This is a genomic window from Lacticaseibacillus chiayiensis (genome assembly GCF_004123795.1).
Taxonomy (GTDB): domain Bacteria; phylum Bacillota; class Bacilli; order Lactobacillales; family Lactobacillaceae; genus Lacticaseibacillus; species Lacticaseibacillus chiayiensis.
On record NZ_MSSM01000011.1, the window covers coordinates 1 to 115343 of the forward strand.

The 115343-nt window shown below is 47.5% G+C and carries 106 protein-coding genes, 1 tRNA gene, 2 pseudogenes and 1 CRISPR repeat array (1 of these 110 running past the window's edge); of the genes and pseudogenes, 85 read left to right on the plus strand and 24 right to left on the minus strand.

Annotated elements, in window-relative coordinates; translation table 11 throughout:
• Nucleotides 1–359 (plus strand): DDE-type integrase/transposase/recombinase (locus BVJ53_RS05150; protein ID WP_137295982.1); only part of this gene is annotated, 359 nt, incomplete at its 5' end.
• 254 nt (nt 360–613) lie between these two features.
• On the opposite strand, the gene BVJ53_RS05155 is transcribed toward BVJ53_RS05150, so the two are convergent.
• The gene (locus BVJ53_RS05155; RefSeq protein ID WP_129301463.1) at nt 614–2002 is read right to left on the minus strand and encodes a hemolysin family protein; all 1389 of its coding nucleotides are present in this window, start codon (nt 2000–2002) and stop codon (nt 614–616) included.
• Between the two features lie 139 nt (nt 2003–2141).
• Here BVJ53_RS05155 and BVJ53_RS05160 point away from each other — a divergent pair, with 139 nt between their 5' ends.
• The 3 genes from BVJ53_RS05160 to BVJ53_RS05170 all read left to right on the plus strand — a co-directional run bounded on the left by BVJ53_RS05160 (nt 2142) and on the right by BVJ53_RS05170 (nt 4823).
• Entirely contained in the window at nt 2142–2888 is a 747-nt protein-coding gene (locus BVJ53_RS05160; protein ID WP_129301464.1) for a TIGR02452 family protein, read from the plus strand.
• A 21-nt stretch (nt 2889–2909) separates the two neighbouring features.
• Nucleotides 2910–3530 (plus strand): type 1 glutamine amidotransferase, encoded by a 621-nt coding sequence (locus BVJ53_RS05165; RefSeq protein WP_129301465.1) that lies wholly within the window; start codon nt 2910–2912, stop codon nt 3528–3530.
• A gap of 261 nt (nt 3531–3791) precedes the next feature.
• On the plus strand, nt 3792–4823 hold the full coding sequence (locus BVJ53_RS05170; RefSeq protein WP_129301466.1) for an RlpA-like double-psi beta-barrel domain-containing protein: 1032 nt from the start codon (nt 3792–3794) through the stop codon (nt 4821–4823).
• A 175-nt stretch (nt 4824–4998) separates the two neighbouring features.
• Here the strand turns inward: BVJ53_RS05170 and BVJ53_RS05175 are convergent, their stop codons facing one another.
• Nucleotides 4999–5556, minus strand: a complete 558-nt coding sequence (locus BVJ53_RS05175; RefSeq protein ID WP_129301467.1) for a class I SAM-dependent methyltransferase — start codon at nt 5554–5556, stop codon at nt 4999–5001.
• Nucleotides 5557–5767: 211 nt separating this feature from the next.
• Between BVJ53_RS05175 and BVJ53_RS05180 the strand changes: the two genes are divergently transcribed.
• Both BVJ53_RS05180 and BVJ53_RS05185 read left to right on the plus strand, forming a co-directional pair.
• Nucleotides 5768–5839, plus strand: a tRNA-Asn gene (locus tag BVJ53_RS05180).
• Nucleotides 5840–6101: 262 nt separating this feature from the next.
• Nucleotides 6102–6644: a biotin transporter BioY gene (locus tag BVJ53_RS05185; protein WP_129301468.1), complete on the plus strand. Its 543-nt coding sequence runs from the start codon at nt 6102–6104 to the stop codon at nt 6642–6644.
• A 100-nt stretch (nt 6645–6744) separates the two neighbouring features.
• Here the strand turns inward: BVJ53_RS05185 and BVJ53_RS05190 are convergent, their stop codons facing one another.
• From BVJ53_RS05190 to BVJ53_RS05205, 4 genes are all read right to left on the minus strand, one after another.
• Entirely contained in the window at nt 6745–7110 is a 366-nt protein-coding gene (locus BVJ53_RS05190) for a hypothetical protein (RefSeq protein WP_129301469.1), read from the minus strand.
• Nucleotides 7111–7149: 39 nt separating this feature from the next.
• A complete protein-coding gene (gene queG / locus BVJ53_RS05195) occupies nt 7150–8292 on the minus strand; it encodes a tRNA epoxyqueuosine(34) reductase QueG (protein ID WP_129301470.1) in 1143 nt (380 codons plus the stop codon).
• A gap of 233 nt (nt 8293–8525) precedes the next feature.
• Nucleotides 8526–9314 (minus strand): tyrosine-protein phosphatase, encoded by a 789-nt coding sequence (locus tag BVJ53_RS05200; protein WP_129301471.1) that lies wholly within the window; start codon nt 9312–9314, stop codon nt 8526–8528.
• Nucleotides 9315–9452: 138 nt separating this feature from the next.
• A complete protein-coding gene (locus BVJ53_RS05205) occupies nt 9453–9845 on the minus strand; it encodes a helix-turn-helix domain-containing protein (protein WP_129301472.1) in 393 nt (130 codons plus the stop codon).
• Between the two features lie 308 nt (nt 9846–10153).
• On the opposite strand from BVJ53_RS05205, the gene BVJ53_RS05210 reads away from it, so the two are divergent.
• The 4 genes from BVJ53_RS05210 (at nt 10154) to BVJ53_RS05230 (ending at nt 13254) form a co-directional block, all read left to right on the plus strand.
• Nucleotides 10154–10600: a universal stress protein gene (locus tag BVJ53_RS05210; RefSeq protein WP_129301473.1), complete on the plus strand. Its 447-nt coding sequence runs from the start codon at nt 10154–10156 to the stop codon at nt 10598–10600.
• Between the two features lie 180 nt (nt 10601–10780).
• Nucleotides 10781–11395 (plus strand): DNA-3-methyladenine glycosylase I, encoded by a 615-nt coding sequence (locus BVJ53_RS05215; protein ID WP_129301474.1) that lies wholly within the window; start codon nt 10781–10783, stop codon nt 11393–11395.
• A gap of 29 nt (nt 11396–11424) precedes the next feature.
• Nucleotides 11425–12345 (plus strand): DMT family transporter, encoded by a 921-nt coding sequence (locus BVJ53_RS05220; RefSeq protein WP_129301475.1) that lies wholly within the window; start codon nt 11425–11427, stop codon nt 12343–12345.
• A gap of 420 nt (nt 12346–12765) precedes the next feature.
• Nucleotides 12766–13254: a hypothetical protein gene (locus tag BVJ53_RS05230; protein ID WP_129301476.1), complete on the plus strand. Its 489-nt coding sequence runs from the start codon at nt 12766–12768 to the stop codon at nt 13252–13254.
• On the opposite strand, the gene BVJ53_RS05235 is transcribed toward BVJ53_RS05230, so the two are convergent.
• Complete coding sequence (locus tag BVJ53_RS05235) at nt 13251–13493, minus strand: hypothetical protein (RefSeq protein ID WP_129301477.1); 243 nt, start codon at nt 13491–13493, stop codon at nt 13251–13253. The genes BVJ53_RS05230 and BVJ53_RS05235 overlap by 4 nt on opposite strands.
• A 186-nt stretch (nt 13494–13679) precedes the next feature.
• Nucleotides 13680–14699, minus strand: a complete 1020-nt coding sequence (gene add / locus BVJ53_RS05240) for an adenosine deaminase (protein WP_129301478.1) — start codon at nt 14697–14699, stop codon at nt 13680–13682.
• 105 nt (nt 14700–14804) lie between these two features.
• Here add and BVJ53_RS05245 point away from each other — a divergent pair, with 105 nt between their 5' ends.
• The 9 genes from BVJ53_RS05245 (at nt 14805) to csn2 (ending at nt 28647) form a co-directional block, all read left to right on the plus strand.
• Nucleotides 14805–16109: a pyrimidine-nucleoside phosphorylase gene (locus tag BVJ53_RS05245; RefSeq protein WP_129301479.1), complete on the plus strand. Its 1305-nt coding sequence runs from the start codon at nt 14805–14807 to the stop codon at nt 16107–16109.
• A 232-nt stretch (nt 16110–16341) separates the two neighbouring features.
• A complete protein-coding gene (locus BVJ53_RS05250) occupies nt 16342–17766 on the plus strand; it encodes a cytochrome ubiquinol oxidase subunit I (protein WP_129301480.1) in 1425 nt (474 codons plus the stop codon).
• Nucleotides 17763–18776, plus strand: a complete 1014-nt coding sequence (cydB, locus tag BVJ53_RS05255) for a cytochrome d ubiquinol oxidase subunit II (protein ID WP_129301481.1) — start codon at nt 17763–17765, stop codon at nt 18774–18776. The genes BVJ53_RS05250 and cydB overlap by 4 nt, the downstream gene beginning before the upstream one ends.
• Entirely contained in the window at nt 18773–20515 is a 1743-nt protein-coding gene (gene cydD / locus BVJ53_RS05260) for a thiol reductant ABC exporter subunit CydD (RefSeq protein WP_129301482.1), read from the plus strand. The genes cydB and cydD overlap by 4 nt, the downstream gene beginning before the upstream one ends.
• Nucleotides 20496–22223 carry a thiol reductant ABC exporter subunit CydC gene (gene cydC, locus BVJ53_RS05265; protein ID WP_129301483.1) on the plus strand — a complete coding sequence of 576 codons (1728 nt, stop codon included), beginning with the start codon at nt 20496–20498 and terminating at the stop codon, nt 22221–22223. Before cydD ends, cydC begins: the two co-directional genes overlap by 20 nt.
• A 254-nt stretch (nt 22224–22477) precedes the next feature.
• The gene (gene cas9 / locus BVJ53_RS05270) at nt 22478–26563 is read left to right on the plus strand and encodes a type II CRISPR RNA-guided endonuclease Cas9 (RefSeq protein WP_129301484.1); all 4086 of its coding nucleotides are present in this window, start codon (nt 22478–22480) and stop codon (nt 26561–26563) included.
• 218 nt (nt 26564–26781) lie between these two features.
• The gene (gene cas1, locus BVJ53_RS05275) at nt 26782–27687 is read left to right on the plus strand and encodes a type II CRISPR-associated endonuclease Cas1 (protein ID WP_129301605.1); all 906 of its coding nucleotides are present in this window, start codon (nt 26782–26784) and stop codon (nt 27685–27687) included.
• Nucleotides 27665–27970 (plus strand): CRISPR-associated endonuclease Cas2, encoded by a 306-nt coding sequence (gene cas2, locus BVJ53_RS05280; protein WP_129301485.1) that lies wholly within the window; start codon nt 27665–27667, stop codon nt 27968–27970. The genes cas1 and cas2 overlap by 23 nt, the downstream gene beginning before the upstream one ends.
• Complete coding sequence (csn2, locus tag BVJ53_RS05285; protein WP_129301486.1) at nt 27967–28647, plus strand: type II-A CRISPR-associated protein Csn2; 681 nt, start codon at nt 27967–27969, stop codon at nt 28645–28647. The genes cas2 and csn2 overlap by 4 nt, the downstream gene beginning before the upstream one ends.
• Nucleotides 28648–28667: 20 nt before the next feature.
• Nucleotides 28668–30089: a CRISPR direct-repeat array (repeat unit 36 nt; unit sequence GTCTCAGGTAGATGTCAGATCAATCAGTTCAAGAGC).
• Between the two features lie 198 nt (nt 30090–30287).
• Here csn2 and BVJ53_RS05290 read toward each other — a convergent pair.
• On the minus strand, nt 30288–31055 hold the full coding sequence (locus BVJ53_RS05290) for an IS5 family transposase (RefSeq protein ID WP_238150142.1): 768 nt from the start codon (nt 31053–31055) through the stop codon (nt 30288–30290).
• A 112-nt stretch (nt 31056–31167) separates the two neighbouring features.
• Here BVJ53_RS05290 and BVJ53_RS05295 point away from each other — a divergent pair, with 112 nt between their 5' ends.
• The 3 genes from BVJ53_RS05295 to BVJ53_RS05305 all read left to right on the plus strand — a co-directional run bounded on the left by BVJ53_RS05295 (nt 31168) and on the right by BVJ53_RS05305 (nt 35082).
• Nucleotides 31168–31593 carry a NusG domain II-containing protein gene (locus BVJ53_RS05295; RefSeq protein WP_129301487.1) on the plus strand — a complete coding sequence of 142 codons (426 nt, stop codon included), beginning with the start codon at nt 31168–31170 and terminating at the stop codon, nt 31591–31593.
• 181 nt (nt 31594–31774) lie between these two features.
• Nucleotides 31775–33463 (plus strand): ABC transporter ATP-binding protein/permease, encoded by a 1689-nt coding sequence (locus tag BVJ53_RS05300; RefSeq protein ID WP_129301488.1) that lies wholly within the window; start codon nt 31775–31777, stop codon nt 33461–33463.
• Nucleotides 33463–35082 carry an amino acid ABC transporter ATP-binding/permease protein gene (locus tag BVJ53_RS05305; RefSeq protein ID WP_129301489.1) on the plus strand — a complete coding sequence of 540 codons (1620 nt, stop codon included), beginning with the start codon at nt 33463–33465 and terminating at the stop codon, nt 35080–35082. The genes BVJ53_RS05300 and BVJ53_RS05305 overlap by 1 nt, the downstream gene beginning before the upstream one ends.
• A 144-nt stretch (nt 35083–35226) precedes the next feature.
• Here the strand turns inward: BVJ53_RS05305 and BVJ53_RS05310 are convergent, their stop codons facing one another.
• On the minus strand, nt 35227–35823 hold the full coding sequence (locus BVJ53_RS05310; protein ID WP_129301490.1) for a TetR/AcrR family transcriptional regulator: 597 nt from the start codon (nt 35821–35823) through the stop codon (nt 35227–35229).
• 146 nt (nt 35824–35969) lie between these two features.
• Here BVJ53_RS05310 and BVJ53_RS05315 point away from each other — a divergent pair, with 146 nt between their 5' ends.
• The 5 genes from BVJ53_RS05315 to BVJ53_RS05345 all read left to right on the plus strand — a co-directional run bounded on the left by BVJ53_RS05315 (nt 35970) and on the right by BVJ53_RS05345 (nt 44077).
• Nucleotides 35970–36959, plus strand: a complete 990-nt coding sequence (locus BVJ53_RS05315) for an alpha/beta fold hydrolase (protein WP_202865300.1) — start codon at nt 35970–35972, stop codon at nt 36957–36959.
• A gap of 529 nt (nt 36960–37488) precedes the next feature.
• Nucleotides 37489–40278: a cation-translocating P-type ATPase gene (locus BVJ53_RS05325; RefSeq protein WP_129301491.1), complete on the plus strand. Its 2790-nt coding sequence runs from the start codon at nt 37489–37491 to the stop codon at nt 40276–40278.
• Nucleotides 40279–40489: 211 nt separating this feature from the next.
• Nucleotides 40490–41056: a TetR/AcrR family transcriptional regulator gene (locus BVJ53_RS05330; protein WP_129301492.1), complete on the plus strand. Its 567-nt coding sequence runs from the start codon at nt 40490–40492 to the stop codon at nt 41054–41056.
• Between the two features lie 50 nt (nt 41057–41106).
• Nucleotides 41107–42525 (plus strand): DHA2 family efflux MFS transporter permease subunit, encoded by a 1419-nt coding sequence (locus tag BVJ53_RS05335; RefSeq protein ID WP_129301493.1) that lies wholly within the window; start codon nt 41107–41109, stop codon nt 42523–42525.
• 217 nt (nt 42526–42742) lie between these two features.
• Entirely contained in the window at nt 42743–44077 is a 1335-nt protein-coding gene (locus BVJ53_RS05345; RefSeq protein ID WP_129301495.1) for a dihydrolipoyl dehydrogenase family protein, read from the plus strand.
• A 420-nt stretch (nt 44078–44497) separates the two neighbouring features.
• Here BVJ53_RS05345 and BVJ53_RS05350 read toward each other — a convergent pair whose 3' ends face one another.
• Nucleotides 44498–45703 carry an acetate kinase gene (locus BVJ53_RS05350; protein ID WP_129301496.1) on the minus strand — a complete coding sequence of 402 codons (1206 nt, stop codon included), beginning with the start codon at nt 45701–45703 and terminating at the stop codon, nt 44498–44500.
• A gap of 144 nt (nt 45704–45847) precedes the next feature.
• Between BVJ53_RS05350 and BVJ53_RS05355 the strand changes: the two genes are divergently transcribed.
• Together BVJ53_RS05355 and BVJ53_RS05360 are read left to right on the plus strand one after the other, a co-directional pair.
• Nucleotides 45848–46225: a type II toxin-antitoxin system RelE/ParE family toxin gene (locus BVJ53_RS05355; RefSeq protein ID WP_129301607.1), complete on the plus strand. Its 378-nt coding sequence runs from the start codon at nt 45848–45850 to the stop codon at nt 46223–46225.
• A complete protein-coding gene (locus BVJ53_RS05360) occupies nt 46212–46514 on the plus strand; it encodes a helix-turn-helix domain-containing protein (RefSeq protein WP_129301497.1) in 303 nt (100 codons plus the stop codon). Before BVJ53_RS05355 ends, BVJ53_RS05360 begins: the two co-directional genes overlap by 14 nt.
• 216 nt (nt 46515–46730) lie before the next feature.
• On the opposite strand, the gene BVJ53_RS05365 is transcribed toward BVJ53_RS05360, so the two are convergent.
• Entirely contained in the window at nt 46731–47699 is a 969-nt protein-coding gene (locus tag BVJ53_RS05365; RefSeq protein ID WP_129301498.1) for a polyprenyl synthetase family protein, read from the minus strand.
• Between the two features lie 77 nt (nt 47700–47776).
• On the opposite strand from BVJ53_RS05365, the gene BVJ53_RS05370 reads away from it, so the two are divergent.
• The 4 genes from BVJ53_RS05370 to BVJ53_RS05385 all read left to right on the plus strand — a co-directional run bounded on the left by BVJ53_RS05370 (nt 47777) and on the right by BVJ53_RS05385 (nt 52968).
• A complete protein-coding gene (locus BVJ53_RS05370) occupies nt 47777–48691 on the plus strand; it encodes a 1,4-dihydroxy-2-naphthoate polyprenyltransferase (RefSeq protein WP_129301499.1) in 915 nt (304 codons plus the stop codon).
• A gap of 45 nt (nt 48692–48736) precedes the next feature.
• Nucleotides 48737–49807 carry a metallophosphoesterase family protein gene (locus BVJ53_RS05375; RefSeq protein WP_129301500.1) on the plus strand — a complete coding sequence of 357 codons (1071 nt, stop codon included), beginning with the start codon at nt 48737–48739 and terminating at the stop codon, nt 49805–49807.
• 791 nt (nt 49808–50598) lie between these two features.
• Entirely contained in the window at nt 50599–52503 is a 1905-nt protein-coding gene (gene asnB / locus BVJ53_RS05380) for an asparagine synthase (glutamine-hydrolyzing) (protein ID WP_129301501.1), read from the plus strand.
• Between the two features lie 96 nt (nt 52504–52599).
• Nucleotides 52600–52968 (plus strand): HIT family protein, encoded by a 369-nt coding sequence (locus BVJ53_RS05385; RefSeq protein WP_129301502.1) that lies wholly within the window; start codon nt 52600–52602, stop codon nt 52966–52968.
• Nucleotides 52969–53003: 35 nt separating this feature from the next.
• Here the strand turns inward: BVJ53_RS05385 and BVJ53_RS05390 are convergent, their stop codons facing one another.
• Both BVJ53_RS05390 and BVJ53_RS05395 read right to left on the minus strand, forming a co-directional pair.
• Nucleotides 53004–53975: a cation diffusion facilitator family transporter gene (locus BVJ53_RS05390; RefSeq protein ID WP_129301503.1), complete on the minus strand. Its 972-nt coding sequence runs from the start codon at nt 53973–53975 to the stop codon at nt 53004–53006.
• A 15-nt stretch (nt 53976–53990) separates the two neighbouring features.
• Complete coding sequence (locus tag BVJ53_RS05395; RefSeq protein ID WP_129301504.1) at nt 53991–55919, minus strand: YhgE/Pip family protein; 1929 nt, start codon at nt 55917–55919, stop codon at nt 53991–53993.
• Nucleotides 55920–56126: 207 nt separating this feature from the next.
• Here BVJ53_RS05395 and BVJ53_RS05400 point away from each other — a divergent pair, with 207 nt between their 5' ends.
• The 3 genes from BVJ53_RS05400 to BVJ53_RS05410 all read left to right on the plus strand — a co-directional run bounded on the left by BVJ53_RS05400 (nt 56127) and on the right by BVJ53_RS05410 (nt 57648).
• On the plus strand, nt 56127–56720 hold the full coding sequence (locus BVJ53_RS05400) for a TetR/AcrR family transcriptional regulator (protein ID WP_129301505.1): 594 nt from the start codon (nt 56127–56129) through the stop codon (nt 56718–56720).
• A gap of 198 nt (nt 56721–56918) precedes the next feature.
• Nucleotides 56919–57047, plus strand: coding sequence for a hypothetical protein (locus BVJ53_RS15460; RefSeq protein ID WP_263932499.1), 129 nt, complete (start codon nt 56919–56921; stop codon nt 57045–57047).
• Between the two features lie 199 nt (nt 57048–57246).
• Nucleotides 57247–57648: a pyridoxamine 5'-phosphate oxidase family protein gene (locus BVJ53_RS05410; RefSeq protein WP_080978087.1), complete on the plus strand. Its 402-nt coding sequence runs from the start codon at nt 57247–57249 to the stop codon at nt 57646–57648.
• A gap of 123 nt (nt 57649–57771) precedes the next feature.
• Here BVJ53_RS05410 and BVJ53_RS05415 read toward each other — a convergent pair whose 3' ends face one another.
• Nucleotides 57772–58476, minus strand: a complete 705-nt coding sequence (locus BVJ53_RS05415) for a TIGR00266 family protein (protein WP_129301506.1) — start codon at nt 58474–58476, stop codon at nt 57772–57774.
• 418 nt (nt 58477–58894) lie between these two features.
• On the opposite strand from BVJ53_RS05415, the gene BVJ53_RS05425 reads away from it, so the two are divergent.
• The 5 genes from BVJ53_RS05425 (at nt 58895) to BVJ53_RS05445 (ending at nt 64246) form a co-directional block, all read left to right on the plus strand.
• Nucleotides 58895–60058, plus strand: a complete 1164-nt coding sequence (locus BVJ53_RS05425; protein ID WP_129301507.1) for an aminotransferase class I/II-fold pyridoxal phosphate-dependent enzyme — start codon at nt 58895–58897, stop codon at nt 60056–60058.
• A 39-nt stretch (nt 60059–60097) separates the two neighbouring features.
• Nucleotides 60098–61090 (plus strand): D-2-hydroxyacid dehydrogenase, encoded by a 993-nt coding sequence (locus BVJ53_RS05430; RefSeq protein ID WP_129301508.1) that lies wholly within the window; start codon nt 60098–60100, stop codon nt 61088–61090.
• A 15-nt stretch (nt 61091–61105) separates the two neighbouring features.
• Complete coding sequence (locus BVJ53_RS05435; RefSeq protein WP_129301509.1) at nt 61106–62149, plus strand: PTS transporter subunit IIC; 1044 nt, start codon at nt 61106–61108, stop codon at nt 62147–62149.
• Between the two features lie 125 nt (nt 62150–62274).
• Complete coding sequence (locus tag BVJ53_RS05440; protein ID WP_129301510.1) at nt 62275–62664, plus strand: hypothetical protein; 390 nt, start codon at nt 62275–62277, stop codon at nt 62662–62664.
• Nucleotides 62665–62674: 10 nt separating this feature from the next.
• On the plus strand, nt 62675–64246 hold the full coding sequence (locus BVJ53_RS05445) for a flotillin family protein (RefSeq protein WP_129301511.1): 1572 nt from the start codon (nt 62675–62677) through the stop codon (nt 64244–64246).
• 92 nt (nt 64247–64338) lie between these two features.
• On the opposite strand, the gene BVJ53_RS05450 is transcribed toward BVJ53_RS05445, so the two are convergent.
• Nucleotides 64339–65685: an aspartate kinase gene (locus BVJ53_RS05450; RefSeq protein ID WP_129301512.1), complete on the minus strand. Its 1347-nt coding sequence runs from the start codon at nt 65683–65685 to the stop codon at nt 64339–64341.
• Nucleotides 65682–66881, minus strand: a complete 1200-nt coding sequence (locus BVJ53_RS05455) for a homoserine dehydrogenase (RefSeq protein ID WP_129301513.1) — start codon at nt 66879–66881, stop codon at nt 65682–65684. The genes BVJ53_RS05450 and BVJ53_RS05455 overlap by 4 nt, the downstream gene beginning before the upstream one ends.
• Nucleotides 66882–66990: 109 nt before the next feature.
• On the opposite strand from BVJ53_RS05455, the gene thrC reads away from it, so the two are divergent.
• From thrC to BVJ53_RS05510, 11 genes are all read left to right on the plus strand, one after another.
• The gene (thrC, locus tag BVJ53_RS05460) at nt 66991–68502 is read left to right on the plus strand and encodes a threonine synthase (protein ID WP_129301514.1); all 1512 of its coding nucleotides are present in this window, start codon (nt 66991–66993) and stop codon (nt 68500–68502) included.
• Nucleotides 68468–69373 carry a homoserine kinase gene (gene thrB, locus BVJ53_RS05465; RefSeq protein ID WP_129301515.1) on the plus strand — a complete coding sequence of 302 codons (906 nt, stop codon included), beginning with the start codon at nt 68468–68470 and terminating at the stop codon, nt 69371–69373. The genes thrC and thrB overlap by 35 nt, the downstream gene beginning before the upstream one ends.
• Nucleotides 69374–69452: 79 nt before the next feature.
• Nucleotides 69453–69818 (plus strand): Fic family protein, encoded by a 366-nt coding sequence (locus BVJ53_RS05470; RefSeq protein ID WP_191983429.1) that lies wholly within the window; start codon nt 69453–69455, stop codon nt 69816–69818.
• Nucleotides 69819–70074: 256 nt separating this feature from the next.
• Complete coding sequence (locus BVJ53_RS05475) at nt 70075–71334, plus strand: carboxylate--amine ligase (protein ID WP_129301516.1); 1260 nt, start codon at nt 70075–70077, stop codon at nt 71332–71334.
• A gap of 48 nt (nt 71335–71382) precedes the next feature.
• Nucleotides 71383–71844, plus strand: a complete 462-nt coding sequence (locus tag BVJ53_RS05480; RefSeq protein WP_129301517.1) for a universal stress protein — start codon at nt 71383–71385, stop codon at nt 71842–71844.
• A 117-nt stretch (nt 71845–71961) separates the two neighbouring features.
• Nucleotides 71962–72693 (plus strand): DNA/RNA nuclease SfsA, encoded by a 732-nt coding sequence (gene sfsA / locus BVJ53_RS05485; protein WP_129301518.1) that lies wholly within the window; start codon nt 71962–71964, stop codon nt 72691–72693.
• A gap of 354 nt (nt 72694–73047) precedes the next feature.
• On the plus strand, nt 73048–74271 hold the full coding sequence (locus tag BVJ53_RS05490; RefSeq protein WP_129301519.1) for a quaternary amine ABC transporter ATP-binding protein: 1224 nt from the start codon (nt 73048–73050) through the stop codon (nt 74269–74271).
• Complete coding sequence (locus BVJ53_RS05495; protein ID WP_129301520.1) at nt 74264–75115, plus strand: ABC transporter permease; 852 nt, start codon at nt 74264–74266, stop codon at nt 75113–75115. Before BVJ53_RS05490 ends, BVJ53_RS05495 begins: the two co-directional genes overlap by 8 nt.
• An 11-nt stretch (nt 75116–75126) precedes the next feature.
• On the plus strand, nt 75127–76032 hold the full coding sequence (locus BVJ53_RS05500) for a glycine betaine ABC transporter substrate-binding protein (protein WP_129301521.1): 906 nt from the start codon (nt 75127–75129) through the stop codon (nt 76030–76032).
• Nucleotides 76033–76200: 168 nt separating this feature from the next.
• The gene (spxB, locus tag BVJ53_RS05505) at nt 76201–77961 is read left to right on the plus strand and encodes a pyruvate oxidase (protein ID WP_129301522.1); all 1761 of its coding nucleotides are present in this window, start codon (nt 76201–76203) and stop codon (nt 77959–77961) included.
• A 262-nt stretch (nt 77962–78223) separates the two neighbouring features.
• Nucleotides 78224–79165 (plus strand): diacylglycerol/lipid kinase family protein, encoded by a 942-nt coding sequence (locus tag BVJ53_RS05510; RefSeq protein WP_129301523.1) that lies wholly within the window; start codon nt 78224–78226, stop codon nt 79163–79165.
• An 88-nt stretch (nt 79166–79253) separates the two neighbouring features.
• Here BVJ53_RS05510 and BVJ53_RS05515 read toward each other — a convergent pair whose 3' ends face one another.
• A complete protein-coding gene (locus tag BVJ53_RS05515) occupies nt 79254–79664 on the minus strand; it encodes a GtrA family protein (protein WP_129301524.1) in 411 nt (136 codons plus the stop codon).
• A gap of 234 nt (nt 79665–79898) precedes the next feature.
• Here BVJ53_RS05515 and BVJ53_RS05520 point away from each other — a divergent pair, with 234 nt between their 5' ends.
• The 3 genes from BVJ53_RS05520 to BVJ53_RS05530 all read left to right on the plus strand — a co-directional run bounded on the left by BVJ53_RS05520 (nt 79899) and on the right by BVJ53_RS05530 (nt 82855).
• A complete protein-coding gene (locus tag BVJ53_RS05520; protein ID WP_129301525.1) occupies nt 79899–80600 on the plus strand; it encodes a class A sortase in 702 nt (233 codons plus the stop codon).
• 91 nt (nt 80601–80691) lie between these two features.
• Nucleotides 80692–81768 (plus strand): AI-2E family transporter, encoded by a 1077-nt coding sequence (locus tag BVJ53_RS05525; RefSeq protein ID WP_129301526.1) that lies wholly within the window; start codon nt 80692–80694, stop codon nt 81766–81768.
• Complete coding sequence (locus BVJ53_RS05530) at nt 81758–82855, plus strand: serine hydrolase domain-containing protein (protein WP_129301527.1); 1098 nt, start codon at nt 81758–81760, stop codon at nt 82853–82855. The genes BVJ53_RS05525 and BVJ53_RS05530 overlap by 11 nt, the downstream gene beginning before the upstream one ends.
• A gap of 65 nt (nt 82856–82920) precedes the next feature.
• On the opposite strand, the gene BVJ53_RS05535 is transcribed toward BVJ53_RS05530, so the two are convergent.
• Together BVJ53_RS05535 and BVJ53_RS05540 are read right to left on the minus strand one after the other, a co-directional pair.
• Nucleotides 82921–83961 (minus strand): zinc-ribbon domain-containing protein, encoded by a 1041-nt coding sequence (locus BVJ53_RS05535; RefSeq protein ID WP_129301528.1) that lies wholly within the window; start codon nt 83959–83961, stop codon nt 82921–82923.
• 259 nt (nt 83962–84220) lie between these two features.
• Nucleotides 84221–84427, minus strand: a complete 207-nt coding sequence (locus BVJ53_RS05540) for a hypothetical protein (RefSeq protein WP_129301529.1) — start codon at nt 84425–84427, stop codon at nt 84221–84223.
• A gap of 156 nt (nt 84428–84583) precedes the next feature.
• Between BVJ53_RS05540 and BVJ53_RS05545 the strand changes: the two genes are divergently transcribed.
• The 29 genes and pseudogenes from BVJ53_RS05545 to BVJ53_RS05690 all read left to right on the plus strand — a co-directional run.
• A complete protein-coding gene (locus BVJ53_RS05545; RefSeq protein WP_129301530.1) occupies nt 84584–85273 on the plus strand; it encodes a 2,3-diphosphoglycerate-dependent phosphoglycerate mutase in 690 nt (229 codons plus the stop codon).
• Between the two features lie 168 nt (nt 85274–85441).
• Nucleotides 85442–85906, plus strand: a complete 465-nt coding sequence (locus BVJ53_RS05550; RefSeq protein WP_129301531.1) for an NUDIX hydrolase — start codon at nt 85442–85444, stop codon at nt 85904–85906.
• 196 nt (nt 85907–86102) lie between these two features.
• On the plus strand, nt 86103–86687 hold the full coding sequence (locus BVJ53_RS05555; protein ID WP_129301532.1) for a MarR family winged helix-turn-helix transcriptional regulator: 585 nt from the start codon (nt 86103–86105) through the stop codon (nt 86685–86687).
• A 323-nt stretch (nt 86688–87010) separates the two neighbouring features.
• A complete protein-coding gene (locus BVJ53_RS05560) occupies nt 87011–88129 on the plus strand; it encodes a zinc-ribbon domain-containing protein (RefSeq protein ID WP_167470167.1) in 1119 nt (372 codons plus the stop codon).
• 63 nt (nt 88130–88192) lie between these two features.
• On the plus strand, nt 88193–88954 hold the full coding sequence (locus BVJ53_RS05565) for a zinc ribbon domain-containing protein (protein ID WP_129301609.1): 762 nt from the start codon (nt 88193–88195) through the stop codon (nt 88952–88954).
• Between the two features lie 162 nt (nt 88955–89116).
• Entirely contained in the window at nt 89117–89530 is a 414-nt protein-coding gene (locus tag BVJ53_RS05570; RefSeq protein WP_129301534.1) for a MarR family winged helix-turn-helix transcriptional regulator, read from the plus strand.
• Between the two features lie 120 nt (nt 89531–89650).
• Entirely contained in the window at nt 89651–89842 is a 192-nt protein-coding gene (locus BVJ53_RS15300; protein WP_129301535.1) for a hypothetical protein, read from the plus strand.
• A 340-nt stretch (nt 89843–90182) separates the two neighbouring features.
• Nucleotides 90183–90632 (plus strand): MarR family winged helix-turn-helix transcriptional regulator, encoded by a 450-nt coding sequence (locus BVJ53_RS05580; protein ID WP_414467427.1) that lies wholly within the window; start codon nt 90183–90185, stop codon nt 90630–90632.
• Nucleotides 90633–90655: 23 nt separating this feature from the next.
• Nucleotides 90656–91021 (plus strand): rhodanese-like domain-containing protein, encoded by a 366-nt coding sequence (locus tag BVJ53_RS05585; protein WP_129301537.1) that lies wholly within the window; start codon nt 90656–90658, stop codon nt 91019–91021.
• Nucleotides 91022–91114: 93 nt separating this feature from the next.
• Nucleotides 91115–92311, plus strand: a complete 1197-nt coding sequence (locus tag BVJ53_RS05590; RefSeq protein WP_129301538.1) for an iron-containing alcohol dehydrogenase — start codon at nt 91115–91117, stop codon at nt 92309–92311.
• 41 nt (nt 92312–92352) lie between these two features.
• Nucleotides 92353–93321 carry an alpha/beta fold hydrolase gene (locus BVJ53_RS05595; protein WP_129301539.1) on the plus strand — a complete coding sequence of 323 codons (969 nt, stop codon included), beginning with the start codon at nt 92353–92355 and terminating at the stop codon, nt 93319–93321.
• A gap of 413 nt (nt 93322–93734) precedes the next feature.
• Nucleotides 93735–94172, plus strand: a complete 438-nt coding sequence (fabZ, locus tag BVJ53_RS05600) for a 3-hydroxyacyl-ACP dehydratase FabZ (protein ID WP_129301540.1) — start codon at nt 93735–93737, stop codon at nt 94170–94172.
• 70 nt (nt 94173–94242) lie between these two features.
• Nucleotides 94243–94695, plus strand: coding sequence for a MarR family winged helix-turn-helix transcriptional regulator (locus BVJ53_RS05605; RefSeq protein WP_129301541.1), 453 nt, complete (start codon nt 94243–94245; stop codon nt 94693–94695).
• A 15-nt stretch (nt 94696–94710) separates the two neighbouring features.
• Nucleotides 94711–95670, plus strand: a complete 960-nt coding sequence (locus BVJ53_RS05610; protein ID WP_129301542.1) for a beta-ketoacyl-ACP synthase III — start codon at nt 94711–94713, stop codon at nt 95668–95670.
• 68 nt (nt 95671–95738) lie between these two features.
• Complete coding sequence (locus BVJ53_RS05615) at nt 95739–95978, plus strand: acyl carrier protein (protein ID WP_129301543.1); 240 nt, start codon at nt 95739–95741, stop codon at nt 95976–95978.
• A gap of 23 nt (nt 95979–96001) precedes the next feature.
• On the plus strand, nt 96002–96991 hold the full coding sequence (locus BVJ53_RS05620; protein WP_129301544.1) for a nitronate monooxygenase: 990 nt from the start codon (nt 96002–96004) through the stop codon (nt 96989–96991).
• Between the two features lie 26 nt (nt 96992–97017).
• Nucleotides 97018–97941 carry an ACP S-malonyltransferase gene (locus BVJ53_RS05625; RefSeq protein WP_129301545.1) on the plus strand — a complete coding sequence of 308 codons (924 nt, stop codon included), beginning with the start codon at nt 97018–97020 and terminating at the stop codon, nt 97939–97941.
• Nucleotides 97938–98666: a 3-oxoacyl-ACP reductase family protein gene (locus BVJ53_RS05630; protein WP_129301546.1), complete on the plus strand. Its 729-nt coding sequence runs from the start codon at nt 97938–97940 to the stop codon at nt 98664–98666. The genes BVJ53_RS05625 and BVJ53_RS05630 overlap by 4 nt, the downstream gene beginning before the upstream one ends.
• 22 nt (nt 98667–98688) lie before the next feature.
• The gene (gene fabF, locus BVJ53_RS05635) at nt 98689–99909 is read left to right on the plus strand and encodes a beta-ketoacyl-ACP synthase II (RefSeq protein ID WP_167470168.1); all 1221 of its coding nucleotides are present in this window, start codon (nt 98689–98691) and stop codon (nt 99907–99909) included.
• A gap of 5 nt (nt 99910–99914) precedes the next feature.
• The gene (accB, locus tag BVJ53_RS05640; RefSeq protein ID WP_129301548.1) at nt 99915–100361 is read left to right on the plus strand and encodes an acetyl-CoA carboxylase biotin carboxyl carrier protein; all 447 of its coding nucleotides are present in this window, start codon (nt 99915–99917) and stop codon (nt 100359–100361) included.
• Nucleotides 100362–100409: 48 nt separating this feature from the next.
• Complete coding sequence (fabZ, locus tag BVJ53_RS05645; RefSeq protein WP_010491726.1) at nt 100410–100850, plus strand: 3-hydroxyacyl-ACP dehydratase FabZ; 441 nt, start codon at nt 100410–100412, stop codon at nt 100848–100850.
• A 37-nt stretch (nt 100851–100887) separates the two neighbouring features.
• Nucleotides 100888–102270 (plus strand): acetyl-CoA carboxylase biotin carboxylase subunit, encoded by a 1383-nt coding sequence (locus tag BVJ53_RS05650; RefSeq protein ID WP_129301549.1) that lies wholly within the window; start codon nt 100888–100890, stop codon nt 102268–102270.
• On the plus strand, nt 102252–103070 hold the full coding sequence (gene accD, locus BVJ53_RS05655; RefSeq protein ID WP_129301550.1) for an acetyl-CoA carboxylase, carboxyltransferase subunit beta: 819 nt from the start codon (nt 102252–102254) through the stop codon (nt 103068–103070). Before BVJ53_RS05650 ends, accD begins: the two co-directional genes overlap by 19 nt.
• A gap of 178 nt (nt 103071–103248) precedes the next feature.
• Nucleotides 103249–104022, plus strand: a complete 774-nt coding sequence (gene accA / locus BVJ53_RS05660) for an acetyl-CoA carboxylase carboxyltransferase subunit alpha (protein ID WP_129301551.1) — start codon at nt 103249–103251, stop codon at nt 104020–104022.
• Nucleotides 104023–104119: 97 nt separating this feature from the next.
• Nucleotides 104120–105301: an SAM-dependent methyltransferase gene (locus tag BVJ53_RS05665; RefSeq protein ID WP_129301552.1), complete on the plus strand. Its 1182-nt coding sequence runs from the start codon at nt 104120–104122 to the stop codon at nt 105299–105301.
• A 509-nt stretch (nt 105302–105810) separates the two neighbouring features.
• Nucleotides 105811–107289 (plus strand): sucrose-6-phosphate hydrolase, encoded by a 1479-nt coding sequence (locus BVJ53_RS05675; protein WP_129301554.1) that lies wholly within the window; start codon nt 105811–105813, stop codon nt 107287–107289.
• Between the two features lie 199 nt (nt 107290–107488).
• Nucleotides 107489–108490, plus strand: a complete 1002-nt coding sequence (locus BVJ53_RS05680) for a LacI family DNA-binding transcriptional regulator (RefSeq protein ID WP_129301555.1) — start codon at nt 107489–107491, stop codon at nt 108488–108490.
• Nucleotides 108491–108561: 71 nt separating this feature from the next.
• Nucleotides 108562–109197, plus strand: a pseudogene (locus BVJ53_RS05685) (alpha-amylase family glycosyl hydrolase); the annotation flags it as partial.
• Nucleotides 109190–109957: pseudogene (locus BVJ53_RS05690) on the plus strand (PTS sugar transporter subunit IIA); the annotation flags it as partial. The pseudogenes BVJ53_RS05685 and BVJ53_RS05690, both read left to right, overlap by 8 nt.
• A 125-nt stretch (nt 109958–110082) precedes the next feature.
• On the opposite strand, the gene BVJ53_RS05695 reads toward BVJ53_RS05690, so the two are convergent.
• From BVJ53_RS05695 to BVJ53_RS05710, 4 genes are all read right to left on the minus strand, one after another.
• Nucleotides 110083–111804 (minus strand): DUF2326 domain-containing protein, encoded by a 1722-nt coding sequence (locus tag BVJ53_RS05695; protein ID WP_158280567.1) that lies wholly within the window; start codon nt 111802–111804, stop codon nt 110083–110085.
• The gene (locus tag BVJ53_RS05700; protein WP_129301557.1) at nt 111785–112027 is read right to left on the minus strand and encodes an ABC-three component system middle component 6; all 243 of its coding nucleotides are present in this window, start codon (nt 112025–112027) and stop codon (nt 111785–111787) included. The genes BVJ53_RS05695 and BVJ53_RS05700 overlap by 20 nt, the downstream gene beginning before the upstream one ends.
• Nucleotides 111999–112997 carry an ABC-three component system protein gene (locus BVJ53_RS05705; protein WP_129301558.1) on the minus strand — a complete coding sequence of 333 codons (999 nt, stop codon included), beginning with the start codon at nt 112995–112997 and terminating at the stop codon, nt 111999–112001. The genes BVJ53_RS05700 and BVJ53_RS05705 overlap by 29 nt, the downstream gene beginning before the upstream one ends.
• A gap of 97 nt (nt 112998–113094) precedes the next feature.
• A complete protein-coding gene (locus BVJ53_RS05710) occupies nt 113095–113400 on the minus strand; it encodes a hypothetical protein (protein ID WP_129301559.1) in 306 nt (101 codons plus the stop codon).
• 331 nt (nt 113401–113731) lie between these two features.
• Here BVJ53_RS05710 and BVJ53_RS05715 point away from each other — a divergent pair, with 331 nt between their 5' ends.
• On the plus strand, nt 113732–115343 hold the 5' portion of the coding sequence (locus BVJ53_RS05715; protein WP_129301560.1) for a YhgE/Pip domain-containing protein. It continues 1121 nt past the right edge of the window; only the first 1612 of its 2733 coding nucleotides appear in the window; it begins with the start codon at nt 113732–113734; its stop codon lies beyond the right edge, outside the window.

A 115343-nucleotide genomic window follows, 5' to 3' on the forward strand; every position in this document is an offset into this window, starting at 1 on the left:
AAACAACCGCCGCCGAGATTCAGGTCTTCCAGCGCGCTTTCACTCGCGCCGGCAACGTCCATCCGCTCATTCATACTGATCGTGGCTCCGCCTATACATCTAGGGCGTTCAACCGCTACCTTAGCCAGTTTGAAGTCACACGAAGCATGTCGCGACCGGGAACGCCCTATGACAACGCACCGATGGAGCGCTGGTGGAACGAATTTAAACTGCGGTGGATGGATCGTCATCCAATGGCAAAGACTTACAAGGAATTCGTCCAGCTCGTTGAAGATGGGATCCACTATTTCAATCACGATAATCGTTCAGGACAAAGAGACGGCCTTACCCCAGAAGAATACTGGAATAAGGCCATCTAAAAGCTACCAAAATTTTATATTATTTCATCTGTCAACTTGACAGGGCCGACCGCAAGGAATGTGTTCATTTTTTGTTTCCACAAAGGTAATTCGTTCCAGTTTATTAAGATATTAGTGCCAATACGGAGCAATTGTAGGCCAGATGAGGCTCAGCAGTCCCTGCTCTAGCTTCGCGTCGCCACCTCATCTGGTCGGAGATTGCGGAGGTTGGCACGGCAAGAAGCATTTTTACCCGCAAGAATTTAACACCGCAACTAATCCTGCTTCTTATCTTTTGCCTCTTTGACTTCCTCGGCAACAGTTTGTTTAACCGGCTTTGGGTCTTGGGTGACATCAAACCAGTTGGCGAAGCCGCGGGAAAAGTCGGCAACCGTGAAGTTAAAGTGATCGATTTTGACTTTATCATGCAACTTCAGATCGGGATGCGTTTCCATGATGAAGCCGGCAATGGTGATGATTTCAGAGTCCGTGAACGCTTTGATATTGGTGTGGAAGTAACGTTCAAAGTCCCAGAGCGTTGTCTTGCCGCTGACCCGAAAGACTTTAGGATCATCGGTTTTCCGAATGTATTCATCGGACACATCATCGATTTCATCTTTAACCGTACCAAAAAGTTCTTCATAAATATCTTTATCGGTGACAATACCACTGGTGCCACCGTATTCATCGACCACCACAACAATTGGCGTTTGTTTCTTGATCATTTGCGTCAAGATATTGTGAATCGGGGTGACTTCAGGCACATTAATAATCGAACGCAGTAACTTGGAGACTTTCACGGAAGGGTCCACCTGCCCTTGCTTGACGAGGTCGTAAATGTAGACATACCCCAGAATCTTGTCTTTATCACCGTTTGCCACCACCGGGAATCGGCTATAGCCTTGGGTTAAATAATCCCGTAAGCCTTCCTTAACGGTGGTATTGATGTCGATGACAAATAGACTGGTACGATCAACCATGATGTCTTTGGCGGTTTTGTCGTTTAATTCAAATGCCCGTTGCATATAGATGACATCGTTTTGTTCCATGTCACCGGACGTAACGGCATTTTTACTGAGGTTCAAAATTTCGGCTTGTGAGAAGGCTTCATTACCTTCATCGGCTGGTTTCATGCCCAACATTTTGACAATGCCGGTGGCGCTAACATTTAGCAACCAGACAAATGGGAAGAACAAGATATGAAAGTAATGTAGCGGCGTCACAACTAACATCAATGTTTTAATTGGATAATCAATGGAAATGTTCTTCGGGACAATTTCGGTGAGCACCACTTCCAGATAGGTTAAAATGATAACCCCCAGAATGGCGCCAACTGCGTGAAGGCTGCCGCCTGGTAAACTTAAGTGGGTCAGACCGAATAAATCAACCAGCAGAAACTCAACGGTGGCTTCTCCGATCCACCCCAAAATGATGCCAGCCAGCGAAACACCAACCTGGGTCGTTGACAAATACTCATTTAAATTGTGAACCATGTGCAAGGCGCGCTCAATTTTCGCTTTGCGGCCCGTGCCTTTGTCGATCATTTCTTCCAAAGCACTCGGACGACTTTGAACCAATGCAAATTCACAGGCAACAAAAAACGCTGCGAAGAAAAAGGTGACGAGCATCACCAATAAATTGGGGACGATTTGGCCACTTTCCATGTATTCCATTCCTCATTTCATGTAGCTTTACAAACTTAATTTTAACATTGAATGAGTCAAATGAACGATAATTCATCGATTGCTTCTATATTGTGCGTTATGCTTGTATCAGCTAGAATTTCAAGGAGGATGCACGAAAATGGAACAAGTCAAAATGTATTGGGAGACGATGAAGGTTTTTAAATCCGAACCGGAAATGCCCAAAACTCAGCTGATTAGCAAGCCGCTGCCACGGACACCAGCAAAAGGGGAAAAAATGCCACAGATTGCGATTCGCAACGTGGACGTTTTTCAATTGATGAGTGAGTTGACTGGCAAAGTTGGCGTGATGAATTTTGCCAGTCCCGTTCATCCAGGTGGGGGCGTCATGTTTGGCGCGCGGGCGCAAGAAGAAGCGATTGCCAAAGGGACATTCTTGGTACCGGCGTTGGAACAGCATATGGCGGATTATTATGATCAGAATTGTAAGCAGCCTAATCGCGGCCTATTTAGCTCAAAGCTTATTTATGCGGAACACGTGCGGCAGGTTTTTGATGATCAAGGACGCCGTTTGCCAAAAAAATATGTCGATATCGTCACCGTGGCAGCACCCGATCGCCGTGTTGATCCCCAATTAGATGATGCGACGGCCCTAAAAGATATTGCGTTTAAGGTTTTGCAGACGCTGCGGGCATTTAAAGCGCATGACGTTGACCAGTTGATTCTGGGAGCATTTGGCACTGGCGTTTTTGGCAACCCGGTTAAGCCAGTTGCCCATGTTTTTCGGAAGGCATTGTTATTACCGGAGTTTGCTGGCGCATTCAAACGCGTTTATTTTGCCATTTACGATCCGCAGATGAGGACGATTAAGTCATTTGCGGCCGCTTTAAAAAATGAAGACGAATAAAGAAAAGAAAGGGATTATCCGATGAAACTCACAGTCATGCAACACGCGGATGCTGAAGGCTTAGGTGTCATTCAAGACTGGGCCGATCAGCATTCAATCGAAACCGTTACTTATCGTCCTGATCAAGGCGATCCAATTGCGCAGCTGAATCCGGCAGACATTGATGGCTTGATTGTGCTTGGCGGTCCCATGAGCGTCAATGACGATCTCGCTTGGCTAGCGGCTGAACGAATTTTGATTCGCAGCTTGAACAAATTGAACCGGCCAGTCCTTGGCATATGTCTAGGCGCCCAGCAGATCACTAAGGCTTTTGGTGCCAACGTCTACTCGATGGAAAAGCCAGAAGAAGGGATCGGCACGGTCAAGGGGAGCGATGAGACGCTGCTTAATGTTTTCCATTGGCACGGAGAAGCGATGAGCCGTTTGCCAGGCAGCCAATTGTTATACGAAAATGACCGGGCACTTCAAGGTTTTAAATATCACGATCGGATCGTCGGGTTGCAATTTCATCTGGAAGTGACGCCAACCATGATTACAGCAATGGGAGCCGCTGCCGGTAAACCTCAAGGCCCAGTTAATGAAGCAATTCTAGAACCTGGCCACGTGGTACTAAATGGGATACTTGAGCAACTTTTTGACTAAAACGCCGAAAAATTCCTTTTTTAAAGCCATTAACACAAAAAATCATGAGCCTTTGCGAAGATCTTCAAGGTCCACTGATTAAGAGAATCGCAGTGCAACAAGGGTTTGCAGCTCACAATGTTAAGAATGTAACTTAATGTAATCTTTTGTCATAGAACTTAACATAACCGCAACACCACGAATACGTGTTCGTAATACTGGCTGGCTATACTAAGCAACAGTTAGTTAAGTCACCACATGAATTCAGGAGGAATTACGAACATGAAAAAGCTCTTAAGTACAGTATTATTCTCAGCCGTTGCTTTATCCGCCGTCGCTTTGTCCAAGCCAAGTCACGTTAGCGCAGCAACGAAAGATACTGGATCAACAACTGTCAGTGCACCAGCGAGCGATAAGACCGAAGCCGATGTCACTTACAATGGCGGAGCAACAACTGTTTGGACCTCACCGACAGTGGGACAACGGGCAAAACGTTACGTTACAACTGGTGAACATCTTCAGTTTGTTAACAGTAAAAAAGTTTATGCAGAAATTTGGTATGAAACCGCCGATCACGGTTGGGTTCCAGAACGCTACTTGAACATCAATACCTTGCAACAACTGGCGCCATTAACCCAAAAGGCTGACGCAAGCGCCGCACCGACGCAGACAAAGTCACCTGCTGAACAGGCTGCCCAGTCAACTTCTAACAATGCTCAGGCGTTATCGAGTGCTGCTGCTCAAAGTGCGGCCGCAGCTAGTGCCGCTGCCCAGCAACAAGCACAACAGCAAGCTTCTCAGGCTGCTGCCGCTTCACAAGCCGCTGCTCAACACCAGGCTCAGCAATCAGCTGCTGCGCAACAGCAAGCTCAGCAACAAGCTGTAGCCCAACAGCAAGCTCAGCAATCAGCCGCTGCTTCGCAAGCTGCTGCATCTCAGGCTGCTGCACAACAACAGCAGGCACAACAACCTAGCAACCAGGCAACGGTTCAGACAGCCCAGGCTGTTCAGACAACTCAGCAGTCAACCCAGCAACAGACAACCAGCAATCAAGGCACCTTCAGAGTTACTTTCTATGATCCGGCTGTTTTACGTAGCAGCTTGGGTTATGGTGGTGTTGCCGCTAACTTGAACGTCTTCCCTAAAGGCACCCATTTACGCATCACGATGTCAAATGGTCAGGTGTTGGACCGGGTCGTTAACGACACAGGTTCATTCGCTGCCGGCAACTCACGTCAGCTTGACGTAGCAATGCCAAACAACCAGATCCCTTCAGCAGGCGTGCTCTCTGCAACGGTTGAAGTGATTGGCTAAAGCGACTTGTCAGTAAGTTGATTCAAAAATAAACGCATTCACACTTTCCCAACACAGGGAAGCAGTGAGTGCGTTTTTTATTGGAGAATTCTGACTCGAGCATAGATGATTGCGCCCGAGATCTAAATATGGATGTTTCTGCGCTGGGAAATTGGTTGAACTGACAGTAAAAAGTTCACCGAACACGGGAACTCAGTAGTAAATAAAGTTGCGCAGTCTGAGTCAGCCGTTTATCGGTGACCTGAAACCAGCGATTAATCACTAGCTGCGAACTAATCAATTCATCAACGGCGAGCTGGTCGCCAGTTGGTTGCTTAGGAGGCGCCACCGCCGCAATAAGCTGACCTTTGGCACTAAGTAAGTTACTAAGTACGTGGGTAATGGTGCGCAGTTCGGCTGGGGGTTGGTTAAACGCACCGACAATCAGATCGTAAGGTCCGGTCAGTAACTTCAACCAATGATCAGGCATGATGCGATAACGCAGCCGATCAGAACTGGCCACTGCTCGGGCACCTTGGATCGCGGCAGTATCGGTGTCGATACCCAGTACGGCAGCCGCACCATGGTTCAAGGCATAGCGGCAAAACCAGCCGTCACCGCAATGAATGACAAGTACACGCAGATCCGTTAATGGCGGCATCTTCTTGACGAGCGCCTGCCATACCGGTTGATCATCACCTGATTCGAATGGCATGTTGGGATTATCTTGCATATTAGGATATGGCGTGTCCATAGGTTCACAACCTTTCAGATTCATTATAGAGGAAAATGCCCTAAGATGTCGGTTGATCTTGCATGTTATTGATGATGAACTAACGGCTTAACGACATCTGGTTTAATTCATCGACGAGCTTTTCTGAGGGAACGCTGAAAAAAGTTTGGAAAATTTAAGCAAAAGTATTGCATTGTGCTAAGAAACATGAGAATATAATAGACATGTTAATTGCCCAGTAGTTCAGCGGTAGAATGCTTGACTGTTAATCAAAGGGTCGCTGGTTCGAATCCAGCCTGGGCAGTCTAAAAGTCGTGAGCTGACAACGCTCACGACTTTTTTAATGCGTGTGATCCTGCTACGCTTAGCTGCCATTTATAGTCTTAAAAGAGGCAATACCAGATGATCGCAGCTGAATCAGTAGCCAAAATGGGCACAACATGCTGAGTAACAGATGAGGTTTCTTTAAAAGAACACCAAAGAAACAGTCTGCCAATCAGCTTCACCGTTATTGCGGGCCGAAATGTGCTATTCTAAATAAAACAAAACGAACGAGAGGTGACGTCATGCAAACAAAAACGCTGACACGAATGGGTTTATTACTGGCGGTTTTAATTGGATTGGCTTTTGCCCCGCCGATTACGATCGGTTTCCTCGGGGTGCCAATCGTCCTTCAGAATATGGGGGTTATGCTGGTGGCACTGTTGCTGCCAACACGCCCGGCAACGATCACGATCGGGCTGTTATTAGCTTTGGCGGCGCTAGGACTCCCTGTATTAACCGGTGGGCGCGGCGGCATCGCTGTCTTCATGGGACCAACAGCCGGCTTCATGTATGGTTGGTTGCTGACGCCGCTGGCTTATGCTGGCATCACCCATTACCTTAAGCAAGATTCCTGGGTGACCAAAGCCCTCGGGATGACGCTGGGGGGTGTGCTGCTGACGGAACTGTTGGGCGCAGCTTGGTTGGCTGCGACGACGAATATGACATTTGTTTCGGCACTTTTGAGTGTTTTGATCTATATTCCAGGTGATTTGCTTAAAATGGCGCTCAGCGTTTTGGTAGTCCAGCAGTTAACCGCGGTGATGCCTGCATTGAATTCAAAGTAATTGAGTATGAAAAGAGTACCCTGATCCCACACCGTGTTGTTGCACGGTGTGGGATCAGGGTACTCTTTTGTTTTAAAAGGAGCCATGTTTTTGCAGATTTTTAATCAACAAACAAGAGCTCAAAGGCATGATCTTTTGTATTGATGTTGACGGAAACGTGCCGATTGAGGTCACTCACGAGATTTCGAGCAAATGCCATTTTGGACTCAAAATCCTTCAATTTGGCTGTGAAAGGTACCGAATTGAAATCGAAGTTTTCGCCGATAAATGCGGCATCCGTGACGTATTTAAGATTATTTTGATCGTGTCGGCTACCGGGTTTTAAGACGGCATCTAAATAATGATACAGTTCTGAAGGGGAATAGTGTAACGGTTTAACCAGATCGGTAGTGATTTTGAAATCTGGAGCATCATCGGCCATCTCTTCGTTGACCTGCACCTGTGTCAGTCCTTGATATAATTTCAATGTAGGCACCTCTCATTCTTAATTCTTATTATAACATGCTCACCGTTGGACGATTCGATCAATTGCTTTTTGAAATTCGGTGCGGGCTTCTTTCGTGGTTTCCTTAGCCTGAGCATTTTTCAAAAACGTTGTAAGTTCATCTGTGGGTGTTGTGGCCAGTTCGCTGACAGCCCACGCAGCCGTTGCCCTGATCATGGGCCGCGGATCGTTTTCGATGACTTCAAGTAGGTGGGGAACGGCACTGCGATCGTGAAGGTTCACTAATGCAATGATGGCGTTACGTTGCAGAGGCTTTTTACCACGCCAGGCACCGGCCAGTTTACCGAAGCGGGTTTTAAAGCCTTTATTGCTTAGCGATAGCATTGGGATCAATTCCGGCAACACGGTGTTTGGATCAGGCTCCATTTCGGCATGGATGTGAAAATCTTTCCCTTTATTAAACGGGCAGACCTGCTGACAAATATCACAGCCGTACAACACGTTACGGATCATCGGCCGAAATTCGGGATCCATGTAACCTTTCGTTTGGGTTTGGTAGGACAGGCAACGCTGACCATTCATACGCCCATCGCCTAACAGTGCCTTGGGCGGACAAAAGTCAATGCAGCGGGTACATGTCCCACACTGACACGCCATCGGTTCATCCGGTGCAAATTTAATATTCGTGATGATTTCGCCTAAATACACATAGGACCCGAATTCAGGCGTGATTAATAAGCCGTTTTTACCGATAAAACCAAGCCCTGCACGCTGGGCGACAGCAACATCAATCAATTCTCCGGTATCGACCATGGGCTTGAAGCGGATGGTTGTATCCGTCGCAGCCGTGTTCTTGATAAATTGAATTAATGCTGCCATTTTGCGATTCAAAACGGTGTGATAATCAAGACCCCAACTGGCCCGGGCAAAGCGACCGCGTTTAGGACCGGTTCGTGGTGGCCGGTCATGAATCTTAGATGGATACGCCAGCGCAATGGCAATGATACTCTGCGGCTGGTCAAAGATTTTGTCTGGATATAGTCGTTCATCCAGATTCTGATGCTCGAATCCGGTTGTATGGCCAGCTGCTTTTTGGGCCAGTAGGCTGGGTTTCAACGCAGCAAAATTATCGGCTGTCGTAAAGCCGATTTTATCGATCCCCAAATCCTTCGCATGACTTTTGATCGTTTCCTTAAGATCCATGCCGCCAGCCCCCCTAGCATTAATGATGTTATTATTTTAGCGAAACCGTGGCGGGAAAGCAAAATGCAGAACGCTCCGATTTCTAAACGATCCTGTTCGCGCTCAAAAAACGTTATCCAGCCAGCGCCAGATAACGTTTTTCATTAAAAGAGCAGTAGGTGGAGCATTGATTTTTCATGACAATGTTAAGGTATCGCAAAAATGTGAAAAGACTGTGACGAAATTATCGCCAATTACTGAAGATAAAGTTCGCGCAGGTCGCGTTTTTCTGCCGGTGTGAGTTGCAAGGCCTCTTGCAGGTAATCTTTCATGCTGCCGTATTCTTCTTCGATAGTCGCCAGTGCACTGTCAAGAAAGGCGCCGGAAACGGTACCAAGGTCGCGGATATTGGCCAGTAGAGCGTCTGTTGCGCCGCGTTTACGTGCCGCAGCAAGATTCTTTTCGACCATTGGCTGAATCAGGTCGTTGGTTGCGAGATAGTCCTGCCGAATCGTGTGGCCATCAACGCCCAAAGCTGACAGTAAATAAACGGCACCCATGCCGGTACGGTCTTTTCCTGCCGTACAGTGAAACAGCACGGCTCCATTCTCGCTGTCGTTGCTTAAGAGAATGTCAAAAAAGCGACGATAGGCTTTTTGGGCAGACGGCATTTTAACAATATCAGCGTAAGTTTTGACCATATTCTCGAAACCGGCATGGGGATCGCGGGAGAAACTTTTTTGCAATGCATCAGCCTGTTCGCTGCTTTTGGTTTCGTCAGTTGGAAAAACAGGGACGAAGTGGTATTCAGCGATGTTTGGATAGCGATCGGGCTCGACCGCTTGTTCCTCAGGTGAGCGAAAATCCACGTCGGAAATCAGTCCGTAATCAGCTAGATAATCCAAATCTGCGTCAGATAATTCACTGAGTTTTGCCGCACGAATAATTTTGTGAGATTTGATCACCTGGCCGGATTTTGTAGGATATCCACCAAGTTCGCGAAAATTTAAACCGTGTTTAATATTAAGAACATAAGGTGCCAAATTGAATTCCTCCATCGTGAAAACGTTTGACTTCAGTATACGCGACATTGATAGTGACCGGCAACGGGTTGAAAAGTTTTCAGAATGACTAGATAAAAAAAGCCGCCCGAGGACGACTCCTAATGTAACGCAAGACGACTATGCTTCCGGCTGGGAAATGATTAAGCCAGTAATGAAAGCGGCCACGAGAGATTTGGTTCCGGAACTAAGTGGAGAACCATTGTAGGTCAAAACGGAATTGTTACCGATAAGATCTTCAATCCGAATGGTCGAACCTTCTGCAGCTGCTTTTTCTTTCTCCTGCTGTTTTGCGTACTTGTCAGGATACGCAACGCCTAACAAGTCAAGCGGATCGACATCATAGTATTCAGCGAGTTTCCGAATACTGCGTTCGCTTGGAATTGTCTGATCGTTCTCCCATTTGGTAAAACTTGCAGGGGAAGTGTGCGTTGCTTTAGCCACTTCAACAATTGATTCGCCCCGACTCTTACGGATTTGCCGCAAGACACTGCCAACACCATTTGTAATCATAAATTTCACCACGCTTCTTTTTTCTTGTGTGACGCCGAATTCTTAAAAATTAAGAATACGAGCTTACTCACTATAATATAGCATCATTACGTATTAAATCAATCATTGAACCGCAAAATCAAAATATATTTAAATAAATAATGATTGACGGTTCCTTGACCTGCCACGCGGACGTCTCAAGGTTGGTACTGAAGCATATTTTACATGGTATGGTGATCGATTACCATGTTAAGACCAAATTTATTTCTTGTATTCGTTTCCTCACCGTTCTATGCTTAAGTTAGTAAGAAAGTTAGGATGTGAGTCGAATGGATCAAGAGTATGATCGCTTGCTTGTACCCGTAGATGGGTCAAAGGAAGCTGAGTTAGCTTTCAGTAAAGCTGTTAAAGTTGCAATGGCCAATCAAGCTCACCTGGATATTTTAAATGTGCTTGATACCAAGCAGTTTATTGGCAGCTATGGCGGTATGATATCCGGTGATGCGGTTTATCAGTTGACACAAGATGCGCAGGAATACTTAGAGAATCTGAAAGAACAGGCTAAAAGTACAGGATTGACCGATATTGACATCCACATTCGTTTTGGCAACCCCAAGACGGTTATTGCCACCGACTTTCCACATGACCACCACAACGACCTAATCGTCATTGGGGCAACCGGACTGAACGCGGTCGAACGGGTGTTAGTTGGTTCGGTAACCGAATACGTCAATCGCACCGCACCATGTGATGTGCTCATCGTTAAAACTAAATAAGCTTTTGGTGAGGTAAGTGTCGGCGATGTTAGATCGCTGGGGCTTACCTTTTTTGGTGCAGCTCATATTTCGGAAAGCCTTACAAACAAATCCAATAGCCTGAGGGCGACTGCTGGCATTCTTGAAGATCGCGGCGTAATGTATCTATAACCAACCAACAAAGATTTGGAGGTCATTGAGATGGCAGATACAAGCGATCGCACGGCACAGGCCAAGACGGAAGCAGCGTTGCGCCACTATCAGGAGCGTAAGCGCTATACGGACTGGGTTGCCAAAATGTCACCAGAATTGCGCGCTTATCATGATCATGAATGGGGTGTGCCTGTTCATGACGATCAAAAACTATTTGAGTTGTTATCATTGGAAATCTTTCAGGCAGGTTTAAATTGGGAGCTCGTGTTACACAAGCGAGCTGCTTTTAATAATGCTTTCCATCATTTTGATATTCAGCAAGTGGCAGCGATGCATGAACAGGATGTTGAGGCATTGTTAAAACGCGCCGACATCATTCGCAACCGCATGAAAATCGAAGCAACGATTACCAACGCACGCGCTATTTTAAAAATTCAGGCCAATTATGGCAGCTTAAATGATTACTTGTGGGCCTTTGTTGACGGAAAGCCGCTGGTTAACCGTCCAAAATCACTGACGGAGATACCGACTAAGAGCGCATTATCGGTAAAGATTGCCAAAGATATGAAAAAACACGGCTTTGCCTTCGTCGGCCCGGTAATCGTGTATAATTATTTGCAAGGCGCAGGATTAATTGATGATCATATTGTTTTGGAAGACTGATCCAATCAGCGCAAGAAGGGGCAAGAGCGTTGAAACGCATCCGCTTGTGGGGAATTTTTCTGGCCATCATGGGGTCAAGCTTTTGGGGTATTTCCGGCCCGGTAAGTGAGTCCTTGTTTGATAAAGGCATCAAGGTGTCTTGGTTAATTAGCTCGAAAATGCTGATTGCCGGTGTTGTGTTGATGGCGGTGGCCTTTTGGAAAGATCGGTCGGCTATCATGGCACCGTGGCGCAATCGGCGTGATGCGTTGCAGCTGATTATTTTTGTGTTATTTGGCATGGTTGGCATGCAGTATATTTATTTTAAAGCCGTTGCCGTGGCAAATGCCGCAACCGCAACGATTTTACAGTATCTTTCACCAGTCGTCGTCTTGGTTTTTCTTGCGCTTAGGTTAAAGGAAAAACCGCGTCGGATCGATTTACTGACGATTGCTGTGGCGATGCTGGGAACCGCATTGGTAGTGACCAAAGGCCGGCTGACGCACTTGGCAATTTCCCCTTCAGCTTTCTTTTGGGGCATTATGGCTGCTTTGGCCGCGGCCGCCTATACGTTATTACCGGCCGGACTTTTGCAACGTCACTCGCCAATTGTAGTGACGGCATGGGCACAGTTGCTGGGCGGTTTACTAGTTGATGCGTTTGACCCGTTTTGGAAACAAATTCCCCTTTTGGATGCGACCGGATGGGCAGGTTATTGGTTTATCGTTATTTTTGGCACAATTATCGCTTATTCGGTTTACCTTGCCAGCCTGCAATTTATTTCACCGACAGCAGCAACATTATTGGATGCGTTCGAACCGTTGGGTGCAACGCTTGTATCGGTGGTCTTCCTGCACATGCATCTAGGGTTTGCCGAGGTGCTTGGCGGTGCGCTGATTATTCTGACAGTGGCGATGATGGCGATTGTGACACCGCGTGGGCCTAAGCTGGAAAAGCCGTCCAATGAATGAGCAGAATCATTTTTAAACAGTTGGGTGCTAACATCTGGTTAAACGCAATCGACCCTAGAGACATTTTGCCTCTAGGGTCGAACGGCCTAGTAGCGTTTGTACTGATTAGCACAGCCGCCTCAGACTTAACTTGCGTGTTTGACGAGTAGATTGGGAAGTGCCTGTTGGTGTTGGTTATGACGCAGCGCTAAGATGTAGCCGTTTTTAATGCATAGACGATAAGTGACAAACAGTTGCAGTCGGATAGGGCGACCTAAATAATCAATGATTGGATACGGTGTTTGATTGCTTAGCATCATACTCATCTCCCGGCTTCATTATATAACGTGGAATGTCACAGGTTTATAACAATCCGCTACATTAGGCCGCGCGTCCATGCTATACTGGCGTATGAATTAGCAATCAAAATGGAGGCACAATATGGATCAGTTTAGTATTAGCAACTTAGCAGATTGGCTTGAAGCACACAACGATGAGCTGATGGCCAAAACCATCCAACTGGATTCTACGAAGGTATTTGCCATTGTGGATTATTTGAAAGTGCTCAAAAAGCCGGCTGAGAAATACTTGCACATGAAACAAGTCGACTATTACACAACTGAATCGGATCATAAATTAAATTTACCAGATGACCAGTCGCCGCTGACGACCACCCATGATCGCATTATGGTCAATCACGTTGATGGATCCATTAAAGATGACCAACTGAATTTTACATATAACCACGAGCCGGTTTTCGATGGTGGTTATGCGCCTCAGCGCGATCTCAACATCGTGAAATATGGTCTGGAAGTCATCGGGGCAGTCGCAACTAGCGGCCACATCGAGACGGTCAGCAAGGCGCTGTCGCCAGATGCTGTTCTCACGCTTGTGCTGGCAGCTAACGCGTTTGCAAATCACGAATCTTAGGACGACGCAGGTGATGCTAGCCAATCGTGGTCGGTAAGTTCATGATATTTTTTCGAAACCGGAACCCAGAGATGGGCTCTTAAAATAGCGCTGATGCTTTGCCAAAACGCAGGGTCGTCACGCTGTTTTTTATTCGTTGTAATGGTGATAGGAACGCCGGTTTCAGTGATGGCTTTAATGTTTGGGTAAGCAATTTTCTGCAATTGGGTGGCAATGAAGTCAGTTTGGTTAATCAACATAAGAATCTTCCTTTCATTGTTGATAAAACCAGCATAACCAGACCTTGTGGCGATATCACGAATCAACTGGGATGAATATGGGGAAAATTGATGATGAAGTTGTGGCTTTTCCTTTAAGTAATGGTTAAGGGACTTCAGGTCTAAATTGTCGGGGTTTGTGATCTTTTAACCCGAGTATCGATTAACTTACAGATAAGCCGCATAATCCTGATGTAGGCGATCGCGCAATGTTTGCTTGGCAGGTTCGGAAATGAACGCAGCGTTAATGGCGTTTAAATTGAAGGTCAAGAAGTCTGCTGCAGTGGTTTTAAAGTAGGTTTGATACAGTTCGTACTCGTGGGTCAGGGTCGTATTGGAAACAGTGCGGTTGTCAGTATTAATGGTGATAGCGGCACCGGCGGCCTTGAGAGCTCGATACGGGAACTCGTCTAGTGACCGGGCTGCTTTAGTTTGCAGGTTGCTGGTCAGGCACAGTTCGATCGTTGTGTGGGTCTGGACGATTTTTTGAATGAGGTCCGGTTGATCAAAGCAGGCAGTGGCATGACCGATTCGCGGAACGCCAAGGAAGATGGCTTCAGCAATATTTTGCGGACAGTGGCATTCGCCGGCGTGAAAAGTTAACGGAACGCCGAGCGCTTGTGCAGTTTTGATCGCCGGAGTACACACGCTGGTAGGAAAATCAGCTTCGTTGCCGGCAAAATCACCGCCGACTAGTCCGTTACCAACCAGCGCGGCATTGGCGCGGAACATCGTTTGATTATCAACATTAGGTAATTGACGCATGCCGCAGACGAGCGCTTTAGCAACAATGTCGAATTGGTTCACGGCTTGGTGCAAACCCTCAATGACAGCTTCGGTTGCTTCACTTAAAGACAAATCACCGCTGATTGAGAACGCCGGGGCAAATCTGATTTCAATATAGCGAACATTTTCTGCTGCTGCCTGAGCGACAACATCAAAAGCCGCCATTTGTAAAGCTTTTTTGGTCTGAAGCAGTGGGGCAACAAAGTCGAATGTTTTGAGATAATCAGCCAGGTTTTCGGAGTTGGTCGGTGCCTGAACGAGTTGGCGCAAGGCGTCATCGGATGCCGGCAAGGGTCGATTGATCATTTTGGCGAGTTGGCGAATGCAGCTCAGCGATAATGAACCGTCAAGATGGCAGTGCAATTCCGTTTTACCTAAAGCATGTAGTGTGTCGAAGTCCATCGTTTTCTCCTTTGTTAAAGCCTAGAATGACTTGAGTTTAACATAGGTAGCTGTCGACGCGTTACAATAGATATAGGCAACGAATAAAGGTAAGGGTGATAAAAGATGCGCATGGTCGATTTGATCACGAAGAAACGCGATCGAGGTGAGCTAACAAATGAAGAGCTGACCTGGATGATTGAACAATATACTGCCGGAACGATTCCTGACTATCAGATGAGTGCCTTTTTGATGGCGGTTTACTTCAATGGCATGACGGATGCCGAGCGCAATCATTTTGCGTTTGCAATGTTGCATTCCGGCGATGTTCTCGATCTAAGCGAAATTCCTGGCATTAAGGTCGACAAACACAGCACCGGTGGGGTAGGAGACAAGATCAGTATTCCGTTGGCTCCGCTGGTTGCTTGCTTAGGCGTGCCCGTGCCGATGATTTCCGGTCGCGGGCTTGGCCATACCGGGGGGACGCTTGATAAGCTCGAAAGTATCCCTGGTTTCAACGTCACCGAAACTGAGGCAGCGTTCAAAAAGCAGGTGCAAACAATTCACGAAGCGATTGTTAGCGCTAGTCGCGAAGTTGCGCCGGCGGATCGCCGGATTTATGCGCTGCGGGATGTGACAGGGACTGTGGAATCGATACCACTTATTGCCGGTTCGATCATGAGCAAAAAGCTGGCCAGTGGTACCAATGCCTTAGTTTTCGATGTCAAAGTCGGTAACGGCGCGTTTATGAGAACTATCGAAGACGCGCGGGCCTTAGCTAAGGCATTAGTCAGCATCAGTCAAACAGCTGGCGTTAAAAGCGTTGCGCTACTGACCGACATGAATCAGCCACTGGGTGTTACGATCGGGAATAGCTTGGAAATTGCTGAATCCATTGCGGTGTTGAAAAATCGTGGGCCACGAGATGTACATGATTTGACCGTAGCTTTAGCGGCGCAAATGCTGGTGCTAGGCGGCAAAGCTCCCAGCTTGGAAATTGCCAGTGGCTTAGCCGAAGATGCCTTGCGTGACGGGCGCGCTTTGGCTGCATTTAAGCAATTAATTCAGGCGCAAGGCGGCGATCCGGCAGTCGTTGATGATCCCCGGAAGTTGCCGCAAGCCAAGTATCGGATTCCCGTAACTGCAGATCACAGCGGCGTTGTCGACCAAATTGACACCAATGCGCTTGGTTTGGCAGCGATGCAGCTTGGTGGTGGCCGTGCCAAAAAAGATGACGTTTTGGATTTGGCAGTCGGATTGATTTTGCATAAGAAACTGGGAACACCGGTATCGAAAGGTGATACGCTTGTGATGTTGCACACGGACACGAAAGATGTCGCCGATATTGTTGGACTAGTCCAAAAGGCTTATCACATTGGCTCCTCAGCACCGAAAAAACCGCGACTCATTCATGAAATCATTCGCCCGTGACGTTTATTTTCACAAACAGATGGGTTATTTCCGCAGTCGTGAAAAAGATAGAAAAAAGAACGTCTCGGAAACGCTTGCGGACAGCCATATCGCACAATATCATAACGGGTTCGTGATTTGAAAAAATGTGAGAAGCATGATTTCCATTCTGTTTTTTGGGTTTTTGGTTTTTAAAAAATAAATATCGGGGTATACTTAGATTGTAATGAATCTATTAAAGGAGGAGAAACATATGCTAATGGCAATGGACGTATTATCGCTTGCACGTTTTCAGTTTGCGATGACGACCGTTTTCCATTTCTTTTTCGTGCCATTTTCTATTGGTATGGGTCTTGTGACCGCCATTATGGAAACGCTATATGTGCGCAAAAAGAATGAGACATATAAGAAGATGGCCAAGTTCTGGGGCAAGATCTTCTTGCTCAGCTTTGCCGTAGGGGTCGTTACCGGCATTATTCAAGAATTCCAGTTCGGCATGAATTGGTCGAACTATTCCCGGTTCATGGGAGACATCTTTGGTGTGCCACTGGCGATTGAAGCCTTGTTGGCATTCTTTATGGAATCGACGTTCATCGGTTTGTGGATGTTTACCTGGGATCGCTTCAAGCCAGTTGTACATGCTATCTTTATTTGGATGACTTGGTTAGGTACCACGTTATCGGCAATTTGGATTCTTTCAGCGAATGCCTTCATGCAGCACCCAACCGGTTTTGCGATCAGTCAAAGCACGGGACGTGTCAAGTTGGTTGACTTTGGTGCCGTGATCACTAATCCGCAATTGTGGGTTGAATTTCCGCATGTCATTTTTGGTGCCTTTACTACAGCAGGCTTTGCCGTTGCCGGCATGGCTGCCTGGCGGTTGCTGAAGAAAGATCAGGTCGACTTTTACAAGAAGTCACTTAAAGTCGGTTTGGTTGTCGGCACTATCGCTTCTGCGTGCGCGATTGGTTTTGGTGACTTGCAGACGCAATTCATTATCAAAGATCAGCCAATGAAGTTTGCGGCCACCGAAGGGATTTACAAAGACACTAGTGACCCGGCGCCGTGGACATTGGTTGAGTTGATTAATACTAAAGATCACACGACGAGTGGCAATATTGAAATACCGTATTTGCTGAGCCTGCTTTCCTACCACAAAATGAACGGTTCGGTTAAAGGTATGGAGACGGCTAACAAGGAACTTCAAGCCAAATACGGTAAAGACAAAGATTACTATGTGCCGGTGAAGACTTTGTTCTGGAGTTTCCGGGTCATGGCCGGTGGCGGTGTTCTGTTATTCCTGCTTGGTTTCTTAGGTCTTTGGTTCGGTCGTAAGAAGAAGGATACGTTGTTGAATCAACGTTGGCTGTTGTACATTCTCGGCTTTGCACTATGGCTGCCGTTTATCATTAACACGGCTGGTTGGTTCATCACTGAGTTAGGTCGCTATCCGTGGGTTGTTTACGGATTGTACACGATTGCCGATGCGGTTTCACCAACCACGACAGCCGGTCAATTGCTGTTCACCAACATCTGCTACTTCCTGATCTTCACCCTACTCGGCGGTGTCATGATTTATTATTCACATCGTGTTTTGAAGAAGGGACCAGAAGGCGATTTGAACACCGATTATGGGGTCAACAGCGATCCGTTAGCTAAGGAGGCGTTCGCAAAATGAGCTGGTTACAGATTTTATGGTTCTTTTTATTGTTCGTCCTGTTCAGCGGTTTCTTCGTACTTGAAGGCTTCGATTTTGGCGTTGGTATGTCAACCAAGCTGTTAGCTCGTAATACGAGCGAAGAAGATCAACTGGTGGCAACGATCGGTCCGCATTGGGATGGTAATGAAGTTTGGTTGATTACCGCTGGCGGTGCGATGTTTGCTTCTTATCCGATGTGGTATGCGAGTTTGTTCTCCGGCTTTTATATCATGTTCTTCATCGTTTTGTTTGGGTTGATTGTTCGGGGTGTGTCCTTTGAGTTTGCGGCACACGCCGAGACCAAAACCGGTCGCAATATCTGGCGCTGGGCGCTGGCTTGCGGCAGCTTGATCCCGCCGTTTGTGTTAGGGATGATTTTCACTGCGATTATCCAGCCGTTACCAATTACTAAGGCTGGCAATGTTTATCCGACGCTGGGCAATCAGATTAATCTCCTGACCATTGTTGGTGGGGTTGCGGTTACATTGATGATGTTGATGCACGGGTTAAACTTCATTCGCCTGAAGACAACTGGTGATTTGCGCAAACGTGCGCGTGAGTGGAACAGCAAGTTGTATTATCTGCTATATGCCGGTGAAGTTGTATTCGCGGTTCTGTTATTCTTCATGACCGACTTCTTCAAGGAACGTCCTATTAGCACTTTGCTGATTTTGGTTGTGATTGTCGGCTCAACCGTTGCAGCTCATATCGGGGTTTTGAAGGATAATGAAGTGCTTTCCTTTGTTGGAAGCGCGATTGGATTGGTTGGCGTCGTTGGCGTCATCTTCAATGGCTTGTTCCCACGTGTGATGATCGGGCAGGATGCAGCAATGTCCATTCTTGCAAAAGATGCCAGTGCCAGCCCTCTAACCCTGACGATTATGACTATCGTGGCAGTTATCCTGTTGCCAATTGCCTTGATCTACTTCATCTGGAGTTACGTTGTCTTCCACAAACGCGTTCAAGCAAAAGGGGCGGTTAGTGAATGATCGATAAGACGCTCATGCGCTTATCGGGAATGAGGAAAACAATGACAATGCTTGCCGGGTTTGCGCTCGTGCAAGCTTTTGTTATTTTATTGCAAGGAAAGTTTCTTGCAGAAGGGATCGTCCATTCCTGGAATCGTCAAAGTTTAGCCGGGTTATGGATGCCTTTGGGGCTGTTTGCGCTGGCATTTACAGTGCGACAGCTCATTGTGTGGGTGCGCAATCGCATCGGTGCCCGCTTCGCCATGACCGGATCTGCGTGGTTGCAGGAACAATTGCTGAAGCACTTGTATGCATTAGGACCAGCGGCAGTGGCAAAAGAAGGTACCGGTAATCTGGTCACCATGGCGCTTGACGGCATTCCCGAAGCCGAAAATTATATTGAACTGATCTTAAACAAAATCCTTAATATGAGCATTATTCCGTGGGTTTTGGTTGCGTATATCTGGTACGAAAATTGGCTAACGGGTTTTACCCTACTGATTATGTTTCCGATTATCATTCTGTTCATGGTGATTTTGGGACTGGCAGCTCGTGATAAGTCGGAAAGTCAATATGCTGGTTTTCAAAAGATGAGCAACCATTTCATCGATTCGCTGCGGGGACTCAAAACGCTACAATTAATGGGCATCAGCCGCCAGTATGCCAATAACGTGTACGAAGTGTCGGAAGACTATCGGAAACAGACTATGGGCGTTTTACGCATTGCCATGTTGTCGACTTTTGCGTTGGACTTCTTTACTACGTTATCGATTGCGGTTGTCGCAGTTTTTCTTGGTATTAAGCTGATGGATGGCAGCATTCCTTTATACCCAGCGATGGTGGCGTTGATTCTGGCGCCGGAGTATTTCATGCCGATTCGTGATTTCGGTACAGATTATCACGCAACGTTGAATGGTAAAAATGCAATGGCTGCGATCTGGAAAGTAATCGACCAGCCGTTGCCGACTGATACCAAGGTGCTGCCAGCGTTTGATGGCTGGCAAGATCAAGATACTTTGAGTATGCAGCATCTTGATTTCACTTATAATGATAAGCGAGCAGGAATTCATGAGGCCGATCTACAATTTACGGGGCCAGAAAAAGTGGCGATTATCGGTGCTAGCGGCTCAGGTAAGTCGACGTTATTGAATCTGATTGGCGGCTTCTTGCAACCACAATCCGCAACGATTACTGTCCGGGGAACTAAGGTACCGCACATGACACAGGCAGCGTGGCAGGACCATTTGAGTTATATTCCCCAAGATCCTTATTTGTTTGCTGACACCATTGCGGCAAACATTCGCTTCTACCGGCCGAGTGCTTCGGATGGCGAGGTACGCCAAGCAGCCAAGGCGGCGGGATTAAGTCGATGGATCGAGACGCTGCCGGATGGCTATGAAACTCGCATTGGTGAAGGTGGACGCGGTATTTCCGGTGGCCAGGCTCAGCGAATTGCATTGGCACGAACGCTGGTTGATACCAACCGGTCAATCTGGCTATTTGATGAGCCGACTGCCCATTTGGATATTGAAACCGAAGCCGAGCTAAAAGAGACCTTGGTGCCGCTTTTTAAAAATCGACTGGTTATCTTCGCTACCCATCGACTGCATTGGCTCAATCAGATGGACCGCGTGATCGTCGTTGATGGCGGGCGGATCGTTGCGGAAGGAACACCGAGCGAGTTAGCGGCTCACTCTAAGCCCTATCAGGCACTTGTACACGAAATGCGAGGTGAATTCAATGCATTGGTGGAAAAATGAACACTGGGTCCGACCTGATCTAAAACGCTACCGGTGGCTGCTGTTCTGGTCGCTGGTTCTCGGAGTCATGACGTTTGTGTTTGCCGGCGCGTTGATGTTCACCTCGGGCTTTTTAATTGATAAAAGTGCTACTAAACCTTTATTTGCGGCGATTTACGTGACTGTTGTCCTGACCCGGGCTTTTGGGATTGGCCGTCCGGTTTTCCAATATGTTGAACGTTTAACCAGTCACAACTGGGTACTCCGGATTACCAGCCACATGCGGCGCAAGCTTTACAAAGTGTTGGAAACCGATGCAGCTTTCGTTTCGGAACACCATCAAACTGGTGATATCTTGGGACTGTTGGCAGATGACATTGGCCACATTCAAAACCTGTATTTGCGGATGATTTTTCCGACTGTGGTTGGTGCTGGCCTGACCGTAATTGCCACCTTACTATTAGGTTGGTTCAACTGGGGCTTTGCGCTATGGATCTGCTTCTTGTTACTGTTCCAAATCTTGATTCTTCCTTGGTGGGGACTGGTTGTCGAACGTTTCCGTAAGGCTGAACAAAAGCAGCTGAACCATGATGCCTATGTATCGCTGACAGACTCTGTGCTCGGCTTATCTGATTGGGTCATCACCCATCGCAGTCAGGAGTTTTTGGATCAAAGCTTGGCAGCACCGAAAAAGCTGGCGGCATCAACCGCAAAGTCCAAACGTTTCCAGTGGGGCAGGGATTTTGTTGGCCAATTGCTCTTTGTCTTGATTACCATCAGTATGTTGATTTGGACCAACCTTGAATGGACCGGCAGTCAGACAAGTGCTAACTGGGTCGGTGCCTTTGTCCTAGTTGTCTTCCCGCTTGATCAGGCCTTTTCGGGTATTGCCCAAGGTGTTGGTGAGTGGCCGACTTATCGCGATGCAATCCGGCACCTCAATGATCTGCACCCAGTGAAGAGGAAATTGCCGAAACAGCAGCCGGTACCGACTACTTTTAAAACGATTCAACTGAAACAGGTCAGCTTCCGCTACACACCCACCGATCCTGAATTGATTACCGATATTGACTTGACCCTTCATGCTGGGGAAAAAATGGCGATTCTCGGTCCCAGCGGCATGGGAAAAACGACGCTGTTGCAACTGGTGTTAGGTGACTTAACGCCGACAACCGGCCAAGTTCTGATTGACGGGCAGGACGTACTGACTTATCAGCAAAATCGCACGAATCTATTCGCGGTGCTGGATCAGAGCCCATTTCTGTTCAGCACGTCGATTATTAATAACGTCCGTTTGGGAAATGAAAACGCCAGCGATGAAGAAGTCGCTGCGGCGTTGAAAGCCGTCAAGCTGGACAAGCTCATTGCCCAACTGCCCAATGGTATGGACAGCAGTGTCGAAGAAGCCGGCTTTGCCTTTTCCGGTGGTGAGCGTCAGCGGTTATCGTTAGCGCGGATTCTTTTACAGGATGCACCGATCGTACTCCTGGACGAACCTACCGTTGGCTTGGATCCGATTACCGAACAGGCGCTGCTGGATACGATGTTCTCCGTTCTAAAAGGAAAGACCATTCTATGGGTCACCCATCATCTGCAAGGTGTCAGCCAAACTGATCGAGTTGTCTTCCTGGAAGATGGCCGGTTGACGATGAATGACACACCGCAGCATCTGGCGGAACAGAATCAGCGGTATCAGAATCTGTATGCGCTGGATGCGGGGTTGCGGTGAGGTGTTGAAACGTTCTAACTTTAAATTTAGTTGCGTCACCAGAAAAACAGCTGGTATAAGTGTGATGGCGTTAGAAACTTGTTTTATTTTTGATCCAAGTTCTGTGATCAAGCAGAATTTGGATCGTTTTTCTTTTGGTGCAGTCAAAAAGTTAAGGTCGAAAAAGAGGCGACGGAGAATAACACTTAAATTGTTGAAAACGGTTACGAAAAGCCTCATACTGAAAGTATTATTAGAAATGTGGAGGAGAAAAGATGACAAAACTCAATCAACCATATGGGATTGGTCTTGATATAGGATCTAGTTCGATCGGTTTTGCTGTTGTGGACGCAAATAGTCATTTGCTTCGTTTAAAAGGTGAAACAGCCATTGGAGCAAGGCTATTTAGGGAAGGAGAATCTGCGGCAGGTAGACGAGCAAGTCGCACAACGCGGCGGCGTTTGAGTCGTAATCGGTGGAGACTGCGCTTTTTGCAGGACTTTTTTGAGCCTCATATATCTTCAATAGATCCTGATTTCTTTTTACGGCAAAAGTATTCAGAGATCTCTCCTAAAGACAAAGAGCGCTTTAAATATGAAAAGCGGCTTTTTAATGATCGAACGGATGCTCAATTTTATAAACAATATCCAACAATGTACCATTTGCGTCTGCGCCTAATGAATGACACCAGTAAGGCTGATCCGCGTGAGATCTTTTTTGCAATTCACCATGTTTTAAAAAGCCGTGGGCATTTTTTGACACCAGGAGACGCTAAAAACTTTAGCACTGAGGATATCGATTTAAACCATATCTTTCCGGCATTGAACGAAGCATTCGCACAAGCCTATCCTGACTTGAACTTAAACTTTGAAGCGAGCAAGACCGAGAAGTTCAAATCGATCTTATTAGATGAAGATGCAACGTCAAACGATACCCAAAAAGCATTGGTAAAGTTATTGCTGGCTGATGACGGTGACAAAGAAGTATTAAAGCAGCAGAAGAAAGTACTGACTGAGTTTGCAAAGGCCGTGGCTGGTCTTAAAGCTAAATTTGATGTTGCACTAGGAATAGAAGTTTCAAATTCCGAGAACTGGCATTTTGGAATGGCGCAATTGGAAGACAAATGGAGTGACATTGAACCGTCCTTGACAGATCAAGGGATGGAAATCTTTGAGCAGATTCAGGATCTTTATCGCGCGCGGTTGCTTAATGGTATCGTTCCAGCAGGGAAAACACTTTCGCAAGCAAAAGTTGACGACTACGAGCAGCATTGCAAAGATCTTAAGCTATTTAAGGCATATTTGAAACAGCTTAATGATCACGATTTAGCCAAGCACATTCGGTTGCTTTATGATCGTTATATTGATGGCGATGACGCTAAGCCTTTTTTAAGAGACGATTTTGTTAAGGCGTTAAAAAAAGAGGTCACAGCGCATCCAACCGAACTGGCTGAGTCGTTATTAGAGCGGATGGAACACGATAACTTTATGCTCAAGCAAAGGACAAAAGCGAACGGATCAATTCCAGTCCAAATGCAGCAGCGTGAGCTTGATCAGATTATCGTTAACCAAGCCGAATATTATAGCTGGCTGGCTGCCGAGAATCCTGTTAAGGAGCATCGGGATAGCAAGCCTTATCAACTAGATGAATTGTTGAATTTCCGTATTCCCTATTATGTTGGTCCGATGATCACCGAAGAGGAACAGAGAAAATCTGGTGAAAATGTTTTCGCTTGGATGGTACGTAAAGATCCTTCAGGCAATATTACGCCTTACAACTTTGACGAAAAGGTAAATCGGGAAGCGTCAGCCAATGCCTTCATTCAACGCATGAAAACCACTGATACCTATTTGATTGGTGAAGATGTGCTCCCCAAACAGAGCCTGCTCTATCAGAAGTATGAAGTCTTAAATGAGCTAAACAATGTTCGAGTTAATGGCGAGAGTCTGAGCACGGATCAGAAGAAGCGGCTTATACGCGAGTTATTCGAACGACATAGCAGTGTTACGCTCAAGCAATTTGTTGAAAATCTGGTAGCACATGGCGATGTAGCAATGCGACCAGACGTTCGTGGCTTGGCAGATGAAAAGCGGTTTTTAAGTTCACTTTCTACCTACCATCAGTTAAAGGCCATCTTGGGTGATGCTATTGATGACAGAGATAAGTTAACTGATATAGAGGCCATCATTACCTGGTCCACGGTCTTTGAAGATGCTGCCATTTTTAAAACGAAATTAAATGAGGTTAGCTGGCTCGATTCAAAAACCCGTACATCATTAAGCAATATTCGTTATCGCGGTTGGGGACAGTTCTCACATAAACTGCTTGATGGGTTGAAACTGGGTAACGGACATACGATTATTCAGGAACTGATGCTATCAAGTAGAAACTTAATGCAGATTTTGACCGATGAAACGTTAAAGGAAGAAATAGCAACGTTAAATCAGGAGCGATTAAAGCCTGACAGCATCAGTGAGGCCATTGATGATGCCTATACGTCACCGAGTAATAAGAAAGCCATACGCCAAGTGCTGAAGGTCGTCGAAGATATCAAGCGCGCAGCAAATGATCAAGCTCCGAGCTGGTTGTACATTGAAACTGCTGATGGAGGAGGCCATCCAGGTAAAAGAACGTTGTCTCGTCAAAAACAAATTCAAGCAATTTATGAAAACACAGCCAAGGAATTGATTGATAGTGCAGTCCGTGGTGAGCTAAAAGATAAGATCGCAGATAAAACGAATTTTTCTGACCGACTTGTACTTTACTTCATGCAAGGTGGACATGATATATACACTGGGACAGCCTTGAACATTGATCAGCTGAGCAGTTATGACATCGACCATATTTTGCCGCAGTCATTGATTAAGGATGACTCTTTAGATAACCGGGTTCTTGTTCACGCTAAAATCAATCGTGAAAAGAATGCTGAGTTTGCATCAACTTTGTTTGCGGCTAAAATGGCATCTACTTGGCATCGTTGGCGTAATGCTGGTTTAATCAGTGGACGCAAGCTTGAAAATTTGCTAATGCGTCCTGATGAAGTCGATAAATATGCGAAGGGATTTGTTGCGCGTCAGTTAGTGGAAACGCGACAGATTATTAAGCTTACTGAGCAAATTGTTGCGGCTCAATATCCCGACACAAAAATCATTGCGGTCAAGGCGGGCTTGTCGCATCAGTTGCGACAGGAACTTGATTTCCCAAAAAATCGTGATGTTAACCATTATCATCATGCTTTTGATGCGTTCTTAGCGGCTCGTATAGGAACCTACCTCCTTAAACGATATCCGAATTTGGCTCCATTCTTTACGTATGGCGAATTCACGAAAACCAATCTCAAAAAATTACAAAGCTTCAACTTTATTGGTGCGCTGACGCACGCAGATAAAAAAATAACGTCCAAAGACACTGGTGAGGTTTTGTGGGACAATCAGCGAGATATCGAGGAACTCGATCAAATTTATAACTTTAAACGCATGCTGATAACGCATGAAGTTTATTTTGAGACTGCTGATTTGTTTAAACAAACGGTTTATGCTGCTAAGGATTCTAAGGAACGCGGTGGCAGTAAGCAGCTAATTCCAAAGAAGAAGGGCTATCCGACTGGAATTTATGGCGGATATACTCAGGAAACAGGGAGCTATAACGCCTTAGTTCGTTTAACAAAGGCAGGCAAAGTAGTATATCAAGTTTTCAAGATTTCAACACAGAATGCCGCAGAAATTGCCGCCGCTAGATCTCTATCGGCTGAGGAGGGCAATAAGAAGCTGTGCCAAATTTTGGAGAAGAGCCTTATTAAAACAAATAGGGATAAGAAAATCACTGTCGATTTGTCTGACGTAGTTATACCTCGTCTAGGTAAGGAAGCGTTATTTCACAACAGTAAGTACGGCCTGTTTTTGGTTAACTCGGATACCTACTACCACAATTATCAAGAACTTTGGTTGTCCCGCGAAGACCAAAAAATTTTGAAAAAATTGTTTTTAACAAAGTATGACCTGTCTGAGATGGATCGCGATGCTCTTCATCTCTTTGAGACTATCGCTAAACAAGTAGAACAATTCTTTAAACTTTATGATATTAATCAGTTTCGGACTAAGATTCCGAGTGCATTTGACGCTTTCGGAGAACTTCCAGTAGAAGGTGTTGATGGTGAGAAAGGCAAGATTGAAACTCTGAAGCAGTTATTGATTGGACTACAGGCTAATCCCGTCCGAAGTGAACTTAAGAATCTTGGCATTAAAACGCCATTTGGTTTCCTCCAAGCTGGTAAGGGTATTAATCTTGATGATGATACAGAGATCATTCAACAATCTCCAACCGGATTGTTTAAGCGACGAGTACGACTGGCGGATTTATAATCATTTTCGCAATTCTTGAACAAAAAAGCCATCCGAGAACGAACTCGGATGGCGGCGAGCATATGTAGGCCCTACATGGGCTCAGAAATTGAAACTCAGCCGAAGCTTTGTTTGATCTCAACGTGTAGATGTCAGATCAATCAATTCAAGTTGTTGAGGATGTCGTCTCAACAACTGTATTAAATCATATTACGCAAGCGATTACAAGAGGTGATTTTATGGGATGGCGATCGTTGATTATAACCCAGCATTGTAAAGTAACAACAAAGCAACATTCCTTGGTTGTTCAAACAAATGGCGATATTCATACGATGCCGATAGATGATCTGAATCAGGTTATTTTTGCGACGACGCGGGCTTTGATTTCCGCGGATGCTATTACATCGTTGGCAGAAGCAAATGCAAAGGTTGTTTTTTCCGGCCGAGATGGGCAACCGGTCACGGAAACTGCAAACTTGTATTCCGATCGGCGGAAAGCTGAACAGATCCGTCTACAAGCTAATTGGCCGAATGATTTGGTCGAAACAATGTGGACAAAGATTGTTGCAGCAAAAATAAACAACCAAGCCCAAGTGGTCAAACTTTGTGGACATGATGAGCGACCACTGCTAGATGACCTTGACGCTCTAGAACTAAATGATGTATCAAATCGTGAGGCCAGTGCGGCTCGACGTTATTTTAAGATAATGTTTGGAGAGGACTTTTCGCGATCAGATCTGTGCGCGACCAATGCGACCTTAAACTACGGATATTCGATTTTACTTTCAAGTACGAATCGTGCGATTGTGAGCACTGGTCATATAACGGAACTGGGTATGCATCACCACAGTGCGTCCAATCCATATAATCTTGGCTCAGATTTAATGGAACCGTTCAGACCTGCAATCGATTACTGGGTTGCGCAACACTCAATCAAAGATCTTACGCCGGATGTTAAATACGCTTTGATTGATTTGCTTAACTTAGAGTTGACGTTTAATGGCAAAAAGGCCTTACTTCAAAATGCATTAGCAGATCATGTTGAGAATTGTATGGCATTTTTGGATGGGCGTGCTAAGAAGTGTCGAATTGAGGTGATCTTTCCCGATGAGGTATCGAGTTATGCGATTAATGATCATGTTTGACCTGCCTGTCGAAACATCAGAAGACCGTCGAAATTATCGTAAATTCCGACGAGCGCTTATTGATGAAGGGTTTTTGATGATGCAATACTCCATTTATGTACGCGTTTGTAAAACAAAAAAATCAGCTACGTATATGGAGCACAGAATTGCAACTGTTAAGCCCCCCGTTGGAATTGTCCAAACCTTAATGATTACAGAAGCACAATATCAAGCTATGCATTTCATGGTTGGGACAGAAAAACAAGATATTCGGAACTTAGCAGACAGGACGGTGATTATTTGAATTTAACTTATTATCCCTTTCAAGTGATTACAACCAAGCCTTCACTAATAACGGTAGTAGATACGGCTGTGCCCAAAGTGTTTCTTGATCTGCTGAGAACACTTCGAGGCGATCATGGGGAAGTTGTCTTAAGCAATGACCAAATGCAGATTCAAGAAGTCAATAAGGTGTGTTTGTGGGTCGGTGATCCTGTCCTAGAACTAGATTTGGACAAGTTGTTACAACGTTGGATTTACAAAAAGATTGCACAAATGATTGACGATCAGCGGCTTGTTGAGTTAATTGACCAATCGCAACATATGGCCATGGAATTGCTGAAAGATCCTCTTTTGAACGACCTTCCTCTCACAGTTGAGCCCGGTGGGAAGCTGGAACAAATCATGAAGTATTGTAACCTCCATTTCGATGAAGGGGTAATTGTAGAACCAGTTTCTAAAATTGAAGCAGTGATTCAAACCTTAACAAAGCTTGAGGAAAAACGCCTTGTAATATTGGCTAATGTCAGTCATTATTTAGGTGCTAAGGAGTGGAAATGTTTGGTGGATCAAGTTAGTGGCACCACACTGGAGATACTTCTCATTGAATTTTCAGATGTCGAACGAAAGAGTTTCTTTGAAGACTGCCAGTATGTGTACATTGACAACGACTTTATGGATAGTCGAGAGCTGATTGATTAAGAGACCGTGTGAAAACACCGGTCTCAGGTAGATGTCAGATCAATCAGTTCAAGAGCCCATTTGGGAATATCTGGGCACAGGTAATTGTCTCAGGTAGATGTCAGATCAATCAGTTCAAGAGCCGACAAGATTGACGTATCTAGCGCCCCTAGGTCTCAGGTAGATGTCAGATCAATCAGTTCAAGAGCAGTGATCCTGCAAAGGGCGTAAGAATCATAGTCTCAGGTAGATGTCAGATCAATCAGTTCAAGAGCCTGCTTGCAGGCCGGCATCACCGCGACACAGTCTCAGGTAGATGTCAGATCAATCAGTTCAAGAGCTTTTGATCGTTAACTAAAACATACCAATCTGTCTCAGGTAGATGTCAGATCAATCAGTTCAAGAGCTTTAGGCAACCGTTTCGATTTTCTCGCTAAGTCTCAGGTAGATGTCAGATCAATCAGTTCAAGAGCTCGAGGATTAAAGCGCCGAGGTCATTGCCGGTCTCAGGTAGATGTCAGATCAATCAGTTCAAGAGCGTATCAGTGCCATATCCGTCTTTAAACGCCGTCTCAGGTAGATGTCAGATCAATCAGTTCAAGAGCATCGCCATTCTGGGGCGAGGCTGCCGTGTTGTCTCAGGTAGATGTCAGATCAATCAGTTCAAGAGCTACGCAAGTAAGCGTTTTGGGGTACTAATCGTCTCAGGTAGATGTCAGATCAATCAGTTCAAGAGCCTGACAGTCTGGACTGAGATCTACGCTGGCGTCTCAGGTAGATGTCAGATCAATCAGTTCAAGAGCCCATCATCAGGCGAAAAACGCGCTACATATGTCTCAGGTAGATGTCAGATCAATCAGTTCAAGAGCATCTAAGATCTGACATTTCGACCGTTTTGGGTCTCAGGTAGATGTCAGATCAATCAGTTCAAGAGCCGTCTTATACGGTTGTGACCCTTGTCAGGCGTCTCAGGTAGATGTCAGATCAATCAGTTCAAGAGCATTCATGTTAGTACGCCTCGCCGTCTTGTGGTCTCAGGTAGATGTCAGATCAATCAGTTCAAGAGCATCGACCCCATCTGGTTGTGCAATGTCATCGTCTCAGGTAGATGTCAGATCAATCAGTTCAAGAGCTGATGGAGTCATCACCATACGATGTCATGAGTCTCAGGTAGATGTCAGATCAATCAGTTCAAGAGCCCTTTTCGCATGCCGCTCATCGCCATCAAGGTCTCAGGTAGATGTCAGATCAATCAGTTCAAGAGCATGGGCGCTTGAAAATAAGATACCGATCACGTCTCAGGTAGATGTCAGATCAATCAGTTCAAGAGCAAGATCGGAAACGATTTTCCCAACTCTTTCGTCTCAGGTAGATGTCAGATCAATCAGTTCAAGAGCAATTCAACCGCTGTGGCGGCCAAATATGCGGTCTCAGGTAGATGTCAGATCAATCAGTTCGAAAGTTTTCAAATTGGTGTTAGTGGCCAAGCTTATTAGATAAAGAGCACTGATGAGGTTGGTCGTAAGAGTAATACGAATTTAACAAGATTGTATTTTGTCAAAGGCTGCTAATGAAATTTGCGGCTTTTGTTTGGCTAGACAAAAGAAATCTGCAAGTTGATTGTTAACCACTGTAATGCTAGGGCCTGTCTTAAAACTATTTCAACCATACCAGAATAGCCGAGATATAAACGGTTTCCAAGAAAACGGGGCCAATTTATTATATCGTGTTGCTAAGCGAATGCAATTCTTCACCTGATTGAAAAGGCTTTCAATCAGGTGGCGATCCCAGTAGACATGATAATCACAATCCCATTTTTCTTTTATGCTGGCTTTAGGTGTAATGGTATAGGAACCATGCTCGGTATCGATATAATCACGCAGATGCTTGGCATCATAAGCTTTATCGGCAATCACATTGACGCCAGCAAGTTCAAGTTGTACCAGCAATGGTTGCGCTGCTTGTGAATCGTGAATATGGACACCTGTCAATAAAAAGCGCAACGGATTACCTAAGCCGTCCACAATGGCATGAATCTTGGTGGTTCGGCCACCGCGACTCATACCGATGGCTTGGTTTTCGACGATGCATCTGACGTTTTTTGCACCGGTTGCTTTCTGATGAACGTGGATGCTCGTTGAATCTAAGCTGATATTTTCCATGTCAGGATCATCGCTGATCGCCGTAAAGGCTTTCTCGAAGACAACCCGTGTCCGTTCAGCTACGAAAACGGTTGTAGACTGTCTTCCATGACACATAGCGTTCCGATAAATCACGCGAGCAGCGCCACTTTTAAGCAGCCAAAGATTCGCATTAAAAGCCGTTTTGTTGGAAAGCTTAGATGGTCGACCGGTACGGTAAGATGGGAACAGTGTTGCAAGCTGATCCCATTGTTCATCAGAAAGTTCATAACGTTTAGGTGTATTCATTGATTTATACTTAGCATTATTAACTAATATACAGGGCTTTGACGTTTTAAGACAGACCTTAGTTATTCACTTGTACAATAAGAACCTGAAAACCGATTTGAGGTGACCTAACATGCGCTGGCTAAAAAAATATGTACGACCACTGGATTATGTCATTGTGGTCTTACTGTTCATAGCATGCTTCATTCCACTTGAGATCTTTTCGATGACCGAAGCGCATGTGAATACGGATCAAAAAGTGGCGGTTATTTCGATTAATGGCCATGTCAAACGGCGCATTAAGCTGGATGCTCATGCCGAGCACCAGCAGTTTACGCTTTATCCGGCAAAAGGACAGTATAATGTCATCGAAGTTGATGGCGCACGCATTCGCGATAAGGAAGATAATTCGCCGGATCAGATTGCGGTGCATACGGGCTGGATTAGCCAAATTGGGCAGCAAAGCATCTGCCTACCGCATAAATTGCTGATTGAAATCAAGCCGGCGCAAGGAAATAAAGGCACTAGCGGCGATGATGGCGGACTGGTACACCCTTAATCAGTTGGCTTAAACGTTTACAAGCTGCTAAATGTGGTGCAGTATTTCAAAAATAGCTGCTTAAATGTGATTTTCTCATGGTAAACTGGAAAAACAATCTGTTGTTCAACAGATCGTTTGCGACACGGATGGCAGTCACAATGCTGCAGACTGATTGAAAGAAAAGAGGAAAGCCTTTATAATGCTTGGATTATTGAAATACGGACGTGACAAGCTTGGGGCTGGGGTTATTGAAGCAATTTTTGATTGGTTACCGACAGTCTTGCCGGTCATCATTGCGCTTGAATTGGCGGCAAATCGTGCGATGGAAGCAATCGTGGTGGTCGGGGTACTGGGGATATTTTGGCTTCTGTATATTACGATTTACGAGCGACATCACCGTCATGACTGGGCCATGAGTGCCAAGCGTGAGCTGCGTGATCGTTATTTCGAGGCGCTTTACCAACGCAATGATGCCGCGGCCGCAACCGGTGCAGACAATGCGGTGATTCAGCGTGATTTGGGCGGACTTAACAATTTGGATATGTTTTATAGCACGTTGTTTCCCACTTCCTTGCAGGCGATGATGACTTACCTGTTGTTGATCGCGCTGTCGATTTGGTATCGTTCATGGTTAGCTTTGCTGCCGCTTGCCTGTGTCTTGTTGATCGGCTTTGCCATGATGTTTCTTGGCAAGCAAATGTCGGCACAAAATAAGACTCATCTGGCTGGCTTTTTAAAAATGGGTGGACGCTTTATTAATGACTTGCGCGGGATGAATATCTTGGTGATGTACAATGCTGCCGACCGTTACGGGCAAAAGTTCGCGGACGAAAGCGAATATTTTCGCCAGGCAACGATGAATCTTTTGAAAACCCAGTTGCAGGTGCTGTTTGTCATCAATGGTTTTGTTTACCTAACTGTGTTCGTTGGCGGTTTTGTGACCGCACTTCAGCTGATTGGCGGCCAGTTACCAGTGGCCGGGGCGTTTGCCACTTGGTTTACGTTGGCCATGATGATGGTCAATGCCCGGCAACTTGGCTATTTCGTGCATGTTGTCAAATCAAATGGACCGTCACTGGCGGCGATCCTTGGCACGATTGCCAAGGCCAAGGCGGCGCCGGCGACAGTTCGGATTACCGACAACCGCCCACTTAAACAAATCACACTTGATCAGACGACGATCGGTTATGCGCCGGATAAACCACTTGTCACTGACATCGATGCTACGCTAAAACCGGGCAAGTTATACGGTTTGGCGGGCGAAAATGGCACCGGTAAGAGCACGCTCATTCAAGCTATTTTGGGTCGCCTGGAGACTTTATCCGGAACGATTATGGCTGACAACACGGCCGTCTCTGCGTTGAGCAACGCACAGAAAGCTGCGGTGTTTGGGTATGTCACGGCAGATGAGTACCTTTTTTCCGGCACTGTCCAGGAAAATTTGCTGTTAGGGAATCGCTTTGGCGACACGTGGCAGCAGAAACTTGATGATTTAGGACTGATGCAGTTTGTCCCTAGGTTGGAAAAAGGTTATGACACAAAGGTGGGCGAAGGCGGACGGTTGCTTTCACCTGGGCAGCGGCAACAGTTGGCGTTTGCGCGGATGTTACTGGCGGACAAGACCGTTTACCTGTTGGATGAAATGACGTCTAGCATTGATAAAGTCAACGCTGCGGCGATTTTGGCGGCTGTTAAAAAGTTGAGCCAAGAGAAAATTGTTTTGTTCATTTCTCACGACCTTGCTGCAATGGCGCAGGCTGATGTGGTGTGGTTTATTCATGATCAACATTTGATCGTTGCTAATCATGAGAAACTTTATCAAGAGCAGCCGGCGTATCGGCGACTGGTGGATAATCCGGAGACGATGCAGAAAGAGGGTGCACGCTGATGATCAGAGGGTTATTAAAGTACACCCATCATTTAACCGGCGCCATTGTGATCAGTTTTTTGATCGGCATGGTTGCCGAACTGGCCAAAGCCGTTGTCTTGATTCTTGCGGCGATGATGCTGTTTGATCCGCAACACGCGTCAGAGTTGCTGTTGCCAGGCGTCATCGCGGTCATTCTCTTGGGTCTCGGAAGTTTCGGCGAGCAATATGCCGGACATTTTGTAGCTTTTCATGTCCTAGCTGACTTACGCGGCGCGGTTTATCGGCAACTGGTACGATTGGCACCGGCAAAACTGGATACGCAATCGAGCGGTAAGTTACTCAAGTTAATTGGCAGCGACATCGAAGCGATGGAAATCTTTTATGCCCATACCATCGTTCCCGTGGCAATCGGCGTAACATATGGTCTTTTGATGACGGCAGTTTATAGTCGCGTCAGTATTTTGGCAGCAGTGGTTGCGCTGGTCGGTTATGCGGCCGTGGGCGGGTTGATTCCGTATGCGCGGCATCGGCAATTGACCGCTAAGACTCAGGCTGCTGATCAGCTGAAGGCGGCCAACCAGCAGTACTTGTTAGAATCAGTTCGTGGGATGGGGGCGGTGCGCCAGCTGGGCATTGCAAAAGAACGCATGGATCAAGGCAATGTCGGCTTTGACCGCGAAGCCGCCGCGTTTCAACAAGCGCAATTCAGTCAATTATTAAAAAATGTCGCTGCAACGTTCGTCATGGTCGCAACGTGGTTGGTCATGGTCTGGATAAGCGGCTGGCAGCAGGCAACCGCCTTGCAACAAGCGGTTCTTGCAATCTTCCCGCTGACTTTTGGTCCGTTGCTCGCACTAAACAATCTTCCTGGATCCCTGCTTAACGGGTTTGCGGCGGCTAAAAATCTTTTCAACCTATTGCAGGAACAGCCGCTAACGGCAGCACCAGCAACCGCAAGTCAAACAGTTGGTGCGATTAAGCAGATTCAGGTGAAGCAGGTTTCATTTAGTTATCCAGTGCGTCCCGAAGAGGTTTTAAACGACGTGACGCTGACCTTAAAGGCTGGTGAAATCGCCGGTTTTGTGGGTGCGAGCGGGTCGGGCAAAAGTACATTGGCTAAACTGATCATGGGCTGGTATCCAGTCACAAGTGGGAAGATTCTGATCAATGGTACGGATCTTGCAACCCTCAATCCACAATCACTACGGGCACAAATTAATTATTTGCCGCAGTCCGCGATATTTTTCTCCGAATCGGTCCGTGATAATCTGACGTTGCATGACCCGGCGATCACGGATGATCAAATTTGGACGGTGTTGGCGCAAGTTAAACTGAGTGAGCGGTTAAAACAGGTTGCCAATGGACTGGATACACAGATTGTTGCCGGACACGTGCCTTTTTCCAGTGGCGAACAGCAACGACTCGAATTGGCCCGCGCGTTGTTGCATTCTAGCAGCGTCTTGGTTTTGGATGAGCCGACAAGCAACCTTGATACCGAAAACGAGCGACTGATTCTCGACACGATCAAGACTTATTATCACGGCATCGTCATTTTGATTTCACATCGCGCAGAATCGGCAGCCTATGCGGATCGGATTTATCGCTTCAATAATCGGCAGGTTGTGGAAGAAAAGTAATTTGTGACCTGTTTTGCATCGAATGCTCATCGTGCCTCAATGGTCTTTCATAGAAAACAAAAATTCACCCTTTTGAGATAAGTTTGTCTTAGGGGTGAATTTTTTAATGATTCAAAAGGATTTTTAGAATAATTTCGCACACTCTCAAACATTCATATGAGATTCAGGACTCATCAAACTTCTTGACCCAAGCTTGAAAAACTTCGCTAATTCGTGTGCTAAAAAGGTTGAAGAATAACGCATATCATTGGCAAGCCACCAGCGAATGACACTGAGATAGACGGCGGGCACAATGTTTAACAACAGATCGCGTTCAACGGCGGTCTTTTGCGGCAAACATTCGATGAGATGTTGTTGTAAAGCGTCTTCAGCCTGTTGTCTTAGACCTAAATGGTTGGGGTCATTTAAGATAAATGCATAGAGACGCGGTTCATTTGCCACAACTTTTAGTGCTTGTCCTAGGTCGTCGGTAAAGGCGGCTTCTTTAAAGGTGTTTTTAGAAAAGTAAAGTTCGGGGGCCATCGCAGCAATGATTTTAGTCATGCCGACTGCTGTCATTTGTTTAAGCAAATCGTATTTATCGACATAGTGAAGATAGAATGTCGAGCGATTAATTTTGGCAGTTTGGGCAATGTCATTGATGGTGATATTTTCAAACCCTTTTTGATCGATAAGGGAAAGAAAGGCCGTGTGGATAGCATCGTTGGTTTTAATGACACGCAAATCAGTTTGATGCGACATTTAAGACACCTCTGTTGATTAATCTTGACTTGGACGACATTGACAAACCATTTGCTGTATAAGCAACAAATGGCCGTCTGTTAAGCATTGTAGCCGTTTTATAACGGCATGTATAGTGGATTCAGCATCAAGAAAGGAACTTTATAATGCCAAAAAAATGGACGGTATCAGATTTTCCAGTCGGTCTTTATCAAGTGAACCATGATCAGAGTGTCAATTTCCAAATGAATCGGTTCTTTAACTGGTCAAATGATCGCGAAATGTTGCAGCAGATGAAGCGTCTCGACGATCCTAAGCAAACTTATCCCGAACTTGTTACAGCGTTCGAAAGCTCTGGCAAATCAGCACTAAAAAAGAATGAAAAGTTACGCGCTGCGATGTACTTTAGACTAGCAGAATTTTACCTACCTTCAACCGATTCAGGAAAAATCAACCTGCGTCATCAATTTATCTCGCTGAGCAACGCTTATTACGGCATTACTGAAAAACAGCACTTTTTGATCCCTTATGAAAATGGGCACATGTCTGCCTACCGGATAACACCTTCAAATCCGCGGGGCACCCTTTTATTTTTAAATGGCTTTGATGGTGACATTGAGGAAGTGACCCGGCTCATGCTGGTCTTGCGTGACGCGGGATATGATGTCATCTATTTTGATGGCTCTGGCCAAGGTTATTGTTTGGAAGAGGAATATTTGCCGATGACGCACCAGTGGGAAAAACCGGTAAAAGCGGTGCTTGATTATTTTCATGTCGACAAGGCAACTGCTATCGGTATGTCGTTGGGTGGTAATCTTGCTTTAAGGGCAGCGGCCCTTGAACCGCGCATCAACCGCGTTATTTGTTATGATATTTTTCCTGACTTTTTTGATTGTTTGATGAATCAGTTACCAGCTGAGCTAAAAAAGAAATTCAACCGCTCATTAGTAACCGAAGAGAATAAAGATCAGATTAATGGAGTGGCTGACCAACTCATGAAAAAAAGTCTAATGTTGCAATGGGCATTTCAACAGGGGATGAAGGTAATGGGGGTTGAGACGCCATTCGATTTTATCCGAAAAACGCTCAATTATACGGCTGATGGGATTTCACCGTTAGTTAAACAGGATGTTTTATTGCTTGCCGGTGGCCAATGACCATTATGTAGCCAATGATCAGCTACCGCGGCAAATTAGGACGTTAACCCATGTGTACTCTCTCACTGCAAGGAGATTTACGGCACAGGAATTTGCTAGCAATCATTGTCAGCTTGGCAATGTCGGGCTTGCATTGACTACCATGTTGAACTGGCTTGCTCAGTTGAACCAAGAAGAACTTGTCCTTGGTAAAGTGAATTAAGATCATAGCGTGTGTCCAACTTGACAAGGTGAACAGTGTTATGTTTTAATATAAGCTATAGTGAATAGCAACGAATCGGTTGAGCGTATGCTTCAAGAAGCCTTTCCTGGGGAAGAAAGGGCATTGAGGCGTGCGCTCTTTTTTTCGTGAGCGTGAGCCGGCGCGTTTAAGAGTCGGAGTGTAAGTGGCCTTGGGCGTGATGACCCGGGCTTGGTCATTGCGACCAAGGCCCTTACACGTAGACTCCTGCGCCGGCGAACGCGTTATGACGTAAGCAAAAAGCGCCACCAACCGAATTCAAGAACTTATATCAAGAAGGAGATGACCATGCAGAAAGTTTATTTAAAGCATAAAGAGGAAGTTTTAACCGCCTTGGCGACCAATCGAACACATGGATTAACCAGCTCAGACGCTGAAACAAGATTGGCAAAGTTTGGTCCCAATGCTTTGAAAGCCGCGCCAACGATCCCCGCCTGGAAGCAATTTTTATTAACATTGAAGGAACCACTTGTCATTATTTTATTTGTTGCTGTCGGACTGGCCTTGCTGAGTGCCGCATACGATTTTTTTGTCACCGGCAATCGCAGTCATGGCATGGCGGCAATTTATGAAAGTATCGCTATTTTAATCCTGATCGGCGTCAATTCCGGCTTAGGCTACTGGCAGGCACAATCGGCGAAAAAGTCGATGGATGCGCTACGCAACATGGCGGATCATCAGGCGCGGGTGTTGCGCGATGAAGTTTGGGAAGATGTGCCGGTTGCGGAGCTGGTGCCAGGCGATATTGTTCGGGTACAGACCGGTGACTTTGTGGAAGCCGATGTGCGGTGGCTGCGGGTGGCCAATCTGCAAACATCCGAGGCGCACTTAACCGGTGAAGCAGAGCCTGTGAGCAAGCAATCCCATGCCCTGACTGAAAAAGTTGAACTGGGCGATCAGACCAACATGGGTTTTGCCGGTTCGATGGTGACGGCGGGAAATGGCTATGGCGTCGTGGTAGCAACCGGAATGGAAACCGAACTCGGTAAAATTGCCAAGTTAATGAATGACGTGCCGACACAAAAGACGCCCATCGAACGGGTCGTTCACAGCTTGAGCAAAAAGCTGATGATTGTGGCGATCGGGATTGTTTTCCTGACGTTAGGTTTGGAGCTCTTTAAAGCTTATCAGCAAACCGGCAATATTTCTTTTGAAATACTGGCTGCTTCCTTGTCGACTGCCATTGCACTTGCGGTGGCGGCGATTCCGGACGCGTTACCGGCTGTTTTGTCCATCGTGTTAACCATTGGTGCGACCAAGTTAGCCAAGAATCAAGGCTTGATCAAGTCACTGAACTCAGTTGAAACCTTAGGCGCGACGAATTATATTGCGTCTGATAAAACCGGTACTCTGACCAAAAACGAGATGACGGTCACCCGCTTTTTTGCCAACGGCGCGCATTATGAAGTCGAAGGTAACGGGTATGACACGACTGGTGATTTTTTACCGGTAGATGATCGAGATACGCCGGCAGTCGAGTGCTTTTTGCAGGCGGCGGTGTTAAACAATGAAGCCAATGTTATGCAAGATGAAGATGGCCGCTTTCAGCCTTTTGGGAATCCAACCGATGTGGCGTTAGTCGTAGCCGGCGCAAAAGGCGACATTGATCGGGCAACATTGCTGGAAAAGAACGATCAACGCGATATCGACATTTTACGGGTGTTGCCGTTTGATTCGACGCGGAAAATGATGAGCGTCGTGATTAAAGAAAATGGCCAGTTCAAGGTGCTGACCAAAGGCGCGCCGGACGTTATTTTACAGAAAACGGATCAAGTGGTGGATCATGATCAGCTGGTGCCGATTGCAGAAGCACGGGCGACCATGGAAAAAGTGATTCTGGACTTCGCTAATGATGCGTTGCGAACTATTGCGATCACGGAACGCGCCATTGATGAATCGCTGGCTTTGCATGGTGAAACAGCCGAACTGGAGCAACATCTAACACTGCTAGGCATCGCTGGCATCATCGACCCACCTCGCCCGGAAGTGAAGCGCTCGATTCAGACGTTGCATACGGCTGGCGTCAATGTCGTGATGATTACCGGGGACCACGCCGCCACTGCACGCGCCATTGCTTACAAGTTGGGGATTGTTCAGAAAAAGGATGCTCAGGTCATTGAAGGCGCCATGTTAGACAAGCTGCCTGATGCTGAGTTAGACGACGTGGTCTTAGAAGCGCGGGTCTATGCGCGGGTTTCCCCGGAGCACAAGCAACGGATCGTTAAAGCCCTGCAACGGCGCGGCCAGGTGGTTGCCATGACCGGTGACGGGATTAATGATGCCCCGGCATTGCGGGCTGCAGATATCGGTATCGCCATGGGCATCAATGGCACCGAGGTCACCAAAGATGCAGCCGATTTGATTTTGCTCGATGATAAATTCACTACCATCGAAAAGTCAGTGGCAGCTGGCCGGACGATCTTTGGAAACATTAAGAACTTCATGCGCCATGAATTAACGACCAACGTTGCGGAAGTGCTAGCGTTGCTGTTAGGGGTTCTCCTGATGACCGGTCCTATTGGCCATGTCAGCGCAACCACGCCGACACTGACGGCGCTCATGGTTTTGTGGGTCAATATGGTGTCCGATGCGATACCGAGTTTTGCCCTTGCATATGACAAACCGCAAGCGGACCAGATGAAGCAAAAGCCGCGCGATACCGATGTTTCGATTCTAAGAGGCATGGTGGGCCGCATCTTTGTTCGCGGGACTGTCATGGGCGGCACGGTGTATATTGCCTTTATCTGGGCGGCCAGTGCCGGATTGCCAGCAGCTGCAGCCCAGACGATTGCGTTCCTGACCCTGGTATTTGGTCAATTATGGCATGTTTTTGATGCGCGGAGCACAACGACTTTGTACCGACGCAATCCGTTCAGCAATGTCAAGTTGCTCGCAGCAGTTAGTTTTGCAGCGGTCAGTTCATTGTTGGTCACCACCCTGCCATTTTTCAACGTGGTGATGGGTACCCAAATGCTGACATGGCAACAGTATTTGTTAGTTACCGTGCTACCGGCAATTCCTACGCTTGTACTTTCGGGGATTAAAGAGGCTTGGTTGGCAGTGGCTAAGAAAAAATAATGTCTTTTCAATAAACTGATGCCGATTGCATTAAGCTGCTCATTCAAGGGGCAGCTTTTTTCGTGCGCATTTGTGGCTTCTCTACCGGCGAACAGCTTATGCTGCAAGATACGAAGCGGGACCTATTTTTCATATTTCCAAAAATAAAATTGACTTTTTCCAGAAAACAGCAGTATTATATAGACCGGTTGTTATAATTTGGAGGTTACCAATGAACACACGTGAAAAGTTAGTCGCGACGGCTGCAGATCTTTTTCAGGAAGAAGGGGTCAGGGCGACGGGATTATCAAAAATTCTGGCTGTCAGCGGAACCCCGAAAGGTTCACTTTATTATTATTTTCCAGAAGGCAAAGTGCAGCTGATTGAAGCCGCCATTGAGTATGCGGGTGCGCAAATTTTGGCGCGGGTTAAACAAGCGCTTGAACGGGATGCGGCGCCGGAAATTGCCTTGACCGGGCAGTTGGCGGAAATGGCGGATGAAATGCAGCAGCACGGCCGGCTCAGCAGCCATTCAATCAGCCTGATCGCACTAGAAACTCGCGATGATCCGAAATTGCAGGCAGCCTGCAGTGCGGTTTATACGCAACTTGAAGATTTATACACCGACAAGCTGGTTTCAGGGGGGATGTCAGTGGCACCGGCGCGGCAACTGGGACAATTCGTTCAGGCAACGATCGAGGGCACCATTATGATCGCGACTACCAAAACGAATCCTGACTTGTTACGGCAAACCGCGGTCCAGTTGACCTACCTGATTAAGCAGGCGTTGACTTCATGAAAATGCCTGCCAACTGTTCATTGATTCGAAAGTAGAAAAGGAAGTTATTCATGCAATTATCACAAACAAAAGTGATGCCACAAGCACGTGTTCATATCGCCCATCCAGCTTTAGCCATGATCGGGTTGATGATCGGAGCGTTTGTCGGCATGTTTTCAGAAACATCCCTTAATATCGCATTACCCAGTCTGATGACGGCACTGAATGTGTCGCAAGGCACGATTCAATGGCTCGTCACCGGTTATATGCTGGTCATCGGGATCTGCATGCCGGTTTCCAGTCTTTTATCCAAATGGTTTAATACCAAAAGAATTATTTTATTCGCATTAGGCGCCTTCATTCTTGGCTCAGTTGTTTCCGCGATGGGTGCTAGCTTTGCCGTTGTCTTAATCGGTCGCTTAATTCAGGGCATTGGGACCGGTTTGATTCTGCCATTGATGTTTTCGGTGGCAATGCAGATTTTTCCGCCGTATAAACTGGGCACGGTGATGGGTTTGGCGGCGCTGGTGATTATGTTTGCGCCTGCAATTGGCCCGACTATTACCGGACTCATCTTGGCCAAGTTTACCTGGCATGATATTTTCTGGTTATTTGTCCCGTTCTTGGTATTGGCATTTATTTTTACCTTGACGTCAATGGAAAATGTTTATCACCAAACCAAAACACCGGTCGACTGGATCTCGATTGTTGCCTCATCGATCGGTTTTGCCGGAATCGTTGTGGGCACGACCATGGCGAGCGACTCAGGTTGGCTATCGCTTACGGTAGCGGTTTCATTGCTGATCGGTATTGCCGGTTTGGCGTTTTATACCCGGCGGCAGTTGACGTTGAAAAAACCGATGTTGAACTTGCGGGTCTTCGCCAATGAACAGTTTACGGTTGGTACCTTACTGGTCATGCTTGATTTTGGCGTGATTCTGGCTTCGATGTATCTATTGCCGATGTACTTGCAGCGCGTTATTGGCCTACCAGTCGCGATGACCGGTCTCGTGATGTTGCCAGGCGGGATTGTCAACGCCGCGGTTTCGGCGATTGCCGGCCGGATGTATGACAGTCATGGCGCAAAGTGGTTAGCCCGTGGCGGCTTTGTGATTGCCATTCTCGGGATCCTGATATTGCTGAGTAGTGGGGCACAAAGTCCGCTGTGGTGGATCATTTTGGGACATGTGACCTTAATGGTTGGTGCGCCGCTTGCGATGTCACCAGCGCAAACGTATGGCTTGAACAGTTTAAGCGGCGCCGAAAGTGCAGATGGCAGCGCCTTGCTGAACACCTTACAGCAAATTGTCGGGGCGGTTTCAACAGCGGTGGCCACAAGTATGCTTGCTTTGGGTTCTGCTCAAGCCGCTGGACAAACAGGACTGACAATCGGTTCGCACTATGGTTTCATATTCGTCCTAGTTCTTGCCGTTGTCGGCTTGATTGTTGCCTTTCAAGTTAAAAAGCCGCAAGTGAGCCGCGATCTTTAGTCTTACAAACACATTTCAATGAGTTCCGGTAAGTGATTGCAAAAACAATCGCCCTTACCGGAACTTTTTTTGCAATTAAACGGATCTTTTTCGAAAGCGTCATGCAGAAATAGTGCAAAAATGTTTCCGCCGCTAAGCATTGTCCGTGACTAATTTGTATACCATCTGTTATGCTTACTTCGTTGTTAGTAGGCAGTGTCATAAGGAGGATGATTGTTTGAAGAATCCATATGATTTTGATGTCTTGTACTTAGGTAGTGGGCATGGCGCGTTTGACGGTGCCGGTCCGTTGGCAGCTTCCGGAAAAAAGGTTGCAGTGGTTGAAGGCGAGATGATCGGCGGCACTTGCCCGAATTATGGCTGTAACGCGAAAATCACACTCGATACGCCAGTGGTTTTACAACGTTTTGCTGAACGGATGCAGGGCGTTGTATCTGGCAATATCAAGATTAATTGGTCGGCATTAGTGGCGCACAAACAAGCTGTGATTAAACCGTTACCGGATGCTATCGGCGCAGGATTGACCCAAAACGGCGTGACAATCATCCACGGCTATGGAAAATTTCAGGATGCGCACACGATTGTTGTGGATGAAAAGACTTATACCGCTGACAAAATTGTCATTGCGACCGGCCAGCACCCGCATCGCATCGATGTTCCGGGGACCGAATTAGCGCATGACAGTCGGGTCTTCATGGACTTGGATGTCTTGCCGAAACGGATTGGTATTTTGGGATCAGGTTATATTAGTATGGAATTTGCAACGATTGCGAATGCAGCCGGCGCTGAGGTCCATGTGTTGATGCATCATGACCGTGCTTTACGGGAATTTCATCAGCCGTTTGTCGAAGACGTGATGGCTGACATGACGAAACGGGGCATTCAGTTCACGCCGAATGCGGGGGTTACCGCGCTGGAGAAGACCGCTGATGGTATAGTGATTCATTATGGCGATAAGGAAAAGCTGGTTGTCGACTGGGTGCTGGACGCAACCGGTCGAATCCCGAATGTTGAGCAACTGGGATTAGAAAACGTCGGCGTCAAGTTTAATCAGCACGGGATTCTTGTAGACGACTATCTGCGAACCAATGTGGCAAATATTTATGCATCGGGCGATGTTTTAGATAAACAGCAACCTAAATTAACACCAACGGCCACGTTTGAGTCCTATTATCTTTACAAGTTGTTGAGTGGCCAAACGACTGCGCCGATTGATTATCCGGCAATTCCGTCGACGGTTTACACTTCGCCAAGGATTGCCAAAGTCGGGGTGGCACCCGAATCGGTCAAAGATGATGTTTACAAGGTCGTGCACAATCACATTCCTGATGACTGGTACCACCAAACTGATCAGGAAACGGTGGGCGATAGCCTTTTGGTGTTTGATCAGGAACATCATCTTGTCGGTGCCACGGAGTACAGTGCTCAAGCCGAAGACGCGATCAACACGTTATTACCGGCGATTGTCTACCATTTAAGTCGCGACCAGATGTGGCAAATGGCGCACATTTTCCCGGCTGAAGGTGCAGCGGCATGGCATAAGATTCGGTGAATTGGAGCAATGTAAGCATTAAGCAAAATCAACAACTTTAATATAAATACGAGCTTACTATCTATATAATCGCGTGCAGCAGAAGTTACGATACTGCGATAATAGTAAGTTCGTTTTTGATTTTGCGCTGATGAATGTTAAAACTACCAGAATCTTAGTGCCAAGGATGAGTAATCGTAGACTAGATGGGGTTCAGCCGTCTCCGCTCTAGCTTCGCGGTCGCCAGCTTATCTGGCCGGAGACTGCGGGGTTTGGCATGGCATGGAACTTTTAGCCTAAACTTTTCTCTGCATCGTTCGCAAAATCTCAGTATAGTGCGTCACGAGTCAAACGCAGGCTCAAAAGCTAAAGAGGTTCATTTAAAAGAGGTTCGTTTAGACGAAAATCATGGACACTTGATTAGCAGAGACTTTGAATCACCTATTCAGCCTGTTGTGCTGCATGTGATAGTGACATGACATCGCGCACAATCATCAGTTCTTCGTTGGTTGGAATAACCAGCGTTTTAACTCGTGCGCCTGGAGCCGTGATGTCGCCAGCTTGGTGGCAGGTTTGCTGATTACGTTGCAGGTCAATGCGGGCGCCGAGATAGTCGAGTGATTGCATCACCCGAGCGCGAACGGCACTGCTATGTTCGCCAATGCCGGCAGTGAAGACTAGCACATCAATCCCGTCCATCAAAGCCGCATAAGCACCGACATATTTGACGATGCGATTAACGAAAATGTCTAGCGCAAGTTTGGCGCGGGGATGTTTTGGCGCCGCTTCTTCAAGATCGCGCACGTCATGGCTGATGCCGGAAATACCACGCAGGCCAGACTGGGTATTAAGAATATCAATCATTTGATCAACATCGGTAATCGCCAGTTTTTTCATTAGATAGGCAATCAGTGAGACATCAACATCACCGGAACGAGTGCCCATCGTGACGCCGGAAACCGGGGTGAAGCCCATTGATGTATCGATGGACTTGCCGTTTTGGATCGCCGTGATGCTTGAACCAGCCCCAAGATGCATCACGATCATTCGCATTGATTCGAGCGGTTTGCCAAGCATTTTAGCAGCGTGGGCACTCACATAACGGACGCTGGTGCCATGAGCTCCGTATTTGCGGACGCCGAACTTTTGGTAATATTCGTAAGGAATGCTGTAGAGATAATTGACAGGTTTCATGGTTTGATGGAAGGCCGTGTCAAAAACAGCGACTTCAAGCGCCCATGGCATCATGGTGCGAAAAATCTCAATGCAGTCCGCTTCGACCGGATTATGCAGCGGCGCATAGTCACGTAGAGCCCGAATCTGCGACAGTACCCGGTTATCAATCACAATTGGTGCGGAAAATAGTTCGCCACCAGCCACAACCCGGTGACCGATCCCAGTAATTTCATTAAGTTGATGCACAAGACCAAGCGATTGAAGGTCGGCGAGCGTGTTTGCGACTGCTTCTCGGTAAGTGTGGATATGGGTCGTGCTTTCATACACTTGATCAGTGCCATACTTAATTTTAACAGTGGAGTTGCGTAAAATATCGGTCGCGCCTTCTGCAAGCTGGCGTTCACTTGGCATGTCAAACAGTTTCCATTTAAGCGAGGAGCTGCCGGCATTGATAGAGAGAATTTTTACCATGTTTGATCACTCTTTCACGATTGCTATATCTGTATCATACCACTGAAAAAGCCTTTTGTTTGTGAAATATTTTTCAAAAGTATTTTGGAAAAATTGGACGCATATTTGCGTCCAAAATATATATATATATGTTATCATTTGTTTATGGAGAGACCGAAGTTTCGTGCTTATCGAAGGCCTAATGGTCGCAGGGAATTCGTTGACTATTTTCAATCGTTGCCGCCCAAGGAACAATCAAAGTTGCAAGCCGTAATTGAAACCGTGGAAGAGAAAGGAATTGAGATTGCCAGTCGCTTACTATTAGTTAAGAAGATCGACAAAAACCTCTACGAGTTGCGGTCGCGCCAGGGAACAGATTACCAACGAGCTCTGTATTTTCACGTTGTTGACAATGATTACCTCATTACCCACGGGTTTAGCAAAAAAACTAATCGCACACCTCAAAGGGAAATTAATCACGCTATTGATTTGCGTGCAGAGTTTTATCGTAGATATAGGAGTGGAAATTATGAAAGACCTTAAAAAGTATACAGAGTCGGTTTCGACTGATATGGACGATTTCTTTAAGGAAATGTTACAAGACGCCAATTATCGGAAAATGGTTACCGCTGAAAAGTCGAAGCTTGCGAGCGCCGATGCGTTACTTGAAGCAAGGGAGGATGCCGGCCTGAGTCAACAGGCATTGGCAAATAAATCCGGGGTTCCCAAAACAACGATTGCTCGAATTGAAAGGGGAAATAACACGAGCATCGAAACCTTGACAAAACTTGCTAATGCATTAGGAAAACACGTGATCGTATCAATTGTTTAAAAGGCTAAACAATGAGCTGTAACCCGCCAAAAAGTGTCTTTCACCCTTGGCGAGTTACAGCTCATTTTATGTTTTAATGGTCAATTTTTTAAAAATGGCTAGACATCAATGTTGGCATGGCCGATCAAAAAGCACACTGCAACCAGCGAATGCTTAATGCTTTTTGAAAACTCAGATATGGTTCTGGTGCTCGGCGAGATGCCGCTGCCGCAACGACTAATGACTCCGCTTCAGCATTTGGTGGGTCAATCTGACCAGTGCAGATTTAGTTGCTGATGTCGGCAAAGGTGCCAGTGCCGCAACAGCACGGTTGGTGTAAGTAACTGCCATCTGCTGGGCTTGCGACAAGCCGTGGGTGCGAACGATCGCCGCGATTTTATCTGCGTTAACCGCGATTTGGGTTGCGTTCTGGGTTAACGGTGCCAGTTGTTCCGGGACGATTTGGTAGGCATAGATGAGCGGTAACGTTACAATGCCATTGTGAAGATCTTCGAGTGCAGGCTTGTTGAGCGTTGAACTTGTCTGGGTGTAATCCAAAAGGTCATCAATCATTTGAAAGGCCATGCCCAGCTGCCGACCGAAACGATACGCAGCCCTTTTTTGTTCAGGAGACAAGCGGCCAATGACGGTGCCTGTGTAAGTGGACAAGGCAAATAAGGCAGCGGTTTTGCCGGCAATGGCACTGAGGTAAGCATCGATGGTGGGGATCAGCGGTGCGCTTGGACCATTTTGATCCACTTCGCCCATGAAGATGCGTTTCATGATGCGAGCGTTGGCGCTGAGGTCGACAACATCAGGATTTTGTTCGCTGAGCAGTTGAAAATAAATGGCAAACAAAAAGTCGCCCGCGTAGATAGCCTCACGATTGCCGGATTTGGCTGAAACGGTGGCCATGCCGCGGCGAATATCGGCGTGGTCCAAAACGTCATCGTGGACGAGCGTGGCCAGATGCAACGCTTCGATGGCCGCACCAGCCGTCACAAGATCACCGTTGTCAGGTTGGCCGAAACGCGCTAGCATAAGCATTAGCCCGCTGCGCAACATTTTGCCGCCAGCGTTGATCTGTTGCTGAATGAGGGTGTGTACTTGCGGCTCGCGCAAAACAGCGACCTGCTCCAGTCGTTGTTGGATTTGTTCGAGTTGTTGATAGACCGTGGGGAATCGGTGCCACAGGGGATGAATCATGCATTTTCTCTCTTTCCTTAAAGACATATTTACTCTACTGTACCTGATTCTTAAAAGTCAATTATTGGAGGTTGTTTATGTCATTATCTGTATTTCTTGAGTTGGTTGAGATTAAGGCGAAAACGGCATCGGTGTTTCCGTTTCTCTTGGGGACGTTGTATGCCTGGTACCACTATCATACGTTACATATTCCGGAATTGTTGGTCTTCTTTGTTGCGATGCTTTTGTTCAACATGTCAGTCGATGCCAATGACAATTATCAGGACTATCGGCGCTCGGAGCGGACAGAAGCGTTGCATTTTCGAGAAAAGACCAACATTATCGGCGTGCATCATTTGAATCCCAGCATGATTGGCTGGATGGTGGTGGCGATGATGGTCTCCAGCGCCGTTCTAGGTTTGTGGATCGTCAGTCGCACTGGCTGGCCGCTGTTGGTGATGGGGCTGTTTAGTTTTGCGGTTGGTTATGGTTATGCTGGCGGACCGCGACCGATTTCAGCGACTCCGTATGGCGAGTTTTTCTCAGGGTTTACGATGGGCTTTGTGATTTTCCTCATCGCGGTTTACGTCAATGTCTTTAATGTCGCTGATTTTTCATGGTCATTGATTTTGTCCGTTTATCTGGCCAGTGGTTTGGCGCAGTGTGCGATTTCGGATCTATTGCTGGCCAACAATATTGCGGATCGGGAAGAAGATGAAACGCTCAAACGCCGAACGATCGTGCATTACCTTGGCCTTGAACGCAGCATTATTTTCTTTTACAGCTTGTATATCGTAGGCTTTTTAATGCTCATTGCCGCCGTGCTCCTCGGATTATTGCCAAAATTGACACTATTGACCTTGATAACGGTTCCTTTTGTTATCAAAAATGCGCGCGGTTTTGCGGCCAATCCGGTGAAAAAGTTGACCTTCCCTAATGCGATCAAGAACCTTTTTGTCACCACCTTGGCGCAAGTCGTTTTCCTAGCCCTCGGCGTTTTCTTGAATATTTGACAAGTGCTTACGATCACCGGCTCACTGACGCAGGAGGAGAAGACGATGAGTATCACCATTCGGCCATTTGTCAAAAGAGATTTAGGTCGTTTTATCGCTGCCGTGGCGCCGTTATTGCCTGCCTCGGCGGTGAATTTTGCCTTGATCACGGACACCCACGACAAAGCAAAGTTTGCGACCACTTATTATGGGCCAACCGGTTATTGGCATGTGCGAGAGCAAGGGTGGCTAAGTACCCAGTTGCCGCTTGCATTGCGGGTCCACTTAGGCGATTTGGTTGATGGGTCGGAATCACCGTGGCTGACAAAATTGCGGCTGCGTAATATCATGGCAGATTATCGCCGCGGCCGAGTGCCATTTCTGGTCACCAAAGGCAATCACGATGACAATGACAAGTTTGCCGAAAAGCGGCCGGGTCATCGCGGTAGCTTTTTGCCGGATGTGGCCCAGCAGTTGATTTTTGCCGCCGATGCGACCCAGCAACATATTGCGGTTTCACGTGAAGGATTGCTGGTGCAAGATTTTCCAGGATTGCGCCTAATTGTTTTAAACACAGCGGATGTCCCTCTGCATGACGGGCGTAAGATTTACGATGTTAAAAAAACGTTGGCCGTTTCTTTTGCACAGTTGCGTGATTTTGCCTTAGCGCTAAAAGGTGCTCAGAATCGCGATGTCTTGGTTATGAGCCACGCACCGGCCATGAAGCAAAATGGACAGCCTGCCCTGAAGTTCAACGGGCGCGCGGTGCACGAGTTGTTGCGGGCGTTCAATTTACATGCTAGCGGCTGGCTGAATACAGGTAAAACGCCTGAATTCGGCGGGCAGTTGCGCTTTGATTTTACCCAAACCACTGGGCAGATGATTGCTTATCTGGCGGGGCATTACCATTTGGAAGCCGATTATCAAGTGAATGGCATTCATTATAGCTTGCAGAATACCAGTGCCTTGATGGGCCGGCATCATGGACTCACCACTAAATTCAATCGCCGTTACGACCGGCGCTTTGGCACGCCGAGCGAATATGCCGGATATGTTGTCAGCGTTGACGTACAGCGGCGTCTGCTGAGTCTTTATGGCTATGGCGCAGCGAGTCGTGTCCGCCGGTTTGTTTACTAAATCTTTAGAAATTTTTGCCGAAAAATCTGGCTATTTTGGTTGCCGAGATAACGCTTACATGCTATACTATATTTGAAGTTAAGGAAGAACAAAAGGTCGATGCAGGAACCGAGAATCACGATCCTTTGTCTAGCAGTAAAAAGACGAATCAGCTCGAAAGTGTGTGTCGCAAAGCACGAGAAAAGCGAATAGAGCACTGGTGCAGTAAGTATCTGCGCCACTTGTCGTAAGATTCATGTTCCACAAGATCCAAAGATGAACACACATGGAGGTATGAGGCTTATAAACAGACTCAGTAATCCAAACGGGACAATGAGCTTCCCATAGATGTTCAATCGGGTGTGTCATAGGACCACCAAACAACGCCAAGTTATCTGGCAACATCATTTCAACACTCGTTGTACCGTAAAAGTGAATAAGTTTTTTGTAGAGGTGTCGCAGTATTAGATTTATTGAAGAGGGTTTTACAATTAGCACCAGTAAATGTAACAAAACTGCTGCATCGGTCAAATCCTTAACTTAGGAGATCCAGGTTCACCTGTAGGAATCTGGGTCTCTATTTTTTTGCCTTTTTCTTAATTTTCAGAAATGACCAGACACATTGCCTGAAAGATCTGAATTCTATTCGCACCTCGGTTGCCAGATAGCAGCTGCCTAAATGTCCCGATTAAGTCCGTCTGACAACGTTAAGCACGCTCCCTTTTACCGGCGCGCTTCAATTGACTTGCGCCGCCAAATCTTTATACTGAAACAAGTAATGATGGTCATTCACGTGAAAAGGGGTTAACTGTATGTGCGGAATCATCGCGTTTGCGGACAAGACAATTTTAAATAAAAAGCCAGTTATTAATAACATGATGGACATGATCAAGCACCGGGGACCAAATTCCAGCGGTGAATATATCAATGATAATGTCGCTTTAGGGTTCCGCCGGTTGTCGATTATCGATTTAAAGGGTGGCTCACAACCGATCCTGAATGAAGATGGCACCGTTGCGATTATCTTTAACGGGGAAATCTATAACTTCCAGAGCATTCGCAAAGATTTGGTTGCTGCCGGACATGTGTTTAAGACCCATACGGACACTGAAGTATTGCTCCATGGTTATGAAGAATATGGCATGGAAGAATTGCTCAAGAAGATTCGTGGCATGTTTGCCTTTCTGATTTGGGATGACAATAAAAAAGAGATGTTTGGTGCCCGCGACTTCTTTGGCATCAAGCCAATGTATTATTACCACGATGGCGATACATTCATTGTCGGCAGTGAAATCAAGGCATTTTTGAAGCACCCGAAGTTTAAAAAACAGTTGAACAAAGAGGCATTGAAGCCTTATTTAACGTTCCAATATTCTGCGTTGGACGAGACATTCTTCAAAGGCGTCTATCGCGTTCCGGAAGGCCATTACTTCACGCTGAAGGATAACAAGCTCACAATCAAGAAATACTGGGACATGGACTTCAAGGCCAATCATCTTAGTTTTGACGAGACGGTCGCTGCGATTGACAAGAGTGTTTCCGAATCTGTTGAAGCGCATAGGATTTCCGATGTGGAAGTCGGCTCCTTGCTTTCTTCCGGTGTCGATTCCTCTTATATCACCGCACTGTTGCGGCCGGAGCACACTTTTTCCATTGGTTTTGATAATAAGAAATATCACGAAGGAACGGCAGCCAAGGAGCTTAGCGACAAACTTGGTTTAGACAACACCAGCGATATCGTGACGGAAAAAGAAGCGCTCGACAACTTCCCGCTCATTCAATATCATCTGGACGAGCCGGATTCGAATCCATCCTGCGTGCCGCTTTACTTCCTGACACGGATGGCGCATAAAGACGTCACGGTTATCTTGTCTGGCGAAGGTGCCGACGAACTGTTTGCCGGTTACGCCAATTATGGTTTCCACACGCGCAGCCATGCAATTCGGGTCTTTGCGGACGGCTTGCGGAAATTGCCACGTGGGGTGAAGTACCGAATTGCTCATGGCTTGAAGAAAATGCCTAACTTCCACGGCCGCTTGCATCTGTACGAATCAACCGCGCCAGCAGAAGAATTCTTCATTGGTGAAGCACTTGTGTTCCACGAAGGCCAAGCCGACAAGATTCTGCAGCCTGAATACCGGCAAAGCAAGAGTGTCCGCGACATTGTCACCGAATCTTACAAAAAGGTTCGTCACTACGACGATGAAGTGAAAAAAATGCAGTATCTCGATATTCATCAGTTCATGCCTAAAGATATTTTGTTGAAAGCCGACAAACTATCGATGGCAAACTCGATGGAATTGCGGGTACCGTTTCTGGACAAAGAGGTGGCCAAAGTTGCTGCGGGTATCCCAACCAAGTATCTAATCAATTCCCATAACTCTAAGTACGCGCTGCGTGAAGCGGCTAACCGTCACTTGCCAGAGGAATGGGCCAGCCGCGAAAAGCTGGGTTTCCCGGTTCCGGTTAAACAATGGCTTGAAGATGAACCGTTCTACAAAGAAGTTCGCAAAACCTTTGAACAAGATTGGGTCAAGGAGTTCTTTGATCAGGATGCGATTTTGGATATTCTCGACAAGACCTATCGTAAAGAAGCCGATGACCGCCGAAAAGTCTGGACTATCTATACCTTCTTGGTTTGGTATAAAGTTTACTTTATTGATAATGAGATTCCGCATTACATCGCGGATTCGAATAAAGATAAGATTGAAGCTTAGTCGGGTTTAGTGAATAATAAGCACAAGGTAACTGGCAGCATGGTGCTGTAGGTGCCTTGTGCTTATTTTTTAGGTTGTTGGAAAGGGGAGGCCATTATGCATCACACGCATTGTATCTTTTGCCAACTCTCTAGGTCCAAGGTAGTCCTCGAGAACAACTTGGCGGTTGCTTTTTGGGATATTCATCCCGTGAGTCGAGGCCATCTGCTTATCATTCCACGGACGCATCGGCAAGACTACTTTGAAGTCAGCCAAGAGGAATTACTAGCTGTTAATGACCTTATTCATGCCAGTAAGAAGCTGATTGATCGGCAATTTCATCCCGATGGCTACAATATCGGGGCTAACGTTGGGCAATATGGCGGCCAAACGGTGATGCACTGTCATATCCATGTGATACCAAGATATCAAGGCGATGACCCTGATCCTGCTGGCGGTGTTCGGAAACTTTTGTCAAGAAGATAGAATCAAGTCTTTTGTCGCGGAGGTTAGTGACGGATCTATAATGGTTTCCAGACAATCGCTTGGGGATGTGAACTGGCACTTTTGGGAGCGGGTTTAACCTGAATACAACAGTAAAGAACCGGCAGTGAAGCTTGCAGGATCTGCTCAATACTCTTGCAAATACGGTAGGACTTGGCCAGACTGTCATCGTTAGCTAAAGTGATTTCTGCTTCGATGATAATATTGTTGCCTGAGTATCGGCCATCCACGAACATGACATCCAGTACACCACTGACCGTAAGTATTTTTTCAATGATTTCTGAACGCAATTGTGGACTAAAACCGTTAGATAGTTTTTCAGCACTTGTGCTAAGAATCTGGCAGCCATTCCAGATGATAAAACACCCCAAGAGCAGTGCAGCAACTGGGTCGATCCAATGGATTCCGAACCATGATGCGCCGATAATTGCCAACATGGTGCCAGTCGAGGTCAGTGCATCACTCAGAAAGTCTCTTGCAGATGCTGCTAAAGAACTGCTCTGGGTTTTTTGAGCAATAAAATGATTGAACCAACATAGCGTGAGCATTGAGATACCGGATATGGCTGCCATATAAGCGGCCTGCCCTTTTAGTGGCGCTGTATAGTTACCGTCAAAAAGGGCCAATGTCCGCGTGATGCCCTCCCAAACACAAACAAGACCGACTAGAAACATTCCCAATCCAGCTAGGAAAACGGCTAGACTTTCGAACTGCCAGTGACCTTCAAGATGAAAATCATCAGAAGGTCTTTTTGAGAAAGTTAAACCCACAATCAAAGCTATTACCGATACGATACCTGTCAGATTGTTTTGACCATCAGCAATCAGTGCTGTGGAGTGATCGGCTGCACCAATGGTTAATTCCGCACCAGCAATCAGCGCATAGACAAGTAAGTTGAGGAAAAGAACGTTTCGCGAATTCTCGATTCGTTGATGGCTGATTTTTGTAATCAATTTCGAGATGCTGATGGGTTTACTATTTTTCAACATGATTCAGCACCTTCTTCAGTTGTCGTCTTCGTTCGTTTCAATTTCAACAAAGCTTTGATGGAGTCCGATTCGGAAACGAAGGATCATGGCGAGATTAAAACCAACGATTAGAGCGATCATGATCCAGACATTATTTACGATGCTTTGGTGAGTTGAAATCAAACTTCTCAAAGCATCAATCAAATAAGTCATTGGTAACCAAGCATTGATAGCTTTAGCAAAACTGTTGACTAAGTAGGTCGGATATAAGCCACCGGAGCCGGCCAGCTGCAAGACTAGAACAATAGAAACCAGCCAAGTACCAAAACCGCCAAGCAGCAAACGAAGACAGAAAATAAGCGATAGGAAGAGCAGGGAACCGAGCAGAATCGTTCCGAAGAATGCGCCTTGCGAAACCACATGCAAATGATTTCCCGAAGTCAATGACCAATTGAGCAAGATGGCTTGTAATAAACCGACAGATCCGATCACTGAAGCTTTGCTGGCCCACCAGGTTAAGGCATGGCGTGGTTTCTTGTATGGCAAGAAAGCCTCGTACATGGTGCCTAATGCAATGCCGCCAACATAAAGTCCGATTGCTATTGCAAATGGTGCCATGCCAGTGCCATTGTTTGGAATTTTGGCAATGTCACTTGTGACCTCATGGACTGGTGTGGCTAATGCCGATGCGTTTTCTTCGTTAGTATGGATGACGCTGAGTTTCTTGACTGCAGCAGTTAGGCTCCCTGAAAGTGTCTGACTTCCTTGCAGAATTTGCTGTGAGCCATTCGCCAAGGCGGACGTGCCGGTGCTTAACCTTTCAGTGCCGGATTGCAAAGCAGGAAGGTTGGTTTGTACCTCATCAAGTCCGTGGCCAATTGCTTGATTACCTGTAGCAAGTGCATTAACACCATTTGTGTAGGTGGTTAGTCCACTGTTCAAAGCTGAGGAACCTGCCAGAAGCTTTGAGCTGCCGGTATCAATCGCTTGTGAACCGCTTGTTAGAGATTGAAGCCCCGTGGTAAGGGCTGCAGATTCTGCGGCAAGTTGTTTTTGGTTAAACGTACCAGACGTTAGCTGTTTTTGCATGCTTTGAGCTAGTTGGTTCAGCTTCAGGGTTCCTTGTGCTAATGTTGGCGTTTTTTGTGCCAATTGAGTCAAGCCAGTTTGAATTTGAGCAAGACCAGTAGTCAGAGCTGCTGAGTGATCTTTCAACTGATTGAATCCGTTCGTCATGGTTGTATTACCTGAAATAAGACTATTATTGCCAGCTATGAGTTTATCGATACCGGCAGACATGGAGGCCGTTCCTGAAGCCATTTGGGACTCACCTGTCGTTAACTTTTTTGCGCCATTAGCTAAAGACTGACCACCATTGGCCGCTTTTGCCATCCCATTTGTCGCTTGATGCAGGGCCTTTAGAACAACAGTCGCATCAAGCTTCGTAACTTGTGTCGAAACCTTTGCTTTAATTGCTGTCGCTGCACCTGTTGTCATTTTAGAGGCGATGAAATTTTGACCGGAATTAAATTTAAAATAGAGATTCATTTTTTGGGGTGTAGCAGTCAAAATAGTGGTGGCTGTTTTCGAAAAATCCTTTGGAATCGTTAAAACCATGTAATATTTTCCTTGTCGCAAACGACGAGAGGCCGTCTTTGCTGAAACATGATGAAAGTCAAGCGAATTTGACTTGTCTAAGTTTTGGGTCAAATTTTTACCGATCGTAATGTGGTTGCCATGATAAGTCACGGATTGATCATGGTTAACGATTGCGACAGGCAGATCATCCATTTTTCCATAGGTGTCCCACATGGAGGACAAATAAATAAAACAGTAGATCGCTGGAATTAATGCAATTGCAATCAACACAACCAGCATCATCTTGTGTTGAAATAGATAGCGCCATTCGCTTTTGAACATTTTATGACCGCCTTTCAAATTGACATCCTGTTCATTAGCGATCATAGGGGCGTCTTAGTCCTCAGACAAGCGACAATCTGGTGAATTTGTTCAGTCAAAAATCGCGTTGTTATGGGCAAGTTCTTTCAAAAATGTGACCAGAACAATATTATTTGTATGAACATTTAAGGCGAATTTGTCAATTGTAAATATTTAATATTTATTGTTAAATGAAGTTGGAAATTGACAACCTGTCAATGGAGGCGAGCTCGCTTGGCAACAAATACAAAGATGATTGAAACAGAGGTTAAGATTCAAAAGGCGTTTATTCAACTGTTACAGCAAGAAGGTTTTGGAAAAATTAGCGTGCAACAATTGGTTAAACTTGCCGGCATCAGTCGCGGCACTTTTTATCTGCACTATTTTGACAAGTATGACTTACTGAATCATTACGAAGATGAAATTGTCAGCCATATCAACAGCATTTTCGAACGCTTTCCTAAACCGTTTACCCAAAACAACCGGTCGAAAACGACTCATGAAAATGATGCGTTTTTCCAGTTGTTTAAATATCTTTATCACGAGCGCGAGTTGGCCGCCTTGCTATTGAATGAAGGTGGCACGCAACTGGTCACTAAGGCCAAACAATTGATCGTGGCGGTTTTACGCCAAGGTACAGGGAACCCAGTTGAACAATCAAAACAGGTGCCAAGTGATTATGCGCAGGAAATTGTTAGTCAAGGAGTCTTTGATATTATTGTTTATTGGTTGAATCAATTGCCAGTTTTGCCTCCCGAAGATGCTTATCGTATTTTTCGCCAAACCCGAATGCTAACGCCGGAAGAACTCACACGACAGATTAAGTGACGACTATTGATCGATCCGTTAAAGCAGAATATTCATGCCGTCTATTTGTAAGACACGGTCATGAAGCTTCTTCAGATTAAAACCAAGCAATATAGGTTCTCGTTGCAGGTATTGAACATCATGCTAGTCAAAGACATGGTATCCTCGGCATTCAAATTCTGACCTCTAAGTCGGCAAAAGGATGAGCGGAGGAAAAATATGAAGTACTGGCGGAATTTCTTCTTAACGTTTGGTGTTGCAATGTTGCTTGCGTTTATTATCTCCGTCTGGCTGAGAGGCCCATTAGATGGTGGGTCTTTGTTGCTGGCGCGGTTGGAAGTCTGGTAGCCGATTACTGGTTTGGCAAACGGAAGAAAAAGCATAGACATTCCGCAAATTGAACCATGCTTCGTCATTAGAAGTTTGAGTGAATTGTTATATTCAGCTGTATTCACCCCTATGAACATGACGCCCATCGAGCACAATAATTGCTTGAAACCGTCCTCGGCCTTAAAATAGCCGTACTGAAATGAATAGGGGATGTGTCATAGTGGCAAAATTGAATCAAGCGATGAAAGATATGATTGCTGGCGAGTTGTCCTATATTTCAACTGTTGATGCAGATGGCAACCCGGATGTCGGACCCAAGATTTCAATGCGGGTATTGGACGATGAGCACCTCATTTACAACGAAATGACAGGTGGCCAGACCCAAGCCAACATTAACGACAACGGGAAAGCGATCGTCGCAGTCGCTAATGCCAAGGCGTTGAAAGGTTTCCGTTTTGGTGGCACCGCCAAGCTTTACACGGACGGCCCTTACTATGATCAAGCGGCAAAGTGGGCTGAAGGCAAGTTCCCAGTGCCAAAGGGAGCCGGCGTGATTACCATTGATAAGATCTGGACATTGGATCCCGGTCCTAAGGCAGGCAAGCTGTTTGAAGCGTAGGTAATTATCCCTAGTATAGGATGGGCGTCATTCAGAGCCACAAATAAGACGACTGACATTCCTCGCATTTTGTGCGCGTTGAATGTCAGTCGTCTTATTGTGTTTTGTAAAGATGTTCACTTATCAGTCACTCTTAGTCGGAATAAAAGGTTGAATCAGGTCTGCCAATGCTTGAATGTTCCGGGTCTGGATGTAAACCGTTCCTGTTCCGGAGAAACGGTTGACTAGGCCTTCGCCGGTTGTGAAGCCGATGACACCACTGGCCGGCTGAATGTGGTAGTCTAGCTGACTATCCCATGCCACCACATGGCTATTGTCAACAACGTATTCGTGGCTGCCGTCGAGTTGGATCTGAATAATATCGCCATACGCTGAAACCAGCATGGTCCCTGTGCCGGCTGTTTCCATAATGAAGAAACCGCCAGTGCCGCCGAACAACGCGCCGCCGACTTTTTGGCTGACCATGTGATAGCTGGCAGAACTGTCCATGGCGAGAAAAGCACCGGTATTCAAGCGATATTGATGACTGTCATCAAGCGTCAGTTCCTTAATGACCCCAGGATTGCCAGGTGCAATGGCCAGTTCAGCATTTGGCGCAGTGCCGGTGGCGGTTGTGATGAAAAAACTTTCGCCGCTTGTTACGGACCGGCCAATCGCACTCATGAGACCGCCGAGCCCTTTCTTGCCGTTGCTGTTCATATGGCCGCTCAGCTCGACTAATCCGTTGTGATAAATCATGGAGCCTGATTCGATCTGGATCGTTTCATCCTGTTCCATGGCAATGTCCACAACTGGGAAAGTGTTGTTGGCTGTGATGGTATATTTCATCGATAAAAACTCCCTTCTTAATTAATTTAATTGTAGCGTATTCGACCATTGAAGTGCGGCATTTTTCCTCGGAGAAGTCAGTGGGGACTTGAAACTAGTCAAATAAATTAACTTAAATTAGTTGACAAATGAACAAGTAACCGGTAATCTTTAGCTAATCCAATTCTTAGGAGGTTCTCATGATGACGATGAATCTGACTCAAAGCGCACAATCATTTTATTTCTGGTTTTTCAGACGTGATCTGTGAGACCAGTTGCCTTTGAGTGAGCGGTCACACAGATCAAGCAATTGACTGTGTGGCTGAAATCAGGAGAATCATCCCCAATTCCTTGCCCGCAGTCACATCGACTGCGGGTTTTTGCGTCTATCGGGTTCAGCACTAAGAATATTGGCAAAAAAATATTGGAGGTAGAAGAGATGGCACTAGTTGATCGTATGAATCAGGAAGTTCGGCAGCTTAAACCGAGCGATATTTTGCAGTTTAATGCGGAAATCAGCAAAATCGACGGCATCGTCAAGCTAACTTTGGGGGAACCGGATTTTCCCACGCCGGAACATGTTAAAGCAGCGGGGATTCGCTCGATTGAAAATAATGAGAGTCATTATACGCAAAGTAAGGGGCTGCAGGGATTGCGTGCTGCAGCTAGTCACTACCTGGCAACCAAATACAAAACACATTATGATCCGGAGACGCAAATTCTAATCACCGCTGGGGCAACTGGCGGGATTTATTCGAGTTTGACGGCGATGTTGAACAAAGGCGATACCGTCATTATTCCGACACCGATTTTCCCATTGTACATTCCGATCGTGATGTTGAACGGCGCGAAGCCAATTTTCATTGACACATCAGCGGACGGGTTCATTTTGAAACCAGAAAAGCTGCAGGCAGCCATTGAAGCGAATAAGGACACCGTCAAAGCCGTGGTACTGAATTATCCGACGAATCCGACCGGCGTGACCTATAGTCGAGCCGATCTTGAGGCGCTGGCGGCGGTGATGAAGCAGTATGAGATTTTCGTGCTGAGCGATGAGATTTACTCTGAATTAACTTACACCGGCACCCACGTTTCACTAGGCGAAGTTTTGCCGGATCAGGCGGTGGTTTTGAATGGGGTGTCGAAGTCCCACGCGATGACCGGTTGGCGGGTTGGTATCACAGCAGGGCCAGCGGATGTCATTGCCCAAATCGGGAAAGTCAGCGAGTTCACAATCACTAGCGTCACCACGAACGCGCAACGTGCTGCTGAAGAAGCGCTGAAAAATGGCATGGAGGATGCTCAGCCGATGAAAGCAGCTTACATGGAGCGGCGGGACTTTTTGATGAAAGCTTTGACTGACGCCGGCTTGACGGTGCCACATCCAGATGGTGCTTTTTACATTTTTGCGAAATTACCAGAGCGGATGCACGACAGCTGGAAGTTTGTCTACGCGTTGGCGCGTGAGGCAAAAGTAGCAGTTGTGCCGGGTGCCAGTTTTGGTCCCGGTGGTGAAGGCTATGTGCGTATTTCTTATGCGGCGTCCATGGATGATCTTAAATTGGCGGCGGAGCGTATCAAAAAGTACATGGCAACGCATTAATGAGTTGATCAACAAGACAAACATAATTTGGAGGCAGTTATGACAAAAATTCTGATGTATTCTGTTCGTCCCGATGAGCAGGCAGCGATTGATGCTTGGGTCGCGACAAATAATATTGAGGTCGATACGACAACCGCTGAATTTGGACCGAAGACAGTTGATTTGGCCAAAGACTATGACGGCATTGTGATTCAGCAGCATGCGGCCATACCAGAGGAAGCCGTTTACCAAAAGCTGAAGTCATTTGGAATTAAGCAGCTGGCATTGCGGATTACGGGTTTTGATATTGTGAACCTTAAAGCTGCGACGGCCAATGGGTTGGCAGTGACCAATGTGCCGGCCTACTCGCCGCGTTCCGTTTCCGAACTGGTTTTGGCTCAGGTCATGCGGCTGATCCGCCACCTAGGAGAAGCCAGTGCCCGCGAAGCCAAGGACGATTATAGCTGGGGCGGTTTGGAGGCTGCAGAAATTCATAATCTAACGGTCGGCATTATTGGCGCCGGTAAAATCGGCAGTGCCGTTGCCCGAATTTTCCGCGCTTTAGGGTCAACTGTCATTGTGACGGATCCAGTGAAACGGCCGGAATTGGCTGATACGGTTAGTTATGTGGATTTGGATACACTACTGACAACGGCTGATATCGTGACCGTGCACACGCCGCTGGATGCAAAGACAACCCATTTGATTGACGCAAATGCTTTGAAAAAAATGAGATCCAGCGCTTATCTCATCAATGCAGCTCGCGGTCCCATTGTCGACACGGGTGCGTTGATTCAGTCACTGAAAGATCATGAGATTGCCGGAGCCGCGTTGGATACCATTGAAGGGGAAGCCGGCATTTTTGGCGAAGATCGCAGCCAGTCGTTGGTTGACAATCCTGAACTTGAAACGCTGAAGACCATGCCAAACGTTGAGATCACCCCGCATATTGGATTTTATACAGACGCGGCGGTGAAAAACATGGTCGACATTTCGTTGGATGATGTCAAGCTCATTTTGGAAGGTGGCCATTCGCCACATCAAGTGAACTAAATTGGAGGAGTATACATGAAACAAGACGCGAAAACGGTGACGATGAACATTTTGAACGGTTTGTCCGTGGGAATCATCGTGGCGCTGGTGCCTGGCGCGATTTTAAACGCGATTGTCAAACTGTTGTTGCCGAGCTTTCCGCAGTTGGTGGTCGTAACGTATATGACAACGGCTGCGATGACACTGTTGCCGGCATTGTCGGCGGTGTGCGTGGGGATGATGGCAAAATTTACGCCGATTCAAACCAGTTCGTTGGCGTTAGCGGCGATTATTGGCGCCGGGAATTACCATTTGACCAAAACCGGTTTAACGGTTGCCGGAACCGGAGATGTCATTAACCTGGCGATCACGCTGGCGATTGGCTACTTGGTGATTCTGCTGTTGGGGAACGCGTTGAAGGCTTACACGATTTTGTTGATTCCATCGTTGGTTTTGATCATTGCCGGTGGGGCGGGGATGCTGACGTTGGGGCCGGTGTCTGGGATTACCAAATCTATCGGTGTATTGGTGCATGATATTACCGCTTTGCAGCCGATTGTTATGGGCATTTTAATGGGTGTCATTTTTGCGGTTTTAATCGTGACCCCAATTAGCACGGTCGGGATTGCCACAGCCATCTCGTTGAGCGGGATCGGGGCTGGTTCGGCGAACTTAGGCATTGTTGGAGCGAGTTTTGCGCTGGCAGTTTACGGTTGGAAGGCGAATCCGCTTGGAACGTCATTGGCGCACTTCCTGGGCTCGCCTAAAATGCAGATGGCCAATATTTTGTCCAAACCGAAGCTGTTCTTACCGATGGCGATCAACGCCGGCATTCTTGGCGGTGTTGGGGCGGCATTAAACATTCAGGGCACTCCGGCAAGCGCAGGATTCGGTTTTTCCGGACTGGTGGGACCATTGGCGGCTTTAGATGCGATGAAAGCCGTGACGGTAGGCAATATTCTGGAACTGACGCTGCTGTTCTTTGTCCTGCCAATCGGATTGGCTTACATCAGTTATTTATTGTTCAATAAAACGCTTCGGTATCAGATGCCGGAAGATTACGCACTGCATTATGACTGATCATTTTGGTGAAATCGATTGTACAAAATAAAACGTTCGTTTCGTTTCGATTGGTATAGGATGGGAACCGTTTGCATGGTAGAATAATGGAGACGTTTGTACCTGTTGAAAGCGAGGCGATCGGAATGGTTACTTGGTGGACCCAACAAGGAGTGGGTTTACAGATGGTGGTGGGCGTGGTTGCATTGGTGATCGTTGCCGGTCTTTTATGGATGTTGCTCTCGTTGGTGTTATTACCACTGCTGGCTGTTTTACAGCGTGTTTTGTCATCGGTGGAGAACACGACAGCCATGAGCACTCAAGATTATCTACTTGGCACGTTGACGCTGGCAGTTGCCCCTGATCATACGGGCGAAGTTATGGTGACAGGTGGCGGCCGTGCTCGGCAAACCTACCCGGCCAAGTTGTGGTCAGGCACTCAGCGGCCACTTAAGCAGGGCACCAAAGTCGTGATTATCGAACTCACAGAAGGCGTCGCGTATGTTGATGCCGTCGCCGCACATAACCAACCCTAAGGAGGGGACGATGGAAATTTTAGCTGATTATATGCCATGGATCATTGCGATCGTTGTCTTACTGTTACTCTTTATTTTCTTGGCAACGCATCGCAAAACTGCATTGCCTAATGAGGTTTTGATTATTTCCGGTGCCTTGATATCTGGCAAGCATAGCTTTCGGGATATTAACGGGAATCGGGTCAAGCTGATCACGAATGGCGGGTCGTTTATCCTTCCGATTCTGCAGCGCTGGGATGTTTTGAGCCTCAACACCCGCACAATCGAGGTCGCAACTCCGGAAGTTTACACGCAGCAAGGTGTTCCGATTATCGTCAACGGAACCGTTATTTTAAAAATCGGTTCCAGTCAGGAAGAGGTCGCAACTGCTGCCGAACAGTTTTTAGGCAAAAATGACGAGCAGATCAATGCCGAAGCGACGGAGATTCTCGAAGGGCATTTGCGGGCTATTTTGGGGACATTAACGGTTGAGGATACTTACCAAAACCGGGATGCTTTTGCCGAGAAAGTCCAGGACGTGGCGAGTTCCGATTTAGCCAAAATGGGTCTACAGATTATCTCATTCACGATCAAAGATATTGCCGACAAGAACGGCTATCTTGACTCATTGGGAAAGAAGCAGATTGCCGAAGTCAAGAAAAACGCGGCAGTTGCTGAAGCGGCCGCCAATCGTGACACGCGGATTCAGCAAGCTCAAGCCGATCAAGAGGCCAAACAACAGGAAATTGAGCGGCAGACACAGGTGGCAGATGCCGAGCGTGAGCAGCAGGTTAAAATGGCTGACTTCAAGAAGCAACAGGAAATTGCCCAGGCGCAAGCGGATCAGGCGGCGATTGTCGAGCAAATGAAGGCCAAGCAGGTTCAAAAAGAAAAAGATATTGAACTTGCCCAAAAGAATGCGGAACTGCAGGAACAGGAATTGAATGCGACTGTCCGTAAACAGGCGGATGCGGACTTGTATAAAGCCCAGCGTGCCGCCGAAGCGCAAAAAGCAACCCAAATCGCAGCGGCTGAAGCGTCCGCTAAGCAAGTCGAGTTGGCGGCCGAAGCGAATGCTAATGCTACGAAAGCCATCGGGGAAGCCGAAGCCGGCAAGACCCGAGCAATCGGGTTGGCGCAGGCGGAAGCGATTGCGAAGCAGGCTGAGGCGGCTCGCCAATTGGATGAATCCGGACGCTTCAAAATGACCATTGAGGCAATGCCGAAGATTATCGAAGCTGCCATGAGTCCTTATGCCAACGTTGATTCAATCAAACTTTATGGCGACGGCGATCTTACCAAGCAAACCAGTGGCGGTTTGGTGAAACAGCTGGATATGCTCCAGGAAGTGGCCGGAATCGATATTCGTGGCATGTTGAATGGTGCCCTTATGCACCAGGCAGGCAATCAGCCAGTGGTCGATGCCATCAAGGGTCGTCACGCGGACACTGCCGAAAAGGCGCCGCAAAAACAGTCGGAAGCGCCGCAAAAGAAATCGGCAGCAGCAGCAGCACCGGCAACGTCTGCCGCTAAGCCAGCCGATGCCGGTCAATCGGCAGCAAGTGCACCAACGAAAATGGCGGATAAGCCTTGGAAGAAATAGCAACGGTCTAAAAGTAAAAAAGGCTCCCGCTTCTCAGTCCTTGAACTGGGAGGCAGGAGCCTTTTGTGATATGTCAGTCACTACCATATATCTCAAGCAATCCCCTCAATATAAGGTGCCGGCCGGTAGAAGTTTTGATGGATGCTGCTGTAGATAACACGGACGGCTTTGTCGTAGTCTTTGTCAGTGACGCCGATCAATAAATTGATATCGGAATTGGTTTGGCTAACGAGTTGGACGTTTAAGAGATTGTCATCCAAATAAGCGAGCACTTTTCCTGCAATTGCCGGTCGTTTTCGCAGTTGACGGGAGACCATGGCGATTAAAGCGACATTTTCGGTCACCTCGAGTTTGTCTGGGTGACAGGCGGCCTGAATCGCTGTGGTTAGTTCACGAACCGAAACTTGGCGGCGCGGCTCGCGAATCAACAGGCTGAAGCTGTCGATGCCGGTTGGCAGGTAATCAACAACCAGGTGATGAGCCGCGATGACGCCCAGTGCTTGTTGGATAACTTCGAGGTGAACGGCAAGCTGGTATTGACGGATCGTGATGACAAGGTAATGTTTGCGTCCGGCAATGCCTGTAATGATGCGTGGGTCGTCACTGGGATCGTCATCATGAATGATCAGGGTTCCCGGATCCTGGGGCGCGTTAGTGTTGAGAATGCGTGTCGGAATTTTACATTCGCGCACCGGCTGGACGGCTTCTTCCTGAAACACGCTAAAACCCATGTAGGTCAGTTCACGCAACTCATCATAGCTCATCACGTCAATACTGTCGGCATCCTTAATAATACGCGGATCAGCCATTTTGATGCCAGACACATCTGTCCAATTTTCATATAAATCTGCTTGGGCTAATCGTGCTAACCATGCGCCGGAGATGTCGGATCCGCCGCGGGGCATGAGTTGCACGTGTCCGGCACGATTTCGTCCGTAAAATCCGGGGATGACTAAGCCGTGATGATTGGGAAGCTGCCGATATGCAGCCATGGTCTTGGCCTCATCAATGCCGCCATTGTCATCAAAAAAGAATAGATCTGCGGCATCCAAGAAGGTATAACCTAAATATGCTGCCATCAGATGGGCAGTTAAGAACTCGCCGCGGGATACCAGATAATCACGGGAATAATGTGTGGTAAGCTGATGGCGAATCGTGTTCATTAACTTGTTTAAAGGTACCTGCAAGTGCAATGTCTGATTAATGGCTTCCAATCTAGCCGTTACCTGGGCAAACAGCTGCGTCACATCGCGGCCAGCTTCCATGGCGTCTGCGATCAGGAAAAGGGTATCCGTGAGCTTTTGGGTGGCGGGGCCATATTTTCCGGCGGCACTCACGACCACCAGTTGGCGTTGCGAATCTTGATCAATGATAGCCTTGACTTTTTGAAATTGATCGGCGGTCGCAACGGAACTGCCGCCAAATTTTGCGACTTTCATCCGATGACCTCCTGATCAATTTGCTGTTTGACATCACGGGCGGTCAGTTCACTATCGCCAATGGCCGCCATGAAGGCATGTGCATCAATTGCCAAAACGCCGCGCATGAGTCGATGCATTTCACCGACCGGAATTTGTTTGATGAGGAGTCGATGATCGACTATTTCCGTTTGCTTGTCACTAAACATCGCGAACGTCATTGGATCGGCGCGTAACAGATAATCTGCGACGCTGAGATCAGGGTCGAATTGCAAAGTTTGCCCAAAGTCGCGTTTCAAGTGGGCAACATTTTCCAAAATGTCGAAAAGATCCTGGACAATCGCGTTAGCAGTCGGATATTTACCGGCACCTTGGCCATAAAATTGTAAATCGCCGATGGTTTGGCCATGCAAGCGAATGATGTTGAAGTTTTCAAAGGTATTGGCGGCCAAAGCGGTGGCTGGATAAAGCCGCGGCTCCACGACCATACTATAATGGTCGTCAATTCGTTTGCTTTTCCCGATTAAGCGCAGCACTTGGTCGTGTTTCGCGAAGAAGTCAATGTCGGCCTTGCTGACGTGACGGATGCCAAACTTAGGAACATCCCGCGGCGGCACCATGTCGTAAGCTAAAGCCGCTGAAATTTTGAGCTTGTTGACAATGTCATCGCCGTCAATGTCGGCACTCGGGTCGGCTTCGGCATAACCCATATCTTTGGCCGCCAGTAATACAGGGTCGAAATCGAGGTGGGCCCGTTGCATCTGGTCTAAAATGTAATTGCTGGTGCCATTAAAGATCCCTTCGATGGTATCAACCTGATCAATCCGCGCCGCCCGTTCCAGATTGCGGATCCACGGAATGCCGCCGCCAGTGGTTGCTTCAAAATAGAAGCGGACATCGTGTTGCGCGGCAGTCGCGGTGAATTCAGGCAGATACCGAGCCACAACCGCTTTATTGGCGGTCACGACATGTTTACCATGTTGCAAGGCCCGAAGAATATAATCGTGAGCAGGATGCAGGCCGCCGATTGCTTCAACCACCACGTCAATGGTAGGATCAGCAAGAATAGCATCGAAATCAGTTGTCATCTCAGGCATCGTGGCAGGGTGGGTTGGGCGAATAAAAATCGCAGTGACCCGCATTCGGCGATCACCATTTGCAACAATATCGTAAACGCCGCTACCGACAGTACCAAAACCTAAGATGGCAATATTCATCTTTCTCAGCTCCTTGTTTATAAAATATAGACACTTGTTTTTCTAATGCGAACAGATTATCATATCCATATCGGAAAAACAAGTCGAACCAGATAGGAGAATCGTTCACATGCGATACACGAGCACACGGGATCAACGAGTAACCAAAACCAGCCAGCAAGCTATTAAGCAAGGTATTTCCGAAGAAGGCGGCTTATTCGTTTTGCCGCATTTAACGGATTACCGGATTGCGCTTCAGGATTTGCTGGGAGCAGATTATGAAACGATCGCTCAGCATGTTCTCATGAGCCTGTTGCCTGATTTTAACACTGCTTCAGTTAAAAAGGCGATCCATTTGGCATATCGGCAAAATTTTTCCGATGAACGCATTACACCGATTCGGAAAGTCGGTGATTTTCACGTGCTTGAATTATTTCACGGTCCGACCAGTGCCTTCAAAGACGTGGGGCTGCAATTATTACCACAGTTGATGCGGTTGGCCCTTGATCCGGAAGATCGCATTATGATTCTGGCAGCGACCAGTGGGGATACCGGCACCGCAGCCTTGCAAGGGTTCAAAAATGTGCCGCAAACCGGCATTACGGTCTTTTATCCCGATCATGGGGTTAGCCCGATTCAGGAGCAGCAGATGCTGACAACGACAGGCAACAATACGCGGGTGTTCCCGATTGCGGGCAATTTTGATCAGGCGCAAAGTGCGGTTAAGGCGTTGTTTACCGATACGAGTTTTGCTGCGCGGCTGCAGGCAGAACAGGTCACGTTATCGGCAGCTAACTCCATTAATATTGGCCGGTTGATTCCGCAGGTGGTTTATTATTTTGCCGCTTATCTGCAACTGGTTAACAGCCGCGCAATCCAATTAGGCAATCCAGTTAACTTCACCGTTCCAACCGGAAACTTTGGCGACGTGCTGGCTGGCTTTTATGCTAAGTTACTGGGCTTGCCGATTCATAAATTGATAGCTGCGGCCAATGCCAATCGCGAGATCGCGGACTTTCTTGATACTGGCATCTATGATCGCAATCGGCCATTCTTAAAAACCGTTGCCCCAAGTATGGATATTCAGATTTCAAGTAATCTGGAACGGCTGTTGTATTATAAGAGCGGCGAAGATAGTGCCTATGTGGCCATGCTGATGAAAGATTTGGCGACAACAGGCCGCTACCAAGTCCGACCGGATGTTTTGACCGCGATTCAGGCCGATTTTGCCGGTGGCTTTGCGACCGATGAACAGGTGACAGCGGCGATTGCCAAAGTCTGGCGGCAAGATGGGTACTTAATGGATCCGCACACAGCGGTTGGTTATAGCGTCATGCAACAGTATCGCGCCACTGGAGATACCACGCCGAATATCTTGTTGGCAACGGCGAGTCCCTATAAGTTTCCGCATGCGGTGGCTAAGGCACTTAACTTGCCGGTTTCAGGTGGCGATTTTTCGTTGATGACGCAACTACGACAGGTGAGTGGTGTTCCGATTCCAGCAAATCTGGCGCGTCTGGCGGTGCTGACGCCTCAGCCTAAACACGTGGTTACCCCAGCAGCAATGGGCGCCGCCATTCTCGACGCGGCAAAGGAGGTTTTTGACGATGATTTGCGTATCCGTTCCGGCAACAACCGCTAATTTAGGCGTTGGTTACGATGTGTTGGGCATGGCCCTTGATCTCAAAGCTCGGTTCACTTTTGAGCCGAGCACCCAAAAGCTTGAGATCATCGGTGACGGGAATGCTTTCGCTAACCCGGAAAATTTAATTTATCGCGCCTTTGTCACGTTTGCGAATGCGATTCATCAGCCGGTTCCCAACTTACGCATTAGCGTTGATTCAGATGTTCCCAATGCGCGTGGATTGGGCAGTTCGGCGACGTGTGTGGTGGGTGGACTCACTGCAGCAAACGCCTGGTTTCAGGCCGGTTGGGATGAAGCCGACCTTTTGAAGTTGGCCACTCAGCTAGAAGGGCACCCGGATAATGCGGCGCCGGCCATTTACGGACAGGTATGTGCGACCGTTTTGGTGGGTGATGACCCGATTGTCCGGCAGTACCCGGTCAGCCAACAGTTGCATTTTGTTGCGTTGATTCCGCCATACACGGTCAGCACCGAAGAAGCACGCAATATTTTACCGGCAACCCTGGGTTATGCAGATGCGGCTTATCAAATGGGACGCTGCATTTTGATGACACGCGCATTGGCGGATGGTGATATATCGCTGTTACGCCAGGTGGCTCAGGATCGGATGCACGAGCCGTATCGCGCGACGTTGATTCCGGATTATCAAGCAGCACGCAAAGAGTCGGCGGCTCATGATGGCGTCTTATTGATTTCCGGATCGGGCTCGACCATGCTGGCCATTGTTAGCGATGCTGCCGGAGCCGAACAGCTACAAAAGGCAGCCGCGCAACGTTGGCCGGAATGGCAAGTGCGGATCGTGACGCCAAGTGAACAAGGCGTACAGGTGGTAAAAACGGGGAACTTTTCAGGAAAGGTCGAGCATTGAAGCTCGGCTTTTTTGCTCGCCATGATTGAGCTTTCTGCGCCAAATAGTGTAATATGGCGAGGAAAGGGGGAGCTTGGCGATGAAATATTTTGACTATGAAAGCCTCAATGCACTGTTCACCCCCCCTGCCATCATGGCTAAAATGAACCAGATTTACGAATTACGCGGACAACAACAGGATCATTTACAGAAGAATCGGGTTGCCCTAGACAGACTGGTGAACATTGCCAAAGTTGAAAGTATTGATGCATCCAACCGAATTGAAGGGATTTATACAATTGACACGCGTTTACGGGAACTGGTCAACAAACGGACGGCGCCGCACAATCGCAGTGAGGCAGAGATTTCCGGATATCGTGATGTTTTAGAGTTGATCCATGATCACTACCAAGACATTCCAATTACTAGCCATTCAATTCTTGGCTTACACAAGCAGCTATTTTAGCTGCGTCTATCATGATTATGTCGGTGTAGCCGAACTGGTTTTAGCCACACCACAAGTATCTTCATGAATGCAAATTGCCAATATGGTATAATTCGAGAGCGACGAGCGAAAAGTTGAACCTGTTTAACTAACGCTTCGGAAATAATGATGGCAGCGGTAACGACCACGTGACTTAGCGCCGCTGCATGTTCACTGAAAATTTCAAGGCACAGGCTTACCGAACCTGAACCTATCGAACGAGGAGACTATCATTCAGATGAAAGATGCACCTAGCTTTACCCCCATTCTGCTTGGCAGTGATATGAATGTGTACGGGATGGCGCGTTCATTCCACGAGATGATCGGTGGGGCGATCGACGTTTATGCGCGTGAACAACTTGCGCCGACCCGCTTTTCCCGCATCGTGAATGTTCATTTAATTAAGCAGTTTGATTCCGATCCTACTTTTATCGAAAAAATGCGTGAAGTCGCTCACCTGCATACAGCTTCGGCGGGCCGACTGCTGTTAATTGCGTGTGGCGATACATATGCTCAGCTGGTATCTAAACATAAAGATGAACTGAGTCAGTGGTTCATCTGTCCTTATGTTGACTATGATTTGCTGAAGCGCCTGAATAGCAAGGAAAGCTTCTATCAGGTCTGCGAGGAATATCATTTACCGTATCCCGCAACCAAAATCGTGACCAAGTCCATGTATGAAAGTAATGCCACGATCACCGCGCCGTTTGAATTTCCGGTGGCCCTAAAACCGACTGATTCGGTGGAATGGTTGAACATTCACTTTGAAGGCCGCAAGAAGGCGTTTACGATCCATTCGCAGGTTGAGTTGACCAATACGATTGCCAAAATTTATGACAATGGCTACACGTCTGACCTGATCTTGCAGGATTTTGTTCCCGGCGATGACAGCAACATGCGAACCATGAATTGTTATGTGGATCAATATCATCACGTCAAAATGATGTGTCTGGGTCATCCGTTGCTGGAAGATCCGACCCCAGCTTCAATCGGCAATTATGTGGCAATTATGCCGGCTTTTGATCAGAAATTGTACGATCAAATGAAAAACTTTCTGGAAGCCATCAAATTTACTGGTTTTGCTAATTTCGATATGAAATATGATCAACGGGACAATACCTTTAAATTGTTTGAAATCAATATCCGCCAAGGCCGGAGCAGTTTCTTTGTCACGTTGAATGGGTACAACCTTGCCAGCTGGCCGGTGCGCGATTATATTGTTGGCGATCTCAAGGATGCGCCGACAATTTACGGTAACAACGATCGCAGCAAGTACAAGTTGTGGTTAGGGGTACCGGCACGAGTCTTCAAACAATATTCTGCTGACAATGAAGCTAAGCGCGAAGCCCTGCAGCTTATCAAAGAAAAGCGTTACGGAACCACAGTCTTTTATAAGCCGGATATGACGTTTAAACGGTGGTTATTGCTTAAGTACATGTTTCACAATTATATCGGCCGCTTTAAGCAGTATTTTTCGGAAAACAAAGGTAATGTGTGATAAAATAGCTTTGTTAGGGACACCTAAACTTGCAAGGGGGCATTTCTGTTGGTTACTGAAAATGATTTAACAATTGAATCCGTGCATTATAATCGGTTGCTGTTGGCGGTCGATGACGATGATGACGACTCCTCGCGCAAGGCATTGAATTACGCCTGCACGGTTGCCAAGATTTACGATATTCCGCTGGGGATCGTTTCGGTGCTTGAAACCGGCGATTTGAATATCTTCCAATCATTGACACCTGACGATGTTGATGCGGCACGAGAAAAAATGGCCAAGAACCTGAATACTTATGTTGAAAAAGCGCGTGCCTTCGGTGTTCAAAAGGCACAGCCAATCGTGGCAGAAGGTCGTCCGGCTGCTGCCATCCTTGATGAAGTGATTCCTGCTTTCAAGCCGGATCTGGTTATTATGGGCTCGCACGTGCGCCGCGGCCGGTTACGTCTTGGCCACGTTGCAAGTGAAGTCGCGCGTGATGCCGCGGTATCCGTCATCATCGTTCGTTAATTGACGTCAACGCATTACAGTAAGCAGCCGTTGTGACTCGTGGTTTGAGTTGGACGGATGCTTTTTTCTATCAAGCATAAATCACGCCTATGAGTACATAGAGAAACGGGGTCATCCATGCAGTATCAAAATGTCAGCGTTGGTAAACTGATTCGCCGCGTCAGCCGCTTTACCGTTGAAGTTGAATTAGATGGCGACATCACACCAGTTCATATGAACAATACTGGACGCAATAAGGAAATTCTGATTCCCGGCTCTCCTGCCAGCATCCGCCATGTAGCCAATCCCAACCGCAAAACTCACTATGATCTTTTAGCCGTCCAGCGCCAAAATCGCTGGATCAATATTGATAGTCTGGCGCCCAATCGTGTGGCTAAAGAGTGCCTGGAAGCGGGCACGTTGAAGTTGCCGGGTTTGGTGTTGCCTTATGCCGTTCACCCAGAGACAACCTGGCGCGATTCCCGGCTGGATTTTGCCGGCACCGGGGCAGATGGTCAGCCGTGGTTTGTCGAAACCAAAGGCGTGACACTGGCTAATGCGTCACTGGCGGCTTTTCCTGATGCGCCGACAACCCGGGCCGTCAAGCATGTTCACACACTGATGATGGCACAGGCGGAAGGCTACCAGGCATTTCTGGTTTTCATTGTGCAGCTGCCAGATATCCAGAAGATGACTATTTATCGCGACCGTTTTCCTGAGCTGGTCACCGCCATCACCGCAGCCAAGCAAGCCGGTGTCCGCGTGCTGGCTTACGATACCAAAACTGGCCCGAATGCCATCACGTTGGGACACAAAATTATGTTTGATGAACATCTGCCATTTACAGAAATCGACTTGGCGAGTTTGTGAAAAATGAAAAACCATTCATAAAATTTTCATTTCGACTTGACAATTTTATTTAACGGCTGTCAACGGAGCGCCAATCGTCCCTAGTCCTCAATCTCATGCAGATGAGGGCTTTTTTTGCTGTCGACAAAAACACATGCAAGAGAAAGCCTTGTTTTAGCCGAAAAATGAAAATGAGATTCCGTGATTTGAATCACACACAAATGATCTTTACAATGGTTAGCATTGTTTCAATTCGATGACAACTGTTACTTAATCAAGACATCAGGTGCCATAGGGCGTCATAAGTCACTTTAAGCAAACAGTATTGGGTGTGCCTTGTTAAAAAACAATGGTAACCCTGAAAGGAGTGAACCGATGCAACACAAAATTGAAAGTGATGCAGAGACCAAAATCGAAGTCCGCGGGTTGACCAAAATTTTTGGTAAACGCATTAACCGCGCTAAGGAAATGCTGAAAAACGGCAAAACTAAACCGGAGATTTTAAAGGCTACCGGTGCAACAGTCGGCGTTGATCGGGCAGACTTTACGATTAAAACCGGCGAGATTTTCGTGATTATGGGTCTTTCCGGATCCGGGAAGTCAACGACCCTGCGCATGTTAAACCGCTTGATTGAGCCAACAGCCGGGCAGGTGCTGATTGACGGCGATGACATTGCCAAAATGGACAAGCAGAGTATTCGCGACATTCGACGAAAGAAACTCAGTATGGTCTTCCAAGGATTTGCCTTATTACCGAATCGAACGGTCTTGCAAAACGCTGCCTTTGGTTTGGAAATTCAAGGTATGGAAAAAAACTTACGCGAAAGCAAGGCGGATAAGGCGCTTGATCTGGTCGGCCTGAACGGTTTTGCCGATCAATATCCGGATCAGCTTTCCGGTGGGATGCAACAGCGTGTTGGTTTGGCACGCGCCTTAGCCAATGACGCCGAGATTCTATTGATGGACGAAGCCTTTTCCGCGCTTGATCCGTTGAATCGTCGAGATATGCAGGACGAATTGCTGGATCTGCAGGAAGACATGCATAAGACTATTGTATTTATTTCGCACGACTTGAACGAGGCGTTGCGGATTGGCGATCACATTATGATCATGAAGGACGGCGAAATTGTCCAGATTGGTACTCCGGAAGAAATTCTGAGCCAGCCTGCCGATGATTACGTTGAGAAGTTCATCGAAGGCGTGGATCGCAGTCAGGTTTACACGGCTGCGAATGTCATGATTCGCGCTAACACGGTGAATATTGACAAGGACGGTCCGCGGTTGGCTGCACGGCGCATGCGAGATAACGAAATTTCCAGTTTGTATGTGGTCAACACCCAACGAAAACTGGTCGGAATTTTGGATGCAGATGATGTGCGCGCGGCGATTGATGCCGGCAAGAAGGACTTGAAGGATATCGTTAAAACCGATGTGCCGACGACCAAAATGGATACGCCGCTGGCCGATTTGCTGGATGCTGTTTCTACGACTTCGGTTCCGTATGCCGTAATTGACGATCGAGACCGGTTGCACGGCATTATCATTCGCGGTGCCGTCTTAGGGGCGCTGGCAGGACAGGAGGTCAATGTTAATGTTTAATCTTTTCATGAATATCCCGACTTTACCGTTGGCCCACTGGATTGATTCATTCGTGGCCTGGTTAACCCAGTTTTCAGGGTTCTTCGGAGTGCTGACGAACTTCATTGGCAGCATTGTGAATGCTTTTCAGGCAGTGTTTGATTTGATTCCGATTTGGCTGTTCATCGTGCTGATTATGGCACTGACTTGGTATCTGAAAAGGGATCAGAAGTATCGCGGTTTATTGATTTTTGAACTGCTGGGCTTGCTGCTGATCTGGAATCTTGGTTTCTGGCGCGACATGACCCAAACCTTAACCTTAGTGTTAACGGCCAGTCTGCTAGCGATTGTCATTGGCATTCCGCTTGGTATCTGGGCCGCAGAAAGTAAAACAGTATCAGCGATTGTCAAGCCGCTGATGGACTTCATGCAGACCATGCCGGCCTTTGTTTATTTGATTCCAGCAGTTGCTTTCTTCGGCATCGGGATGGTGCCCGGGGTTGTTGCTTCGGTGATCTTTGCTATGCCGCCAACGGTTCGGATGACTCAGCTTGGTATCGATCAGGTGCCAGCTGATCTGAACGAAGCAGCCATCGCTTTTGGCGCCACCAGTTGGCAGCAGCTCATCAAGGTGCAGCTACCTTTTGCCCGCGGGACGATTATGGCCGGCATCAACCAAAGTATGATGTTGGCGTTATCGATGGTAGTCATCGCGTCTATGATCGGGGCGATGGGCCTGGGAACCAAGGTCTATTTTGCTGTTGGTCGTAACGATGCTGGCGGTGGCTTTGTTGCTGGGTTGGCGATTGTTATTTTGGCGATCATTTTGGACCGGATCACCCAAAGCCTCAATCGCACTCGCTAGGAGGTGACCATTTGACTTTTTATAAAAAGATCATCACAACTCTGATGATGCTGGTAACGGTCGGGCTGTTGGCGGCATGCAGCAGCACTCAGCCCAAGTACAATGCCAACAAGCCATTAGGCCCGCAGATTAATTATACGATTACAGGGATTGATGCCGGTGCCGGAATTATGACCAGTACGGATAAGGCGCTGAAAGTATATGGACTGGCAGATAAGAATTGGCAGCTGCAGCCGAGTTCAACCGCGGCCATGACCAGCACGCTGAAAAAAGCGATTGCCGATAAACGGCCGATTGTGGTCACCGGTTGGACGCCGCATTGGATGTTCACGAAGTTTCCGTTGAAGTTTCTGAAGGATCCTAAAAATGTTTATGGTAAAACCGAGCAGATCCATACAATTGTGCGTAAGGGACTCAAACAGGATGACCCGCAAGCCTATCAGGTGCTGGATCATTTCCACTGGACGCCAAAAGAAATTTCCAGCGTGATGCTCGCCGTCAACAATGGTCAGGATCCCGCCAACGCTGCCAAAGATTTCGTTAAGAAGCATGCTAAGCAGGTCGCTGAATGGACGAAAGGTGTAAGCCATGTCAGCGGGCATCCTAAGCTGACGCTAACGTACATTGCCTGGGATTCAGAAATTGCGTCCACCAATGTTGTGGCAACAGTCTTGCGTCAAGTTGGCTACAAGGTCACGATTAGGGCGATGGAACCGCAGCCAGTTTGGGCATCGGTTGCCACAAAAGCCGCAGATGCCCAGGTTTCCGCATGGTTACCCAAGACGGCAGCCAAGTTATATGCCGATTATAAGAACCAAGTCGTGGATCTCGGTGTGAATATGGATGGGGCGCGTGTCGGTTTGGCTGTGCCTAAATATATGAAGAACATTAACAGTATTGAAGATTTGAAGAAATAGAAAATTATTAACGTCAAGGAAGTCATTCGCACAACATTGCGGATGGCTTCTTTAGTTCTTTGTTGGGCGGGTTAATGAGCAGATGGCTTGCCTTATTGACTTTAAATGACTACGATAACCGCGAAGATATAGCTAATCGTATGAAAAGTTTAATGAGGAGGGTTTTTGATGGCTGAGACGATTAAGGCTGGTATTGCTGCGTTGCGAACTCTGGAAAGTTGGGGTGTGACGCATCTTTACGGCATTCCCGGCGGTACGTTTAATAACATGATGTATGCGCTGGATGAAGAGCAGGCGCGGATCAAGTATATTCATGTCAGGCATGAAGAGGTCGGTGCGCTGGCAGCCGTTGCCGATGGTAAGCTCACCGGTCATATTGGTGTGGCATTTGGATCAGCCGGCCCCGGAGCGACTCACCTTTTCCAAGGGATTTACGATGCCAAAATGGATAAAGTGCCGACCCTATTCTTGGTAGGACAGGTTGAACAACGGTTTATGAACGCTGACTTTTTCCAGGAATTGGACGAGGATCCGATGTTTCAAGATGGAGCCGTTTATGCGCGCACCGTCACGACCGCGCGCAGTCTGCCGCATGTGATTGACGAAGCCATTCGCCGCGCCTATGCTGCTCGTGGTGCTGCCGTGGTGATCATTCCAAATGACTTGCCGGCAGAGATGATCCCGGAAGACGGCTATTATAGCGCAGCCGAAACGCATGCAACGCCGGTTTTGGCTGCCGGTAGCGATGAACAGGTTGATGCAGCTCTGCGGCTAATCGGCGCGGCTGCTCGGCCTGTGTTGTACGTTGGCCAAGGGGTCCGTGGTGCGGCTGATACTGTCATAACGCTAGCCAAAAAGTTACAGATACCGGTCATTACCACCGCACTAGGCAAACCGATTATTCCTTACGAGTTTGAAGCGTTGCTGGGTTCGGCTGCTCGGGTTGCATCGAAGCCAGCCAATGAAGCGTTACGGGTTGCGGATCTTATCATGTTCGTCGGCTCCAACTACCCATTTGCCGAAGTCATGTTCTCGCCTAAAGCGAAGTTTATTCAGATCGAATCAGATCCGAAAACCCTTGGCAAGCGTCATCACACCGATGTGGCCATTTTGGCAGATGCACCGGCAACGCTGGAGAAAATGATTGCCCGCAGCGATGATGCCCCAAGCAGCGGCTGGTATCAGGCAAACGTTGACAACGTGAAAAACTGGCATCAATATAACGATGACATGATGCAGCGGACGACCGGTGATATGCGGTTTGAGCCAGTCTTCGGTCAAATCAATCGATTAGCGACTGATGATGCGATTTTTGCCATTGATGTCGGTGATGTCACCCAAAATGCCGTGCGACTGCTGAAAGTTACCGGCCGCCAAGCTTGGACCACCAGTGGTTTGTTTGCCACCATGGGCGCTGGTTTGCCAGCAGCTTTGGCGGGACAGCTGAGTTTTCCTAAACGGCAAGTCTTCAATTTGACTGGTGATGGTGCGGCCGCGATGGTCATGCAGGATCTCGATACCGAAGTGCGGTACCATTTGCCCATTATCAATGTTGTGTTTTCCAATAATGCGTTAGGTTATATCGAAGACGAACAGGAAGATGACGGCCATGAGTGGTTCGGTATTGACATGCCGCCGATTGATTTTGCGACGGTTGCTAAAGGCATGGGGATGACGGGCATGACGGTGACACAGGTATCGGAACTTACTGATGCGTTTGACGAAGCCGAGGCGAATCGCATTGCTGGCAAGCCAACGCTGATTGATGCCAAAATTACCAACGAACGGCCAATTCCGGTTGAACACCTGCAATTGGATCCTAATCGCTTCGATGCCCCGACCATTGCAGCATTCAGGAAACGTTACTACGCGGATAAGCTGGTGCCGTTCAGTGAGTTTCTGCAGGCGCATCACGTTCCGATTGGATAACTGTATAGCTGACAGCAGAGACAAATCTTGATCATGCAAACTAGAAACGGGTGCACTTTTCATATCATGCGCTCGTTTTTAGTTTGCTCGAAACAAGTTGATACTGTTAGTGCCAAAGCGGAGCAGTCGCAGGCTTTAAACGTCAACGCCAAAGCACAATCAATGGTTGTCAAGCCCGAAAATGGTATCATGTGACTTAACCGGACAATTCGTCTATGGTATGAATCGTCTCGTGACTTAAATGACAGGAAGGTCTAACAGGATGTTTTCTGCTGAAATTATTATGAATCCAAACGCGGGTAATGCGCGGTGGGAGAAGGATTTGCCGGCATTGTTGACGTTGCTTAAGTCGCACTTTGCGCCGTTGCGGGTGAACCGAACTCGCGAGCCGGGTGATGCGCGGGTTGTGACTGAAGGATTGCTAAGAGCCTATCAAGATCATCTTGACGAACTGCAACTGATTGTCATCGGAGGCGATGGCACATTGCATGATGTTGTGAATGGGTTACAACGCCACGGTCATTCAGAAGTGGCCGTTGGCTATGTTCCGACGGGCACGGGCGATGATTTTGCACGTGCACAGCAAATACCCTTGGATCCGAAAAAGGCCGCGACGGCACTGGTTACCGCCATGCCTCGGCCAGTGCGGATCGGGGTCGCGACTTCTGCCAAATACGGAACCCAGTATTTCATCAATAATTTTGGAATTGGCATGGACGCCCAGATTGTTTACCAAACCAATCATTCGTTGCACAAAGGAACGCTAAATGCCCTCAAGTTGGGCCAATTTGCTTATGGCGCCAGTATTTTAAAAGCTTTGCGGGTGCAAAAAGGCTTCGCGGCAACGTGGCAAGCCGCTGGACACCCTGAAGCGCATGCCGCTAACGCCTATTTGAATGTTTTTACCAACCATCCGTTTCTCGGCGGCGGTATTCGGCTATTTCCGGACGCGATGGATCAGCGCCAGCGGTTATCACTCGTTCAGGTTCGCCGCGAAAAGCTTGGCACCCTGCTTCAAGTCGCGGTTGCCATTTTAAGCGGCCGATCGGTTCATCGTGCCATCCACCATCTTGAGGCCGATCAATTTGATTTTGTTACAGAGGCCACGGTGCCGATTCAAATGGATGGTGAGGAGTACACGACGCCAATCGCGGTTACCCTGCGGCAGACGACGCAAATGTTTCTATTGCCAATGATTAAGTAAAAAAGTCTCCATCGACAGCCAGTGTTCCAGACTGTTGATGGAGATTTGTGATTTTCTTAGGCGTTGTTGGCGTGGTCTTGCCAGCTGGTTAACGCTTGCGCACGAAAATTAATTTTGAGAACAGATAATTAGCCAACACGATGATAACCTGATCGAGAATTTTGACCAGAATTTCATTACCATGCAGCCAATCAACGCCGACAATCATGATGGAATTGTCCAGTAGCAGTGACACGCCGCGAAGAATCAGGAAGCTGGTTAGTTCGAACAAAAACTTTTTCTTGCTTGAATAATCGCTGTGGAAGACGACACTCTTATTGGCAAAAAACGCAAAGATAACACTCACGATATTCGCGGTGGTATTGGTTATTACCAAGCCGATGCCAAAGTAGCGCATCACGAAAAACGTGACAAAATTGATAAGGGTCGTGAGGCCGCCAATAAATAAGTAGTTAATCATCATTTCATAGCGGCGGTAAAGTTGAATCAGGGTTTTCAAAGGGGACGCTCCTCTAATATTAGGCTTAGCACGCGTGCCGGCCAAAATAATGGCAACTCGTCACAGTATACCATGCAAGACAATGGTGCGTCAGCTGGCGAATGATCAAGGAATTTGCACTTTTGTGACAGTTTGACTTACAATCAATAAGCAGTACCTAGCGTTATTTTTGTGCTGTAAATATGCTTGAATCTCGGCAAATTTCAGGGTATCCTTTTCACAAGGAGGATGACGATGACAAGATCTAATAAGCAACAACCGCCACGCAAGCATCGCTGGCTTTGGCGGACGATTTTCACACTCGGTATCCTTCTTGGCTTAGCGTTGGTCTTCAATGAACCGATTAAGTTATTTGTGGTTGAACGTTTAAGTCAGAGCACGATGGCGCATATTGATCGCGACACGATTGCTAAAAACGAAAAGAAACGCGCGACGTTTGACTTTAAAGGTGTCAAGGCGCTGGACATCAATACGGTCGGTAATGCGGCGATCACGCGTAATTTGCATCCCATCGGCAAAATTGCCATCCCTAGTGTCAACTTAAAGTTACCGATCCTCAAAGGCCTTTCCAATGACAATCTGAGTGCCGGCGCCGGGACGATGAAGGCCGATCAGAAGATGGGCGAAGGCAATTATGCGTTGGCTGGCCACTATATGACCAATCAGGGGATCCTTTTCTCACCATTAAAAAACGTTAAAAAAGGCGATACAGTCGCTATTACCAACATGAAAAAGATCTACACTTATAAAGTGACAACCAAGCAGATTGTCAATGAAACCCAAGTGCAATGGATTGACGATGTGGCCGGCAAAAAGCTGATCACGTTAGTCACGTGTGCCTCGCCAACAGAAGGCGAAGTTGATCGGATTATTGTTCAAGGCGAATTGCAGTCGGTGAAACGAGCCAATCGTCAGAATTTGAAAATTTTTTTATAATTTAAACAAGTGCGGGCGAAGGCTTGCACTTTTTTTCTTTTTGCGGCAGGCTAAAGTCTAATGAGTCAATGATGTCAATGTGGGGGTAATTATGTCAGCTTACGAAAAATTTATTAACAACGTGCCAGTTCGTCGTACGATTGTCCTATTCTCTGTCTTCCTAGTCTTATGGTTTGCGCGCAGTATCATGAGCGATATTTTGCTGACATTTATTTTTGCCTTCTTAGTCAGCCGCTTGATTCGTGCTACCCAACGTCACTGGCATGTGCGGCCATTTCTGATTGTAGTGCCGGTTTACGTATTGGTTCTTTTAGGATTGGTTTATGCGGCCGTGCATTATGTGCCCGCCATTGTCCGGCAAACCATCACGCTCTTCAATTCAGTTCAAAATTTTTATAACAGTGATGCGTTTGCCAACAATCAAATCATGCAATGGGTTTTGCAAAGCACCAAGAGCTTGAATCTAGCCGAACAGCTTAAAAGTGGTTTGTCAACAGTGCTAGAGTATGCGGGTAATATTGGTGCGATGGGGCTGACGCTAATCCTGTCATTTATTTTGAGTTTCTTCTTTACAATTGAATTGGACAGGCTTTCTGAATTCGGTAACCTCTTCTTGGATTCGCCGTTTGGTTGGTATTTTAAAGATTTGCGCTATTTTGCCATGAAATTTATCAATACATTTGGCGTTGTGATGGAAGCGCAAATTTTTATTGCGTTTGTCAATACGGTCATTACAACTATCACGCTGCTATTCATGAGAATGCCAAATGTTCCTAGTTTAGCGATTATGGTGTTTTTGTTGTCGCTGGTACCTGTTGCCGGGGTCATTATTTCACTTATTCCGTTGACGATTGTCGGGTATACTGTGGGCGGATGGCAGGATGTTATCATCATTTTGATCATGATTGCCGTGATACACGTGCTGGAGGCTTACGTTTTGAACCCTAAGTTTATGAGCAGCCGAACACAGCTGCCAATATTCTTTACGTTTGTTGTCTTACTGGTTGCAGAACGCCTCTTTGGTACGTGGGGGTTAATTGTTGGCATTCCCATTTTCACATTCTTCCTTGATGTGTTAGGGGTTAAACAGATTGCTGGAACCAAAACTGACTCCTCGACCTACGCAAGCATACCGCAGCCAAGGGAGCACCGCGATCATGACGCATAAAAAGCGTTGGTTAATCATAGGCATACTAATTCTGGCTGTGTTTGCTGCAGGCGGGTTGACGATGGCATGGATTCATGAGCAGCGCGACGCTATTAAAGTTACGACCCATCCGGTTCCAAAGGCGGCGTTAGGTAAAAGTGTCCGCCGCTTAATTCGTGAGACTGATTTTACGGGCAGTGTGGCGTTAATTAAGCAGAGACGGATTGTGTATACCGGTGGCGTTGGTGAAGCCAACCATGCTCACAAGTTGGCAAACAATGGCGATACCATGTTTCCTCTGGCGTCAGTTGAAAAATATCTAACAGCTTTATTGATTGGCCATTTAATCGCAAACCATCAGCTGAAATTGACAACCAAGCTTGCAAAGTTTTATCCAACAATTGCCCACAGCAAGGACATTACGATTAGACAGCTGCTTGATCATCGTTCCGGAATTCAAATGGATGAAATAACGCCCGACAACGTGTTGACATCTGAGTCGAAAGCCCTGGATTGGAATCTGCAGCAGTTGGGCTCAACTGGCGAGCATGACTTTTTTTATACGAACGCCAATTACGCCTTATTAGCTGGCATTATTCGAAAAGTGACTGGCAAGAGCTTTGCTGCAGTGTTGAAGCAGACGATTCTGACGCCGTTGGATCTTCAACATACTCGCAATTTTGATGAGTTATCCACGAAAATGCCGGTGGCGCAAGGCTATCTCACCGTAGATGACCACCACTACCAGCCAGATGATCTTAGCCCGGAACTCTTGTCGAGTTTACTTGGCAGTGGCAGTGAATACATGAGTGTCACCGACTTGGCGAAAGTCATCATTGCTGCTGAAACCGGGAAAATTATCCCACTCAAAGTTTACCGCGAGCTGATCACCGCCAACTATGCCGATGGTAATCGGTATGCCAGCGGGGTGGCTTGGCTCGATGATCAGCGGTTACTGCAAGGGATGTACAACGATAATCCGGAAAGCTTCAGCACGTTAGCTTATTTCCGCGCCAATGCAACGAGTGGTGTTGTGTTGTTCGGTAATCACACTATGACCACCGATACCGTGACATTAGCCGAGAACCTGGAGGCGTTGGTTCGGTAGCCCGACAAAAGAAGACGACGCTAGAAAATCGAGTGCCGTCTTTTTTACGCCGTTAAAAGAAATGATTAATAGTTGAAAGAGCGGCCAATATCGTTGATGCCTTGGTAAAGACTACTAATGATGCTAGACAGTCCGAGCATGCCGACTACCATAAAGACCAAGAAGAGCAGCGCGCTGGCAATTAAGTATGCGTAGATTTTATCAAACTGATTCGTGGGTTGCGCGGTGAAAAGCATATAAGGTCCGGCCAAGAGAAAGAGTCCGAGACTTAACGTAACAAGCAAGGTAAGCAGCATGGCCGATCCAAAGTTGATAAGACCCACGATCTGCATTAGCAGCGTGAAAAGCGAGAAGAACACCATCCAGTTAGCGTGAAATGCATAGTCGGTTATAAACTCGAGAAAATTGCGCCGCCGATCGCCCAGAATGCCGCGAATCGCCAGATAATAAACCGCAATAATGGCAACTGCAAGAATGGCAACCATGACAAACAGTTTGATGAAAGTGCCTAAAACGATGCTGGCAACGCCACCCGGAAGTGACGATAGCGTACTGCTAACCCGTAGTGCGATTGTCAAGGCCAGACTGATAATGGTAATGGCCAAGCTGGTGAGGCCAAAATAAGGGTGATACGACCGGTCAATGTGCGCCGGGTGTTTGATGCTGTCAACCAGATAGCGCCAATAACTGCCAGCATATTGTTTACCTGCCTTAACCGTTGGATTAGGCTGATTTGGCTCTACTGGCGCCGAGGTAACTGTTTGACTGTTGTCGGTGCCAGCGTTTGTATTTGAGTTGCTGGGTGCGGTTGCCTTTGATGTTGTCGGCTTCTGTGGTGCTTGAGAGGGATTGGCAGCAGTGCTTTGTGTTGCTGTCGTTGAATTTGGCCTTGCCGTTTCTTCATTCGCGGCCGCTTTCGCAGTTGAAAGCGGCGCGGCAGATTGACTGACTGAACTTGTTGCCGGCGTTTCAGTTGTCGTCGCATGAGATAGTGTGTCGGTCCGTTCTTGTGTCACCGCCACGTCAGCCAGATTGGTACCACATTTGACGCAGAAGTTGGCGGTTGCCAGATTATGGGCGCCGCAATTAGGACATATTTTGAACATATAATTACCTCCAAAATAAAGTGAGCGTGAACCGGCGTGGTTAGAAGCCGGAGTGTAAGTGGCCTTGGTCGCAATGACCCGGGCTTAGGCCATTGCGACCAAGGCCCTTACACGCAGGCTTCTGCGCCGGCGAACGCGTTAAGATGAACAAGCCATCTCCCGGCCCGGCTCACGCATTAAATTAAATTTCCAGTTATAAAACGGCGATCACTTAATCATACCAAATCAATCGGTGAATGCCTTAAGCACTCAGCAAAAATTACCTTCGATGGAAGAGTCGATATAGACCACCGGCAACCAAGGCAAATGTGGTGCCGAGTAAAATCAAATCCATGACGCCGTGTACCAAGGACAAGAAGCTATTCGCATTCACAGCCGTTTGCAAAGCAGCGGTGCTTATATAGACCAAAAAATAAATCACGCTGATCAGCCAGAAGCCAGCAATCGTTAACCAAATCTTTTTCAAGAAAACCTCCAAATCATGTAGCAGAATCTTTTTCTTTTTGCTTATGTTTCCAATATACCAGAGAAAGCGGGTGCGAACTTACTGAAAATGGTGTAACATGAGATTTTGTAAACAGACAGAAGACTGTCAAATCATAAAAGCGAGGTATTCTCTGATATGGCGAAATTAGTATTGATCCGTCACGGGCAAAGTGAATGGAACCTGTCCAACCAATTCACCGGCTGGGTGGATGTCGATCTGAGTGAAAAAGGTGTCGAAGAAGCAAAACATGCTGGGCAATTGGTCAAACAGGCCGGCCTTGAATTCGATCAGGCTTACACCTCAGTTTTAACCCGTGCGATCAAGACCCTGCACTACGTCTTGGAAGAATCCGGCCAATTGTGGATTCCGGAAATGAAGACCTGGCGTTTGAACGAACGTCACTATGGCGCATTACAAGGTTTGAACAAGAAAGAAACGGCTGATAAATATGGTGCCGAACAAGTTCACATCTGGCGTCGTTCGTATGACGTTTTGCCACCACTGTTGAAGGCAACTGACGAAGGCTCTGCTGCTAAGGATCGTCGTTATGCCGACCTTGATCCGCGGATCATTCCTGGTGGCGAAAACCTGAAAGTCACGCTGGAACGGGTGATTCCATTCTGGGAAGACCATATCGCACCGGATCTGTTGGATGGCAAGAACGTTGTCATTGCGGCGCATGGTAACTCTTTGCGCGCTTTGACCAAGTACATCGAAAATATTTCCGATGCCGACATCATGAACTTGGAAATGGCAACTGGCGAACCGGTTGTTTATGACTTTGATGAAAAGTTGAACGTTAACAGCAAGACCAAGTTAGATTAATGATCGTTTGAAAAGAAACGGACATAGCCAGGCGTAATTGCTTGAGCTGTGTCCGTTTTTTTTCGTTTGTTAGAATTAAATTTGAGCAAACAATCCAGCATCAACTTGCGCGCTAGCTGGTTCTAATAAATAATTAAGCGTGATGAAACCAAGAAATGAGGCAGCTAAGTGGCAAACTATATTAAAGAGATTCGCAGCAAGGTCGGGCATATGCCCATTTTTCTCAATGCAGTGGCTGGTGCGGTTGTTAACGATCAGGGCCAATTATTGTTACAGCAGCGGACTGACGCCGGCAATTGGAGTGTCCCCGGCGGTATGATGGAATATGGCGAGTCGTTTCTTGAGACCCTGAACCGCGAAATGAAGGAAGACTCCGGTTTGTTGGTTGAGCCGATCAAGGTCTTGCATACCTTTGATCGCGGGTTTACGACTTATCCGAATGGCGATCAGGCACAGATTGTCTGTCGGTTTTATCTGGTCAATCCGATTGGTGGAAGCTTGGAAGATGCCGATCCCAAGGAAACTTTGGCATTACGATATTTTGATTTGGATGCATTACCGCCGTTGTTTAGCCAGCAAACGCGCGATATGATCGATTGCGTCCGCGATTACTTGAAAACACAGGCTGAATAATAATATGGTCTTGATTGACACTCTGTTATAGAGAAAGCGAGCTGAGGATGGTGTCTTGGCTCCTTTTTTGTGGGCGGTAGATTGTTTGTTAGTTTTGATTGACAAGAACTAACGAACGGCCTATTATTTAATTGGTTAGTTTTATTTTTTAAAAGCTAACTATGGAAAATTCAACCATCAAAGGAGCAGGTGTGACATGACACAAACATCCGAAGCATTATTAAAAGCATTTGGCCAGTTAATTCAGAAGCGACCTTTTATGGGGGCAGTTGCCAGCAGCGTACGTTTTGGTGATCGCCAGCGGCAGCCCAATCAATTACGATTATTGCGGCTGCTGGACAAGCAAGGTGAGCTGAGAAACTCGGATTTGGTTGAGGCACTGGATATTCGTCCCAGCTCGGTTTCAGCTTTAGTACAGAAGCTAGAGGAATTGGATCTGATCAGTCGTCACGAATCAGAAACCGACAAGCGGGTTCAGCTGATCGGCCTTACTGACGAAGGGCGTAAGTTTATTGAAACAACTGGGAAGCTTAGAACCGATTTGCCTGACCAGATTTTCAGCGGCTTATCCGAAGACGAACAGGCTGAATTATTAAAACTCATCAATAAGCTGACGGAAGACCTTGCTAACCGTGACGATCTAAGCTGGCCAGAAGGTAGACAGTTTGATGATATGCGGATTTGGGCGGAGCGGTTCCACCACGGTCATCACGGCCCTCGCCGCGGCTATCCCGGCAGCTTTGGTGGTGGCGGTCCGCGGGGCTTTGAGCGGCGGTTTTAGATTCAGCCATCGCCATAGTTAACTGAGAAGCTTCAGTCTCTCGCCCATGCGCTTGGTAAAAAGCTTATCGTTAAATTTGGCTAATAGATTCAAGATCCTACCAAATTACCAATACCCGACAAGTCACCCATCTTATCAACACATAAAATGGGTGACTTTTGTCTGTGGCCTTGTCATACATTTCTAATATCAAATGGTGAACCATGAGTCATGGCAAATAACAACTGCATGATAATTCTAATATAAAGTTTGGACAGAAACTTTACTATTTTGCCAGAAGCAGGCAAGATGGATCTAAGCACTTTAGAATGGAGGTCACCGATTTGGCTGAAACAATGCGGTACTGTCCGAATTGCGGCTTTAAGATACCGGCTGGAGTGAAGTTTTGCCCGAATTGTGGTATGGATTTGGTGCAGTTTGATGCGCGTTTGGCTGCTCAATCAGCGACGCAGCAAACGCAAAGCAGCCCGACAAGGCAACAAGTGCAGCGTGGTCGCTCGAGGATGCAAGAGGCAGCAGGCGATGCGGTGCGTGAGTCTCAACCGGAAGCAACAGGACGGTTGCGGCGTCAACAAGGGAAAACATCAGACCTTAAGAAAAGTCTCGTATTGACGGATGACAGCTTCCAGCATTTTCTTGACTGGCTGGCCACGCATATCGTGTATACCTTGATTGGCGCCTTGATCCTTTTTTGTGTTTTCAGCTTTTCCGTTTGGCTTGGGTGGTTGCTGGCGGTTATCAGTATCGTTGCCGTTTATGTTGTGGCTAATCGTCGAATTGTGGCGCCTTATCAAAGTAAGTTCAATGCTGAGTCTCCGGATGACGAGGACATTTGGACGATGCCTCAATCTGGAGCGGTTGGCCAAGGTCCGAGTTATGCCACGATGACAGGTGGGCAAACGGCGGGCTCACCGTGGCCGCGAGGGATGACCGACAACGGACCGCAACATTGGTGGACGAAAATGGCCAGCAGACCGCGGCGGCGTGGCGGTCTCATCTGGATCGTTTATTTATTGGCTGCGTTTGTGGCTTTAATTGCCGCTTATACCTGGCCATTTGGTGCTACCGGCGTTGGAACAACCGCGGTTGGCGGCACCTTGTATGATCTAGTCCGAAGCGCAAATACTTTAGCAGAAACCGCAGCAGCAAATGGTACCCTAAGCTCGGCCAAAGCCAATCTGCCATATCTTGCCTTGATATTAGCAGGGTTTGGTCCAGCGTTAGGGTTGCTGTTCGGATTCTTCCGTTCACGCGGTATGATGCGTTTCAGCGGCATGTTGGGATTACTTGGCTACGCATCACTATATTTTGCTTATGCGCCGTTGATGAGCAGCGGCAGTAATCAGATTCAAGGATTACTGAATCCTGGTATCGGCTATTCCATCGGCATTGGGGCCGCTTTGGTGATGTTTGTGACGGCGCGGTTACTGCCGCGCGATTGATGCTAAGGACGGCAAAGCATGTTCGCAGCACCAGAACGATCGATGAAAAAGGGGAGAGTTGTCATGGCGTTTTGTCCAAATTGCGGCGCGCAAGTCAGTGCCGACGAAATATTTTGTCATCAATGCGGGTTTAATCTTGCGCAGTACCGGGCGCAACATCAGGGAACGGATGCAGAAAATGGATCAGGCAATGCCAATGCATCTTCGGTCGGCCCAACACAACAGCCAACAGGGCAAGGTGTTATGCCGCCGAACACCCGACGGCGGCGCAATAATGGCGGTGCGCCAAATGGACCCCGGCGCCCGTGGCTGATAGTTAGCTTGGTTCTGGCTGCAGCTGTTGTGGTGGTCATCGCGGTGCTATTTTTCCAAAATCAAAGTCAGCAATCGCAAGAGGCGGCTGCCAGTTCAGCCAGCGTGTCTGCTGCGAATGCTTCGTCAGCCTCATTTGCCTCAGCGTCTGCATCAACTTCGCAGGCGGCAGCATCAAGTTCACTTGCAGCCTCGCAAGAAGCAGCCAGCGAATCGCTTGCCAATGCTAGCGAATCGGCAGCAGCGGAGAGCCACGAAAGCACCACGATGACGGGCGGCAGTGATTTGAGCAATCGCCAAGTTGCTGAAATGGCTGCGAATCTCGATGACTTCGACCTTGATGACTATCGCGTGGAAGTAACGTCACCCGCAACCAACATGAAAGAAGTTGATGTTTACGACAAAGATGATGGTAAGTTGCATAACAAATACCGTTATGACGAAATTCATGATCAGATGAGCAAATACGACGACGATTCTGGTAAGTGGGAACTGATTCAAGACGATGATTAGTTTTCAAAACGGAGATTTCGCAAGGTCCGTTTGTGAAGTGCCTTTTTGTTATTTTGAAATAAGTCAGATTTTAAATTGAATGAAAAGTCAGCAAAAAGGTCGCCAATGAAACTATTGCATTTAAAGCAAAAAAGGGTATGGTAATAGACATGGAGGGCCTGTATGCAAACCGAATCGAATATTTCCGGCTTAATTTATCAGTTGGCCAAGTTACAGAAGTACTTTTTAAACCAGCACCTGAGCGATTTAGACTTAAATAGTGATCAAGCCAAGGTATTGACCTTTGTCGCCGCCCATCCTGGCACGAATCAACGCCAAATCAGTGTCGACTTGAGCCGCGGGCCGGCCAGCGTGTCCAACTTGGTGAAACGGCTGATCCAACAAGGCTTGCTGGAAAAGCGCATGGCGCCACACAGTGATCGTGAACGACAACTTTTTTTAACTGAGTCAGGCAAAGCCGCAGCTGCAGAAGTTCACGAACTTTTCCAAGTGTTGGAAAAAGCTTTTGCAACGAATGTTCAGGATCCCACAGCACTGACGGATACTTTGCGGCGGCTTTTGGTTGCCTTACAGTAAATCGTGGCCAATTTTTAAAAATTAGATAAATAACAAAAAAATCAAATACCCCCTTGGCGCTTGCGAAGAAACATGCTACACTATGCACAAATTCAGCAAGTAGAAAGGTGTCCCTTATCATTGGTTGGCGCGTCGAATGAAGCGTTATTTGAATTACTATTTCCTAAAGACTTTCCGACCCTATTAGTTGCCAAGCAGGCGCGCAGAATACTATGCGTTCGCGCTGCCCGCGGCAACCAGGAAGCAGCCCGCCTATTACGTGTTCGGTCAACACCGATACGTGTAGTTTATGCCGTCAAGGTCAGTCATTAAGATCAGCTTTTAGCTGTGAGTCCGGCTTTTTGGTCGGGCTTTTTTTCGTGAGCGAGAACCGACGCGGTTAGGAGCCAGGGTGTAAGTGGCCTTGAGCATGATGGCCAAGGCTAGGCCAAGGCACTTACATGCAGAATCCTGCGCCGGTAAACGCGTTATGCTGAGTGTGAACAGGTCCATGCATCAATAAATGTCATAACAAGCACCCGACTTTTCCTGATGCTTGACAAGCTGAGAATAGAAGAAGACAATCATGTTGTTAGCTAGCTAACTAATTTAAGGGGGAGTGACTTTGGCGTTTGATTTTACTGATCGACCGGATACACATCGTCTTGAGCTTATGCGCAAAGCTTATCCCGATGTTGACACGCAGTCGGTTTTGACTTTTTTGAATTTTCGTGCCTGTTTTCGAGCAGTCGCTGCTGACTATCAACGGGTTTTGGAACGCTTCGGCTTGTCTGAGTCGCGATTTCTGATATTAATGTTTCTTTATCACAATCAGCCACAGGCGTTGGGGATTACAACGTTAGCAACCAAACTTGGGGCTACAAAGGCTACGACCAGCAAACTCGTCGGAGGAATGGTCAAAAGCGGTTTGGTGGAGAAAACATCAACAGCCGCAGACAAACGCGCAACGCTCATACAGATGACACATGCAGGTGCGGAATTGCTTGATCGGTTTTTGCCAGTGAATTATCAAGCTGTCAATCACCTATTCCGACATTTGACTCATGATGAGCAGGTTCAACTCAATCACTTATTGGATAAGTTATTGCCAGATGCGCAATAACAAACAGAAAGGGGCTCATACTCGTGGAACAAGCCAAAATTGATTTACTAAAAACATACCTAAGTCTTTATATCGACCATTTCACCGTGCTTAAAGCCTTGAAAGCAGGAGACGATACTTACGAAATTTTGGATGTTCGAAATGCACCTGCTCAGGCAAAAAAGGTTCAAATTAAAGGGGCACTGGCCATGCCTGCTAAAGATCTTGCAGGGCATCTTGACCAGCTCGACCATGATAAAACCTATGTTGTTTACGATTGGACAGGCGGCACGACTTTAGGCAAGCAAGCCTTACTTATTTTGCTGACACATGGCTTTAAAGCATTTGAACTGGCGGGCGCTCTAGAAGGATGGCGCGGTATGAACTTACCTGTTGAACCAGTTCAGTAAAAGCTAAATCCTAAAGCATCGCAGTATTTCTATTTCAATCGCAATAAAGGTACAATTATATTGATAACAGGTGAAAGAAATGGAGATGGCACTGTGAAGAACTTTCGGTTTAAGAATCCCACTGATATACGTTTTGGGACAGGGCGGCTTGACGTTGAACTGCACGATGCTGTGAGCCACTTTGGTTCGCGGGTTCTCTTTGTTTATGGCGGGCATTCGATCAAAAAATCCGGACTTTACGATACGGTAAAAGGCCTGCTGGCTGATTTGCAACTTACTGAATTGCCGGGAATTGAACCCAATCCTAAAATTGCTTCGATTCGTGAAGGTCAGAAATTGGTTAAAGACAACGATGTCGAAGTGGTGCTTGCCGTTGGCGGTGGCTCGGTAATTGACGCGGCAAAAGTCATCGCCAGTGCCAAGTTTTATGACGGTGATCCATGGGACTTGGTCAAAGATCGCGGTGTAACCAGGCACAAGTTGCCACAGTTGCCGGTGGTGGACATTTTGACCTTGGCGGCAACTGGCAGTGAAATGAATAGCGGTTCGGTCATTTCCAATCCGGAAACTCACGAAAAGCTGGGCACCAATGGACCGAATACCCCAGCGGTTTCGTTTCTTGATCCGACGCTGACTTATACGGTTCCACGTCGTCAAACTGCGGCCGGTTCGATGGATATTTTCAGCCATTTGCTTGAACAGTATTTTGATCGCTCCAAAAATAATGACGCTAGCAAAGGCATGATGGAAGGGCTCATGCGAACGGTGATTAAGTGGGCGCCGATTGCGGTTAAAGAGCCAGATAACTTCGATGCGCGCGCTAATTTGATGTGGAGTGCGACGATGGCGCTTAACGGCGTGATGAGCGTTGCTAATGAAAATGGTTGGACCGTTCACAGTCTTGAGCACGAACTGTCGGCTTATTATGACATTACCCATGGTGTGGGTCTGGGCATTTTAACGCCGCGGTGGATGGAGTATGCCTTGACTAAGGATTCAACCACAGCCGAAATGTTTGCCCGTTTTGGCCGCCATGTCTGGGATCTTGAAGGTGACGAAACTTATGCGGTTGCCCAAGCGGCGATTGATGAGACGTTTGATTGGATTAAGGCATTAGGTTTTCCGATGACACTGCCGGAAGTCGGTATTGCCGATGAACGCCACTTTGATGCGATGGCGACAGCTGCAGTGGCCAACGCTGGGCTCGAGACGCGGGCTTATGTTCCATTATCGGAAGAAGACGTCAAGGCGATTTATCAGGCATCAATGACCGATGGCTTAACTGCGTAAGTTCATGGTGCGTGATTCGAATAATTTAAGGGGGAAAGTTTGTGACGCAACCGATTCTTGAACATGATTCAGTCGCTTTTCAAGCAGCGCGTAACGCCGAGAATCAGCTCTGGTCGGATTTCAACCTGAAACCCAAGGTGCGCTGGTTCAAATTGCCGCCAGATGATTTGCGGGTCAGGGTGCTTGAATTCGGCCATGGGGACCCTGTCCTTATCATTCCCGGCAATACGGGCGATCCCTACCTGTTTGCGCCGCTTTTACCACAACTTGCCGGTTATCACCTGTTTGTGCTGGCGCGACCAGGTGGCGGCTTAAGCGACGGATTTGACCATGAACAGGTGGACGTGCACCAGTTTGCAGTCGATTTAATTGACCAAATCATGGACAAGCTTGATCTGAAGTCGGCGCCGATTATTGCGCATTCCATGGGTGCACATTGGGCAACCTGGTTTGCATTAGCCCATCCAAAACGAGTTGATCAGCTGATTCTTTTAGGTAATCCGGGACGAATGTTAATGACCAAAACGCCTAGTATGCTGAAGATGGCGATGATGCCAGGCTTGGGTCCATGGTTTATGAAGCGCCAGATCCCAAAATCTGCCAAGCGCGCATGGGGACCGCTTCACCGCATGGGCACTGATCCAGTGGCCGTGAGCAAATTACCGCAAAGTTTTGCTGAGTGTGTCTATGCTTTTGACCATTTACCGAATTACGCGGTGTCGACTTTGTCCCTTTTGCGCAGCATGAATTCAGAGAAAAACCATAATAGTCTCGGTGAAGGCCAACTACGGCAACTTTCCGTGCCCACCACCCTTATTTGGGGCACGAATGACGCGCTTGCAAGACCGGAGTTGGGTCAGGAAATTGCCGCGGTGGTACAGCACGGCGAATTGGTGACCATTAATGGCGCGGGCCACGAACCGTGGATTGACGATCCGGAAAAAGTGGGCACCATTGTCCGCTTGAAATTAAAGGATAGTCGTTTACGCACCGCACTTAAACGTCGGTAATTGATCAACACCGCCCGCATTCTAACAAAAAAATTATAATTTTAGCGGTGATCGGATGTCTTGCAACGGTCATCGCGTTTTTTATTTTGGTCAGAAAAGCAGGTCGCAAAAACTCAAGTTTTCAAAAATTATTTTTTGTATCCGTTCACAGTTTATGGCATGCCTTAAATCCCACAACAAAGTTATCTGGGACCGCCTTCATTCGCTTGTGCCTATATTCTCACAAAAGAATATAGCCGGAAAAGGTTTGACAATCAAAACAGTTCTGCATATGCTTTGAGCATCCAATTAATTTGGTTGGATAAAAGAGCGAAAGCAAGTGAGTGCCTGATTCAAGCAGAATTTTTGTCTTGCGACGAGATGATTTTTTCTGCAAGTGCTCAATTGCGATCGTGGTTAAAGGAGGCGAGGCTATGACAACTTTGGATACCTCAACCATACAGACACTGATTCCAAATCGTTATCCTTTGTTTTATATCGATCGGGTCACCGAGTTAGTACCGGATGAATCCATTGTCGCGGAGAAATATGTCAGTGTGGCAGAGGATCATCTGGTTGCTTATCTGCCGGGTGAGCTTATTATGCCGCCGACGTTGATTATTGAGACGCTGGCCCAAACGGCATCAATCCTGATTTTGAAATCACCAAAATTTGCCGGTAAAACCGCTTATTTGGCAAGTATCGGCAAAACTGAATTCCTAAAGCCTGTCCCGACTGGCAGTGTTTTAACGCTGGCAGTCAAAATGGTCAAAGTACGGGCAAACATGGGGGTAGTCACAACGACCGCCAGTATCGGTGATGAGCTCGTCTGCCACGCAGAATTGCATTTTGTGGTAGAAGCAAATGCTTAGTTCACTTGACAGGCTTTTCTTTTCAACTGATACTTTGAATATCAAATCAGTTGTACATGGAGGCACACCAATGTCCCAAAAGCCAAGCGTCAAGCGGATTAATGATAAACTCATTCGCGTTTATTCAGATATCCTACGAATGGAAGAAGAGGAACTGCGTAAAAGTCAGTTTCGGGATTTAGGTATTAAAGAAATGCACACCATTGATGCGATTGGTATTCATGCGACACCTAGCTCAAGTGATGTGGCCAAAAAGCTGCATGTGACGCAGGGTACCTTAAGCGTGGCGATTAACAATCTGGCACGCAAAGGGTATGTCGAGCGACTGCATCTTGAGTCGGACAAACGAGTCGTGAACCTGCGACTCAGCCGCAAAGGGCGTTTAATGTATCGCGCTCACCTTGCCTTTCACCAGAAAATGGTGGCAAGTTTTGTTAAGGGATTTACCGAACCGCAAATCGAGTTAATCGAGCGCGCGCTGGATAATCTCAATGAGTTTATTGATGAATATCGTCATCATTAGAAAGAAGGCCCCGTCTTGGAGATTCTGGCCAGTGCTTATTCGGTACCCGCCACGCGTGTTGAAAATGAGCAGTTACGTCAATTCATGGACACATCAGATAGCTGGATTAGAGAACGTACGGGGATTAAAACCCGCCACGTGGTCACCGATCAATCTAACTTTGATTTATCATATGATGTCGCCCGGCAACTTTTGACCAAGGCGGAAACCACTGCCGACCAGCTTGATTTCATCATCGTGGCAACCATGAGCCCGGACTATGCAACCCCGGCCGAGGGGAATCGCCTGCAAGCAGCTTTGAATGCGGACCATGCATTTGCATTTAATCTTAACGTTGCCTGCGCCGGTTTTGAATACGCCTTGCACGTTGCCGATCGACTGATGACCAGCCCCACGGTTCATCAAGGCTTGGTCATCGGAAGCGAAGTGCTCTCCCGACTGGTTGATTGGCACGATCGACGCACAGCTGTGTTATTCGCTGATGGTGCTGGCGGCGTTTTGATCAGTGATCAAGGCGCGCCGGTTCAAGCAGTCGATCTAAAAAGCTTCGGCGACACCGAGATGGTTTTGTCAGCCGGTGCTCAAGGCAATCAAAGTCCGTTTGCGGATGCTGCTGAAGAACCTTCCGCCTATTTCAAAATGAACGGTCGCGCGGTTTACCAATTTGCTATCAGTGAAGTCCCACGGTCGATTCAGCGAGCGTTGGATCAGGCAGCGCTGACCACGAATGATATTGATTGGTTCCTGCTTCACCAAGCAAACGCGCGCATTGTTCAATCAGTGAACAAAAAGCTGAAAGTTACCGCTGACAAGTTCCCCATCAACATTGATGAGTATGGCAACACCAGCGCGGCCAGTGTGCCGATTCTGTTGGCACACTTAGCTGAAAGCGGTCGCCTGAAACGCGGACAGAAGTTGGTCCTTAGCGGTTTTGGCGGTGGCTTATCAGTCGGCTCGCTGATTATGACGTATTAATTCGCATTTCCCTGTAGACTGACCGAAAAAACGGTCAAATCACTTAATTTAAAGGAGAACATTTTAACATGACTAACGAAGAAGTATTGCCTAAGGTACAAAACATCATTGCGGACCAATTGGACAAAAAAGCTGAAGATGTTACTTTGACCACCAACTTCAAGAATGATCTGGATGCAGATAGCCTGGACATTTTCGAAATCATTAACGAAATTGAAGATGAATTCGACGTTAAAATCGAAACCGATGAAAGCATTGAAACGGTTGCTGATTTGGTAAACTTCATCACTGAAAAGACCGAAGCTTAAGACAACTGGAGAGGAGTGGGCCAATGAGTCCATTAATGGAACGCTTAGGCGTTAAGTATCCGCTTTTTCAAGGCGGCATGGCATGGGTTGCTGACGGTAAATTAGCTGCGTCGGTTTCTGAAGCCGGTGGTCTTGGTATCATTGGCTCCGGTCATGCCCCTGCTTCGTGGGTTAAGGAACAGATCGAAGTTGCAAAATCAATGACAGACAAGGCATTCGGTGTGAATGTGATGCTGTTATCGCCTTTTGTCGAACAGGTTATTGATGTTATTGTTGATGCCAAGGTTGCCTTAGTAACCACGGGCGCCGGTGATCCTAGCCGTTATCTGGAACGGCTCCAGCAAAATGGTACCGTTGTGATGCCGGTCGTGCCGTCTGTTGCCATGGCCAAACGCATGGCGCGTGATGGCGTGGATGGTGTGATTGCTGAAGGTATGGAATCTGGCGGTCACATTGGCAGTATCACGACCATGGCCTTGGTACCGCAAGTCGTTGATGCCGTTGATATTCCGGTTGTTGCGGCTGGTGGGATTGGTGATGGTCGCGGTGTTGCCGCAGCACTCAGTCTGGGTGCGATTGGCGTTCAAATGGGCACCCGCTTCCTGACATCAACTTCAAGTCGGATTCACCAAAACTATAAGAATGCTGTGATTAAGGCGAAAGACGTGGATACGCTCGTTACCGGCATGTATGTCGGTCATGCAGCCCGCGTGTTGAAAAACCCGATGAGTCGGAATTACTTGAAGCTGGAAAAGAAAATTGCCTTGTCCGGTACGACTGACTTTACCGCTGTTGAAGAACTAGGTAACGGCAGTTTGCGTAAAGCCGTTTTGGAAGGCGATCGTGACCATGGTTCATTCATGGCCGGTCAGATTTCCGGTTTGGTCAAGCGCGAAGAAAGCAGCCAGGACATTGTTGAAGAAGTCATGCAGCAGGCAAAAGAGATTTTGGCTGGCTCAAAAATGGCTGACCTTCTCACAAGTACGACTGCGGATGCATTTCCACGTCAGTAAACACATGACAAGGAGGGTCCTATCTGTTGCAATTTGCTTATGTGTTTAACGGCCAAGGTGCCGAAGTCCCCGGAATGGGGATCGATTTTTACCAGAATACTTTGATATTCAAAGAGATTATTGACCGTGCCGACGCCGTTTTGGACTTTGACTTGCCTGAGTTTTTGGCCAATGGCGACTTTGCCGCGCATCCGGATAATTTGCAGCCGGCGTTGGTGGCCTATAGCGTGGCGATGCACGAAGTAGCTTCGGCGGAATTGCCACCAGAAACGGCTCTGGCCGGATTGAGTCTGGGTGAGTACAGTGCCCTGATTGCTGGTGGTGGTCTTAGTTTGGAAGATGGGCTTAAATTAGTCGCGGCGCGCGGTAAAGCGATGGCGGCAGCTTGTCAGAATCGTCCCGGCGGTATGTTGGCAGTCATGAGCGGTGATCAGGCGCTCATTCAGGAAGCATGCAAACAGGCATCCGATGTTTGGCCGGCTAATTACAACGGTCCCAAGCAAATGGTTCTGGCTGGCACCCATGATGCCTTGGCAGTGGTCGAAAAATGGCTAAAAGCACAAGGCGTCCGCGCTATTCCGCTGCATGTGGCTGGCGGGTTCCACAGCCCTTTGATGGCAAGCGCCCAACCGCAATTGCAGGCAGCATTGAACCAGGCCAATGTGTTTGAACCGGTGATTCCAGTGATCAGTACGACCGCGCTTAAGCCGTTTACGGCTCGCAATATGCGTGCCGTGCTCGCAGCCCAGGTTGCTGAACCAACCAAATTTGCGGCGGTTATTGCGCAACTGAAGGCTGAAGGCGTTGATACGATCGTTGAGTTAGGGCCTAAACCGGTGCTTAGCAAAATGATCAAGCGGATTGACCGTAAGATGACGACCCATTTGATTAGCGATGTAGCAAGCCTCAATGAGGTCGCCGATTTGAATAACGGAGTGAAAGCAGATTGAAATTAACTGATAAAACCGCGATCATCACAGGTGCCTCACGTGGCATCGGTGAAGCAATTGCCAGAAATTTTGCACAGGCAGGTGCCAATTTGGTGCTGAATGCGCGTCATGAATTTCCAGAAACGCTAATCAAAGAGTTAGAAGGCTTTGGCCATGGGGTCGTCACCGTTTTAGGTAGTGTCGATGATCCGACAACCGGCGAACAGTTAGTAGCTACGGCCCTAAATCAATTCGGCAGTGTAGATATTTTGGTCAATAATGCCGGTATCAATGACGATATGTTGGCGATGCGGATGAAACCGGCCACTTTTGCCAAGGTCGTCCAAGTTAACTTAGATGGCACTTTTTATGTGACCCAACCTGCCTTCAAGAAAATGATGAAGGCTCGTGCCGGGGTCATCATTAACCTTGCCAGTGTTGTAGGCTTGACTGGTAACATTGGTCAGGCCAATTACGCTGCCAGCAAGGCCGGCATTATTGGCTTGACTAAGACGCTGGCACGTGAAGGGGCGATGCGCGGCGTGCGCGTGAATGCGATTGCGCCGGGGATGATCGCCACGGATATGACAGCAGCATTGAGCCAATCCAGTCGGGATCAGATTTTAGCGGAAATCCCGTTGAAACGCTTCGGTCAACCCGAAGAAATTGCGCAAACGGCCCGCTTTCTGGTCGAAAATGCCTACATAACCGGACAGACTTTGACAGTCGCCGGCGGATTAGGTTAAGGATATGAACGGAGGAATGACATTGCAACGAGTAGTCGTAACCGGAATGGGTACTGTGAATCCACTGGGCCATTCAGTCGCTGAAACCGTAGCGACGATGGACGCTGGCAAAGTCGGGATTCAACCTATTACCAAATTTGATGCCGAGAAAACCGGAATCACGGTCGCTGGTGAAGTCAAAGATTTCAAGCCTGAAGCGCGCATGCAAAAGCGTCTCAGCAAGCGATTGGATCTGTTTACGCAATATGGTCTTTACAGCGCCATTGAAGCTTACGAGCAATCAGGGCTAACCAAAGATGCTGTTGACGCCGATCGTATGGCAGTTATTTTTGGCTCGGGCATTGGTGGTTTGACAACCATTCAGGAACAAGTGACGAAGATGTATGTGAAAGGCCCAGATCGGGTTAGTCCACTGTTTGTGCCTGAAGCCATCAGTAACATGGTTGCCGGAACCATTTCCCAATATTTTGGTGCCCATGGTCCTAGTTATGTGGTGGTCACAGCCTGTGCCTCTGCCACAAATGCCATTGGCGAAGCGGCAATGCGGATTCAGGCTGGTAAAGCCGATGTTGTGATTACCGGTGGGGCTGAAGCGTCGGTCAACGAAATTGGGATTGCTGGATTTGCGGCGCTGTCTGCTTTGTCCAAAACGACAGATCCAAATCAAGCAAGTTTGCCATTTGCAGCCGATCGTAACGGTTTTGTGCTTGGCGAAGGCGGCGGTACGTTGATTCTTGAAAGCCTCGATCATGCCCAGCAACGCGGCGCCAAGATTTTAGGTGAAGTGGTGGGTTACGGTGCAACTAGTGATGCCTATCACATGACGGCACCTGATCCAAGTGGTACCCAAGCCGCCCGCGCGATGCAGCTGGCTGTCGAAGAAGCCGGCATTAAGCCTAGTGAGGTAGGCTACATCAATGCGCACGGGACGGCTACCAAAGCCAATGATGCCATGGAAAGCAAAGCAATTCATGATCTTTTTGGTGACAACGTACTGGTCAGCTCCACGAAAGCATTGACCGGTCATCTGTTAGGCGCAGCCGGCGCGATTGAAGCGATTATGACTTTGAGTGCGTTGCAGGACGGTCGGCTACCGATGAACGTCGTGGACGCGGCGCAAGATGAGGATTGCCCGGTCACCTTAGTCAACCAAGACAATCGTGACACCAAGGTTGATTATGCCTTGAGCAATTCCTTTGGCTTTGGCGGCCACAATGCGGTCTTGGCATTCAAAAGGTGGTGAGTGTCATGGACACCAAAATGATCGAAGTTCTGATCAAACAGTTGGAGCAAAGTTCACTACATGAGCTGGAACTGACGCTCGGCGAAGATTCCTTGCATCTGGTCAAAGCAAGTCCGGTTGCCCCGGCGGCACCAGCTGCTTCACCTGCCAACACTGTGCCAGTCACACCGGTCAGTCCTGCACCAGCAGCCAAGCCGGAAGAACCTGCTGGCACAGCCATCAAGGCACCACTAGTTGGCATCGTTTACCTGGCACCCAAACCAGGCGCTGCTCCGTATGTCAAAGTCGGCGACCACGTCAAAAAAGGCCAAGTCGTCTGCATCATCGAGTCGATGAAAATGATGAACGAAATCAAAAGCACCGTGACCGGCACACTCAAAGCTGTTGAAGTCGACAACGAGAGCTTGGTCGAATACGATCAGTTACTGTTTACGGTGGATGAAAAAGCCTGACAAGTACCACTAACCTAACAGTCGCGTTTTAAGGAGGAATTTGATTCCATGCTCGAAACCAAGAAAACACTTGAAGCACAAGAAATCCAACAAATTTTACCGCATCGCTATCCGATGCTCATGATCGACCGGGTGTTAGACCTTAAACCTGGCGAATCAGTTGTGGCCCAAAAGAATGTTTCCATCAACGAACAGATTTTTCAAGGCCATTTTCCAGGCAACCCGATTTTCCCTGGCGTTTTGCAAATTGAAGCGATGGCGCAGGCCGGGGCAATTGCCTTATTGTCGATGCCAGACTTTAAAGGCAAAACCGCGTATCTTGGCGGCATTAAAAAGGCCAAGTTCCGCCACATGGTTCGCCCGGGCGATGTTTTGCGTATCGAGGTCACCTTGGAAAAACTGATTGACCATGCTGGCTTAGGAAAAGGCAAAGTATACGTTGGCGAAGACATGGCCTGCAGTGCCGAACTCGTTTTTGCCATTGGCTAACATTGCCGGATTCAGACTCGTGTAAGGAAGTGGAACTGTGTTCAAAAAAGTACTCGTTGCCAACCGTGGCGAGATTGCGGTTCGCATCATCCAAACCTTGCGGGAAATGGGGATCACCTCGGTGGCGGTATTTTCGAATGCCGATCGCCACAGCCTACATGTCTCGTTGGCAGATGAAGCGATTTGCATTGGCGGTCCACGGGCAACTGACTCTTACCTGAATATGCGCAATGTTGTCAGCGCCGCCATTTTAAGCGGGGCTGAAGCTGTGCATCCGGGTTTCGGTTTCTTATCCGAAAATGCCGAGTTTGCCAAGTTGGTGACCGATGCCGGCCTGGCTTTTATCGGTCCTAAGCCAACCGCGATTGAGCAAATGGGTGATAAAGCGGTCGCCCGGCAAACCATGATCGATCTTGGTGTGCCAGTGATTCCCGGGAGCCGTCCGTTGCAGGATGTCGATACGGCGTTGGCAGCGGCTCAGGCAATCGGATACCCGCTGATGCTTAAAGCCAGTGCTGGTGGCGGCGGTAAAGGGATCCGCAAGTTAACCGATGACGATGCGCTGACTGCCGAATTTGCCGGTGCCCAGGCAGAAGCTCAGGCTGCGTTCGGCGACCCGACCATGTATCTGGAAAAGGTGATCGTGCCGGCGAAACACGTCGAAGTGCAAGTGTTGCGCGATCAGCAAGGTCATGTGAGCGTGTTCCCGGAACGTGATTGCAGTTTACAACGGCACAGTCAAAAAATGATCGAAGAAAGCCCGTGCCCGGTGTTAACATCTGCTGAGCGAGCCAAGTTATTGCATCTGGCAGAAACCATTGCTAATGGCGTTGACTATCTTAACGCCGGCACCATTGAATTCTTGATGGACAAGCAACATCATTTTTATTTCATGGAAATGAACACGCGGATTCAAGTCGAACATCCAATTACCGAAATGGTGACTGGTGTCGATTTGGTTCGTGCACAGTTACAGATTGCTGCTGGCGAAGACGTTGAGTTGACGACACCGGAGCCATCTGGTGTTGCAATTGAATGCCGGCTTAACGCTGAAGATCCCGACCATCAATTCATGCCGGATGTCGGTACGCTGAATCAATTGCGGTTCCCGACTGGCGGTTTAGGCTTGCGAGTGGATACTGGTGTGGCGCCTGGCGATAAAATCAGCCCATACTACGATGCAATGATTGCTAAGATCATCGTCCATGGGCAAACCCGCCAAGAAGCATTGGCAAAAATGCACCGCGCCTTGACCGAATTGGATGTTCAAGGCGTTAAAACTAATCGTGACTTTGCGCTGGCACTTTTCCAGACACCCGTTGTATTGGCCGGTAAAGCCGATACCGCTTATCTTAACCGTGACTTTTTGCCTCAATGGCAGGATGAAAGGAAGGATGCTGCATGTTCCAACCACAACTGACCCAAGAAGCGCTTGCTCGTGAAGCGGCCTTGCCCGAAAACCTTTGGATCCAATGCCCATATTGTAAGCAAGGCAGCTATCGGGAAAGTTTAGGCGATGCCCAAGTTTGTCCGCTTTGCCACTACGGCTTTCGCATCACGGCCAAGAAGCGGTTAGCGCTGGTAGCAACCAAGACAACTGAATGGGACGCTGATCTGGTGACAACCGATCCGCTTGATTTTCCCGGCTACGACAAGAAGCTCGCAGCGGGACGGCAAGCGACCGGCTTAAAGGATAGTGTCTGGACTGGCCAGGCCAACATTGGCGGCCATGTGTGTGCACTCGGTATTATGGACCCTAAGTTTATGATGGGCTCGCTGGGGACCGTGACTGGCGAACGGTTAACTCGCTTATTTGAAAAAGCTACAGAAGCTAGCTTGCCAGTTGTCCTCTATTGCGCAAGCGGCGGTGCGCGGATGCAGGAAGGGATTCACTCACTGATGCAGATGGCTAAGGTCAGTGCCGCGGTTAAAAACCACAGTAATGCCGGCCTACTTTACATCAGCGTCCTCACTGACCCAACTATGGGCGGTGTGACCGCCAGCTTTGCCATGCAAGGCGACATTACCTTGGCTGAACCCCACAGCTTGATCGGTTTCGCTGGCCGTCGTGTCATCGAACAAACCATCAACCAAAAACTTCCCCAAAACTTCCAACGCGCCGAAACCTTGCTGCAAAGCGGCTTCATCGACGCTATTGTCAAACGGAGCGAACAGGAAGCTTATATTAGTGATCTTTTAGCCATGCACGAGAGAGCGTGAACTGGCGCGCTTAGGAGGCGGAGTATAAGTGGCCTTGGCGTGATGGCAGTCTTTGCCATTGCGACCAAGGTCCTTACACGCAGGCTCCTGCGCCAGTGAACGCGTTTTTGCCTCAATGTAAAACCATTTTCATCCCATTCACCTAAGCACCAACTGAAACAAGGAGGTTTTTTTCCGCATGCCAGAGAAAGAAACATCAGCTTATGCAACCGTTCAGGCCGCCCGAGCACCGCGCCCGTATCAAACGCGTGAGCTTATTAACGGGCTAGTTGCCAATTTTCACGAACTTCATGGCGACCGTGTGAGCCATGATGATCCGGCGGTGATCGGCGGTATTGGCTGGCTGGATCAGCAGGCTGTCACCGTGATTGCGACCGACAAAGGCAATGATTTGACGGAACGGTTGCAGACCCATTTTGGCAGTCCTGAGCCGTGGGGATATCGCAAAGCGTTGCGGCTCATGAAGCAGGCGGCTAAATTTCATCGGCCAATTGTTACGTTGATCAATACGCCAGGCGCATATCCAGGCAAAGAAGCCGAAGCGAATGGTCAAGGAGCGGCGATTGCGGACTTACTTGTGACTTGTGCTGATTTACCGACGCCGATTTTGGCGATTTTAGTGGGTGAAGGCGGCTCAGGTGGGGCGCTGGCACTCGCATTTGGTGATGAAGTCTGGATGACGGATAAAAGTATGTACAGCATTTTGTCACCGGAAGGCTTTGCCGCGATTTTGTGGAAAGATGCCAGTCGCGCGAAAGAAGCAGCGGAAGTGATGCAGTTGACACCGCAGAATCTGTTGGCAAAAGGGGTCTGTGACCGGATCATTCCCGACACCGGTGCGGATTTTCCGGCCGCTCTCAAAGCTGCGGTGAAACCCAAATTGGCTGAACTGACGGCCATGGATCCTGAGCGTTTGGTTGCCAAACGTCAGGCGCGGTTCCGGCAATTCTAATGAAAACGGCACCACACCGTCCATTTTTACGGCGGTGTTTTTTCTTTGGTTGAAAAGTTTTATAATTACTTTTGTAACTTTCGAAATGGAGGCCATCATGCTCGAAAAAAAATTCTACCATACCATGTTCAGTCAATCTTTTGATATTCCGATCCAGGTTGAATATTGGGATCATACAGAAGAAACCTTTGGCACCGGCGAGCCGACAATCACCATTAAAATGAAAAAAGCCATTCCCGTGCGCCAGTTGATCAAGAACGCTTCGCTGGCATTAGGTGAAGGGTATATGCGTGGTGATATTGAGGTGTTAGGTAGTAACCGTCCGTTGCAGCGCCTGATCGCGTCGGCTTATGCCAATGCCGGTAGTTTTATGCGCAGCAGCAAACTCAGACACTTTCTGCCTAAACAAAGCCACACCGAACGCAAGTCGAAGGAAGACATTCATTCACATTACGATCTCGGCAATGACTTTTATAAGTTATGGCTGGATCCGACGCTAACTTATTCTTGCGCCTATTTTGAAAACTGGGATGACGATCTGGAAACTGCCCAACTGAATAAAATCGACCATATTCTGCGTAAACTGAATCCGCAGCCCGGGCGCACTTTGCTGGACATCGGCTGCGGTTGGGGAACGCTGATGTTGCGGGCGGCTAAGATTTATCACCTGCATGTCGTTGGTATTACCCTGAGCAAGGAACAATTTAAGCTGGTTTCCGACCGCATTGAAGCAGAGCATCTAACGGATGTAGCTGAAGTGCTGTATATGGATTATCGCGAACTTGATCGTGAGCCATTTGATTACATTACGTCTGTCGGCATGTTCGAACACGTCGGCAAGGAAAATCTCGAAGGCTACTTCAAAGATGTTGCTAAACTACTTAAAAATGATGGTGTTGCCTTAATCCACGGTATTACTCGGCAACAAGGTGGGGCAGCAAATGCCTGGATTGATAAGTACATTTTCCCGGATGGCTATATTCCGGGTATGGCGGAAAATCTGAGTCATATTATCGATGCAGGGATGCAGTTGGATGATCTTGAACCGTTGCGCCGTCATTATCAGCGGACGCTCGAAATCTGGGATACGAATTTCAACAATCACCGGAATCCGATTCAGCAAAAGTTCGGTTACGAGTTCACCCGTATGTGGGATGTTTACCTGCAGGCCGCGGCTGCCAGTTTTGAGGCTGGCAACATCGACGTCATGCAGTATTTGATTAGTAAAGGCCCATCAGGCAAGGACTTGCCGGCGACTCGTGACTACATGTACGAGTAATGAGTCAGTCACGCCAACTTTTTTGGGCGAACGCGGTTGATCAGATTGCGGGGAAGATGCTTAACACAAAGAACAATTTAGCGTCACAAAATGTTCAAATATGGTCGGTACTATTAGCAGTATAGAAGTGAGCCACTCGCTCATTCCTAAACCCCAACCAACTTTTTCATTTTTACTCCTCCAAAGTGAAGTCGCCGGTCGGCCTCCATCCGGTCGGCCAATCCCGAACCCCGTAGCAAGCAGCTGCGGGGTTTTTGTTTGCCGAACATGAACTGGCACGATCAGAAGTCAGTGCGGATGCAACTTCACGAGATTAAGTCGTAATTTTTTAATTACTGCGAACTTCCTTTTTTCCTGTGGTCTCTGTCAAGCATTCACTTTTTTGCCGCTAAATCTTAGCGCATCAAGGACGAAAGAAAAACTAAAGTTGTTTTGTTTACGCTTTCATTGACATTGCCATTAACTCAGATAAGATAAGGGTATTCATTTAAACACAAGGTGGTAAGTACATGACCGATTCAATTGAGCAAATGGCAAAGCGTTATCAGCCGTATTCAACTTGGACACCAGAATACGTGGCTAACTTGAAAGCTCAAGTCGCAGCAAGTAAGTGGCGAACCAAAACCCATGTTCAACCAGACACCGGTTTGATCAATGATCCGTGTAGTCTAAACTTTTTCAATGGCAAGTGGCATCTTTACTATCAACAGTTTCCGTTTGGGCCGGTGCATGGCCTGAAGTCATGGGCGCATGTCGTCTCAAAAGATTTATTTAACTGGCGGCGGGTGCCGGGAGATCTTTTGCCAGAGGACGAGCATGATGCGCAGGGAGCTTATACCGGATCGGCGCTGGTGACGCATGGCACGTTGCGGATCATGTACACCGGAAATGTGCGTGACGAACATTGGCATCGGCACGCAACTCAGCTCGGGGCAGTGCTGGGTGCGGATAGCCGGCTGTTTAAAGATCCCAAGCCGTTAATTGCCGCGCCACCTGCCGGGTATACTCAAGAGTTTCGCGATCCGTTTCTTTTTAAATACCAAGATAAAACCTATGTCCTAGTGGGCGGCCAGCGCGCTGATCACACCGGTGCTATTTTGCTTTACGAGAAGCAAACGGATAAGACTTGGCGTTTCATTGCGCCGCTCAGCATTCCGGACGAATTCTGCGGGTACATGGTCGAGTGTCCCAACATTGCCTTTATCAATGGCAAGGTCGTGTTGGTTTATTGTCCGCAAGGCTTGGATCAGGACTTTTTCGAATATGAAAATGTTTATCCTAACATTGCGCTGGTGGCCGATAGTTTTGACCCGAAAACGGGCATACTGACGCATCAGCGGTTGCAGAATATTGACAAGGGATTCGACTTTTATGCGACACGGCTGGCCAATACGGAAAAAGATGGCACACTAGCGATTTCGTGGTTAGGCTTGCCAGACACGAGTTATCCGACTGATGACGATGGTTGGGAAGGCGTCTTGAGTTACGTGCGGAAGTTGGATCTTCGTGACGGGCATGTTTGTCTGGTGCCGCATCCAAACGTCGAGACGTTGCGCGAGACTGCTGATGATAGGCTGCCAACTGTGACACAGACGGCTGACAACTGGTCAGTGGCAGGCTTAACCGGTGCCTTCGAACTTACGATGACGCTGGCAGCCGGGCAGAAGACAACGTTGCATATTCCTGACGGCGATCATGATCAGTTGTTGATTAATCTTGACTCCGATAGTGGACAGGGTATGGTGCAGCGGGAGAACCGCAACAATGGCGGCAGTTTGCGGCAATTCGGCTTTCCAGTAGGTAAAACGGTTGCGATTCGCCTTTTCATTGATGTCTCTGTTTTCGAACTTTTCATTGACGACGGTTATCGCGTGGTTTCCGGCCGTTTCTTTGGCGATACCTGCCCGAGTAACGTCCGGATTGCGCCGGCTGCTGCGGTTAACGCGGTGCAGGCGTGGAATTTGCAGAAGGATAATGGCGGGTTATGAGAAATGCCAAAATTAAAAGAAGTAATGTCCATGCTCCAGTTATGTGGCCTTAATGGTCATGTAGCTGGAGCTTTTGGTGTTTAGTAAAGACGGTTCTACGCAAGGTGCATGGAAAATTCTCGGATAATAACTTGACATTCTCTGAAAGCGCTGTATACTCGTTTTATGAAATCGATTCCATAAAAGGGAGAACAAGGTCATGGCGACGATTCGTGAAATTGCGACAGCAGCGGGGGTCGGGGTGACAACCGTGTCGCGGTATTTAAATCATCATCCATACATTTCCGCGGACAAGAAGGCGCGGATCGAAGCAGCAATTCAAACACTTGGCTACACGCCGAGTGCTGCGGCGACTTCGCTAAGGGCTCAAGCTACTGGTAATATTGGCGTTTTGGTCTCACGGGTGACGAATCCGTTTTTCGCTGGGTTGTTTGATGCGATTGAGCGGACGCTGCATGAGCAAGGCTATCAAGTAATGATTTCCCAAACCTATGATGATCCGGATGCTGAAGAACGGTTCTTGGATCAACTGAAAAGTCGAAAACTAGACGGCATTATTTTGGCCTCGGTTGAAGCGCCGGAACGGGTTGCGGCTGTTGCCAAAGCCTTTCCCGGGCGCGTCGTCGTGGTGAACGCAGATGTGCAGATCCCGCATGCGACTTCCTTGGTGCTGCCGCATTATCAAGCAACGCGGGATGCACTCGACTACCTGTATGAAAAGGGGCATCGCCGGTTTGCCTATGTGACAGGTGGTGCCATTCAAAGCGCACGACATGGGCGGAGCCGAACGCAGGCGTTCTTTGATTTTATGGAGGCACATGCGCTTGCAGTTGAGCCGACATTACTTTTCGATCAGGTGCATACCGCCGCAGAAGGCCAAGTGATTGGCAAGCAACTCGCCGCATTAACGCCAGCCAAGCGACCTGACGCTATTTTTACCAACTCCGATGAAGTGGCGGTTGGTGTGCTGGACAGTTTACTGGCGGCGTATCTAAAGGTACCGAACGACATCGCGGTAATGGGTTATGATGATCAGCCGTTTGCGCCGTTTGCCCGTGTGCCGCTGACCACCGTTCATCAACCGGTGATCGAAATGGCGGAGGTTGCTACGGATATGTTGTTGCGCGGACTTGGCCGCGGCGACCACAAAAAGGATCCGGCAACATTAGCGTTATCATTAAAAATCAGGCAAAGCGCCTGAGTTTTATTTTTGAACAATATGGAATCGATACCATACAACATCAACACGTCAGTCAGCAGGAGGAAACAGTCGTGACGAATCCAACAAGTCGCACATGGTGGCAACAGGAAATCTTTTATCAAATTTATCCGGCGTCATTTAAAGATAGCAATGACGATGGCATCGGTGACTTGCCGGGGATCATCGAGGAATTGCCGAAGCTGAAAGAACTTGGCGTGACGGCGATTTGGTTGTCGCCGATTTACAAAAGTCCGATGGTCGACAATGGCTATGACATTGCAGATTATCAGGCGATTGATCTTCGGTTTGGCACGATGGCCGATTTTGACCGCCTCATGAAAACGGCTAAAACGCTTGGCATTAAAGTGGTGATGGATCTGGTGGTGAATCACACGTCGGATCAGCATCCCTGGTTCCAGGCAGCGTTGAAGGACCCGGCTTCACCGTATCGACAGTTTTACATTTTTCGCAAGGGTCACGACGGTCAGCCGCCGAACAATTGGCGCTCAAACTTCGGCGCTGGCTCGGCATGGAGCGCGGTGCCAAGCGAACCGAACGTGTACTACCTGCACGTCTTTTCCCCGCAGCAACCCGATCTCAACTGGGAGAATCCTAAGCTGCGGCAGGCGATTTATAAGATGATCAACTGGTGGTTGGCAAAAGGCTTAGCGGGCTTTCGGATTGATGCGATCACCTTTGTTGATCGTCACGGTGCTAACTTCTGGACTTGGCGCAGCAATTCTCAGCATGCTTAACGTTGCGGCCAACTCATATGGACTCGCGGTGGTACCGTCTTACCTGATGTACATCTATAACGGCCATGCATTGTTATGGTACACAGTGGTTTCTCTGGGTACAGTGGTGGTCGCATTTGTTGCCACGAACGCGTTCGCCATTCCAAAAGAGATCCTGAAACCTGACGAAAACGTCGAAACGGCGAATGCGGTAATTTCGTCCACCGTTAGCGACGATAAGGTTTACGCCCCGGTTAGCGGTGAAACCGTGGCCTTGGCCAACGTCAGCGATCCGGTGTTTGCTTCTGGCATGATGGGTGACGGGCTGGCGATCAAACCAGCGGAAAAAGGGATCAACAACGTCCATGCCCCGCAAACCGGTACGTTATCGGTAGTTGCCGACACTGGCCATGCATATGGCATGACGACCGACGACGGTATGGAAATTCTGGTACATTTAGGTATCGACACGGTCAACTTGAAAGGTGCCCCCTTCACCGTGGCGGTCAAAGCCGGCCAACATGTCAACAAAGGCGACTTACTCGGCACGTTTGACCAAGCGGCGATTAAAAAAGCCGGGCTTGATCCGATGACAATCGTTTTGATTACGAATAGCAAGTCATATGCCCGCATTGAACCGGTCGCGGACACCAGCGTTCAAGCTGGCGCTGATCTGCTGGCGGTTCAGCGGGAGGATGTGAAGGTTGAGGCGGTTTCGCCGGCGCCGTTGTAAGAGAGTATAGAAAAAGCCTTAATGCTACTTCAGGTGTTTCGATGCTTGGTGAGGTAGGGTTAAGGCTTTTTATGTTTGAAAGGTTGGTTTACAGCGAATAGAGAAAGGGTCTGCCACAGTTGCGCCTAAAACTTAAAGAGCTTTTCCTTTTGACTTAGACGTAATACGATCCATTGATCAGCGTTTAATTCTTCAGGAATCTTATCGGCTAAAATAGACACGATAACTTGTATGTTGTCTTCTTGTGAATCGTGCAAAATCTGCACGAGTTGATTGCCATGCATGAGTTCTTTTTGATCATACAACAGGAAATCTAAACAAGGGATGTGCTGTTCTCTGGCAAAGAGCGTGTATCCCATATCAAAGGCGGCAATTTCTCCCTGCTTTTTGCCTGAACTAGAATTGTTGGGAGAAAATACATAAAATTCATAATACGACTTTCCAGATTTGCGGTCTTTCTTTTCCCGAAAGGTCACCCCGGAGTCTTCACCGTACATGGACTGTGAGAAATGATAGAAATGGCGATTCAATTGACGCAACTGTTCCTGTATTCTTTCTTTCATATCTTTGGAGAAGGCCATCTTGTCGATTCTTTTCAGTTCATCATTCAGGCTACTAACCTTCTTTCTCTCATCGTCGATCTGTTCAATCTTGCTAGAAAGGCGGCCTTTAACTTCAAACAGTTGGCCCAACTCCTCAGACACTTTTTCTAATTCTTGGGTCGTATTCAGTTTAGAAAGATCAGCCTTAAGATGATCAATGTCATTCTGACTGGCAATGATATTTCGTTCTAATTCCGCGTTTTTTTGGCTGATATTAGGAAGCTCACGACCAATAAACTCACTCCGTGCTTCAACCATAGCATTATTATAAGCGACAAGTTGTTCAAAAGAAGTCTCCAAGTTTTCCAATAAATTACTTGCTTCGCCGTAAAGTGCACGCAACTCTTCGACATTAATCAAGGATTTTTTGGACCGAACTTGCTTTTGTGCATCTTTAATGAGGCTTGCCCTCAATCTGCCGGCAGTAAGTTGGCTGGCAAGCAGGCTCTGGGTATACTTGAGATCATCTAGATGTTTAAGCTTTTCCGAATACTTCGGGTCAATATTTAATTGAGAGCGCCTTAGTTGTGCTGCCCGGATGTCGTCAGTATTCTTGTCAAGCGCTAGCGCCAACTCTTCGCGAGGTTGGGCTTCCAATCGCTTTAAAAAATCCTTTTCTGTTCTAAGTTTACTTACTATCGGAGCACGATCGGTTAGCGAAATTCCCAACAGGAACAAGAAGAGTGTCTCGTACTCGGGTCCCTGCAAGTAATTTCCGAGATAACGTAGCGTATTGTCAACCGCTGGAGGATCTATTCGGATGTTACGCGGCACAAGCTGTCGAAATGATGGTTTTGCTCCAGATGCAAGGTTAAAAAGGTCACCGCCAAGTTGGTCGATAAATTTCTGAACGCTTGAGAAAGATCTGCCATTAATGCGGAGAATTTTCTTCTTCAGGTCTTTAAGAAAGTTACGCTCGATGACGTATTTAGTATGCGAATCAATCTTATCAGGATTGCCAGAGAGCGTAAGCCGGATTAACACGCGCTGATTTGTTAAGTAATCCTGAACTTCAACAATTGGTTGTTTTTGCTCTCGATTGGTATAAATCTGTTTAGCATCGCCACCAAAGCAAAAATCAATCAATCGCAGAACAGTTGTCTTACCAACCCCGTTTCCTGAAGTGGGCTTTCCTTCAGTGTCTGGGGATGGCGTCGAATCAACGATAAGGTTCAGTCCGCGATGGAAGTTGACATCTTGAATTGTTGTTCCATTTTCCTCAATCTCAAGTTTGTTGATGAACAAGACGTACCTCTCCTTCCGAGTTGATGACGGCAGCATTGATCAGAAACAACCAGTCAAGCGTTAGTTGGTAAAGTTTAAGTGAGACATCGACCTCTTCCTGCAGAGTGCGATAGACGTCAAAGAAGCTTCCACGGCCGTCTTCGAACGTCTTCAGGACACCTAATAGTTTTGCACCAATAAAATATAGACTTAACTCAGGCCGGGTGTCTGTTGGTAGAATCATAAGAATAGCCCTCCGGATTTTTAAAAATCTTACAGCGGATGAATGCATCGACTAGAATGATGCGACAGCAATATTCGACTTTCTCTTGCGACATTTCATTGTCCAGTCGAGATGTACTGTGTACATATGTCATTAAAGCATCCACCATGTTGAGGAATTTCAATGGGGCAGAATCATCAGGATTTTCTAACGATTGTCGCTGATAAATCGAGCTAAGCTTTTGGAATATAATCCCAGGAGTAATGCCTTCTTGCGTAAACAATTCGTAGATATCGTCTAAGCTGGCGTTATAAAAGGCAAGTTCATCGATTGTCTGTTGCTGTATTAACCCTAGGTCGTTAAAATCAATCTTTTGCTGGATGTCGAATGCCATAGGTACCTTTAGCGTATTAGTGATTTCAATATTGATTTTTGCAACTGCTCTAAGAACTTTTACAAGCTCTGACTCTTGAACCGGTATATCTTCCATGACAGGCAACACTTCAGACTTACACAGATCCTGCAAGCGCAATAAAGTTTCAGTTTGTTTATCTTGGCAAGTTAGCAGCAGTTGGCCTATATCAAAGATGTCCGTTTTCGGATTAAAGCTTATATTTTTTGGAATTGAATACTTCATCTTTGCAAGATTCCGTGCGTCCAGCGCAATGAACACAAAAGCGACACGGAATCCATCATGGGCTTTGGAAGCTTTCTCAAGGGTGTTCTGCACCTTGGATTTTGTTTTATTGGTCGTAATCTGCACACTCAGTTTTGATGCGCTATCAATTAGATCTATGGAAGAAGCGTTTGCAACGGTGTCATTTGCGGTTGCCAGATGCCAGCCATAAAGCTCGTTTAAGAACTGTTCAAAAAAATGTTCTGACAGCATATGACCGTCAAGCAAATTCATTCGGCCATTCACTGATAGTTGACTAACCAAATAAGCGAGCGCATTGCCAATTGCTTTTAAATATACTTCACGTGGTGCCATCACTTTGCCCCCAAACCAAAACCCGTCTTAAAAAGCATTATCCTATAACTTTCGAGATTTAGCCACTCACAAGCTGCGGCTACAACCTCTGTATCATTCACTTTTTGCGATTAGCCTGCTGCGTAGCCCTTTTACTTTTAGACGACTTTTCTTGGTTCTTCAAGAAAAGGTTCCAAATGATGACATAGCCGTTGAACAAGACGAGAAAGCCACCTCCAAGAACCACTTTGGCACGTAGAAAGTCTTCCAGAGCGTGCTGAAATGACACAGTACCAACAAAGGAGGGCCCGAAATCATAATATCCAAACCATAGATTAATAAGAATTAAGGCCACGACATTAGTTAACAGCAGAGAAACGATAACGGAACCTTTTTTATTTTTTGCTGATTTCCTTTTCGACATATCTGATCATCACCTGTGCATACAGTTTTTTTAAAAATTGTAAAGGGTACTATTGAATGTGGATATATCATATCATCGCATTCTGGTTATTGGCAATAGCTAACTGTTTTATTTTTTTATTTGTTTAACACGATACCTTTTAACAATATAAAAGTGCTTACGAGCTCATGCATTAATCAAACGAGTCTTTTTAAAATAGCAACCAATCTTCTTAAGGATTCTGTTTTGAACCTCTGTCAAAATCCAACACTTCCCGTACTTTGCCCAATGGCTTAACCAAACACCTGTGATATAATCGACCAATATTTCAATCTGACATTCGGAGGAAGTTATGCGTAACATTGGTAAACTAGTTGCTTTGGACTGGAAGCGGATTTTGAAGAGCCCGTTCGCTTTTCTGCTGATTGCGGCGCTGGTCATCATTCCTAGTCTTTACTGCTGGTTCAACGTCTGGGCCTTGTGGGATCCTTACAGCAATACCCAGGATCTGACGGTTGCGGTGTATTCGGCCGATCAACCGGCGACTTTTCGTGACCAGAAAGTTGCGGTCGGGGATGAGCTGATGGACCAGTTGAAGCATAATAAGCAGCTTGGCTGGCGGTTTGTGGATTCTAAAAAGGCCGTGCAAGAAGGCGTCAAAAGCGGCAAGTATTACGCCGGTATCGTGGTGCCGAAGCATTTTTCCACGGATCTGCTCAGCTTTGTCGATGGCAAAATTCATAAGCCCAAGCTCGATTATTATGTCAACGAGAAAATCAATGCCATTGCCCCCAAAATCACCAGCACCGGTGCCAGTACGTTGCAAAACACCATTTCGGATGAATTCGTCTCGACCGTGGCTAAAACGCTGGTTAAAACGTTTAACAAAGCCGGCATCAAGCTGGATGAAAACCTGCCGATGATCCGCCGCTTCGCCAGCCTGGTCACGAATGCCAATGACCAATTGCCGACGATTGAAAAGTACTTGGCTGAAGTGGATGACCTGCAAGGGAAAATGCCGGCAATTCGGGCGAAGCTGCAGACAGCTAACGAAATTGCCGGTTATCTGCCGGAAGTCAATCAAATGGCGCAGAAGCTCACAGCGGCAAATGGCTATCTGCCGATGGTGCAAGAGGCTGGCGAACTGGCGACCACGGTGAAAGGCAAGTTACCGGAAGTGCAACAAGCCGGCGCCCAACTGAACACGGTTGTGACGAATTTTGGCCAACTGGAAACCGGCGTGGATCAGGCAGTGAAGGTGACGGATCAAGGCATCACGGTCATCAATCAGGTCGATGGCACACTGCCAGCGCTGACAGACTTTGGGCGGCAAGCGCAGGCAGCAGTGGGGACGACGAAAGATGAGGTGCTACCGAAAATCAGCACCGCCTTCGATGTGGTCCAAAATGCCACCGATGCCGGTTTGACGCTAATTGCGGCGGCCAATACCAGCCTGAGTGCGGATCTGACAACCCTGCAGCAACAACTCCAACAGCTGGACAGCAGCCAAGATATGGCAGCCGCGAAACAGGCGATGGTCGACCGGCTTACTGCGTTGGCTGAGCGTCAAGGCAAGGTGGCCGCCAACGCAACCAGTCTGGCAGAAACTTTGCAGCGAGTGCAGGCAAGTCTCAGCCGTCTGACAGGTAAGGATGATCAACCGCTCGCCGACGCTATCGCCAAGTTGCAGACCGTCGCTGCCACTGCCACGGCTGTCCAAAAAGAAGCCGAAACGCTGGCCAAAGATGTGCCAAACTTAGGCACCATCCAACTGCAGTCACGACTTGGCACATTGGCCACCACAGCCAATCAATTTGCGAACGCGGCGAATACGCTCAAATCGCTGGACATCGGCATCAGCGTCAAGCAAGTGCTAAACGCATTTAAGGCAGCCTTGGCCGATGTCAGCACAACCTTAGCGACCATCAACAACCAAATCCTGCCATCCTTGCCTTCGCTGCTGG

Bases quoted from the DNA above. Each gene is read 5' to 3' on its own strand.
- BVJ53_RS05155 (WP_129301463.1), bottom strand. From the start codon at position 2,002: ATGGAAAGTGGCCAAATCGTCCCCAATTTATTGGTGATGCTCGTCACC.
- BVJ53_RS05160 (WP_129301464.1), top strand. From the start codon at position 2,142: ATGGAACAAGTCAAAATGTATTGGGAGACGATGAAGGTTTTTAAATCC.
- BVJ53_RS05165 (WP_129301465.1), top strand. From the start codon at position 2,910: ATGAAACTCACAGTCATGCAACACGCGGATGCTGAAGGCTTAGGTGTC.
- BVJ53_RS05170 (WP_129301466.1), top strand. From the start codon at position 3,792: ATGAAAAAGCTCTTAAGTACAGTATTATTCTCAGCCGTTGCTTTATCC.
- BVJ53_RS05175 (WP_129301467.1), bottom strand. From the start codon at position 5,556: ATGGACACGCCATATCCTAATATGCAAGATAATCCCAACATGCCATTC.
- BVJ53_RS05185 (WP_129301468.1), top strand. From the start codon at position 6,102: ATGCAAACAAAAACGCTGACACGAATGGGTTTATTACTGGCGGTTTTA.
- queG (WP_129301470.1), bottom strand. From the start codon at position 8,292: ATGGATCTTAAGGAAACGATCAAAAGTCATGCGAAGGATTTGGGGATC.
- BVJ53_RS05205 (WP_129301472.1), bottom strand. From the start codon at position 9,845: ATGATTACAAATGGTGTTGGCAGTGTCTTGCGGCAAATCCGTAAGAGT.
- BVJ53_RS05210 (WP_129301473.1), top strand. From the start codon at position 10,154: ATGGATCAAGAGTATGATCGCTTGCTTGTACCCGTAGATGGGTCAAAG.
- BVJ53_RS05215 (WP_129301474.1), top strand. From the start codon at position 10,781: ATGGCAGATACAAGCGATCGCACGGCACAGGCCAAGACGGAAGCAGCG.
- BVJ53_RS05230 (WP_129301476.1), top strand. From the start codon at position 12,766: ATGGATCAGTTTAGTATTAGCAACTTAGCAGATTGGCTTGAAGCACAC.
- BVJ53_RS05235 (WP_129301477.1), bottom strand. From the start codon at position 13,493: ATGTTGATTAACCAAACTGACTTCATTGCCACCCAATTGCAGAAAATT.
- add (WP_129301478.1), bottom strand. From the start codon at position 14,699: ATGGACTTCGACACACTACATGCTTTAGGTAAAACGGAATTGCACTGC.
- BVJ53_RS05245 (WP_129301479.1), top strand. From the start codon at position 14,805: ATGCGCATGGTCGATTTGATCACGAAGAAACGCGATCGAGGTGAGCTA.
- BVJ53_RS05250 (WP_129301480.1), top strand. From the start codon at position 16,342: ATGCTAATGGCAATGGACGTATTATCGCTTGCACGTTTTCAGTTTGCG.
- cydB (WP_129301481.1), top strand. From the start codon at position 17,763: ATGAGCTGGTTACAGATTTTATGGTTCTTTTTATTGTTCGTCCTGTTC.
- cydD (WP_129301482.1), top strand. From the start codon at position 18,773: ATGATCGATAAGACGCTCATGCGCTTATCGGGAATGAGGAAAACAATG.
- cydC (WP_129301483.1), top strand. From the start codon at position 20,496: ATGCATTGGTGGAAAAATGAACACTGGGTCCGACCTGATCTAAAACGC.
- cas9 (WP_129301484.1), top strand. From the start codon at position 22,478: ATGACAAAACTCAATCAACCATATGGGATTGGTCTTGATATAGGATCT.
- cas1 (WP_129301605.1), top strand. From the start codon at position 26,782: ATGGGATGGCGATCGTTGATTATAACCCAGCATTGTAAAGTAACAACA.
- cas2 (WP_129301485.1), top strand. From the start codon at position 27,665: ATGCGATTAATGATCATGTTTGACCTGCCTGTCGAAACATCAGAAGAC.
- BVJ53_RS05290 (WP_238150142.1), bottom strand. From the start codon at position 31,055: ATGAATACACCTAAACGTTATGAACTTTCTGATGAACAATGGGATCAG.
- BVJ53_RS05295 (WP_129301487.1), top strand. From the start codon at position 31,168: ATGCGCTGGCTAAAAAAATATGTACGACCACTGGATTATGTCATTGTG.
- BVJ53_RS05300 (WP_129301488.1), top strand. From the start codon at position 31,775: ATGCTTGGATTATTGAAATACGGACGTGACAAGCTTGGGGCTGGGGTT.
- BVJ53_RS05305 (WP_129301489.1), top strand. From the start codon at position 33,463: ATGATCAGAGGGTTATTAAAGTACACCCATCATTTAACCGGCGCCATT.
- BVJ53_RS05310 (WP_129301490.1), bottom strand. From the start codon at position 35,823: ATGTCGCATCAAACTGATTTGCGTGTCATTAAAACCAACGATGCTATC.
- BVJ53_RS05315 (WP_202865300.1), top strand. From the start codon at position 35,970: ATGCCAAAAAAATGGACGGTATCAGATTTTCCAGTCGGTCTTTATCAA.
- BVJ53_RS05325 (WP_129301491.1), top strand. From the start codon at position 37,489: ATGCAGAAAGTTTATTTAAAGCATAAAGAGGAAGTTTTAACCGCCTTG.
- BVJ53_RS05330 (WP_129301492.1), top strand. From the start codon at position 40,490: ATGAACACACGTGAAAAGTTAGTCGCGACGGCTGCAGATCTTTTTCAG.
- BVJ53_RS05335 (WP_129301493.1), top strand. From the start codon at position 41,107: ATGCAATTATCACAAACAAAAGTGATGCCACAAGCACGTGTTCATATC.
- BVJ53_RS05350 (WP_129301496.1), bottom strand. From the start codon at position 45,703: ATGGTAAAAATTCTCTCTATCAATGCCGGCAGCTCCTCGCTTAAATGG.
- BVJ53_RS05355 (WP_129301607.1), top strand. From the start codon at position 45,848: ATGGAGAGACCGAAGTTTCGTGCTTATCGAAGGCCTAATGGTCGCAGG.
- BVJ53_RS05360 (WP_129301497.1), top strand. From the start codon at position 46,212: ATGAAAGACCTTAAAAAGTATACAGAGTCGGTTTCGACTGATATGGAC.
- BVJ53_RS05365 (WP_129301498.1), bottom strand. From the start codon at position 47,699: ATGATTCATCCCCTGTGGCACCGATTCCCCACGGTCTATCAACAACTC.
- BVJ53_RS05370 (WP_129301499.1), top strand. From the start codon at position 47,777: ATGTCATTATCTGTATTTCTTGAGTTGGTTGAGATTAAGGCGAAAACG.
- BVJ53_RS05375 (WP_129301500.1), top strand. From the start codon at position 48,737: ATGAGTATCACCATTCGGCCATTTGTCAAAAGAGATTTAGGTCGTTTT.
- asnB (WP_129301501.1), top strand. From the start codon at position 50,599: ATGTGCGGAATCATCGCGTTTGCGGACAAGACAATTTTAAATAAAAAG.
- BVJ53_RS05385 (WP_129301502.1), top strand. From the start codon at position 52,600: ATGCATCACACGCATTGTATCTTTTGCCAACTCTCTAGGTCCAAGGTA.
- BVJ53_RS05390 (WP_129301503.1), bottom strand. From the start codon at position 53,975: ATGTTGAAAAATAGTAAACCCATCAGCATCTCGAAATTGATTACAAAA.
- BVJ53_RS05395 (WP_129301504.1), bottom strand. From the start codon at position 55,919: ATGATCGCTAATGAACAGGATGTCAATTTGAAAGGCGGTCATAAAATG.
- BVJ53_RS15460 (WP_263932499.1), top strand. From the start codon at position 56,919: ATGAAGTACTGGCGGAATTTCTTCTTAACGTTTGGTGTTGCAATGTTG.
- BVJ53_RS05415 (WP_129301506.1), bottom strand. From the start codon at position 58,476: ATGAAATATACCATCACAGCCAACAACACTTTCCCAGTTGTGGACATT.
- BVJ53_RS05425 (WP_129301507.1), top strand. From the start codon at position 58,895: ATGGCACTAGTTGATCGTATGAATCAGGAAGTTCGGCAGCTTAAACCG.
- BVJ53_RS05430 (WP_129301508.1), top strand. From the start codon at position 60,098: ATGACAAAAATTCTGATGTATTCTGTTCGTCCCGATGAGCAGGCAGCG.
- BVJ53_RS05435 (WP_129301509.1), top strand. From the start codon at position 61,106: ATGAAACAAGACGCGAAAACGGTGACGATGAACATTTTGAACGGTTTG.
- BVJ53_RS05440 (WP_129301510.1), top strand. From the start codon at position 62,275: ATGGTTACTTGGTGGACCCAACAAGGAGTGGGTTTACAGATGGTGGTG.
- BVJ53_RS05445 (WP_129301511.1), top strand. From the start codon at position 62,675: ATGGAAATTTTAGCTGATTATATGCCATGGATCATTGCGATCGTTGTC.
- BVJ53_RS05450 (WP_129301512.1), bottom strand. From the start codon at position 65,685: ATGAAAGTCGCAAAATTTGGCGGCAGTTCCGTTGCGACCGCCGATCAA.
- BVJ53_RS05455 (WP_129301513.1), bottom strand. From the start codon at position 66,881: ATGAATATTGCCATCTTAGGTTTTGGTACTGTCGGTAGCGGCGTTTAC.
- thrC (WP_129301514.1), top strand. From the start codon at position 66,991: ATGCGATACACGAGCACACGGGATCAACGAGTAACCAAAACCAGCCAG.
- thrB (WP_129301515.1), top strand. From the start codon at position 68,468: ATGATTTGCGTATCCGTTCCGGCAACAACCGCTAATTTAGGCGTTGGT.
- BVJ53_RS05470 (WP_191983429.1), top strand. From the start codon at position 69,453: ATGAAATATTTTGACTATGAAAGCCTCAATGCACTGTTCACCCCCCCT.
- BVJ53_RS05475 (WP_129301516.1), top strand. From the start codon at position 70,075: ATGAAAGATGCACCTAGCTTTACCCCCATTCTGCTTGGCAGTGATATG.
- sfsA (WP_129301518.1), top strand. From the start codon at position 71,962: ATGCAGTATCAAAATGTCAGCGTTGGTAAACTGATTCGCCGCGTCAGC.
- BVJ53_RS05490 (WP_129301519.1), top strand. From the start codon at position 73,048: ATGCAACACAAAATTGAAAGTGATGCAGAGACCAAAATCGAAGTCCGC.
- BVJ53_RS05495 (WP_129301520.1), top strand. From the start codon at position 74,264: ATGTTTAATCTTTTCATGAATATCCCGACTTTACCGTTGGCCCACTGG.
- spxB (WP_129301522.1), top strand. From the start codon at position 76,201: ATGGCTGAGACGATTAAGGCTGGTATTGCTGCGTTGCGAACTCTGGAA.
- BVJ53_RS05510 (WP_129301523.1), top strand. From the start codon at position 78,224: ATGTTTTCTGCTGAAATTATTATGAATCCAAACGCGGGTAATGCGCGG.
- BVJ53_RS05520 (WP_129301525.1), top strand. From the start codon at position 79,899: ATGACAAGATCTAATAAGCAACAACCGCCACGCAAGCATCGCTGGCTT.
- BVJ53_RS05525 (WP_129301526.1), top strand. From the start codon at position 80,692: ATGTCAGCTTACGAAAAATTTATTAACAACGTGCCAGTTCGTCGTACG.
- BVJ53_RS05530 (WP_129301527.1), top strand. From the start codon at position 81,758: ATGACGCATAAAAAGCGTTGGTTAATCATAGGCATACTAATTCTGGCT.
- BVJ53_RS05535 (WP_129301528.1), bottom strand. From the start codon at position 83,961: ATGTTCAAAATATGTCCTAATTGCGGCGCCCATAATCTGGCAACCGCC.
- BVJ53_RS05545 (WP_129301530.1), top strand. From the start codon at position 84,584: ATGGCGAAATTAGTATTGATCCGTCACGGGCAAAGTGAATGGAACCTG.
- BVJ53_RS05555 (WP_129301532.1), top strand. From the start codon at position 86,103: ATGACACAAACATCCGAAGCATTATTAAAAGCATTTGGCCAGTTAATT.
- BVJ53_RS05565 (WP_129301609.1), top strand. From the start codon at position 88,193: ATGGCGTTTTGTCCAAATTGCGGCGCGCAAGTCAGTGCCGACGAAATA.
- BVJ53_RS05570 (WP_129301534.1), top strand. From the start codon at position 89,117: ATGCAAACCGAATCGAATATTTCCGGCTTAATTTATCAGTTGGCCAAG.
- BVJ53_RS05580 (WP_414467427.1), top strand. From the start codon at position 90,183: ATGCGCAAAGCTTATCCCGATGTTGACACGCAGTCGGTTTTGACTTTT.
- fabZ (WP_129301540.1), top strand. From the start codon at position 93,735: ATGACAACTTTGGATACCTCAACCATACAGACACTGATTCCAAATCGT.
- BVJ53_RS05605 (WP_129301541.1), top strand. From the start codon at position 94,243: ATGTCCCAAAAGCCAAGCGTCAAGCGGATTAATGATAAACTCATTCGC.
- BVJ53_RS05615 (WP_129301543.1), top strand. From the start codon at position 95,739: ATGACTAACGAAGAAGTATTGCCTAAGGTACAAAACATCATTGCGGAC.
- BVJ53_RS05620 (WP_129301544.1), top strand. From the start codon at position 96,002: ATGAGTCCATTAATGGAACGCTTAGGCGTTAAGTATCCGCTTTTTCAA.
- accB (WP_129301548.1), top strand. From the start codon at position 99,915: ATGGACACCAAAATGATCGAAGTTCTGATCAAACAGTTGGAGCAAAGT.
- fabZ (WP_010491726.1), top strand. From the start codon at position 100,410: ATGCTCGAAACCAAGAAAACACTTGAAGCACAAGAAATCCAACAAATT.
- accD (WP_129301550.1), top strand. From the start codon at position 102,252: ATGTTCCAACCACAACTGACCCAAGAAGCGCTTGCTCGTGAAGCGGCC.
- accA (WP_129301551.1), top strand. From the start codon at position 103,249: ATGCCAGAGAAAGAAACATCAGCTTATGCAACCGTTCAGGCCGCCCGA.
- BVJ53_RS05665 (WP_129301552.1), top strand. From the start codon at position 104,120: ATGCTCGAAAAAAAATTCTACCATACCATGTTCAGTCAATCTTTTGAT.
- BVJ53_RS05675 (WP_129301554.1), top strand. From the start codon at position 105,811: ATGACCGATTCAATTGAGCAAATGGCAAAGCGTTATCAGCCGTATTCA.
- BVJ53_RS05680 (WP_129301555.1), top strand. From the start codon at position 107,489: ATGGCGACGATTCGTGAAATTGCGACAGCAGCGGGGGTCGGGGTGACA.
- BVJ53_RS05700 (WP_129301557.1), bottom strand. From the start codon at position 112,027: ATGATTCTACCAACAGACACCCGGCCTGAGTTAAGTCTATATTTTATT.
- BVJ53_RS05705 (WP_129301558.1), bottom strand. From the start codon at position 112,997: ATGGCACCACGTGAAGTATATTTAAAAGCAATTGGCAATGCGCTCGCT.
- BVJ53_RS05710 (WP_129301559.1), bottom strand. From the start codon at position 113,400: ATGTCGAAAAGGAAATCAGCAAAAAATAAAAAAGGTTCCGTTATCGTT.